Origin of the sequence: Pseudomonas sp. Je.1.5.c (assembly GCF_051129895.1) — a bacterium.
In the GTDB taxonomy this organism is placed as follows: domain Bacteria; phylum Pseudomonadota; class Gammaproteobacteria; order Pseudomonadales; family Pseudomonadaceae; genus Aquipseudomonas; species Aquipseudomonas urmiensis.
This window is the reverse complement of the sequence record NZ_JBCPSP010000025.1, coordinates 1-85,412: the sequence shown is the minus strand read 5'-3', so window position 1 is coordinate 85,412 and position 85,412 is coordinate 1. Positions and strand designations below refer to the sequence as shown.

The 85,412-nt window shown below is 63.3% G+C and carries 74 protein-coding genes, 2 tRNA genes, 1 pseudogene and 1 riboswitch; of the genes and pseudogenes, 30 read left to right on the top strand and 47 right to left on the bottom strand.

Annotated elements, in window-relative coordinates; all coding sequences use genetic code 11:
* Nucleotides 1-110: pseudogene (locus tag AAZU54_RS18075) on the top strand (IS110 family transposase); the annotation flags it as partial.
* Nucleotides 111-183: 73 nt separating this feature from the next.
* Here AAZU54_RS18075 and AAZU54_RS18070 read toward each other — a convergent pair.
* On the bottom strand, nucleotides 184-1,146 hold the full coding sequence (locus tag AAZU54_RS18070) for an NAD(P)H-quinone oxidoreductase (RefSeq protein WP_186554702.1): 963 nt from the start codon (nucleotides 1,144-1,146) through the stop codon (nucleotides 184-186).
* Between the two features lie 140 nt (nucleotides 1,147-1,286).
* Here AAZU54_RS18070 and AAZU54_RS18065 point away from each other — a divergent pair, with 140 nt between their 5' ends.
* Complete coding sequence (locus AAZU54_RS18065; protein WP_264235784.1) at nucleotides 1,287-3,368, top strand: carboxy terminal-processing peptidase; 2,082 nt, start codon at nucleotides 1,287-1,289, stop codon at nucleotides 3,366-3,368.
* 100 nt (nucleotides 3,369-3,468) lie between these two features.
* Here AAZU54_RS18065 and AAZU54_RS18060 read toward each other — a convergent pair whose 3' ends face one another.
* The 8 genes from AAZU54_RS18060 to AAZU54_RS18025 all read right to left on the bottom strand — a co-directional run bounded on the left by AAZU54_RS18060 (nucleotide 3,469) and on the right by AAZU54_RS18025 (nucleotide 14,309).
* Complete coding sequence (locus AAZU54_RS18060) at nucleotides 3,469-3,837, bottom strand: hypothetical protein (protein WP_186554700.1); 369 nt, start codon at nucleotides 3,835-3,837, stop codon at nucleotides 3,469-3,471.
* The gene (locus AAZU54_RS18055; protein ID WP_434727469.1) at nucleotides 3,834-4,178 is read right to left on the bottom strand and encodes a helix-turn-helix domain-containing protein; all 345 of its coding nucleotides are present in this window, start codon (nucleotides 4,176-4,178) and stop codon (nucleotides 3,834-3,836) included. The genes AAZU54_RS18060 and AAZU54_RS18055 overlap by 4 nt, the downstream gene beginning before the upstream one ends.
* 100 nt (nucleotides 4,179-4,278) lie before the next feature.
* Nucleotides 4,279-4,719 carry a YkvA family protein gene (locus AAZU54_RS18050; RefSeq protein ID WP_186554698.1) on the bottom strand — a complete coding sequence of 147 codons (441 nt, stop codon included), beginning with the start codon at nucleotides 4,717-4,719 and terminating at the stop codon, nucleotides 4,279-4,281.
* Nucleotides 4,720-4,987: 268 nt separating this feature from the next.
* Nucleotides 4,988-5,731 carry an FKBP-type peptidyl-prolyl cis-trans isomerase gene (locus AAZU54_RS18045; RefSeq protein ID WP_186554697.1) on the bottom strand — a complete coding sequence of 248 codons (744 nt, stop codon included), beginning with the start codon at nucleotides 5,729-5,731 and terminating at the stop codon, nucleotides 4,988-4,990.
* A 256-nt stretch (nucleotides 5,732-5,987) separates the two neighbouring features.
* Nucleotides 5,988-6,920 carry a pca operon transcription factor PcaQ gene (gene pcaQ, locus AAZU54_RS18040; protein WP_392463536.1) on the bottom strand — a complete coding sequence of 311 codons (933 nt, stop codon included), beginning with the start codon at nucleotides 6,918-6,920 and terminating at the stop codon, nucleotides 5,988-5,990.
* A gap of 44 nt (nucleotides 6,921-6,964) precedes the next feature.
* Nucleotides 6,965-7,327, bottom strand: coding sequence for a nitrite reductase small subunit NirD (gene nirD, locus AAZU54_RS18035; RefSeq protein ID WP_434727468.1), 363 nt, complete (start codon nucleotides 7,325-7,327; stop codon nucleotides 6,965-6,967).
* Nucleotides 7,327-9,879: a nitrite reductase large subunit NirB gene (gene nirB / locus AAZU54_RS18030; protein ID WP_434727467.1), complete on the bottom strand. Its 2,553-nt coding sequence runs from the start codon at nucleotides 9,877-9,879 to the stop codon at nucleotides 7,327-7,329. Before nirB ends, nirD begins: the two co-directional genes overlap by 1 nt.
* Nucleotides 9,880-10,280: 401 nt before the next feature.
* The gene (locus tag AAZU54_RS18025; protein ID WP_434727466.1) at nucleotides 10,281-14,309 is read right to left on the bottom strand and encodes a molybdopterin-dependent oxidoreductase; all 4,029 of its coding nucleotides are present in this window, start codon (nucleotides 14,307-14,309) and stop codon (nucleotides 10,281-10,283) included.
* A gap of 368 nt (nucleotides 14,310-14,677) precedes the next feature.
* Between AAZU54_RS18025 and map the strand changes: the two genes are divergently transcribed.
* The 3 genes from map (at nucleotide 14,678) to AAZU54_RS18010 (ending at nucleotide 18,992) form a co-directional block, all read left to right on the top strand.
* The gene (map, locus tag AAZU54_RS18020; RefSeq protein WP_186554692.1) at nucleotides 14,678-15,478 is read left to right on the top strand and encodes a type I methionyl aminopeptidase; all 801 of its coding nucleotides are present in this window, start codon (nucleotides 14,678-14,680) and stop codon (nucleotides 15,476-15,478) included.
* Nucleotides 15,479-15,645: 167 nt separating this feature from the next.
* Nucleotides 15,646-16,338, top strand: a complete 693-nt coding sequence (locus AAZU54_RS18015; RefSeq protein WP_186554691.1) for a DUF1266 domain-containing protein — start codon at nucleotides 15,646-15,648, stop codon at nucleotides 16,336-16,338.
* A complete protein-coding gene (locus AAZU54_RS18010) occupies nucleotides 16,335-18,992 on the top strand; it encodes a J domain-containing protein (RefSeq protein ID WP_312154015.1) in 2,658 nt (885 codons plus the stop codon). Before AAZU54_RS18015 ends, AAZU54_RS18010 begins: the two co-directional genes overlap by 4 nt.
* 39 nt (nucleotides 18,993-19,031) lie before the next feature.
* Here the strand turns inward: AAZU54_RS18010 and AAZU54_RS18005 are convergent, their stop codons facing one another.
* The 3 genes from AAZU54_RS18005 to AAZU54_RS17995 form a co-directional block, all read right to left on the bottom strand.
* A complete protein-coding gene (locus AAZU54_RS18005) occupies nucleotides 19,032-20,738 on the bottom strand; it encodes a molecular chaperone HscC (RefSeq protein ID WP_186554689.1) in 1,707 nt (568 codons plus the stop codon).
* A 159-nt stretch (nucleotides 20,739-20,897) separates the two neighbouring features.
* Nucleotides 20,898-20,974, bottom strand: a tRNA-Asp gene (locus tag AAZU54_RS18000).
* Nucleotides 20,975-20,987: 13 nt separating this feature from the next.
* Nucleotides 20,988-21,063 (bottom strand) — tRNA-Val (locus tag AAZU54_RS17995).
* Nucleotides 21,064-21,269: 206 nt separating this feature from the next.
* Here AAZU54_RS17995 and rdgC point away from each other — a divergent pair.
* The 3 genes from rdgC to sugE all read left to right on the top strand — a co-directional run bounded on the left by rdgC (nucleotide 21,270) and on the right by sugE (nucleotide 23,816).
* On the top strand, nucleotides 21,270-22,190 hold the full coding sequence (rdgC, locus tag AAZU54_RS17990) for a recombination-associated protein RdgC (protein WP_186554688.1): 921 nt from the start codon (nucleotides 21,270-21,272) through the stop codon (nucleotides 22,188-22,190).
* Between the two features lie 172 nt (nucleotides 22,191-22,362).
* On the top strand, nucleotides 22,363-23,328 hold the full coding sequence (locus tag AAZU54_RS17985) for a bile acid:sodium symporter family protein (RefSeq protein WP_434727465.1): 966 nt from the start codon (nucleotides 22,363-22,365) through the stop codon (nucleotides 23,326-23,328).
* Nucleotides 23,329-23,498: 170 nt separating this feature from the next.
* Nucleotides 23,499-23,816, top strand: coding sequence for a quaternary ammonium compound efflux SMR transporter SugE (sugE, locus tag AAZU54_RS17980; RefSeq protein WP_186554686.1), 318 nt, complete (start codon nucleotides 23,499-23,501; stop codon nucleotides 23,814-23,816).
* A 17-nt stretch (nucleotides 23,817-23,833) separates the two neighbouring features.
* Here sugE and AAZU54_RS17975 read toward each other — a convergent pair whose 3' ends face one another.
* Complete coding sequence (locus AAZU54_RS17975) at nucleotides 23,834-25,708, bottom strand: MFS transporter (protein WP_405130151.1); 1,875 nt, start codon at nucleotides 25,706-25,708, stop codon at nucleotides 23,834-23,836.
* Nucleotides 25,709-25,874: 166 nt separating this feature from the next.
* Here AAZU54_RS17975 and bglX point away from each other — a divergent pair, with 166 nt between their 5' ends.
* The 5 genes from bglX to AAZU54_RS17950 all read left to right on the top strand — a co-directional run bounded on the left by bglX (nucleotide 25,875) and on the right by AAZU54_RS17950 (nucleotide 34,915).
* The gene (gene bglX / locus AAZU54_RS17970) at nucleotides 25,875-28,202 is read left to right on the top strand and encodes a beta-glucosidase BglX (RefSeq protein WP_186554684.1); all 2,328 of its coding nucleotides are present in this window, start codon (nucleotides 25,875-25,877) and stop codon (nucleotides 28,200-28,202) included.
* A 169-nt stretch (nucleotides 28,203-28,371) separates the two neighbouring features.
* Complete coding sequence (locus AAZU54_RS17965; RefSeq protein WP_186554683.1) at nucleotides 28,372-29,481, top strand: hypothetical protein; 1,110 nt, start codon at nucleotides 28,372-28,374, stop codon at nucleotides 29,479-29,481.
* A 2-nt stretch (nucleotides 29,482-29,483) separates the two neighbouring features.
* On the top strand, nucleotides 29,484-30,053 hold the full coding sequence (locus tag AAZU54_RS17960) for a LemA family protein (RefSeq protein WP_434727464.1): 570 nt from the start codon (nucleotides 29,484-29,486) through the stop codon (nucleotides 30,051-30,053).
* 82 nt (nucleotides 30,054-30,135) lie between these two features.
* Nucleotides 30,136-31,314 carry an MFS transporter gene (locus AAZU54_RS17955; protein ID WP_312152411.1) on the top strand — a complete coding sequence of 393 codons (1,179 nt, stop codon included), beginning with the start codon at nucleotides 30,136-30,138 and terminating at the stop codon, nucleotides 31,312-31,314.
* 121 nt (nucleotides 31,315-31,435) lie between these two features.
* Nucleotides 31,436-34,915 (top strand): hybrid sensor histidine kinase/response regulator, encoded by a 3,480-nt coding sequence (locus AAZU54_RS17950; RefSeq protein ID WP_186554680.1) that lies wholly within the window; start codon nucleotides 31,436-31,438, stop codon nucleotides 34,913-34,915.
* On the opposite strand, the gene rmuC is transcribed toward AAZU54_RS17950, so the two are convergent.
* Complete coding sequence (rmuC, locus tag AAZU54_RS17945; RefSeq protein ID WP_186554815.1) at nucleotides 34,887-36,245, bottom strand: DNA recombination protein RmuC; 1,359 nt, start codon at nucleotides 36,243-36,245, stop codon at nucleotides 34,887-34,889. The two genes, AAZU54_RS17950 and rmuC, sit on opposite strands and share 29 nt — an antisense overlap.
* Nucleotides 36,246-36,516: 271 nt before the next feature.
* Nucleotides 36,517-36,933, bottom strand: a complete 417-nt coding sequence (locus AAZU54_RS17940) for a tetratricopeptide repeat protein (protein WP_186554679.1) — start codon at nucleotides 36,931-36,933, stop codon at nucleotides 36,517-36,519.
* A gap of 953 nt (nucleotides 36,934-37,886) precedes the next feature.
* On the opposite strand from AAZU54_RS17940, the gene AAZU54_RS17935 reads away from it, so the two are divergent.
* The 3 genes from AAZU54_RS17935 (at nucleotide 37,887) to AAZU54_RS17925 (ending at nucleotide 40,281) form a co-directional block, all read left to right on the top strand.
* Entirely contained in the window at nucleotides 37,887-38,111 is a 225-nt protein-coding gene (locus tag AAZU54_RS17935) for a hypothetical protein (protein WP_186554678.1), read from the top strand.
* A 248-nt stretch (nucleotides 38,112-38,359) separates the two neighbouring features.
* On the top strand, nucleotides 38,360-38,842 hold the full coding sequence (locus tag AAZU54_RS17930) for a hypothetical protein (RefSeq protein WP_186554677.1): 483 nt from the start codon (nucleotides 38,360-38,362) through the stop codon (nucleotides 38,840-38,842).
* Nucleotides 38,843-38,988: 146 nt separating this feature from the next.
* Entirely contained in the window at nucleotides 38,989-40,281 is a 1,293-nt protein-coding gene (locus tag AAZU54_RS17925) for an OmpP1/FadL family transporter (protein ID WP_186554676.1), read from the top strand.
* 106 nt (nucleotides 40,282-40,387) lie between these two features.
* Here the strand turns inward: AAZU54_RS17925 and AAZU54_RS17920 are convergent, their stop codons facing one another.
* The gene (locus AAZU54_RS17920) at nucleotides 40,388-41,329 is read right to left on the bottom strand and encodes a LysR family transcriptional regulator (RefSeq protein ID WP_312152513.1); all 942 of its coding nucleotides are present in this window, start codon (nucleotides 41,327-41,329) and stop codon (nucleotides 40,388-40,390) included.
* A gap of 114 nt (nucleotides 41,330-41,443) precedes the next feature.
* Here AAZU54_RS17920 and AAZU54_RS17915 point away from each other — a divergent pair, with 114 nt between their 5' ends.
* On the top strand, nucleotides 41,444-41,704 hold the full coding sequence (locus AAZU54_RS17915; protein ID WP_186554674.1) for a DUF2798 domain-containing protein: 261 nt from the start codon (nucleotides 41,444-41,446) through the stop codon (nucleotides 41,702-41,704).
* A gap of 3 nt (nucleotides 41,705-41,707) precedes the next feature.
* Here the strand turns inward: AAZU54_RS17915 and AAZU54_RS17910 are convergent, their stop codons facing one another.
* The 15 genes from AAZU54_RS17910 to cobO all read right to left on the bottom strand — a co-directional run bounded on the left by AAZU54_RS17910 (nucleotide 41,708) and on the right by cobO (nucleotide 54,267).
* Complete coding sequence (locus AAZU54_RS17910; RefSeq protein WP_312152518.1) at nucleotides 41,708-42,259, bottom strand: glutathione peroxidase; 552 nt, start codon at nucleotides 42,257-42,259, stop codon at nucleotides 41,708-41,710.
* A gap of 47 nt (nucleotides 42,260-42,306) precedes the next feature.
* Nucleotides 42,307-42,429 (bottom strand): hypothetical protein, encoded by a 123-nt coding sequence (locus AAZU54_RS17905; protein ID WP_264082859.1) that lies wholly within the window; start codon nucleotides 42,427-42,429, stop codon nucleotides 42,307-42,309.
* Nucleotides 42,426-43,628 (bottom strand): MFS transporter, encoded by a 1,203-nt coding sequence (locus AAZU54_RS17900; RefSeq protein ID WP_434727463.1) that lies wholly within the window; start codon nucleotides 43,626-43,628, stop codon nucleotides 42,426-42,428. Before AAZU54_RS17900 ends, AAZU54_RS17905 begins: the two co-directional genes overlap by 4 nt.
* 64 nt (nucleotides 43,629-43,692) lie before the next feature.
* The gene (locus tag AAZU54_RS17895; protein WP_186554672.1) at nucleotides 43,693-44,097 is read right to left on the bottom strand and encodes a MarR family winged helix-turn-helix transcriptional regulator; all 405 of its coding nucleotides are present in this window, start codon (nucleotides 44,095-44,097) and stop codon (nucleotides 43,693-43,695) included.
* 53 nt (nucleotides 44,098-44,150) lie between these two features.
* Complete coding sequence (locus AAZU54_RS17890; protein ID WP_434727462.1) at nucleotides 44,151-45,329, bottom strand: glycoside hydrolase family 5 protein; 1,179 nt, start codon at nucleotides 45,327-45,329, stop codon at nucleotides 44,151-44,153.
* A gap of 163 nt (nucleotides 45,330-45,492) precedes the next feature.
* The gene (locus AAZU54_RS17885; protein ID WP_186554670.1) at nucleotides 45,493-46,233 is read right to left on the bottom strand and encodes an adenosylcobinamide-GDP ribazoletransferase; all 741 of its coding nucleotides are present in this window, start codon (nucleotides 46,231-46,233) and stop codon (nucleotides 45,493-45,495) included.
* A gap of 1 nt (nucleotide 46,234) precedes the next feature.
* Complete coding sequence (cobC, locus tag AAZU54_RS17880) at nucleotides 46,235-46,804, bottom strand: alpha-ribazole phosphatase family protein (RefSeq protein WP_405130145.1); 570 nt, start codon at nucleotides 46,802-46,804, stop codon at nucleotides 46,235-46,237.
* A complete protein-coding gene (gene cobT, locus AAZU54_RS17875) occupies nucleotides 46,801-47,856 on the bottom strand; it encodes a nicotinate-nucleotide--dimethylbenzimidazole phosphoribosyltransferase (protein ID WP_186554668.1) in 1,056 nt (351 codons plus the stop codon). Before cobT ends, cobC begins: the two co-directional genes overlap by 4 nt.
* The gene (gene cobU / locus AAZU54_RS17870; protein WP_434727461.1) at nucleotides 47,853-48,374 is read right to left on the bottom strand and encodes a bifunctional adenosylcobinamide kinase/adenosylcobinamide-phosphate guanylyltransferase; all 522 of its coding nucleotides are present in this window, start codon (nucleotides 48,372-48,374) and stop codon (nucleotides 47,853-47,855) included. The genes cobT and cobU overlap by 4 nt, the downstream gene beginning before the upstream one ends.
* Before the next feature lies 1 nt (nucleotide 48,375).
* On the bottom strand, nucleotides 48,376-49,830 hold the full coding sequence (locus tag AAZU54_RS17865; RefSeq protein ID WP_434727460.1) for a cobyric acid synthase: 1,455 nt from the start codon (nucleotides 49,828-49,830) through the stop codon (nucleotides 48,376-48,378).
* The gene (gene cobD, locus AAZU54_RS17860; protein WP_434727459.1) at nucleotides 49,827-50,819 is read right to left on the bottom strand and encodes a threonine-phosphate decarboxylase CobD; all 993 of its coding nucleotides are present in this window, start codon (nucleotides 50,817-50,819) and stop codon (nucleotides 49,827-49,829) included. Before cobD ends, AAZU54_RS17865 begins: the two co-directional genes overlap by 4 nt.
* Nucleotides 50,812-51,720 carry an adenosylcobinamide-phosphate synthase CbiB gene (gene cbiB / locus AAZU54_RS17855; RefSeq protein ID WP_186554664.1) on the bottom strand — a complete coding sequence of 303 codons (909 nt, stop codon included), beginning with the start codon at nucleotides 51,718-51,720 and terminating at the stop codon, nucleotides 50,812-50,814. The genes cobD and cbiB overlap by 8 nt, the downstream gene beginning before the upstream one ends.
* The gene (gene bluB / locus AAZU54_RS17850; RefSeq protein ID WP_186554663.1) at nucleotides 51,717-52,367 is read right to left on the bottom strand and encodes a 5,6-dimethylbenzimidazole synthase; all 651 of its coding nucleotides are present in this window, start codon (nucleotides 52,365-52,367) and stop codon (nucleotides 51,717-51,719) included. The genes cbiB and bluB overlap by 4 nt, the downstream gene beginning before the upstream one ends.
* A complete protein-coding gene (locus AAZU54_RS17845) occupies nucleotides 52,364-53,659 on the bottom strand; it encodes a cobyrinate a,c-diamide synthase (protein ID WP_434727458.1) in 1,296 nt (431 codons plus the stop codon). Before AAZU54_RS17845 ends, bluB begins: the two co-directional genes overlap by 4 nt.
* Complete coding sequence (gene cobO, locus AAZU54_RS17840) at nucleotides 53,656-54,267, bottom strand: cob(I)yrinic acid a,c-diamide adenosyltransferase (RefSeq protein WP_264235747.1); 612 nt, start codon at nucleotides 54,265-54,267, stop codon at nucleotides 53,656-53,658. Before cobO ends, AAZU54_RS17845 begins: the two co-directional genes overlap by 4 nt.
* Before the next feature lie 122 nt (nucleotides 54,268-54,389).
* Nucleotides 54,390-54,596: riboswitch (cobalamin riboswitch) on the bottom strand.
* Between the two features lie 152 nt (nucleotides 54,597-54,748).
* Between cobO and AAZU54_RS17835 the strand changes: the two genes are divergently transcribed.
* Nucleotides 54,749-55,327: a hypothetical protein gene (locus AAZU54_RS17835; protein ID WP_312153474.1), complete on the top strand. Its 579-nt coding sequence runs from the start codon at nucleotides 54,749-54,751 to the stop codon at nucleotides 55,325-55,327.
* Nucleotides 55,328-55,367: 40 nt separating this feature from the next.
* Here the strand turns inward: AAZU54_RS17835 and AAZU54_RS17830 are convergent, their stop codons facing one another.
* Both AAZU54_RS17830 and AAZU54_RS17825 read right to left on the bottom strand, forming a co-directional pair.
* On the bottom strand, nucleotides 55,368-56,678 hold the full coding sequence (locus AAZU54_RS17830; RefSeq protein WP_312154154.1) for a dicarboxylate/amino acid:cation symporter: 1,311 nt from the start codon (nucleotides 56,676-56,678) through the stop codon (nucleotides 55,368-55,370).
* An 81-nt stretch (nucleotides 56,679-56,759) separates the two neighbouring features.
* Nucleotides 56,760-57,818 (bottom strand): tartrate dehydrogenase, encoded by a 1,059-nt coding sequence (locus AAZU54_RS17825; protein ID WP_186554658.1) that lies wholly within the window; start codon nucleotides 57,816-57,818, stop codon nucleotides 56,760-56,762.
* 124 nt (nucleotides 57,819-57,942) lie between these two features.
* Here AAZU54_RS17825 and AAZU54_RS17820 point away from each other — a divergent pair, with 124 nt between their 5' ends.
* A complete protein-coding gene (locus tag AAZU54_RS17820) occupies nucleotides 57,943-58,860 on the top strand; it encodes a LysR family transcriptional regulator (RefSeq protein WP_434727457.1) in 918 nt (305 codons plus the stop codon).
* A gap of 6 nt (nucleotides 58,861-58,866) precedes the next feature.
* Here the strand turns inward: AAZU54_RS17820 and AAZU54_RS17815 are convergent, their stop codons facing one another.
* From AAZU54_RS17815 to AAZU54_RS17790, 6 genes are all read right to left on the bottom strand, one after another.
* Nucleotides 58,867-61,428: a dermonecrotic toxin domain-containing protein gene (locus AAZU54_RS17815; RefSeq protein WP_186554656.1), complete on the bottom strand. Its 2,562-nt coding sequence runs from the start codon at nucleotides 61,426-61,428 to the stop codon at nucleotides 58,867-58,869.
* Nucleotides 61,429-62,149: 721 nt separating this feature from the next.
* The gene (locus AAZU54_RS17810; RefSeq protein WP_186554655.1) at nucleotides 62,150-62,686 is read right to left on the bottom strand and encodes a C40 family peptidase; all 537 of its coding nucleotides are present in this window, start codon (nucleotides 62,684-62,686) and stop codon (nucleotides 62,150-62,152) included.
* A gap of 135 nt (nucleotides 62,687-62,821) precedes the next feature.
* Nucleotides 62,822-63,460, bottom strand: a complete 639-nt coding sequence (locus tag AAZU54_RS17805; protein ID WP_186554654.1) for a C40 family peptidase — start codon at nucleotides 63,458-63,460, stop codon at nucleotides 62,822-62,824.
* Between the two features lie 127 nt (nucleotides 63,461-63,587).
* Nucleotides 63,588-64,292 carry a DnaA regulatory inactivator Hda gene (gene hda, locus AAZU54_RS17800; protein WP_186554653.1) on the bottom strand — a complete coding sequence of 235 codons (705 nt, stop codon included), beginning with the start codon at nucleotides 64,290-64,292 and terminating at the stop codon, nucleotides 63,588-63,590.
* 166 nt (nucleotides 64,293-64,458) lie between these two features.
* Nucleotides 64,459-65,532 carry an AI-2E family transporter gene (locus tag AAZU54_RS17795; RefSeq protein ID WP_264235828.1) on the bottom strand — a complete coding sequence of 358 codons (1,074 nt, stop codon included), beginning with the start codon at nucleotides 65,530-65,532 and terminating at the stop codon, nucleotides 64,459-64,461.
* Nucleotides 65,533-65,547: 15 nt separating this feature from the next.
* Nucleotides 65,548-66,618, bottom strand: coding sequence for a DUF2066 domain-containing protein (locus AAZU54_RS17790; protein ID WP_434727456.1), 1,071 nt, complete (start codon nucleotides 66,616-66,618; stop codon nucleotides 65,548-65,550).
* Between the two features lie 341 nt (nucleotides 66,619-66,959).
* Here AAZU54_RS17790 and purM point away from each other — a divergent pair, with 341 nt between their 5' ends.
* The 4 genes from purM to AAZU54_RS17770 all read left to right on the top strand — a co-directional run bounded on the left by purM (nucleotide 66,960) and on the right by AAZU54_RS17770 (nucleotide 69,827).
* On the top strand, nucleotides 66,960-68,018 hold the full coding sequence (purM, locus tag AAZU54_RS17785) for a phosphoribosylformylglycinamidine cyclo-ligase (protein WP_186554651.1): 1,059 nt from the start codon (nucleotides 66,960-66,962) through the stop codon (nucleotides 68,016-68,018).
* Nucleotides 68,018-68,671, top strand: coding sequence for a phosphoribosylglycinamide formyltransferase (purN, locus tag AAZU54_RS17780; protein WP_434727455.1), 654 nt, complete (start codon nucleotides 68,018-68,020; stop codon nucleotides 68,669-68,671). Before purM ends, purN begins: the two co-directional genes overlap by 1 nt.
* 8 nt (nucleotides 68,672-68,679) lie before the next feature.
* Nucleotides 68,680-69,390, top strand: a complete 711-nt coding sequence (locus AAZU54_RS17775; RefSeq protein ID WP_312154735.1) for a DUF3108 domain-containing protein — start codon at nucleotides 68,680-68,682, stop codon at nucleotides 69,388-69,390.
* Nucleotides 69,391-69,644: 254 nt separating this feature from the next.
* Nucleotides 69,645-69,827 carry a hypothetical protein gene (locus tag AAZU54_RS17770; RefSeq protein WP_186554648.1) on the top strand — a complete coding sequence of 61 codons (183 nt, stop codon included), beginning with the start codon at nucleotides 69,645-69,647 and terminating at the stop codon, nucleotides 69,825-69,827.
* A 44-nt stretch (nucleotides 69,828-69,871) separates the two neighbouring features.
* On the opposite strand, the gene AAZU54_RS17765 is transcribed toward AAZU54_RS17770, so the two are convergent.
* From AAZU54_RS17765 to AAZU54_RS17735, 7 genes are all read right to left on the bottom strand, one after another.
* Nucleotides 69,872-70,411, bottom strand: a complete 540-nt coding sequence (locus tag AAZU54_RS17765; RefSeq protein ID WP_312154733.1) for a DUF2058 domain-containing protein — start codon at nucleotides 70,409-70,411, stop codon at nucleotides 69,872-69,874.
* Nucleotides 70,412-70,437: 26 nt separating this feature from the next.
* On the bottom strand, nucleotides 70,438-71,271 hold the full coding sequence (gene mazG, locus AAZU54_RS17760) for a nucleoside triphosphate pyrophosphohydrolase (RefSeq protein WP_186554646.1): 834 nt from the start codon (nucleotides 71,269-71,271) through the stop codon (nucleotides 70,438-70,440).
* A 109-nt stretch (nucleotides 71,272-71,380) separates the two neighbouring features.
* Nucleotides 71,381-73,621, bottom strand: coding sequence for a GTP diphosphokinase (gene relA / locus AAZU54_RS17755; RefSeq protein ID WP_186554645.1), 2,241 nt, complete (start codon nucleotides 73,619-73,621; stop codon nucleotides 71,381-71,383).
* A gap of 96 nt (nucleotides 73,622-73,717) precedes the next feature.
* Entirely contained in the window at nucleotides 73,718-75,076 is a 1,359-nt protein-coding gene (gene rlmD / locus AAZU54_RS17750) for a 23S rRNA (uracil(1939)-C(5))-methyltransferase RlmD (RefSeq protein WP_186554644.1), read from the bottom strand.
* Entirely contained in the window at nucleotides 75,076-75,975 is a 900-nt protein-coding gene (gene cysM, locus AAZU54_RS17745; protein ID WP_405130152.1) for a cysteine synthase CysM, read from the bottom strand. Before cysM ends, rlmD begins: the two co-directional genes overlap by 1 nt.
* A 137-nt stretch (nucleotides 75,976-76,112) precedes the next feature.
* On the bottom strand, nucleotides 76,113-77,513 hold the full coding sequence (locus AAZU54_RS17740) for a sensor histidine kinase (RefSeq protein WP_312155843.1): 1,401 nt from the start codon (nucleotides 77,511-77,513) through the stop codon (nucleotides 76,113-76,115).
* A gap of 2 nt (nucleotides 77,514-77,515) precedes the next feature.
* Entirely contained in the window at nucleotides 77,516-78,232 is a 717-nt protein-coding gene (locus tag AAZU54_RS17735) for a response regulator transcription factor (RefSeq protein ID WP_186554642.1), read from the bottom strand.
* 206 nt (nucleotides 78,233-78,438) lie between these two features.
* Here AAZU54_RS17735 and AAZU54_RS17730 point away from each other — a divergent pair, with 206 nt between their 5' ends.
* The 4 genes from AAZU54_RS17730 (at nucleotide 78,439) to AAZU54_RS17715 (ending at nucleotide 83,219) form a co-directional block, all read left to right on the top strand.
* Nucleotides 78,439-81,195: a response regulator gene (locus tag AAZU54_RS17730; protein WP_186554641.1), complete on the top strand. Its 2,757-nt coding sequence runs from the start codon at nucleotides 78,439-78,441 to the stop codon at nucleotides 81,193-81,195.
* A 164-nt stretch (nucleotides 81,196-81,359) separates the two neighbouring features.
* Complete coding sequence (locus AAZU54_RS17725) at nucleotides 81,360-82,349, top strand: 2-hydroxyacid dehydrogenase (RefSeq protein WP_186554640.1); 990 nt, start codon at nucleotides 81,360-81,362, stop codon at nucleotides 82,347-82,349.
* A 31-nt stretch (nucleotides 82,350-82,380) separates the two neighbouring features.
* Nucleotides 82,381-82,818 (top strand): hypothetical protein, encoded by a 438-nt coding sequence (locus tag AAZU54_RS17720; protein ID WP_392466141.1) that lies wholly within the window; start codon nucleotides 82,381-82,383, stop codon nucleotides 82,816-82,818.
* Complete coding sequence (locus AAZU54_RS17715) at nucleotides 82,815-83,219, top strand: META domain-containing protein (protein ID WP_186554638.1); 405 nt, start codon at nucleotides 82,815-82,817, stop codon at nucleotides 83,217-83,219. Before AAZU54_RS17720 ends, AAZU54_RS17715 begins: the two co-directional genes overlap by 4 nt.
* 158 nt (nucleotides 83,220-83,377) lie before the next feature.
* Here AAZU54_RS17715 and AAZU54_RS17710 read toward each other — a convergent pair whose 3' ends face one another.
* On the bottom strand, nucleotides 83,378-83,842 hold the full coding sequence (locus AAZU54_RS17710; RefSeq protein ID WP_186554637.1) for a TlpA disulfide reductase family protein: 465 nt from the start codon (nucleotides 83,840-83,842) through the stop codon (nucleotides 83,378-83,380).
* Nucleotides 83,843-83,929: 87 nt separating this feature from the next.
* Here AAZU54_RS17710 and arsC point away from each other — a divergent pair, with 87 nt between their 5' ends.
* From arsC to AAZU54_RS17695, 3 genes are read left to right on the top strand one after another with little or no spacing between them, the layout of a single operon-like run.
* Nucleotides 83,930-84,283, top strand: a complete 354-nt coding sequence (arsC, locus tag AAZU54_RS17705) for an arsenate reductase (glutaredoxin) (protein ID WP_186554636.1) — start codon at nucleotides 83,930-83,932, stop codon at nucleotides 84,281-84,283.
* Complete coding sequence (gene wrbA / locus AAZU54_RS17700; protein WP_186554635.1) at nucleotides 84,280-84,885, top strand: NAD(P)H:quinone oxidoreductase; 606 nt, start codon at nucleotides 84,280-84,282, stop codon at nucleotides 84,883-84,885. The genes arsC and wrbA overlap by 4 nt, the downstream gene beginning before the upstream one ends.
* On the top strand, nucleotides 84,878-85,291 hold the full coding sequence (locus AAZU54_RS17695) for a DUF2069 domain-containing protein (protein WP_186554634.1): 414 nt from the start codon (nucleotides 84,878-84,880) through the stop codon (nucleotides 85,289-85,291). Before wrbA ends, AAZU54_RS17695 begins: the two co-directional genes overlap by 8 nt.
* Nucleotides 85,292-85,412 lie beyond the last annotated feature (121 nt).

Genomic DNA, 85,412 nt, shown 5'->3' with positions numbered 1-85,412 from the left:
CAACCCAAGCCTTGGTCATCTTGGCTCGAAAGCTTGCCCGCGTGGCTTTCGCCCTGATGAAAAATCAGGGCGAATACATCACCAGAGCTATGAAATTGGCTTGCCCATAACCATAGAATCTCCCACGCCAGTAAGTCGCTCTGGCGTAGGAGCGGGCTTGCCCCGCGATGGGGTCAGCAGGGACTACACAAGGCTCTGGTCGATCACCAACACCAGCTTGCCCGACACCTGGTTGGTGGCCAGCTCCGCATAAGCCGCCTCGGCAAACGCCACCGGGTAGGTATCGACCAACTGCGCCTTCAGGCGGCCTTCAGTAAACAGCGGCCACACCTGCTGCGCCAACTCCTGCAGCAACTCAGCCTTGAAGCCATCATCGCGATTGCGCAGGGTCGAGCCCGTCACTTGCAGGCGCTTGCCCAGTACCACCGCCAAGTCCAGCTCGACCTTGCGCCCGCCCATCAAGCCAATGATCACCCAGCGCCCATCGCGCGCCAGCAGCTCAAGGTTAAGCGGCCCATAACCAGCGCCCACCGGGTCGAGGATCACGTCAAACGGCGCCAGCCCCTTCAAATCATCCAGGTTCTCATTGCGCACCACGCCACCGGCCGCACCCAGGTCCTGGCAATAGCTCAGCCGCTCGGCCGAGCCAACACTGACCCACACCGGGTTGCCAAACGCCTTGCACAGCTGGATCGCCGCCGAACCGACGCCGCTGGCCCCGGCATGCACCAGCACCTTCTCGCCGGCCTTCAGGCCGCCGAGCTGGAAGATGTTCAACCAGGCCGTGGCATACACCTCGGGGATCGCCGCCGCTTCGTGCAGGCTCAGGCCCTCGGGCACCGGCAGCACATGGCGGGCATCGACCACCACTTCTTCGGCCATGCCGCCACCGGCGAGCAGTGCGCACACCCGATCACCCACACGCCAGTCGGCACCAGCGCCAACCTCCTCGATCACCCCCGAGCATTCCAGGCCCAGGTAAGGGCTGGCCCCCGGCGGCGGTGGGTAGAGCCCGGCGCGCTGCAACAGGTCAGCGCGGTTCAGCCCAGCGGCGGCCACACGAATGCGCACCTGGCCCGCGTCACAGGTCGGGCGCTCGGCATCACGCCACTCCACATGTCCGTCAACGCCTTGCAATGCCTTCACAGTGCCTCCATAGTTGAGTCATGACTGAGCCCGAGGATGCTTACCTCGGGCTTTTCGCAGTATTTGTCCGGCTCCATGGAACCGGCGAACGGAATAGACGGCCTACTATGCGTGATCAATTGCCTTTACGTCGAATCAGCATGAAGCATTTCCTGCCCAGCACCGCCCTCGCCCTGCTCATCGGCGTCGGCAGTCTGACGCTCGGCGGCAATGCGGCGGCCGCCAACAAGTGGGAAAGCCTGCAGCCAGATCGAGACGAGGTTGTTGCCAGCCTCAACGTGGTGGAGCTGCTCAAGCGCCATCATTACAGCAAGCCGCCGCTCGATGATGCCCGCTCGGTGATCATCTACGACAGCTACATCAAGCTGCTCGACCCTTCGCGCAGCTACTTCACCGCGTCCGACATCGCCGAATTCGACAAGTGGAAGACCCAGTTCGACGACTTCCTCAAGGCCGGCAATCTCGACCCGGGTTTCACCATCTACAAGCGCTACCTCAATCGGGTCAAATCGCGTCTGGACTTCGCCCTGGCGGAGCTGAACAAAGGCGTCGACAAGATCGACTTCACTGCCAAGGAATCCTTGCTGGTCGACCGCAAGGACGCCCCGTGGCTGAAGAATGAGGCCGAGCTCGACGACCTGTGGCGCAAACGCGTCAAGGACGAAGTGCTGCGCCAGAAGATTGCCGGCAAGGATCCCAAGCAGATCCAGGAAACCCTGACCAAGCGCTACAAGAACCAACTGGCGCGCTTGAACCAGACCCGTGCCGAAGACATCTTCCAGGCCTATATCAACACCTTCGCCCAGTCCTACGATCCGCACACCAACTACCTGTCGCCAGACAACGCGGAAAACTTCGACATCAACATGAGCCTGTCGCTCGAAGGCATCGGTGCGGTGCTGCAAAGCGACAACGACCAGGTCAAGATCGTGCGCCTGGTGCCGGCAGGCCCTGCGGCCAAGACCAAGCAGGTGGCCCCGGCTGACAAGATCATCGGCGTCGCCCAGGGCAACAAGGAAATGGTCGACGTGGTCGGCTGGCGCCTGGACGAAGTGGTCAAGCTGATCCGTGGCCCGAAAGGCTCGGTGGTGCGCCTGGAGGTCATCCCGGCCAGCAATGCGCCGAACGACCAGACCAGCAAAGTGGTCTCGATCACCCGCGAAGCGGTCAAGCTTGAAGAGCAGGCCGCGAAAAAATCGGTGCTCAAGCTCAAGCAGGACGGGCGTGACTACAAGCTGGGGATCATCGAGATCCCAGCCTTCTACCTGGACTTCAAGGCCTACCGTGCCGGCGATCCGGAGTACAAGAGCACCACCCGCGACGTCAAGAAGCTGCTCACCGAGTTGCAGAAAGAGAAAGTCGATGGCGTGGTCATCGACCTGCGCAACAACGGCGGCGGCTCGCTGCAGGAAGCCACCGAGCTGACCAGCCTGTTCATCGACAAAGGCCCGACCGTGCTGGTGCGCAACGCCGATGGCCGCGTCGATGTGCTGGAAGATGAGAACACCGGCGCCTTCTACAAAGGCCCGCTGGCGCTGCTGGTCAACCGCCTGTCGGCCTCGGCCTCGGAGATCTTCGCCGGTGCCATGCAAGACTATCACCGCGCGCTGATCATCGGTGGCCAGACCTTCGGCAAAGGCACGGTGCAAACCATCCAGCCGCTCAACCATGGCGAACTGAAGCTGACCCTGGCCAAGTTCTACCGGGTCTCCGGGCAGAGCACCCAGCACCAGGGCGTACTGCCGGACATCGACTACCCGTCGATCATCGACACCAAGGAAATTGGCGAGAGCGCCCTGCCCGAGGCGATGCCGTGGGACACCATCCGCCCGGTGATCAGACCGGCTGCCGATCCGTTCAAGCCGTTCCTGGCTGAGCTCAAGGCACGCCATGACGCGCGCAGCGCCAAGGACGCCGAGTTCGCCTACATCCGAGACCGCCTGGCCCTGACCCAGAAGCTGATGAACGAAAAGACCGTCAGCCTCAATGAGCAGGAGCGCCGCGCTCGCCACGATGAGATCGAAGCCAAGCAACTGGCCCTGGAGAACATTCGTCGCAAGGCCAAGGGCGAAGAGCCGCTCAAGGAGCTGAAGAAGGAAGACGAGGACGCCCTGCCGGTCGAGGATGAAGACACCAAGCCGGAAGATGACGCCTACCTGTCCGAGACTGGACGCATCCTGCTCGACTACCTGAGCCTGAACTCGCAGGTGGCCAAGCACTAAGTGCCGAGCAGCCGCTCAAGCGTGTGACACAAACCAGAAGGGCCGAACGTGTGAACGTTCGGCCCTTCTGGCTTATGTACGGCTTGTAACAGCGCCTGGCTCAGGCCTCTTCGGGATAGCGGTACTCGAAGACCCGGACCACTTCCGATGCATGCCAGGACGCCGCCTCCATGCCATCCACCGGCCCGGAAAACCGCCCCAGGCGCTCGACACATTCGAAGAAGCCGGTGCGTGGCAGGCGGCTGGCGCCCTGGCTGATCACCAGCGAGCTGCGCAGCGGCTGCTCGGCTTGGGCATCGAGACGCGCCAGGTATTCCAGGGCAGCGGTCAGCGTCTGCATCGCCGGGGTGGGCAACTGCAGACGCTCGAGCAGGGCGCGGTAGGTAAGCAGATGACGCTGGCGTCGGGCTAGATCAAGTTCATCGAGCAGGCTTTGCCACTGCTGACGGCTGATCCTCACCTGGCTCATGATGGCTCGCTCCAGCCGGCGATACCCAGGTGCCAGGCCAGACTGCGCAAGATCGCCGCATCAGGCCGGCGCTCGCCTGCTTCGATCATGGCCAGGTACGCCGGGCTAATGCCCACCGTACGCGCCAGTTGTTCGGCAGCCAGGCCCTTGGCCTGGCGTAACTGCGCCAGCTCACTCAGGTCGAGCAAGGTTACCCTTGGCGCAGGAGCATCTGCCTGACCTGCTTCGACCTTGTCGGTGGCAGGCGCTTGACCAGCCGCTTTGAGCAGTGCCTGGTAGTGCTCCCAGGGAACAACGGCATATTCGGGCTGACCGTCCCGGCTGATGACCTGAATTTCCATCACAATCCCCTTACGTAGGATTACTCCATGTAATCCGTAGGCATAATCCTTATGCCAATTATATTACCAAGCGCGGGAGTCTGTGCAGTTCAGGTGCAAATCAGGGCGTGCGGCGCTCTAGGCGTAGCGCTTCAGGGGTGTCTGGCAGGCGCTCGACCACGCGCAGACGCTCCGGGGCCTGGCTGTCACGCCAGGCTTTGAAGCGGCCCAGCTCATCGGCCACGGTCTTGAGCACCCAACCCAGCACGGCAATGTCATCGAGAAACCCGACGCCCAGCAGCCAGTCGGGAATCGCGTCCAATGGGCTAACGAAATACAACAGGCCGGCCACGACGGTGACCAGCGCCTTGGGGCTGACCGCGCGGTACTCACCCCGCCACCACGCCAGGCACAGCGCCTGCATCAGCCGCACGTCTTCGCGCAACTGGCCAAGCCTGGGCCCTTTACGGGCAACGGCGAACAGCAAAGCCGGCAACCGACCACGGCTGAGCAGACGCTCGGCCAGGGGCAGGAAACGGGCGAAATTCCAGGGTGCGCTCATGAGGCCTCCAGATCGGCAGAAGGTTATCCACATTTATTGTGGATAACCTTGTGAACAGGGCACAGTTTCCGACGCCGGGCGCCCAGTGGGCAAGGGTCTGGCTCAGATCGGGCGTTTTTTACACAGTTGTTTCATCTTCGCAAACGTTTTGCGGCAACCGCAACGCCAGTCCTTTTTCGGACAGCCCGGCGCCCGCAAGGTTCGTCTTGCCTGCCCCACAGATACGACAACGCCCCGGCAGGCGGGGCGTTGTGCATTCAGCCGAGGCTTACTTGGCTGGCGCTTCGGCAGCGTCCGGCGCTTCGCCTTCGAGCTTGCTCGGGTCTTTGATGGCGATCAGTTCCAGATCGAACACCAGTACCGAGTTAGCCGGGATCAGCGGGCTTGGGCTCTGCGCGCCGTAGGCCAGTTCAGCCGGAATGTACAGTTTGTACTTCTCACCGACGTGCATCAGTTGCAGGCCTTCGACCCAACCTGGGATCACGCCGCTGACAGGCAGGTCGATCGGGCTGCCGCGCTCGACCGAGCTGTCGAACACCTTGCCATCGATCAGCTTGCCTTCGTAGTGGACGGTGACCACATCGGTCGGCTTAGGCTGCGGGCCATCGGCCTTTTTCACCACTTCGTACTGCAGGCCGGAGGCAGTGGTAACCACGCCTTGCTTCTTGGCGTTTTCTTCCAGGAACTTCTTGCCAGCGGAAGCGGCTTCTTCGCTGGCCTTGGTCAGGCGCTCTTCAGCACGCTTTTGCAGGGCGGTGAAGGCCTCGACCAGCTCTTCGTCCTTGATGCGTTGTTCTTTCTTGCTGACCGCATCCTCGATACCGAGGGCTACTGCTTTGGAATCAAGGTCTTCCATGCCTTCCTGAGCCAGGCTCTTGCCCATGTTCAGGCCGATACCGTAGGAGGCTTTCTGTGCCGGGGTTTTCAGCTCTACGCTGCTGGTCTGGGCATCGCAGCCCGCCAGAACCAGGCTTACCAGGGCAACCGCAGCCGCCAAACGATGTTGTTTCATGCTAGTTCCTTGTTCATGCGCCATAAGGGCAATCAGGGTAAAGCCGCGAGCTTATCAGGCGGCCGTTACCAATGGCTACCGGCATAAGAGCGGGTTGCGGGCTGGAAGTTCAGTGGGTGAAAGGTTGTTCATCCCAGGGTTGCAGCCAATGGCCAGTATTGACGGGATAGGCTCGGTTTGCCGGGTTTTTGTGGCTATTTATTTCGAAGTGCAGGTGACAGGGCACTTGAGAAGCCGCTGACATGCCCAGCAACCCTCAAGGATAAACCCCATCCCGATACTGCCCTGCCACCTCGCGCAACACCTCGCACATCCACTGCGCCGGCAGGCTCTGCGGTAACGCTGCATTGCGACAGATCCCCACCGAGCCACCCGGCTCCTGCACGCCGAGGTCCAGCTCAACCAGCTCGCCACTGCCCAGGTCGATCAGCACTGCATCGCGCGGCGCGACCCACACCGCATCGCTGCCCAACAGATAGCGCCGGCTCAACGCCAGCGACAGCGTCTCCAGGCGCTGCGCCGGCAGTTGGATGCCACATTGCACGAACAGGCTGTCTGCATGCTGGCGAATGGTCGTGCCCGCCGGCGGCAGCACCAGCGGATAGTCCCCTACCCGCCCGCGCTCCACTGGCTGGCGCGCCAGCAGCGGATGCCCAGGGCGCACCACCAGGCTCATCGACTCGCTATACAAATGCTCGAATGACAACCCCTGGATCTGCGGGCTGTCCGTCATGCGCCCGACCACCAGCTCCAGCTCACCCACATGCAGCTGGCCCAGCAACTGCGCGCTGACGCCTGTGACCACGCTGATCACCAGATCCTGATGACGCTGGTGCAAGCGGCACAGCACCTCCGGCATCAACAGCCCTTCGACAGTCGAAAGCACCCCAATGCGCACCTGCGAAGGCGCTCGCGCCTCGCCACGCAGCGTGCTCACGCCGTCGCGCAACGCCTGCACGCTGGGCCCGGCGTAGCGCATGAAACGGGTCCCGGCCGGGGTCAGCTCGACGCCCTGGCGGGTGCGCTCGAACAGGCGCGTTTCAAGTAGCTCTTCAAGCTCCTTGAGGGTCTTGGAAATAGCCGGCTGGCTGATCGCCAATACCCCAGCCGCCTTGGCCAGACTGCCCTGGCGGGCAATCTCCAGGAAGCACAGAAGATGGCGATACTTGATACGCGTGTCGAGATTCATGCCTTGGGGGGCGGCCGCTGCCGCGATAGCGTCGATGCGCCATCTTATAGCATCGCCAGCTCCACAGCGTCGCCGCGCATCCTTACTGGCCACACCCGCAGCGCCTGCTGCGGATCCTCAAGGCAGCGCCCGCTGTGCAGGCTGAAGTGCTGCTTGTACAACGGCGCGGCGACCATCAGCTCGCCGCCGATGTTGCCGATCAAGCCGCGGCCGATGATGTTCGCCCCCGAGCGCGGGTCGCGATTGTCGATGGCGTACAACGCCTGCTCTTGATTGGGCAGGTAGAACAGCGCGACCTGCTCGCCTTCGAGCCACACCACTACGCCAGAATCGGCGACCAGGTCCTGCACCTGGCACACCGCCTGCCAGTGGGCGTGTTGCGCAACAGCAGCATTGGACAGGTTCATCAGACAGCCTCCTCGACAGTGGGGATCAGGTGCAGCGCGCTAGCAGGTCGGCGTTGTTCGCGTTCGCGGACGAAGTGCACGTCCGGGTCGGCGCGCCGGTCATTGACGAAGGTACGGAAGCGCTTGAGTTTCTCGGGATCGTTCAGGGCGTTGGCCCACTCGCACTCATACTGGTCGACCACATGCTGCATCTGCGCTTCGAGCTCGGCGCCCAGTTGCAGGCTGTCGTCGAGGATCACCGCCTTGAGGTAATCCAGGCCGCCCTCCAGGCTCTCGCGCCAGACCGAGGTGCGCTGCAGCTTGTCGGCGGTGCGGATGTAGAACATCAGCACGCGGTCGATGGTGCGGATCAGCGCGTCGTCGTCCAGGTCGGTGGCGAACAGTTCGGCGTGGCGCGGGCGCATGCCGCCGTTGCCGCACACATAGAGGTTCCAGCCCTTGTCGGTGGCGATCACGCCAATGTCCTTGCTCTGCGCTTCGGCGCATTCGCGGGTGCAGCCAGACACCGCGAACTTGAGCTTGTGCGGCGAACGCAGGCCTTTGTAGCGATCTTCCAGGCGCAGGGCCATGCCGACGCTGTCCTGTACGCCGTAGCGGCACCAGGTGCTGCCGACGCAGGATTTCACCGTGCGGGTCGACTTGCCGTAGGCATGCCCGGTTTCGAAGCCGGCCTCGATCAGCTCGCCCCAGATCAGCGGCAGCTCGTGCAACTGGGCGCCGAACAGGTCGATGCGCTGGCCGCCGGTGATCTTGGTGTAGAGGTCGTATTTCTTCGCCACCTGGCCGATCACGATCAGTTTGTCCGGGGTGATCTCGCCACCTGGGATGCGCGGCACCACCGAGTAGGTGCCGTTTTTCTGCATGTTGGCCATGAAGGTGTCGTTGGTGTCCTGCAGCGGTACCAGGGCCGGGTCCATGATCGGCTGGTTCCAGCATGAGGCGAGGATCGAACCCACCGCTGGCTTGCAGATGTCGCAACCGACATGACCCTTGCCGTGGCGTTCGAGCAGCTCATTGAACGTGCGGATGCCCTCGACCCGAACCAGGCCATAGAGCTCCTGGCGGGTGTAGGCAAAGTGCTCGCAAAGGCTCTTGTCGACAGTGACGCCGCGGGCGCTGAGTTCGTGTTCGAACACCTGCTTGAGCAATGCCGCGCAGCCGCCGCAGCCGCTGGCGGCCTTGGTGCAACTCTTGACCGCGGCAAGGTCGGCGCAGCCGCTGTCGATGGCGGCGCAGACCGCGCCTTTGCTGACGTTATGGCACGAGCAGATGGTCGCGCTGTCGGGCAGCGCATCGGCGCCCAAGGCGGGTGCGCCAGCGCCTTGCGGCAGGATCAGCGCGGCCGGGTCGGCGGGTAGGGCGATGCCGTTCTGGCAGTACTGCAGCAGGGTGTCGTAGTAGCTGTTGTCGCCGACCAGTACCGCACCGAGCACATGCTTGCCGCTGGCATCGACCACCAGGCGGCGGTAGGCCGCATTGGCTTCGTCGATGAAGCGATAGCTGCGCGAGCCGGGCGTGGCACCGTGGGCATCGCCGATCGAGCCGACATCGACGCCGAGCAACTTGAGCTTGGTCGACATGTCGGCGCCGGTGAACGGGCTGCTGGCCTCCCCGAGTAACCGCGCAGCCAGGTTGCGCGCCATGCTGTAGCCCGGCGCGACCAGGCCGAACACGCTGCCATTCCACGAGGCGCATTCACCGATGGCGAAGATCTGCGAGTCGCTGGTGCGGCAGTCGTTGTCGATCACCACCCCACCGCGCGGGGCGATGTCCAGGCCGCAGCTGCGGCCCAGGGCATCTTGCGGGCGAATGCCGGCGGAGAACACGATCAGGTCAGTTTCGAGGAACTCGCCACCGTCGAAATTCATCCGGTAGCGGTAGGCGTCGCCGGCACTGATCGACTGGGTGGCACGCGACAGGTGCACGCCAACGCCGAGGGCTTCGATCTGCGCCTTGAGCGCCGCGCCGCCCTCGCCGTCCAGTTGCACCGGCATCAGGCGCGGGGCGAACTCCACCACGTGCGCTTCCAAGCCAAGAGATTTCAGCGCGTTGGCCGCTTCCAGGCCGAGCAAGCCGCCACCGACCACCACGCCGCGACGGGCGTCAGCGGCTGCAGCACGGATAGCGTCGAGGTCATCCAAAGTGCGATAGACCAGGCGCGCAGTGCCGCTGGAGCCCTCGATGGGTGGCACGAACGGGTAGGAACCGGTAGCCAGGATCAGTTGGTCATAACCATAACGGCCCTCGGCGGTGACCACCTCGCAGCGCTCGCGGTCGATGTCCACCACCGCTTCGCCCAGGTGCAGGTGCACCCCGTGGCCCGTGTAGAAATCGCTGGGGCACATGGCCAAGGTTTCAGCATCGCTGCCGGCGAAGTACTCCGACAGGTGCACCCGGTCGTAGGCGCGCTGGCGCTCTTCGCCGAACACCCGCACCTCGAAACGGGCCAAGGCGCCACGCTCGACCAGTTGCTCGACGCAGTGGTGACCGACCATGCCGTTGCCGACGATGACCAGTCGCTGTAGATGTTCGCCGCTCGCTGTTGCCTTCATAGCCGATCCTCGATCACGGTTGGCGGGGTTGGCCGCCGTAAAGACAAAAAAAAACGCCTGGAGCCGAAGCTCCAGGCGCCTTTGCCTGTTCTCATCAGTGTGAGGCCCCTGAGTGATCGCCGTTGATCAGCGGGGCGTGTTGTACAAGAGTAAAAGCAGGGAGTGTGCCAATTTGATGTGCTGACTGTGCAAGGAGCATTTTTTGCGTTGCACCTGCTGGCCTCTTCGCGGCGGTTCGGCGCCCCGACAAGCCCGCTCCCACATGGCCCTGCAAGTCGCAGCCCCTGTAATCGACCCGGCCCCTGTGGGAGCGGGCTCGCCCGCGAAGAGGCCGGTACGGGCAACCTCTATCTACGAAAAATCGCACAGCCAAAGTGCATCACTCCCCATCATGGGGCATGTCAGTACACATCGCGGCGGTAGCGCTTGTCCTTGCTCAACGCCTCGACATAGGCAGCCGCCGCCTCGGCGCTCATGTCGCCCTGCTCGGCCACGATCTGGCGCAACACCGCATCGACATCCTTGGCCATGTGCAGGGCATCGCCACAGACATAGAAATAGGCCCCCTGCTGTAGCCAACGCCAGAGCTCGGCGCCTTGCTCGCGCATGCGCTGTTGAACGTAGATCTTCTCTGCCTGATCACGGGAAAACGCCGTATCCAAGCGCAAGTGGCCGCTGGCTTGCCAAGCCAGCAGCTCGTCGCGGTAATAGAAGTCGCAGGCCTGGTGCTGTTCACCGAAGAACAACCAGTTACCGCCGCTCGCGCCCCTGGCCTGGCGCTCTTGCAGAAAAGCCCGGAACGGCGCAATACCGGTGCCCGGACCGACCATGATGATGGGCACCGCGTCATCCTCGGGCAGGCGAAAATGCCTGGAGACCTGGGGGAAGATCGCCACCTTGAGCGCTTCGGCGCGATCGGCAAGAAACGCCGAGCACACACCCTTGCGCTGCCCATAGCGCACCGTCGACACGGTCAGGTGAACTTGCTCAGGGTGGGCCCTGGGGCTTGAGCTGATCGAATACAGGCGCGGTTGCAATGGCTTGAGCAGCTCAAGCCAGGTGGCCAACGGCAATTGCTGGGGAAACTCGCGCAGCACATCGACCAACTGCCGCCCCCACAACCAGTCCTTGAGCTCGGCGCTGTGTTCAGGCTGTAGCAAACGATGCAAATCAGCGGCGGTTTCACTGAACACGTGTAGCTGCTGGGAGGTGACCCGAGCGATCTCCAGATGCTGCTGCAGAGCGCTCGCCAATGACATGGCGGGGTGCCCCTGCAACTCGACCGTGGTGCTGGCGTCGAGCTTGATCAAGGCCAGCAGTTCTTCGACCAACTGCGGACAATTGCGCGGCCACACGCCAAGGGCGTCTCCGGCCTGATAGGTAAAGCCGCTGCCAGCCAGGTCGAACACCAGCTGCCGAGTTTCCTTGCTCGCACCGGGGCCATTGAGCAGGCGGTTCTCCAGCAACTGTGCCGACCAAGGCTGGCGCTTGCCATAGGCGGCCAGTGGCTCAGGCTCGATGGCCGCTGGCAGCAGCGCGGTACTGCCCAGCTCGGCCAACAGCGCGTCGAGCCAAGCGGCAAAGGCCTGGTCGAAATCCGGTTCGCAATCGACCCGCGCCAGCAGCCGGCGCGCACCCAGTTGCGCCAGGCGCTCATCGAGCTTGCGCCCGAAGCCACAGAATTGGCCATAGCTCGAATCGCCCAGGGCCAGCACCGCGTAGGGCAGTTCAGCGCAATCAATGGCCTGCTCGCCCTGCAAGGCTTGCCAGAACGCCGCGCCGCTATCGGGCGCCTCGCCATCGCCAAAGGTGCTGGCGATCAACAGCACACTGGCGGCGCCTTGCAGTTGGCTGGGCGTGACCGCATCCATGCAACTGAGCTCCACGGCAAGCCCGGCGGCACGCAAGCGCTGCGCGCAACGATCGGCCAGGGCCTCGCCGTTACCCGTCTGCGACGCCCACAGCACCCGGTGCGGGGCGGTTTCGGGCAAGGCGCTCGGCAGCGTCTGGGGCTGGACGAACAGCCCGGCCAGCAAGCCATCGACAAACAGGCGCCGGGCCGGCGCCAGCGGTGCCGTGGCGGGCAGGCTTGGCACTCCTTGCCGCCGCGCTTGGCCCAGGCCGAGCAAAAAACCTTGCAGATAATGGCGCTCATCCTCGGCCAAGGCCGGCGCTGGCAGGTTGTCCAGGCCGAGCAGATGGTTGAGGGTGGTTAGCGGCATGCTGGCAGGCTCCGAAGGGGTGGCAGTGGTCAAGTCCACGGTCTCGATGCGTGCACCGCTGACCCGTTCGAGGGCCACGGCGCAGTGCTTGTAGGCCGGTTGCAGCGAGGTCGGGTCGAGCGCATCAGAGGTCACGGCATTGATCGCCAATTGCTCGCCGTACAGGTCGTTCCAGTGGAACGGCGCAAAGCAAGCGCCGGCCATGACCCGGTCAGTGACGCGCGCAGGCAACAGCGCCTGGCCACGGCGCGAGCGGATCGCAACTTGATCGTGCTCGGCGATCCCCAGGCGCTGGGCGTCCTCGGAGTTGATCTCGACGAAGGGACCCGGCTCGAGTTTGTTCAGGCTCGCGACCTTGCCGGTCTTGGTCAGGGTGTGCCACTGATGCTGTACACGGCCGGTGTTGAGCACGAAGGGGTAGTCATCGTCCGGTAGCTCGGCGGCCGGCAACCACGGCCGGGCAAAGAAACGCGCCTTGCCGCTGGCGGTGGGGAATGCCAGCGCCGGTTGCAGACCCTGGGCGTCGCGCAGCAGTTGCTGACTGCTGCCGTCATTGAGGTAGCGCAGCGGGCTGCGATCATCTTCGCGACCGGGTGCGCTGGGCCATTGCCGTGGGCGCTGGCGCAGGTCGGCATAACCGATACCGCGCAGGTCATACCCCGTGGCGGGGTTGTAGAAGCGGCGGATCTCGTCGTACACCGCCTCGGCATCGGCGTAATCGAATGCGTCCGCGTAGCCCATGGCGCCGGCGATGCGGGCGATGATCCGCCAGTCTTCCTGGCTTTCACCTGGGGCGTCGACGGCGCGCGGCATCAGGGTCAGGTTGCGCTCGCTGTTGATCATCACCCCCTCGCCTTCGGCCCACAGCGCCGCAGGCAGGAGAATGTCGGCGTAGCGGTTGGTCTCGGTATCGAGAAAAGCATCCTGGCTGATCACCAACTGCGCCTGGCCTAGGCCGTCGATCACCTGCTGGCGGTTGGCGACGCTGGCCACCGGGTTGCTGCAGATGATCCAACAGGCCTTCACCTCGCCCGCCTTCATCTGCTCGAACAGCGCCACCGTGCCTTCGCCATCTTCACTGCGCAGGCTGCCAGCGGGCAGTTGCCACTGCGCCTCGACAAACGCCCGGTCTGCGGCCACTAACGCCGAGCGCTGGCCCGGCAGGCCCGGGCCCATGTAGCCCATCTCGCGCCCGCCCATGGCATTGGGCTGACCGGTCAACGACATCGGCCCGCTACCGGGGCGGCAGATGGCGCCCGTTGCCAGGTGCAGGTTACACAGTGCATTGCTGTGCCAAGTGCCATGGATGCTCTGGTTCAGGCCCATGGTCCAGCAGCTCATCCAGTTGTTGGCGCTGCCAATCAACTGTGCGGCCTGGCGGATGTCAGCTTCGGACAACCCGGTCAGGGCCGCCACGCGCTCGGGTTGATAGTCCTCAAGAAAGCTCGGCAGATCGCTCCAGCCTTCGGTGTGGCGAGCGATGAACTCGGCATCGGTGTGGCCGTTCTGGTGCAACAGGTACAGCAGGCCATTGAGCAGCGCCAGGTCGCTGCCGGGGCGCAGTTGCAGGAACAGTTCGGCCTTGTCGGCCGTGGCACTGCGCCGCGGGTCGACGACGATCAGCTTGGCCCCGGCCTTGAGCCGGTCGAGCAGGCGCAGGAACAGGATCGGGTGACAATCGGCCATGTTCGCGCCGATCACCAGAAACACGTCCGCCTGCTCGAAATCCTCATAGCTGCCGGGCGGCCCGTCGGCGCCCAACGATTGTTTATAGCCGCTGGCGGCACTGGCCATGCACAGGCGCGAGTTGGACTCGATATGGCGGGTGCGGATAAAGCCCTTGGCCAGTTTGTTGGCCAGGTATTGCGCCTCCAGCGACATCTGCCCGGAGACATACAGCGCCACGGCATCCGGGCCATGCTCGTCGATGATTGCGCGCAGGCGCGCGGCGGCCTGCTCGATCGCCGCGTCCAAGCTGCTGCGCACCGGCTGCTGGGCGCGCTGCTGACGGACGTAGGCATTGGCCATGCGCCCAGCGGCGGTTAGCGGCAGGTGCGCGGTCAGGCCCTTGGTGCACAGGCGACCAAAGTTGGCGGGGTGCTGTTTATCGCCCGCGATCTTCTGCACCTGGCCATTTTCCACCGACATGACGATGCCGCACCCTACCCCGCAATAAGGGCAAACGCTGCGCACTTGGCTAGTGGCCATCGGGCTTCTCCCGGCAAAAACGAAAAAGGCGCCGGCTGCCCTGGGCTTGCCTAAGCAAGCGGGGCAACACGGCGCCTTTGTCGTGAAAAGAGGTGGGCCATCGGCATTGACGACCCGGGTACAGGGGATTGAGCAAATCCTGGGCCAGTTGCTGTTTCGCGCAGGCCAACGCTGTCATACCCGCCCTGCACACCTGGATTTGCGGGTTCGCCACGATTCTTGTGGGAGCGGGCGTGCCCACGAACCAGGGCGCAGCCCTGGCAACGGCCTTGCACCGAGTTGGTGACCTGCGCACCAACCGGTAGCACCGGCAACCAGCCTGGGGATATGCTGTAAACGCCTATTCAACCGAGATTCGCATAGCCCCAATGTCCCAGGTGATCCTCAAGACCCCCGAGCAACTCGACCTGATGCGCCGCGCCGGCCAGTTGCTGGCCCAGGTGTTCGCCGACCTCGACGGCTTCATCCGCCCCGGCGTCACCACCCTGCAGATCAACGACCGCGCCGAGGCGTTCATCGTCCAGACCCTGCGCGCCCGGCCAGCGAGCAAGGGCCAGTACGGTTTCCCCTACTCGCTCAATACCTCGGTCGACCACGTGGTGTGCCATGGCATCCCCAAGGCTGACGAAGTGCTCAAGGAAGGCTCGATCATCAACGTCGACATCACCCTGGAGCAAGCGGGCTACATTGCCGACTCGTCGAAGATGTACCGCATCGGCGCGATCAGCGAAGACGCCCAACGCCTGGTCGACACCACCTATGACGCGCTGTGCAAAGGCATCGAGCAAGTGCGCCCGGGCGCCACCCTGGGCGACATTGGCCATGCCATCCAGAGCCATGCCGAGGCCGCCGGCTACAGCGTGGTACGCGAATACTGCGGGCACGGCATTGGCCAACAGATGCACGAAGGGCCGGAAGTGCTGCACTACGGCCAGCGCGGCATGGGCCTGAAACTCAAGCCAGGGATGGTGTTTACCATCGAGCCGATGATCAACCAGGGCGCGCGCGGCACGCGCACGCTCAAAGATGGCTGGACGGTGATTACCCGCGATGGCGGCTTGTCGGCGCAGTGGGAACATACCGTGGCAGTGACTGCCGAGGGCTTTGAAGTATTGACCTTGCGCGATGAAGAGCGCGGGCGTTTCGTCTCAGCCAGCCAAATCGCCTAAGACTCATCGCTTGGCGTCGTGGGAGCGGGCTTGCCCCGCGATAAGGCCGGCGCAGCCACCCCAAAAGCCAACTAGCGACATTTGCCCCCACCCCCCCTCGCTCTCTACAATCGCCCCCAGCAAGGCCGGCCGCCTTTTCTGTTTCGAGCCGGCCCAGGAGCCCCCTCATGGAAGAAACCGCGCAGCACTGGCTGCATGCCCTGTCCGCACCCATGGCCGCCCTCAATGGCGCCAGCTACACCGCCGCGCAGTACTTCGAAGGCGACGATCAGACTGACCTCGAACGCTGGTGGGGCATCAGCAACCGGGCGCAATTGCTGGACATGCTCGGCATGGCCGATAACGGCCACGCCACCGAGCTGACCGAAGCCTACTGGCAATTCCAGCGCCGCCTGCCGAGCGAGTGGCAGGCGCTGCTGGCCAGCCTGCCACTGCGCGAACGCATCAAGCACGAATACGCCGCCCGCACCTTCCCCGACTGCGGCCCCGGTGGCACCCGCGCGTGGGACTTGGGACGCATGAGTTTTCTCCTGCGGGCCGGGCTCAAGAAGGACTTCATCACGCTCGATGAAAGCCTCTACCTGCATTACCGCCTGGCCTTGCGCGCCCGCCACTACTACAACCGCTGGGACAGTTACCTGGCCGGCTACCTGATCGGCAAGGCGCTGTGGAATGCCTCCGACAGCAGCGACGACACCCTGGCCGCCGAACTCGAACGCCAAGGTAGCGAACACTGGAACCGCTGCATCGTGCTCAACCTGCGCCACGGCGCCAGCGACTTGCTGGCCAGCCTGCCGTGGGACCTGGAGCTGCCCGAACCGCAACGCCCCGCCTCACTGGAAGAGGACTGCTGGTCATGAGTTGTTGGATACGCCTGGGCCTGGAACCGACCCAGGACCTGAACAGCATCCGCCAGGCCTACCGTGGCCTGCTGCCGTCGCACCACCCAGAAACCGACCCGCAAGGTTTCCAAGCGCTGCGCGAGGCCTATGAAGAGGCCCTGCGCCTGGCCCGCGAAGGTGAATCGAGCGCCGCCTCCGAAGCTGACGCCGCGGCCCAGGATGACACGCCACACCCAGCTTTGCAGGCCTTCCACCGCCTGCTTGAAGAGCCGGCCTTGCGCTTCGATCCGGTCGCCTGGCAGGAATACATCGCCGAGCTCGACGAGCTGCCGCTGGACGACCTCGAAGCGCTGAGCTGGCGCCTGCTGCACGAACTGCGTAACTGCGGGCCGATCTCGCACCGCTGTGTCGGCCTGCTGGCCCAGCGCCTGGGCTGGGCCGAACAACTGCTGCGCCTGGAAGATCCACATGAGGTGGAAGCCTTCCTCCAGCGTCTGGAGCAACCCGATCCATTCGACACCGGGCTGATGCGCGATTGGCCGCCGGCGGCGCAGCTGGAGGCGCTGTGGTACTTCCGCAGCCTGGAGTACTGCTTCCAGCAACGGCCGCTGTTCGAGTACGCGCAATTCGCCCAAACCCATACCTGCCTGGCCTTCCCCGACGATCAGGGCTTGATCCAGCGCCTGCTGGTGCAGTTCAGCCAGGCTGGGGTCGCCAGCCAAACCCTGCACGCGCTGCTGCTGGAGCGCCAACGCCAGGCCCCGGACGATCAGGACCTGCTCTACCTGCTGGCCTGCCAGGCCGACGCCCTGGGCGCCAAGCAGCAGGCGATGGACTGCTGGCTGCGGCTGTGGCGCGAACACCGCCATCCGCAGGCTGAGCGCTGGCTGATCGAGCTCTGCACGCAGTACCAGTCGCAACGCCTGCCGCTGCTGATCCAGGCCTTCGATAGTGTGTCGCAGCCCGTTTCCTGGCCCGAGGATCTTGCCGATCCTGCGCAGTTGCTGGGCACCCCGGCACAAAACCCGCAAACCCTGGCGCGCTGGCTGCAAGCCTCGCGCCTGGAGCTGGGTGGTATCGCCAGCCAGTTCATCGACTGGCGCCTGGACGGTGACGACGAACTGCCTTTGCTGGCCCTGCTGCTGGATGACCCGACAGAGGCGCAAGACCGCGCCCTGCACCGCCTGTACTGGTATGCCTGGGCGTTGCAGCGCGGTGAAGCCGAGCTGTTACGGCAGATCCTTGCGCAAACGCCCGGCGAAGATGCCCTCGACGCCTTGATCCTGGAAGGCTTCCAACGCCAGGCCGAGCAACAACTGCACTGGTTGCAACAGGCACCGGTGGTGCAGGCCCTGGTGCAGTTCTGCCAGCGTGAAGACCCTGCCGCGTCATTGCCCGAGGCACTCGCCACGCAACAGCTGCACCCGGCGTGCCGCGAGTGGCTGCGGCGCATGCGCAACTACGGCGCGCCAGCACTGCACAGCCTCAACCGCAACTTCGAGATGCGGCGCATGTTCACCGTCCCCTTCGCCCTGCAAACACAGGACAAACTCGCCGAGCGCGGCCTGTTGCTGCCGCCGATGCCGGATGGCGAAGCCGCCTGGAACTGGCATCGCCAGCAATTGTTCATGCTCGCCCTGCTCGAACACCCGACGCGCTGGCTGAGCTTGATACCGGCGCAGTTGCCCGGCCAACTGCACTACCCCGCCGAGCATCCATTCGCCCCGCTGCATGGCGTGCTGCTGCAAACCCTGGCCAGCCCAGACGGCAGCAACGGCCTGTTCGGCGCGCTGGACAGCGCCGATCCGGCACAAGCGCTAGTGGCCAACCAGATGCTGACCTTGCGCACCCTGCTCGACAGTGCCCAACTGCCCAGCGCCGCGCAGCTCTTGGCAAGCCTGGAAAACGAGCCCAACGTGCTCGACGACTACCCGCTGGGCAAACTGCTGTTCTGCGCGGTGCTCTATCACGACCGCAGCTTGGACGAGGAGCAACGCACGCGCCTGCGCAACCGCATCGAGGCGTTGTACATCGAGGACTACGGGTACGAGCCGCTGCGGCGCAATCTGGTCGAGGGCAAGACCAAGCATCCGCCGGCTGACCTGTTGCACAAGCAAGGCATCGCCAGCCGCCCATTCAACGATGCCCTGGATGCGCTGGACAGCCTGCTCAACCACTGCGCCCCGCCCAAGACCCGGTTGCTGCGCGCCCTGCAAAAAGCCAAGGACGACGCCGAGCTCGATCCAGGGCTGCGCTGCGCGATCATGGCCTTGCTGTCGTGGAGCGAGCGTATGCTGCGCAACGATCTCAAGCAGGCACCTGCGCCATTCTGGGCGGTGTGGAAGCTCAAAAGCCGGCTCAACCGCACAGGTTTTGCCTTGCACCTGGGCGCGATTGCGTTGTGCGGGAGCTTGATGCTGACCGCCCCCATGATCGTGGTGGTGATGGGGTTGCTGTTGGTCAGCGGCTTTCTCAGGCGCTTGCGTGACATTGGCCAAGGGGTGCCGGCGCTGCTGTTGCTGCTGGTGGTCAGCCGGGTGTTGCCGGTGTTGCCGCTGATGTTGCTGGGGCTGCCGGGAGACAAGCTGCCCAATCGTTATGGCCCGCCGCCGGGCAAGGCGCAGCAGCTGGACGGTGGGTTGCAGGCGACGTTGCGGCGTTTGAACGGTTGAACGATGAGCAGCGGGGGCCGCGTTGCGGCCCCAACACTGTCAATAGCGCAACTCATCCAACGCCTGGCTCAGTTGCTGGCGCTGGCGACTGATCTCCCCGGCCTGCTGCCCCGCCAACACGGTATTGAACGCATCCAGCCAACTGCCAATCAACTCCCGCTCTTCACCCAGGCTCTGCATCCACGCCCGCTCCAAACGCGCCAACAAGGTGCGATTGGGCAGCGCATCGCGCGGATGAATCTTCAACCGCGACAGCCGCTCATGGCTGGCCTGGCGCGCGGGTTCATCCAACCCGGTCGGGCTGCGGTCGATGCTGTGGCTGTGCTTCTGGCCGGTTTCCTGGAAGGTCACATCCACCTCCAACAAGCCATTGATGTCGTAGCTAAAACGCACATCCAGCGACTGAATCTGCCCGGTCTGCTGCAACGGGATCTCGAAACTGTCCACCAGAATATTGTCACGCACCCAAGGCCGCTCGCCCTGATACACAGCGATGCGCACCACTTTCTGCTCGGCATGGCTGCTATAGAAGCGCTCGACCCGCGAGGTCGGGATCACGGTATTGCGCTCGATGATCGGCGAAAACGCCCCGCTGTTCTCCCCGCCACGCTGGGCGGCGATGCCCAGGGTGTAGGGGCAGACATCGGTGAGAATCAGCTCATCGATAGCCTCGTCTCGCGCCTTGCACGCCGCCTGGCTGGCAGCGCCGAGGGCGACGATGGTGTCCGGATCCAGGTGCCGATACGGCAACCGGCCAAACAACTTGGCCACCAGCTGCTGCACCTGCGCCATGCGCGTCGCACCACCGACCAGTACCAGGCTGTCCAGCTCCTTGGGGCTCAAGCGGGCGTCACGCAGAGCCTGCTCGATCGGCGCACGCACCCGGGCCAGCAATGGCGCCCAGATCGCTTGCAGCTTGAGCTCATCGAGTTGCCACTGGCGCGGCTGCGCGTCACCGTTCCAACTCAGGGTCCAGTTGCCCTCGCCCAATTCATGTTTGAACTGCTCGATGGCGTCATGCAGGCTGGCCAGCGCTTGCGGCTGCAGGTCGTCCAGCGTGAGATTCCAATCGCGCAAGCACGCCAGCAGCAAGGCATCGGTAAAGTCTTCGCCGCCCAGGTAGTTGTCGCCGGTTGAGGCATGCACCTCGATCAGCGGCAGCGCGTACTCCAGCACGGTGACATCGAAGGTGCCGCCGCCCAGGTCGAACACCAGGGTGCGCTCGAATTTCTGCTCATGCAGCCCATAGGCCATTGCCGCAGCGGTCGGCTCGTTGATCAGCCGCTGTACCTTCAACCCGGCAAGCTCGGCGGCGAATACCGTGCGCTTGCGTTGCTCGTCGCTGAAGTAGGCGGGCACCGAAATCACCGCCTCGCTCACGGGGCAGCCCAGATAGGCTTCGGCATCTTGCTTGAGCGCGCCCAGGACCAGTGCCGACAGCTCTTCAGGGGTGAAGCGATGCTCGCCCAGCTCGAAGCGCTTGTCGCTGCCCATGAAACGCTTGAACGCGGCGGCCGTGCGCAGCGGATGGGTGGTCAAGCGCGCCTTGGCGGCCTTGCCGACGAGAATGCTGCCATCGTCATCGACGCTGACCACCGACGGCGTCAGCACTTCGCCCAAGGCGTTGGCGATCAGCCGCGCTTGCCCGTCTTGCCAGACGGCAATCAGGCTATTGGTGGTGCCCAAGTCGATGCCCAGCAATGGCGTGGCAACTGCGGGGGAGAGAGAAGTACTGGCATCCTGCATGGTCGGTCTCTTGCTTGCGGTGAAGAGCCGGAGCGGAACCTGCTGGCCGCTTCCGGCGGACAGGGGGCATTCTGACGCAATGCCAGAAACAAAAAAAGCGACCCTAAGGTCGCTTTCTCTGTTGCTTCAGGGTGTTCAGTGGGCCCTTGAAGCTGAATATGGCGCAGCGGACGGGACTCGAACCCGCGACCCCCGGCGTGACAGGCCGGTATTCTAACCGACTGAACTACCGCTGCGCTATACATCGAGTGGTGGGTGATGACGGGATCGAACCGCCGACCCTCTGCTTGTAAGGCAGATGCTCTCCCGGCTGAGCTAATCACCCTTCGTCTCGGTGTGGCGCGCATTCTACGGAGGACGTACCACCCTGGCAAGCACTTTTTTAAAAATTTTTTGCAGGGCTTTCAAGGACCTAGCGCAACCGCCCTTTTCCTTACTAATAAGTGGCTGATGGCCCTCTGACAGGGTTGGCCGCATGGCACCAGTCGGAGAATAATGCCCGCCTTATGCATTAAGGAGAGATCTACCCTCATGTGGTTCAAGAACCTGCTGACCTATCGCCTGACCCAGGAAGTCCCATTCGAGCCTGAGGCACTGGAAGCCGCCCTGGCCAGCAAGCCGGCCCGCCCATGCGCCAGCCAGGAGCTGACCACCTACGGTTTCGTCGCGCCGTTCGGCAAAGGCGAAGACGCTCCTCTGGTGCATGTCAGCGGTGAGTTCCTGCTGATTGCCGCGCGCAAGGAAGAACGCATCCTGCCCAGCAGCGTGGTCAACGACGCGGTCAAAGAGAAGGTCGAGGAGATCGAGACCGAGCAGATGCGCAAGGTCTATAAGAAGGAACGCGACCAGATCAAGGACGACATCATCCAGACCTTCCTGCCGCGTGCCTTCATTCGCCGCTCGATGATCTTCGCTGCCATCGCCCCGCGCCTGGGCCTGATCCTGGTCAACTCGGCCAGCGCCAAGCGCGCCGAAGACCTGCTGTCGACCCTGCGCGAAGTGATGGGTTCGCTACCGGTGCGGCCGGTGACCGTGAAGATCGCCCCGAGCGCGACCATGACCGATTGGGTCAAGTCGCAAGCCGCCGCGCCAGACTTCTATGTGCTGGACGAGTGCGAACTGCGTGACACCCATGAAGACGGCGGCATCGTCCGTTGCAAGCGCCAGGATCTGAAGAGCGACGAGATCCAACTGCACCTGGGCACCGGCAAGGTGGTGACTCAGCTGGCCCTGGCCTGGCAGGACAAGCTGTCGTTCGTGCTCGACGACAAGACCGTGATCAAGCGCCTGAAGTTCGAGGAGCTGCTGCAAGAGCAGGCCGAGCAGGATGGCGGTGATGAAGCGCAGCAGCAGTTCGATGCCAGCTTCCTGCTGATGATGATGACCTTTACCGAGTTCCTGCCGGCGCTGTTCGAGGCGTTGGGTGGCGAAGAGATTCCGCAAGGGGTCTGAGCGTTGTCGCAGTAGCATTTTGGGGCCGCTTTGCGGCCCTTCGCGGGCAAGCCCGCTCCCACAAGGACCGCGCTGTTCTGAAGGGCAGCGTAATCCCTGTGGGAGCGGGCTTGCCCGCGAAGGGCTGCAAAGCAGCCCCAACTACGCCGATTAAAAGAATAAGGATCTACCCATGCGTGCCCTCGCCGCTTTGAGCCGCTTCGTCGGCAACACCTTCGCCATCTGGGTGCTGCTGTTCGCCTGTCTGGCCTTCCTTCAGCCGCAATGGTTCATCGCCCTGAAAGTGGCCATCGTGCCCCTGCTCGGCCTGGTGATGTTCGGCATGGGCCTTACCCTCAAACTCGACGACTTCGCCGCCCTCGCCCGCCAACCCTGGCGCGTGGCACTGGGTGTGGTGGCGCACTTCGTGATCATGCCGGGCATGGCCTGGTTGTTGTGCCAGCTGTTTCACCTGCCGCCGGAGATCGCCGTCGGCGTGATCCTGGTCGGCTGCTGCCCGAGCGGCACGGCGTCCAACGTGATGGTCTGGTTGTCCAAGGGCGACCTGGCGCTGGCCGTGGCGATTGCCGCAGTGACCACGCTGTTGGCGCCACTGCTAACGCCTACGCTGATCTGGTTCCTGGCCTCGGCCTGGTTGCCGGTGTCCTTCATGGACATGTTCTGGTCGATCCTGCAGCTGGTGATGCTGCCGATCGTGCTCGGTGTCGTGGCGCAGAAACTGCTGGGCGAGCGGGTGCAACTGGCGGTGCAGGTGCTGCCGCTGGTGTCGGTGGTGAGTATCGTGATGATCGTCTGTGCGGTGGTCGCGGCGAGTCAGGCGAAGATCGCCGAGTCAGGCCTGCTGATCATGGCGGTGGTAGTGCTGCACAACAGCTTTGGTTATCTGCTGGGCTATCTGACCGGCAAGCTGTGCAAACTGCCGCTGGCCCAGCGTAAGTCGCTGGCGCTGGAGGTGGGCATGCAGAACTCGGGGCTGGGCGCGGCGTTGGCGGCGGCGCACTTCTCGCCATTGGCGGCGGTGCCCAGTGCGCTGTTCAGCGTTTGGCACAATATCTCTGGGGCGTTGCTGTCGACCTGGTTCCGGCGCATGCAAGAGCCTGTAACAGTAGAAGCCGAGGTTAGGCCCGCCAACCCTTGATGACGTTAGTGGCCTCACCGCGGGCCCGCTCCCTCGGGCCCGCGATGAAGGCGCTATGGACATCCCCCCTGCAATTGGGCAATATACTGCGCACTGTGAGGACGACCTCACGACGCACCGCGTGACCAATCAGGGGACGGCCCCATCATTCAAACGATGGAGACACACTCATGTCCTGGATCATTCTGTTCTTCGCCGGCCTGTTCGAAGTAGGCTGGGCGGTAGGCCTGAAATACACCGACGGCTTCACCCGGCCACTGCCAACCGTGCTCACGGTCGGCGCCATGGTGATCAGCCTTGGCTTGTTGGGCCTGGCCATGAAAGAACTGCCACTGGGTACCGCCTATGCCATCTGGACCGGAGTTGGTGCAGTCGGTACGGTGATTGCCGGGATCATCCTGTTCGGTGAATCCATGGCCCTGGTCCGCCTGCTCAGCGTTGCCCTGATCATCACCGGCCTGGTCGGCCTGAAGGTCAGCGCCAGCTGACCTCCCCCTACTATCTGTTAACGCAGATCGCCGCGCAGAGCACTGACCTGCTCGCGTAGCGCTTCCGGCTGCGCCGCCTCCACCGGGATGGCGGCGCCCGCCACCAGGGTCACCCGCGACCACAGTCGCTTGAACAAGCCCTTGCCCGGATCGCGACTGAAGAAGCTGCCCCACAAGCCCTGCAACGCCAGGGGGATCACCGGCACTGGGGTCTCCTGCAAAATCCGATTGACCCCACCTTTGAACACATCGATCTCGCCATCGGCGGTCAGCTTGCCCTCGGGGAAGATGCACACCACCTCGCCCGCCGCCAGGTACTGGGCGATCCGCGCGAAGGCCCGCTCGTACGTCGCTTCATCTTCACCACGCCCGGCAATCGGAATCGCCCCAGCGGTGCGGAAGACGAAGTTGAGCACCGGCAAGTTGTAGATCTTGTAGTACATGACGAAGCGCACCGGCCGCCGGATCGCACCGCCGATCAGCAGCGCATCGACGAACGACACGTGGTTGCACACCAGCAGCGCCGCGCCTTCATCGGGAATGCGCTGCAGATCACGGTGCTCGACGCGGTACATCGAGTGGCTGAGCAGCCAGATCAAGAAGCGCATGGTGAACTCCGGCACGATGCGGAAGATGTAGGTGTTGACCGCGATATTGAGCAGCGATACCACCAGGAACAGCTGCGGGATGCTCAGCTTGGCCAGGCTCAACAAGACGATGGTAAGGATCGCCGAGACCACCATGAACAGCGCATTGAGAATGTTGTTGGCAGCGATCACCCGCGCCCGCTCGCCCTCGGCAGTGCGCGCCTGGATCAGTGCATACAGCGGCACGATATAGAAACCGCCGAACACCCCCAGGCCAACGATAGAGACCAGGATCCACCAGGCCTGGTGCATCCCCAGCAGGGCCAGCCAGTCGTGCGCGACGGCGCCGCTCGGCACGTCGCCCGAATGCCACCACCAGAGCAAGCCGAACAGGGTCAGGCCGAACGAGCCGAACGGCACCAGGCCGATTTCCACCTTGCGCCCGCTGAGCCGTTCACAGAGCAGCGAACCCACGGCGATGCCGACCGAGAACAGGGTCAGCACCAAGGTCACCACGGTTTCATCGCCGTGCAGCCAGTCTTTGGCATAGGCCGGAATCTGCGTCAGGTAGATCGCACCGACGAACCAGAACCAGGAGTTGCCGACGATCGAACGCGACACCGCCGGCGTCTGCCCCAGGCCCAGGCGCAAGGTGACCCAGGACTGCTTGAAGATGTTCCAGTCCAGTTTCATCTCTGGCGCCGCCGCTGCCGCGCGCGGGATCCAGCGGCTGGCCAGGTAGCCCAGCACCGCAGTGCCGACGATGCCGCCAGCCACCACCGTGGCGTAGTTGCTCGACGACATCATCACCCCGGCGCCGATGGTCCCGGCCAGGATCGCCAGGAAGGTGCCCATCTCCACCAGGCCATTGCCACCGACCAGCTCTTCTTCGCGCAGGGCCTGCGGCAGGATCGAATACTTCACCGGACCAAACAGCGCCGAATGGGTACCCATGGCGAACAGCGCCAGCAGCATCAGCACCAGGTGATTGCTGACAAAACCGACCGCGCCGATGGCCATGATGACGATCTCCGCCAGCTTGATCATGCGGATCAGCGCGTCCTTGGCGAACTTCTCGCCAAACTGCCCGGCCAGCGCCGAGAACAGGAAGAACGGCAAAATGAACAGCAACGCGCACAAGTTGACCAGTATCGAGCGATCGCCTTCCAGGCTCAGCTTGTACAGGATCGCCAGGATCAGCGACTGCTTGAACAGGTTGTCATTGAAGGCGCCCAGCGACTGGGTGATGAAGAACGGCAGAAAGCGCCGCTTGCCGAGCAAGGTGAATTGCGAGGGGTGACTCATCAATCGTATCCCTGAATAGAGCCGCGGAGGGCTTATGCCTTATTAGAATGCGTGCATAGGGTTGAAAGCCACATCCAGCTTGTCAACTGCGATTTTTACCAGTGGCAGCTCAGCCGCGCATTGTCCAAGCTGGGGCTGATCTCTAGCGGAGGCTGGATACCCACGGATGGAAGGTTTATTGGCAACGATTTATGCCGCGTTCGCAAGGTACCTGGCTTGGGGCCTTGCCCTATGTTTAGCGCTGGCAAGCTCTCCACCCAGCGAAGCGGCGACAGCTCTTGCCAACGCCAAATCGACCTTCATCGAAAGCCTGTTGGCGCGCATGACTGTCGAAGAGAAGGCCGGTCAATTGCTCATGCGTTTCGCCGAAGCCGAACCACCCCCTCAAATCGTCCTCGATGCAGTGGCGGCAGGCAACGTGGGTAGCGTGTTCGCGCACCCCGCTGCAACGCCCGCGCAGCTGCGAACCCTCCAACAGCATGCGGTAAAGCACAGCCGCCTCGGTATCCCGCTGTTCTTCGCCGGTGACGTGGTGCATGGGCGCAGAACGATCTTCCCCATCGGTCTGGGCCTTGCCTCCAGCTGGGACCTTGACGCAATCAGCGTCAGTGCCCGGGTAGCCGCGCGCGAAGCCACTGGCGATGGTTTGGATATGACCTTCGCGCCAATGGTCGACATCAGTCGTGATCCGCGCTGGGGCAGGATCTCCGAGGGCTTTGGCGAAGACACTTACCTAGTCTCGCGCATCGCCGCCACGGTGGTCCGCGGTTTTCAGGGTGAGCTGGGAGCCAGAGACAGCCTCATGGCCTGCGTCAAACATTTCGCCGCTTATGGCGCAGTGGAGGGCGGGCGGGACTACAACTCGACCGACGTCAGCCCGCTACGCCTCTATCAGGACTACCTGCCTCCTTACCTGGCTGCCATTAATGCAGGGGCAGGCGCCATCATGACTGCTCTGACCAGTCTCAACGGCGTTCCAGCCACAGCTAATGGCTGGCTGCTGCGCAGCGTACTGCGTCAGCAATGGCAATTCTCCGGACTGGTCATCAGTGATCATAGTGCGATCGAGGAACTGATCGTCCATGGCGTTGCCCAGGACGGTGCACAGGCCGCGCAGCGGGCTCTCGTCGCCGGAACCGACGTCAGCATGAACGATCGCTACTATCTGCAAACGCTGCCAGGGCTGATCGAGCAGGGCCAGATTGAGGTTGAACTGCTGGATGATGCCGTGCGGCGGGTCCTGGCAGTCAAATACGATATGGGGCTGTTCGAATCGCCTTTTCGCAGGTTGAGCGGCAGCCACGGCGCTGCTTTCTCCAACGCAGGCCTTGCTCTTTATAGAGCCGAGGCCAGGCACGTCGCCCGACGGACCTTGGTGCTGCTGAAGAATGAACGCGCCACACTGCCTCTCAAGCGCCAAGGTACCATCGCGCTGATCGGCCCGCTGGCCGACAACTCACGGGATATCCTCGGCAGTTGGCCGGCCAACGGCCAGCCCAGCCAGGCAGTCAGTCTCTACCAGGGTCTGCGCACGGCATTGGGTGATCATGCACAGCTGCTGTATGCCTTGGGGGCGAACATTCATGACAACCCACCCGCCTTCGACCTGTTGGCCGACAACCAGGTAGTGCTCGACCCGCGACCGCCATCGGCCCTGCTGGCAGAAGCGCTGGCAATTGCCAGGCAGGCTGACGTGGTGATCGCCGCACTCGGCGAGCCGCGGGGGATGTCGCATGAAGGCGCCAGCAAAACCACCCTCGACCTGCCCCAGCAGCAGCGGGAACTGCTGCGCGCCTTGAAAATGACCGGCAAGCCGTTGGTGCTGGTATTGATGAACGGCCGCCCGCTGTCCATCGTCGAGGAAAGCCAGTGGGCCGATGCGGTGCTGGAAACCTGGTTCAGTGGCAGCGAGGGCGGCAACGCCATCGCCGATGTCCTGCTGGGCGACTACAACCCCTCCGGCAAGTTGCCGATCAGCTTTCCGCGCACGGTCGGTCAGTTGCCTGTGCATTACAATACCCTCAATACCGGTCGGCCGTTCATCAAGGAGCGACCGAGCAAATACAAGTCGCGCTACTTCGACCTGGACCCCACTCCGCTGTACCCGTTCGGCTATGGTTTGAGCTACACCACCTTCAGTTTGTCCAGCCTACGCCTCTCCACGCACCAGCTGCCCCCAGGTCAGTCACTGCAAGCGAGTATCACCGTCAAGAACCAGGGCTCGCGCAGCGGCGAGACAGTGGTGCAACTGTATCTACGCGACCGGGTAGCCTCAGTCAGCCGGCCGATCAAGGAGCTCAAGGGTTTCAGGAAGGTATTGCTCGCCCCAGGTGAATCGCGCCGGATCACCTTCACTGTCGACCAGACCGCGCTGGGCTTCTACAACCAGGACCTGCAATGGATCATCGAGCCTGGCAAGTTCGACGTGATGATCGGCCTGGACTCGCAGCACCTCGAGCATGCCCGTTTCGAGCTACTGGAAGCCTCACGCTAGCATTGCCCTGCACCTGCGCCGTCAGGTTTGCAGTTGCCCGACAGCTTCGGGCTTGATATTCGTAGCGCGCAACGCTGGCAGCTAAATGGAGGCTGAGGCAAACTGCGCGCACTGGACGCCCGCCCCGTCGCAAGTAGCGAGCGCTATTCAAGGATGACAGAAGGGATCGATGGGTAATCGCACGCACAACGCTCAATTGAAGGGCGTGATTGAACTAGCCACCCAGACTGGGCAAAGCGCCAGAAACAAACAAGATCTTCTGCATGCAGTGCAGGCGATCCGCGACTTCAAAGGCCCATTACGCTTCGACAATACCCTGCCCTGGTGCCTGACGCTGCTGCTTGCCGGCCTCACCCTGGTTGTCGTTGGCCTTTGCTACCAGTACCCCATGCAGGCAACCACGTGGGCCGCCAAGGTCACCCCGGACAAAGCCCACCTGCTATTGCTGGCCGTGGTAGCAGGGTTGCTGACCCTGACCCTGCTCAGCCTGCGCGCGATCTTCAAGCGGGCCAACCTGCTGTCAGGTCTGTCCACTGACCTGGCCAGACGCTCAAGCCTGTTCAGCGCCGGACTGAGCCCTATCGACAGCCCACCTGGGTTGATCCTTGAGCAACTGGGCGAGCACTTCGAAGATTATCAACGCGGCAACCACAGCCGCGATATCACCCGTGCGCTGCGCGGGCGCTATCAAGGCCCGCTGCACAGTTTCGAGTACGCCTACTACCAGCTGCATTACGTGGTCAGACGCCTGGAGCAGGAAGAGGTGTCGGACGGCAAAGGCGGCACCCGCCAGCAAACCCGCGTGGTCTACGACCATCATGATCGCTTCAGCCTGGTGCTGGACTTCCCCTGGATCGAGGGCATTGCCGTGCGCTCGGGCGGGCCGAGCGCCATCGACTTCGAGCACAAGCACCAAACCTCTTCGACCGACTTCAACCGCGCCTTTACCCTGACTGGTGCCAGCGCCATGGCTTGCGCGCGCTTCGCCAAGCCGGTGACGGTTGTGCATCTGCTTGGCCTGAAGCCGAGGTTCAGCCAATTGAACCTTGAGTTCTCGCTGAACCAGGGCGGCTTGTGCATCAGCTTCGACAACAGCGACCTGCTTGGCTTCCAGCTGCCGTGCGACCTGCATTCGCCCAGCGAATTCCACGCGTTGATCGACGCTGGAGTGCCACTGCCCGCGCTTACCCAACTGCTCGAAGCGATCCACACGCTTGCCGAGCAGCATGACGACAACTTCAACCTGCCTCGCCAGGCAACCCCTCATATGGAGAACTGACAATGGATATCCCGGTCATCATCGGGCTGGTCACCGCCGTCATCGTGTCGTTGACGGTGATCGGCCTGTACAACTCGATCATCGGTGGGCACAACCGCGCGCAACGCGCCTGGGCCGATGTGCTGACCTATGAACGGCAGAAAACCAAGGTGCTCGATGCCCTGCAGGAGCAAGTCACCCAGTATCAAGAGTACGAGCAGAGCCTGCTTGGCGAGATCACCCGTCTGCGCAGCGCCATTGCCGAGTTGCCGGCTGCGGCCGATGGCAACTCGCTGGCCAAGACCGAACAGGCGACCCAGGCGCTGTTGAGCGGGCTGCGGGTCGCCTTCGAAGCCTACCCGGACCTCAAGGCGTCCGAGGTGCTGAACAATCTGATGCGCGAAATTACCGAACAGCAGGAAAACGTCGGTGCAGCCATCGTCATCTTCAATGGCGAGGTCGAACGCTTCAACAACACCCTCCAGATGTTTCCAGGCTCGCTGGTCAATGGCGCGCTGAACAAGAAGTCCCCGATCACGCCGTTTACCGATGCCCAGGCCGCGCAGGGCTTCTCGTACCGGCCGAACCTGTAGGCAATGCAGCCGTCGCCGAGGGCGGCGTTGACTGAGACCTATACTGGGCTTCCTGCGATACTTCGACGACAAGGACGTGGTAATGCTCGCCTCACTCAAGCGCTATCCCCCTGCGGTCAACCTGCTCCTGCTGACCACGTTCGTCCTGACCTTGGCCCGCGCGATCACCCTGCCCTACCTGGTGGTCTACCTGGCGGACAACTTCCAGCTCGCAGTCAGCCAGATCGGCCTGCTGATCGGCGGCGCGTTGATGCTGGCGTCGCTGCTGAGTCTGTACGGCGGGCACCTGGTCGACACCCTGCGCAACCACACCTTGGTAATCAGCGCCACGCTGCTGTTCGCGCTGGCCTTCGGCGTGGCCATCGCCAGCCGCTCGGCGTTGCTGTTCTTTGTCTGCCTGGTGCTGATCAACCTGGCCCTGGCGGTGGTCGACATTGCCGCCAAAACGGGCTTCTGCGCGCTGCTGCCGGTCGAGGAGCGCGCCGAGGTGTTCGCCATCAAGTACACCTTGAGCAATATCGGCTACGCCATCGGCCCACTGCTAGGCGTGGCGCTGATCGAGCTGGACGATCAGCTGCCGTTTCTGGTCTCGGCAGCAATCGGCCTGGGCATGTGCCTTTGCTATGCGCGCTTGGGCGATCGGCAGTTGCGCGCGAGCAGTCCGGGACAAACAGGCGCCGGCTTTGGCCAGGTGGCCCTGCGCCTGGCGCGGGATCGACGACTGGTCTGCTTTACCCTGGGCGGGGTGCTCAGCGCAGTGGTATTCGGCCAGTTCACCGCGTACCTGTCGCAGTACCTGGTGGTCACCGCCAGCCCCGCCGAAGCGGCGCGGCTGGTGGGGTACCTGGTGACGACCAACGCCGTTACCGTGATTGCGCTTCAGTACCTGATCGGCCGGCGTATCAGCCGCCAACGCCTGATGCCCTGGCTGCTGGCCGGGATGGGGCTGTTCATCGCCGGGCTACTGGGCTTCTCCCTGGCTGATTCGGCGCTGGCCTGGTGCCTGGCGATGCTGGTGTTCACCCTGGGCGAGATCATCGTCATTCCGGCCGAATACATGTTCATCGACCTGATTGCGCCGGAGCATCTGCGCGGTGTCTATTACGGCGCGCAGAACCTGTCCAACCTCGGCGCGGCGCTGGGGCCGGTGATCGTAGGCTTTGCCTTGGGGCAGTGGGTACCGGTGGCGGCCTTCTACCTGCTGGTGTTGTCGGTGATACTGGCGGCAGTGTTTTATTACCTGGGCACACAAAAGCGCTAGATTTTCGGTCAGGGCCCTGCGACGTCCTGCCACTGCGACCATGGTCGGCGCTGACGAAGCCCGAACGGCGTGCCAGACTGGTTGATCGGGACCGCGTTGGTTTTTTTGCTCCGGAGTCTTCATGTCGTTATCCAGCGGGCTGATCGCCGTGGTCGCCCTGGCCTACATGGCCATCATGTTCGCCATCGCCTTTTATGGCGATCGCCGCAGCACGCCGTTGCCGCCGCGCCTGCGTGCCTGGGTATACAGCCTGTCGCTGGCCGTCTATTGCACCAGCTGGACCTTCTTTGGCGCCGTCGGCCAGGCCGCCGAACAGCTGTGGGCGTTCTTGCCGATCTATCTGGGGCCGGTACTGTTGCTGATCTTCGCGCCGCAAGTGGTGCAGAAGATGGTGCTGATCAGCAAACAGCAGAACATCACCTCGATCGCCGACTTCATCGCCGCGCGCTATGGCAAATCGCAGAGCCTGGCAGTGGTGGTGGCGCTGATCTGCCTGGTTGGGGTACTGCCTTACATCGCCTTGCAACTCAAAGGCATCGTGCTCGGGGTCAACCTGCTGATTGGCGCCAACGCCGACGCCACCGGTACCCGCGTACAGGACACCGCCTTGGTGGTGTCGCTGGTGCTGGCGCTGTTCTCGATCGTCTTCGGTACGCGCAGCCTGGACGTCACCGAGCACCACCGCGGCATGGTCCTGGCGATTGCCTTCGAGGCGCTGGTCAAGCTGCTGGCGTTCCTGGCCGTGGGCGTGTTCGTGGTATTCAACCTGTACGACGGTTTCGACGACCTGTTCACCCAGGCGCGCCAGTCGGCGCACCTGGAGAGCTACTGGCAGGAGACCATCAACTGGCCGTCGATGGTGGTCCAGACCGGCGTGGCGATGATGGCGATCATCTGCCTGCCGCGCCAATTCCATGTGACCGTGGTGGAAAACATCGAAGCCCAGGACATGCGCATGGCGCGCTGGGTGTTCCCGATGTACCTGGTGCTGGCGGCGCTGTTCGTGGTGCCCATTGCCCTGGCGGGGCAGATGCTGCTGCCGGGCACGGTGATCTCCGACTCCTTCGTCATCAGCCTGCCGCTGGCTGAAGCCCATCCGAGCCTGGCGCTGCTGGCGTTCATCGGCGGCGCTTCGGCCGCCACCGGCATGGTCATCGTCGAGGCGGTGGCGCTGTCGACCATGGTCTCCAACGACATGCTGCTGCCCTGGCTGCTGCGGCGCAAGAATGCCGAACGGCCGTTCGAGGCGTTCCGCCACTGGATGCTCTCGGTACGCCGGGTGACTATCGTGGTCATCCTGCTGCTGGCCTATGTCAGCTACCGCCTGCTCGGCTCCACCGCAAGCCTGGCAACCATCGGCCAGATCGCCTTTGCCGCCGTCACCCAGTTGACCCCAGCAATGCTCGGCGCGCTTTACTGGAAGCAGGCCAACCGCCGCGGGGTGTTCGCAGGATTGGCCGCCGGTATCTTCCTGTGGTTCTACACCCTGGTGCTGCCGATTACCGCGCATAGCCTGGGTTGGTCGCTGGAACTGTTCCCAGGTTTGGCCTGGCTGCATGGCAACCCTCTGAACCTGCCGATTACCCCATTGACCCAAGGCGTGGTGCTATCGCTGGCGGGTAACTTCACCCTGTTCGCCTGGGTTTCGATCCTGTCACGCACACGGGTGTCGGAGCACTGGCAGGCCGGCCGCTTCATCGGCCAGCAGACCAGCGCCCGGCCCAACAGCCGCTCGCTGCTGGCGGTGCAGATCGATGACCTGCTCAAGCTCGCGGCGCGCTTCGTCGGCGAGGAGCGGGCGCGGCAGAGCTTCATCCGCTTCGCCTACCGCCAGGGCAAGGGTTTCAACCCTAACCAGAATGCCGACGGCGACTGGATCGAACACACCGAACGCTTGCTCGCCGGGGTGCTCGGCACCTCCTCGACCCGGGCAGTGGTCAAGGCCGCCATCGAAGGCCGCGACATGCAGCTCGAAGACGTGGTGCGCATCGCCGACGAGGCCAGCGAGGTGCTGCAGTTCAACCGCGCCCTGCTGCAAGGGGCGATCGAGAACATCAACCAGGGCATCAGCGTAGTCGACCAGAACCTGCACCTGGTGGCCTGGAACCGCCGCTACCTGGAGCTGTTCAACTACCCGGACGGTTTGATCAGCGTGGGCCGGCCGATTGCCGACATCATCCGCTACAACGCCGAGCGCGGCCTGTGCGGCCCGGGCGAGGCCCAGGTGCACGTGGCGCGGCGCCTGCACTGGATGCGCCAGGGCCGGGCGCACACCTCCGAGCGACTGTTCCCCAATGGCCGGGTTATCGAGCTGATCGGCAACCCGATGCCGGGCGGTGGCTTCGTCATGAGCTTCACCGACATCACCCCGTTCCGCGAGGCTGAGCAGGCGCTCAAGGAGGCCAACGAGGGCCTGGAGCAGCGGGTCGCCGAGCGCACCCACGAGCTGTCTCAGTTGAACCAAGCGCTGACCGAGGCCAAGAGCCGCGCCGAGGCGGTCAGCCAATCCAAGACCCGCTTCCTGGCGGCGGTCAGCCATGACCTGATGCAACCGCTCAATGCCGCCCGGTTGTTCTCCGCGGCGTTGTCGCAGCAGGCCGAAGGCATGTCGGACGAGGCCCAGCAACTGGTCCAGCACATGGACAGCTCGCTGCGTTCGGCTGAAGAGCTGATCAGCGACCTGCTGGACATCTCGCGCCTGGAAAACGGCAAGGTCACCCCAGACATCAAGCCCTTCGCCCTCAGCGACCTGTTCGACACGCTGGGCGCCGAGTTCAAGGTGCTGGCGGCGGAAAAAGGCCTGGAGTTCCGCCTGCGCGGCAGTCGCCTGCGGGTCAACAGCGACATCAAGCTGCTGCGCCGGGTGCTGCAGAACTTCCTCACCAACGCCCTGCGCTATGGCAAGAGCCCGATCCTGTTCGGCGTACGCCGCCAGGGCGAGCGCCTGTGGCTAGAGGTGTGGGATCGCGGGCCGGGCATTACCGACGACAAGCTGCAGGTGATCTTCCAGGAGTTCAAGCGCCTGGACAGCCACCAGACCCGCGCCGAGAAGGGGCTGGGCCTGGGCCTGGCGATCGCCGATGGCCTGTGCCGCGTGCTGGGGCATACGCTTGAGGTGCGCTCATGGCCAGGCAAGGGCAGCGTGTTCCGCGTCAGCGTGCCTATCGCCAGCGCCGCAACAGCCGCGCCTAGTGCCCCTGCCGAGCAGCAGCCCGGGCAACCGCTGGCTGGCCTGCACGTGCTGTGCGTCGACAACGAGGCGAGCATCTTGATCGGCATGAACAGCCTGCTCAGCCGTTGGGGCTGCCAGGTCTGGACCGCTCGCAACCGCGAGGAATGTGAAGCGTTGCTGGCCCAAGGCATGCGCCCACACCTGGCATTGGTCGACTATCACCTGGACGATGGCGACACCGGTACCGAGCTGATGGCCTGGCTACGGACCCGCCTGGGTGAGCCGGTGCCAGGGGTAGTGATCAGCGCCGATGGGCGCAACGAGACCATCGCCATGGTCCATGCCGCCGGCCTCGACTACCTGGCCAAGCCAGTCAAGCCCGCAGCGTTACGCGCCTTGCTCAATCGGCATCTGAGCCTGGTTCAGTAAGCGCTTGGTCGCTCAAGGCGCGCTCGAGCAGCTCGGCCGGCAGACTCTTGCTGGCGCGAGCGCCGAGCAGCTTGAGCTGCTCGCTGCGGCTGATCAGGTTGCCGCGCCCTTCACAGAGTTTGTTGCGCGCCGCCGCATAGGCTTTGTCGACTTGTTGCAGGCGCGCGCCGAGCTCGTCCAAGTCCTGGATGAACAGCACGAACTTGTCGTATAGCCAGCCGGCGCGCTCGGCGATCTCGCGGGCGTTCTGGCCCTGGCGCTCTTGCTTCCAGAGGCTGTCGATGACCCGCAGGGTCGCCAGCAGGGTGGTGGGGCTGACGATGACGATCTGCCGATCGAAGGCTTCCTGGAACAAGTTGGGTTCGGCTTGCAGCGCGGCTGAGAAGGCCGCTTCGATGGGCACGAAAAGCAGCACGAAGTCCAGGCTGTGCAACCCCTCCAGGCGGCTGTAGTCCTTGCTGGACAGGCCTTTGACGTGGCTGCGCAGCGATTGCACATGCTGCTTGAGCGCCGCTTCGTCGTTGTTACTGACGAACTGCTGGTAGGCGGTGAGGCTGACCTTGGCGTCGACCACCACCTGCTTGTCGCCGGGCAGCATGATCAGCACATCGGGCTGATAACGCTCGCCATCGGCGCTTTTCAGGCTGACCTGGGTTTGATATTCGCGGCCCTTTTCCAGGCCGGCGTGCTCGAGCACTCGCTCCAGGATCAGCTCGCCCCAGTTGCCCTGGGTTTTCTGCCCCTTGAGGGCCTGGGTCAGGTTGGTCGCCTCATCGGACAGGCGCAGGTTGAGCTGCTGCAGACGCTCGAGCTCTTTGCTCAGGGAGAACCGCTCGCGGGCCTCTTGCTGGTAGCTCTCTTCCACGCGTTTTTCAAACGCCTGGATGCGTTCCTTGAGCGGATCGAGCAGTTGGCCCAGGTGCTGTTGGCTGGTCTGGGCGAAGCGCTGTTCGCGCTCATCGAAGATCTTGCTGGCCATCTCGGCGAACTGCGCACGCAGGGTGTCACGGGCTTGCTGCAAGTCTTCCAGACGCTGCTGGTGGCTTTCCTGCTGCTCGCGCAGTTCAGCCTCCAGACGCGCTGCCTGGGCCTCCAGCCGGCGTAATTCGGCTTCACGGCTGGTGCGTTCGAGCTGCCAGGCATGGGCGGCGTCGCGGGCGTTGTCGCGGTCGATCTGGAGCAGTTCCAGCTCACGGCCAAGGGCGGCGAGGTTGGCTTGCTTGACGCCGTTGGCTTCGCTGAGGTCGCTGATTTCGTCGCGGCTGGCGTCGAGTTGGGCCTGCAGGCCTTCGTGGGCGAGCATGGCCGCGCTGAGGCGCTCTTCGAGCAGCGCCAGCGCGTTCTGCCGGGCTGACTGGCGACGCTGGCTCTGCAGGATCCAGGTCAGGCAGGGAACTGCCGCCGCCACGATGCCCAGCAGAATGCTGGCCAGATCTACTGCCATAGCTACCCCAATTAGTTCGATTTCGGTGGATGGAGCTTAACAGTACGCAGGCTGTTCGGTCCTCGGCCCCGCGTTGCGGGCCATCGCAGACAAGCCAGCGCCTACAGTGACCGCGGAGCCTGTAGCAACTGGCTGTGCTTACGATGGCCCACAGTTGTCAGGTAGATGACATCTGCTTGAGCAACCGCCCAGCCTCCTGCGAGCCCTGCCCTGCCGCCTGCTCCAGCCAATAGCGCGCCTGCTCCGGCTCGCTGCGCTGGCACAAGCGGCCATATTCAAGTTGCGCCCGGCGATCCCCCGCCCGCGCCGCTTGGCGCAGCAGTTCATGGCCAATACGCCGATCCCGGGCATTACCGCAGTCGCGGCAAAGCATCTGCCCCAGGCGACTCTGTGCCACCACCACACCCTGGCGCGCCGGCTGCTTGAGCAAGCGCCCAGCCAGGTGCTTGACGCTGTGCTTGTCACCCAGGCGCGGGCTGTCGAGCAGCCACAGGGCTACTTTCAGGGAAAAGCGCTTGGGAACAGGCTCGGACGATGCGGGGGGTTGAGCGAGGTTTTTACCGCGAAAATTCATGACTGACAGCGAAGGCAATTCGTGAGGCGCGCCACTCTACTCCATTTTTTGCGCGATGGCCTGGGCGTTTGTTGATGAAATTTCAAAAAAATTTGGTGATCTTTTCTTGACGTTTTCCAACCGGCATTTATCACCGAGTCGATTGACGACGATTGTCGGACAGTTATGAATATTGCTGGCACGCCCGTCCTAGAGCAAGCGCTCGGGACAATCCACAGATCCTGTGGATAACTCGGTGGACAACCACTTCATGTTGCCTTCAAACCCCCATGAAATGGGGCCTACAGTCAAACTGTCGATTTTTTCACCAGCTAAAATTAGTGTTTTTTTTCATTGACTTAAGCTTTCAGTCAAGGCATTGGCGAGGCCATCGGCGGTTGTTGCAGTGCCGTTACAAGCTGCGCCTCAAATGTGTACAAGTGCACCGAAACCCCGCATTTGGATGCACGAAAATAGTCCATGCGACCAATTGCCCTGGTTGCTCCCCCACTTCACAAGAGGGCCAGGAACAGACATACTGGTCGGCTTCGCGGCTAAAAAGCAGCGATGCTTGCACTCCCTGTTTTTTTCCTGTAGGGTGCGCCTCGTTAGTACCCAGCTGAAAATCAATTCTGGCCAGTAAGGTCCCTGCAGCGTCCAGCTCCCCCCAAGAGCAGCACCTGCTGAAACAGGACCGGCCCTTTCGATGATTCACTCGGCAGCCAACGCTGCTCAAGCACGAATCACCTCGCAGATTGATCGGGATCTTCACCCAGAGGCCTTGAACCTTCGCCTCGGTGTGCCTGCCCGACTTTTGACGTACCTACCAGTCAGCCCAGCGCCTACCTATTGAATGCGCCACCTCTGGCTGCCCTGTTCCAGTCAGGTTCAGCGCCTCCTTAATAAAGGCGTCACTGGAACGTTTCTAAGATGCATGGATCGTATTCCATGACTAATGCAGGAACCTCCACATAATGACAAATCATCATCAGTTTCAGCGTGCCGTTGGCACTCTCTCTCAGGCCTTCGCCCCACTGAAGTGCCTTATCGTTGCCCCACGCAAGGGCAGCTTCAGCTTCACCCTGGTCGACGAACACGGTATCGCTTGCCACAGCGAGCGCCTGTATCCCGAGCAGTACAACCGCGCCGAACCGCTGCAAGCGGTCATCGATCGGACCCGCCAATCGCTGACCGCGTGATTGGCGAATGCCAGCCCATTCATGGGTTGAATCGGCGCACTTCCCTGCTGCCTGTTGGTTCTTGGCCTAATTGCTGTATGGCATATGGCGAACAACCTCAGGCAGCAATCGATTTAAAAACAGGCCTTTACGCCGTGGTTATCACACTACACTTCAACTCGAGTGGTGTAAGCCGCTTCCGGCGGGCCTGATCCTTCACCAGCTGCCAAGCTCCAGCGCCCGTCGGCCCTTAATAGAACGAGGGCATCATGGGTATCGCTGCGAATGAATTGTGTCAGTATGTGATCCGTCCAACCCTGGTCTACCTGAACCGTCATTGCGCCAGCGCCGAGGCCTTGCTACTCGGTGTCGCCGCCAGCCAATCGGCACTCGGTTCAGCCTTGCACGACCGACGCGGACACGGTCTCTACCGAATCGGTGAGACACGTCACCAGGCCCTGTGGGACGACTACCTCGCTCGCGATCCGGACCTGGCCAGCCTGGTCCGCGGCCTTGCCAGCCAACACGCCTTCCTGGGCGGGCCGCACCTGGAGCTGACGGTCAACCTGCGCTACTCCACCGCCATCGCCTGGATGCTCATCGAACAGCAATCCACCGCCCTCCCCGCGCCCGATGATCTGCTTGGACTTGCCCGAATCTGGCGGCAAATCTTCCAGCCCCAGGGACGCCTGCGTGACTTCACTCACGCTTGGCACACCTGCATTGAACCAATCCTGTCGGAAGCCTCCTAAGCGTCATCCTACAAAAAACCGGAAAAAAGGGAATTTTGGTCGGATTGTCCTACAAAACCGCTCTATCTCCTGCGTTTGAGGCTATAGCGCGGCGCGTGATTTGTTGGTAGCTTTTCGCCCCGGAGATCCCAAGGAGTTTCACAATAATGAAAAAAGTAATGCTCAAAACCTCCCTCGGCGTCGCCGTTGCTCTCGCTTCCAGCCAATTGCTGGCCAGCGGCTTTGCGCTTAACGAGCAAAGCATCAGCGGCATGGGGACAGGTTTCGCGGGTCGTTCTTCTTCTGCCGAAGATGCCAGCACCGTGTTTGGCAACCCTGCTGGTATGTCGCGCCTCAAGCGTGAACAGATCACCGTGGGTGGCGCCGCCGTTATCGCAAAATCCGACATCTCGGGCCCAGGCAGCAACTATGGGGGGGAAACTGACGGTGACATGGTCCCGGTGGTTGGCGTACCGATGGGTTACTACGTCAAGCCAATCGATGATCACTGGAGCGTAGGTTTTGGCGTGTACGTGCCGTTCGGCCTGGTTACCGACTACGGTGGAGACGACGCCGCACGCTACTGGGGCAAGAAAAGCCACGTAGAAGTCATCACCTTCCAGCCGACCGTCAGCTATGCCTTCAACGACAAGGTATCGATCGGTTTCGGCCCTACCTTCAACCGGATCAAGGGTGAGCTGGGTTCCAACCTGAACCAGTCGTTCATCGGTCAGGGTGATGGCGAGGTGAAGATCAAGGGTGACGACACCGCTGTAGGCTACAACATCGGTATTCTGGTACAGGCCACCGATCAGACTCGTCTGGGCCTGACCTATCACTCGATGGTCGACTACAAACTCGAAGGCAAGACTCGCGTCAGCAGCCCGTTGCTCGGCCCGTTCGATGGCAACAAGTTCGATGCCACGCTCAAGATCAAGACCCCAGAGTCGGTGGACTTCTCGATCACCCACGAGCTGGACGATCAGTGGACCGTCTACGCGGGTAGCACCTGGACCCGCTGGAGCCGCCTGGAAGCCATCACCGTCAATAACGAGCTGCCTGCTGCGCTGGCAGGTAGCCCGATCGGTAGCTCCTTCGGCACCATCAGCGAAGAGCAGAACTGGCATGACACCTGGGCTCACGCTATTGGCGTGTCCTACAAGGTCAACAAGGAGTGGACGCTGCGTACCGGCTTCTCGGTCGATCAATCGCCGACCAACAACCATGACCGCTCGCCACGCATTCCGACTGGCGATCGCAAGATCTTCAGTGTCGGCGCAGGCTGGAGCCCGACCGAAGACATGACCATCGACGTGGCCTATTCCTACCTGTGGGAAGAAGACACCAAGGTCAACAATCAGCCGGACTCACCAACTGTAGGCGCGCTGAAAGGCTCGTACCAAGCCAAGTACGAGAACAGCGCTCACGGTGTAGGTGCTTCGCTGACCTACCGCTTCTGAGCTGCTTTTGAGCCGCTCTTGAGTAAGCCAAGCTTCATGAAAAAACCGCCCTCGTGGCGGTTTTTTTTGAGTTCTGCGTAAGCACTTTCCGGCCCACCTGCCACTATCAAACAGACGAATCCGCTTGCACGCCCCACCGCTGCCCGAGGCACTCCTGTAGATAATCCATGAATACCCGCACCTTGGCCGTCATGGCAAAACGATCAGTCACGCACAGGTAGACATCCATCGGCTCGGTCTGCGCATAAACCAGACCAGCCTCGGAGCACTCGAACAAGGGCACCAACGCACCAGCGTCGAGATACGGCCGGACGATGAACTCGGCCAACCGGGCAATCCCGCCGTCATTGAGCGCCATCTGCGTCAGGGCATCGATATCATCGCTGATCAGCACCTGACCGAACTGGGCATCGAAACGCACGCCGTCCCCCACAAAGCCCCAGCGCAAGAAACGCCCATCCACCGGATAGCGAAACACCAGGCAACGATGGTCACGCAGCGACTGCGGCGTCGGCGGCAGGCCAGCGCTCGCCAGATAGCCGGGCGATGCGCAGCAGATGAAGGGGATGCGTGCGATATGCCGGGCGATCAGGTGATCTTCGAGCTGCGGGGTAATGCGCAGGCTGACATCGACCTCCTCGCGCGCATGGTTGACCTTGCGATCAGTCGTAATCAACTCTATCGAAAGCTGCGGGTAGCGTGCACTGAAGGCGGGGATCAACGGCGCCAGCACATGCCGGCCGAATGCCGAGGTCGATGCAATGCACAGGCGCCCCTGCGGTTCGCTGTCAGGCGTGCTCACCGCTTGCTCGGCCAAAGCGAGGTCATGCTCGATTTGCCTGACCCGCTGGTAATACAGGCTGCCCGCTGGGGTCAGGGTCATGCTGCGGGTAGTGCGTGACACGAGCCGCACCTGCAAGTGCGCCTCAAGCCGGGCCAGGTTCTGACTGACAGCTGCGGGACTGATCCCCAGCAGCCGCGCGCCACCGGCGATACTGCCCGCCTCGACCACCTTGATGAAGCTGCGAATGGTGTTGAGCAGATCCATGGCGAGCCCTGATGATTCGTAAGAATCTCTTTATAAAGAACTCAGCCGCGACGGTCTACAGCCCGCCTTGCCCGCTTGTTAACCTGCGCCTCCACCCACTGCTGGAGGTCATCGATGAGCGAACTGTCTCCCACCCGTAGCCGGCGGCGCTTGCGCCCAGGTGCCACGCCTTATGTGTTCGCGTTGTATATGTCGGCCATCATGGCCTTGCTGATGTGCTTTGTGATCACTGCAGCCAATGCCGGGATTACCCCCGACTATCTGGCCAACGTGCTCAAGGCCTACCAGCTGGCAATGCCGGTGGCCTTTGTCTGCGTGTTGATGGTGCGCCCTGTGGTCGTGCGCCTGGTGGCCCTGACCGTGCACCCCCACTAAGCCTCAGGGCTCAGAGGCAATGGCTTTTTCGATCGCCGCCTTGAACTCAGGATCGTCAGGCTTGGTCAGGCTGGAGAAGTTGGCGATCACCTTGCCGCGACGATCCACCACGTACTTGTAGAAATTCCACTTGGGCGCACTGCTCTGCCTGGCCAGCTCGCTGAACAACGGCACCGCATCGTTGCCGCGCACATGCTGCGCCTTGGTCATGGCGAAGGTCACACCATAATTGGCAAAGCAGACCTTGGCGGTCTTCTCGCTGTCGGCGTCTTCCTGCTTGAAGTCATTGGAAGGTACGCCAAGCATCTGCAGACCTTGCCCCTGGTACTCCTTGTACAGCGCCTCAAGCCCTTCGAACTGCGGGGCGAAACCGCAGTAGCTGGCAGTATTGACCACCACCAGCGGCTTGCCGGCAAAGCGCTCGCACAAGTCGATCTGCTGTTTGCCGCTAAGCTCGGGCAGGCTGCCCTGCAACACTGCCGGGCAGTCTGCGGCCCAGCTTGAGGCCAGCGTCGCCAGGGCCAGGAAAGGTATCGCCAGCCAGCGTGCATGCATCATGGTAAATCCCCTGCAAGACAGTCCTTGAACTTGCAGGGTAGCGCCTAACAAAGGCTCATGCCCAGTTGCATCAGCGCCAAGCCTCCCCGGTGCCAGCCCCACCAGGCCAACGCCAGCAGCACGATTGCTGCGGCTGCCAGCAGGCTAGCGCCCAGGTAGCGGTTCATGCCGCTTGCGCCTGCAGGCGGGCGACCGGACGCTCACGCACCGGCCAGTTGAGCGCGGCAGCCAACAGACTGAGCAGGATGGAGATCTGCCAGACCAGGTCATAGCTGCCCGTGCGGTCGTATACCACCCCACCCAGCCAACCGCCGAGGAAGGCGCCCAGCTGATGGAACAAGAAGACGATGCCGCCGAGCATCGACAGGTTACGTACGCCAAACAAGGTGGCCACCGTGCCATTGGTCAACGGCACTGTAGACAGCCACAGCAGGCCCATCGCAATGCCGAACAGGTAGGCACTGAACTGGGTCACCGGTGCCCACAGGAACAACACGATCACCACCGCCCGCAGCAGGTACAGCGCCGTCAGCAAGCGCGGCTTGGACATGCGTCCTCCGAGCCAACCGGCGGTGTAGGTACCCACGATATTGAACAATCCGACCAGCGCCAGCACGGTGGTGCCGATGGTCGCCGGCAGGTGCTGGTCGACCAGGTAGGCCGGCAGGTGCACGCCAATGAACACCACCTGGAAGCCACAGACGAAGAACCCCAGGGCCAAGAGCCAGAAGCCCGAATGCGAACACGCTTCACGCAGTGCCTGGCCCAGGGTCTGTTCAGCGCCATGACTCGGCAGCGGACGATCCTTGAGCAGGCCCACGAACGGCACGATCAACGCCACCAGCAGGCCCAGTACGAGCAAGGCCGCCGACCAGCCCAGCCACTGGATCAGGCCGAGCGTGCCCGGCAACATGGCGAATTGGCCAAACGAGCCTGCCGCACTGGCGATGCCCATGGCCATGCTGCGTTTTTCCGCTGGCACCGCGCGCCCAACCACCCCGAGGATGACCGAGAAGGATGTTCCGGACAGGCCAATACCGATCAGCAAGCCGGCGCTCAGCGACAGCGACCAGGCCGAGTCGGCCATGCCCATGGTGATCAACCCTACGGTGTAGAGAATCCCACCGATGACCACCACCTTGGCTGCGCCGAAACGGTCAGCCAGCGCGCCGGCGAACGGTTGGGCCAGACCCCAGATCAGGTTCTGCAAGGCAATGGCGAAGGCAAACACTTCGCGCCCCCAGCCGAAGTCGGCGCTCATCGGCGCCAGGAACAGCCCGAAGCCATGTCGCACCCCCAGAGACAACGCCAAAATCAGCGCCGCCCCCAGTAGCACCCACCCACTGGTTCGCCAAACGGAAGTCATTGTTGTTATCTCCAGCACATCACAAGGTTAATACGGGTATATACCCGCTTATCATCGTACGCGGTCACGCCAAACGCTCCAGCAAGCGCACCAGTTCATCGCGCTGTCCTTCACCCAACTGCTCGACCAACGTCAGCTGAGCGCGCTCCCAGGCCGGACCGGCATCCTGCAAGCGTGCTTTACCAGCCTCGGTCAGCAGCACCACTCGATTGCGCTGGTCTGCCCCCTCGGCCAGGGCCACCAGGCCGTCGGCCTCGAGCACCTTGAGATTGCGCCCCAGGGTACTGCGATCCAGGCCCATGGCTTCAGCCAGGCTGGTGATACTGGGTTGATCGAGCCGCTGTAGATGGCGCAACAGGGAAAACTGGGCGACATTGATGCCGAAGCCGGCAAGGGCCTCGTCGTAATGTCGGCTCACCCCGCGGGCGGCTCGACGCAGATGGGTACAGATACATTCACTGGTCAGCATGGATACGTGTATATACCCGCATCACTGATGTTGCAAGACGTTTCAAACGCGGATCATTGCTGCAAGCGCTTACGGATGGGCTCGAATGCCGCCGTGGCCGCGCGCTTGAGCGGATCCTCGGTGCCCTGCTCGATCGCCTGCCAGTAACGCCACGGCACCTTGGCAGTGCCCAGTTCGTAGTCCATGCCATCCCAGCTGTCTTCACGAAAACTGTAGAACGCCCAATGCAGGGCGTTTTTGTCCAGCACCGTCAGCACATCTTCAAGGTATTGCTGGCAACCGGGCAGACGTCGCATGCAGCCGAACTCTCCGACCACCAGCCGCGAATGGGGCAGTTTCACTCGGTCGAACCACTCAAGCGGCGCTTGCAGATACTGCGCTACCCGCTGGGCATTCCATTGCTCGGTATGCCCGGCGAAAGGCACCGGCCCGGGATAGGCAAAGGGCTTTTTGCGGGTCATGTTCGGCGCACTGGTAGCCGCGTAGGGTTCGTACATGTGCACGCTATACAGCACGCGCTCATCGCTCAGCGCTGCTGGCCAGTAGGCAAACGCATCCGCTGCCGCGTACCAGCCGGCGTCGAGCATGATCGGCGTGTCAGGGTCGACCTCACGGATCGCCGCCAGCAACTGCTGGTACAAGCCCGGCAAATCGCGGGGGCCGCCCTGCTGGGCGGCGTACCACTGCTGCATCCGCTGTGGGTCTGCGTGTTCGGCCAAACCGCCGAGTTTCTCCGGCGCTGGCTCGTTGATCAGGTTGTAGGCGGCGACTGCCGGGTGATCCTTCAGCGCCTGGGCAAGGTCACGCCAGAAGGCGGCGGCTTGCGCCCAGTAATGTTTGTCTTGCCAGAGGCGATCATCGAATTGGTCGTGATTGTTCTGCGACCAGCGCATCCCCGGCAGCGAAAGCGGTGCGATCACCACTTTCAGGCCTGCGCCATGGGCATGGTCGAGGACCTGCCTGAGCTGGGCCAGGTCGGCTGTGGCGAGCCCCCGATAGGCATCGGCATTGCCCAGCAGAAAGTCGCGTTGCTCAGGTTGCCATTTGTCGTAGGACAGCCGCACCCAAGTGGCGCCATAGCCTTGCAGGGCTTGGAAGTAGGCTTGGGTCGGTGGCAGCCGGTTGAAGCTATTGCCGCCGTGGCGGGGGGTATTCCAGAACTCGATCAGATCGGCGCCATGGGCTGATTGGATGGCGAGCAGAAACAGGCTGGTGAGTATCCAATGGCGCATGCTCGGCGCCTCCTTGGCAGGCTTGAGAAGCGCTCAAGGGTACGCCTGCTCTGCCAGGGGAGCATTGCCTCAAGGATTGCTGGAGATTGCGACTGACCGCCAAGGCTCTATCGCGGGGCACGCCCGCTCCCACGTATTGCACCGAGCTACAGCCATGCAGCAATCACGTAAGAGGCAGCAACGCCAGCCCCAACACCACTGCCAATTCCAACAACTCAAGCATCGCCCCGGCGGTATCCCCTGTGGTGCCGCCTAACCTTCGACACATGAGCTGACGCAACCAGGCAAACACCACGCCCGCCAGCAGCACCAGCCACAGCGCCGCCCAACCACCTAACGCCACGCAGGCCAGTGCACTTGCCAGCAGCACCCAGCGCGCCGTGCGCTTGGGCAGATGCTCAGCCAGCGCTTGCCCAAGCCCACCGGGACGTACGTAGGGCGTGCAGAGAAACAACCCCAGCAACGCCGCCCGCCCAACCAAGGGCGCCAGCACCAGCCAGGCGCCGACGCCGCGCTCGACCAACACCCACAGCGCGCAGAACTTGAGCAACAGTACCAACACCAGGGTGACCACGGCGATCGGCCCGCTGCGCGGATCTTTCATGATCAGCAAGGTGCGCTCACGATCGCCAAAGCCGCCCAGCCAGGCGTCAGCGCTGTCGGCCAGCCCATCCAGGTGCAAGGCGCCACTGAGCAGCACCCACAGGGTCAGCAGCAAGGCGGCATGCAACGGTGCTGGAGTGCCGTGCAGCAAATGGCTGGCCGCCCACAACAACAGGCCGAACAGCAGGCCTACCAGCGGATAGAACAACAATGAGCGACCCGTCTCACGCGGTTCAGGCATCCCCGGCAGGGTGACCGGCAGGCTGCTGAGAAACTGCAAGGCGATCCACAGTGGCAGCATCTCAGGGCAGCTCCCGCAGTTGTCCGTTTTCTTCCAGCTGCAGACGCACCAGCGCGCCATGGCCGACTTCGACCTGCAGCAATTGCTCACGGGGCAGCCCCCGCGCACGGGCCAGCAGCAGGCGCATCACCCCGCCATGGGTCACCAGTAGCAGCTGTTTGCCAGCATGCTCGCGGTGTAGACGCTCGATGGCCACCAGCACCCGTTCAGCGAAGGCCTCGACCGGCTCGCCGCCCGGCGGGGTGAAGGCATAGGGATCGGCCCAGAACAGCCCAAGCGCATCGGCCTGATCCTCCATGATCTGCGCAGCGCTGCGCCCTTCCCAGTCACCGAAGTGCAGCTCGCGGATGCCCGCTTCCAGCTGCACCGGCAACGCCAGGCGGGCGCCGAGTTCGTCAGCAAAGTGCGCGCAGCGTTGCAACGGCGAAGTGACCAGCGCGTGCCACGGCCCGCCCTGTTCGACCGCCGCGCGCATCTGCGCCCAACCCCGTTCGGTCAGGGCGTCGTCAAGGCTGCCGCGCAGGCCGCCACCCAGCTCGGTTTCACCATGGCGCAGCAGGTCGATGATCATGCCGGGCGATCCGCCACCGCAGCTTCGGCAAAGGTCGCCATCTGCCCGTGCAGGGCACAGGCCAAGCGCATCAATGGCACCGCCAACGCGGCGCCGCTGCCCTCGCCCAGGCGCAGGCCGAGGGCCAGCAGCGGCTCGGCCTCAAGGGCCGCGAGCAGCGCCTGATGCCCAGGCTCTGCACCTTGGTGAGCGAACAGCAGCCAGGCACGGCAGTGCGGGTTCAGGCGCACCGCGACCAACGCGGCGACGCTGCAGATAAAGCCATCGACCAGCACCGCCACACCCTGCTGGGCACAGGCCAGGTAGGCGCCAGTCAGTGCGGCGATCTCGAAGCCGCCGACGCACGCCAGCGCCTGTAATGGGTCATCGGCACGCAGCCCGTGCAGGACCAAGGCACGCTCGATCACCTCAGCCTTGTGCCGTACCCCTGCTGTATCCAAGCCCGTGCCTGGGCCGCTCAGTTCACGTGCCGGGCAACCGAGCAAGGTGCTCGCCACGGCTGCGGCCGCAGTGGTATTGCCGATGCCCATCTCACCGCCGATGAACAGCTGGGCGCCCTGCTCGGCAGCACGTAATGCCGTTTCACGTCCGGCCTGCAACGCCGCCCGCAGTTGCTCGTCAGTCATCGCCGGACGCTGGGCAAAATTGGCCGTGCCGGCGCCCAGACGCAGATGGCGCACGCCCGCTAGCTGCAAGGTGGGATCGATGGTACCGAGGTCGACCACTTCCAGGCTCGCTTCGAGCTGGCGCGCCAGTACGCTGATCGCCGCGCCGCCAGAAACGAAGTTGCGCAGCATCTGCCCGGTCACCGCCTGCGGATAGGCCGAAATGCCCTCCTCGACCACGCCATGGTCGCCCGCGAAAATGCTGATCGCAACGTGCTCCAGGCTCGGCCGTTCACGCCCTTGCAGGCCAGAAAGGGTCACTGCCAAGGTCTCTAGCTGACCGAGCGAGCCGGTGGGTTTGGTCAGTTGCTGCTGACGGGCGCGGGCCTGGTCCATGGCGGCGTTATCGACAGTTTGGCAGGCATCACGCCACCACGATTGGGTCATAGAGCAGGTCCTTTGAGCATCAGAGGAAGGCCGGCAACGGTAAGCACCACGCGCTCGCAGCGCTCGGCTACGGCCTGGTGCAGCCAGCCGGCCAGATCGACATAACGGCGGGTCAGTTCGCCCATGGGCACCACGCCCAGGCCGGTTTCATTGCTGACCAGAATGATCGTGCCCGGCAGGCTTTGCAGACAGTCGAGCAGCGCGTCGCGCTCTTGCGCCAGGCGCTGGTCGTCCTCGAGCATCAACAGATTGGTCAGCCACAGGGTCAAGCAGTCCACCAGCAGGCAGCGCCCTGGCGCCGCCTCGGCGCGCAGTACCGCGGCCAGTTGCAGCGGCTGTTCGATCAGCGCCCAGTGATCGGGGCGGCGCTGGCGATGCAGCTTCACCCGCGCATTCATCTCGCCATCGAGCGGCTCGCTGGTGGCGATGTAGGTCACCGCCAGGCCCGAGTCCTGGGCCAGTTGTTCGGCCAGGCGACTCTTGCCGGAGCGGGCACCGCCAAGGATCAGGTTGCGCATTTCAGGCGACTCCACACAATTGGCGCAGGTGCGCGGTGTCCAGGTGTTGCTCGATCAGGTCGGCCAGGCGCTCGATATCGCGTTCGCGCAGGGCCTCGTAGTCGATGCTTTGCACCGCTTGCAGGCCGGCCCAGCGCAACAGCGCGGCGCACGATTGGCTACCTTCGAACAGGCCGTGCAAATAAGTGGCGAGAATCTGCCCATCGGCACTGATCGCGCCGTCGCAGCGGCCATCGGCCAGGTGCACGGCAGGCTGCTCCAGGGCCGGGCCACGGGTCACCCCCGCGTGGATCTCATAGCCGGCAACCGCCGATTGCTCCAACTGCAAGGTGCCACAGACGTTGCGCAGCTGTTTCTCGGCCTCAAGCTCGGTGACGTAGTCGAGCAGGCCCAGGCCGGCACTGGTACCCGGTGGGCCTTCCAGGCCAAGCGGATCTCGCACTTGGCCACCGAGCATCTGCAAGCCGCCGCAGATACCGATCAGCTTGCCGCCGTAGCGCAGGTGGCGCGCGATGGCGCTGTCCCAGCCGCGCTCGCGCAACTGCGCCAGGTCGGCGCGCACGCTCTTGGAGCCCGGCAGGATGATCAGGTCGGCGGGCGGGATAGGCTCGCCCGGCCCGATGAACTGCAAATCGACCTGGGGGTGCAGACGCAGCGGGTCGAAGTCAGTGTGGTTGCTGATCCGCGGCAGCACCGGCACGATCACCTTGAGCACCTGCGCAGCCTTGCTCGGCTGACGCACGTCAATGGCGTCCTCGGCTTCCAGGTGCAGGTCGGTGACATACGGCAGCACGCCCAGCCCCGGTTTGCCGGTGCGCTGTTCGAGCCAGTCCAGGCCCGGCTGCAACAGGGCGATGTCACCGCGAAAACGATTGATCACAAAGCCTTTGACCCGCGCCTGCTCGCTGGCCGAGAGCAGCTCCAGGGTGCCGACCAGGTGGGCGAACACCCCACCGCGATTGATGTCGGCCACCAGGATCACCGGGCAGTCGACCGCCTCGGCAAAACCCATGTTGGCGATGTCGCCAGCGCGCAGGTTGATCTCGGCAGGCGAGCCGGCACCTTCGACCATCACCACCGGGTACGCAGCCGCCAGCCGCTGGTGCGAGGCTAGCACGGCCTGCATGGCGATGGCTTTGTAGTCGTGGTAGGCAACGGCGTTCATGCTGGTGACCGCCCGCCCGTGGATGATCACCTGGGCGCCGGTATCGCTGTTGGGCTTGAGCAGCACCGGGTTCATGTCGGTGTGCGGCGCCAGCCGACAGGCCTGGGCCTGCACCGCCTGGGCGCGGCCAATCTCGCCGCCGTCGGCGGTGACCGCACTGTTGAGGGCCATGTTTTGCGGTTTGAACGGCACCACGGCAATGCCCTGGCGCAGCAGCCAGCGGCACAAGGCGGTGACCAGCGTGCTCTTGCCGGCATCGGAAGTGGTGCCTTGCACCATGAGGGTGGTCATGCCGATTCCTTCTGGTAATCATCGAGCGCCAAGCGCAGGCGCTGTTCGTCCGCCGCGCTGGCAGGCAGGCCGAGGCGCACCGCCGCAGGGTGCTCGAACACGCGCACGAGAATGCCGCGCTGGGCGAGAAAGTCATGCAGGCGCGCGGCCTGCTCGCCACGGATGTACTGGAACAAGTCACAACCGCCGCTTGGCGTCAGACCTGCATCATTCAACAGGCTTGCCAGGCGTTGACTGGCCTGCCGGCAACTGACGATCTGCGCGACATGAGCCTGCTCATCGGCCAGGCACGCTTGGCCGAGCACTCGGGTCGGACCGGCAACCGTCCACGGCCCCAGCAGCTCGGCCAGGCGCAGCAGCAGGCTCGGCTCAGCCATGACGAAGCCCAGGCGCACCCCGGCCAATCCGAAAAACTTGCCGAACGAACGCAGCACGATCAACCCTGCACGCTCGGCGCAGTCGACCACGCTGTGCTCTGGGGTGTTGTCCATGAACGCTTCATCGACCACCAGCCAGCCGCCACGGCGGGCCAAGCGGGCATGCCAGTCGAGCAGGCGCTCGCGCGGTACAGTGCGTCCAGTGGGGTTGTTCGGGTTAACCAGCAGCAGCACCTGCAGGCTGTCGAGCGCCTGTTCGACCTGCTCATCGTCAAGCTCCACCAGCTGGTGGCCAGCACGTTGCCAAGCGTACGGGTGCTCGGCATAGCAAGGCCCCAGCACCCCGACCCGACCTGCCGCACGCAAGTGTGGCAGCGCCTGAATCGCCGCCTGCGAGCCAGCCACCGCCAGCAGGTGCTCGGCCCCGTAGTAACGTCGCGCCGCCTGTTCCAGGCCATCTTCGGCCTCAGGCAAGCGCGCCCAGGCCTCAATGGGAATGGGCGGGATCGGGTAGGACCAAGGGGCAATGCCGCTGGACAGATCGAGCCACTGCTCGCGGCCAATCCCGTAGTGGCGTACGGCCCGTTGCAAGCGGCCTCCGTGTTCAAGCATTGAGGTAGCCTCCCAGGCAGATCACCAGCAGCCACAGCCAGACGCCGCGCTGCACCAGGCTCCAGCCACGCTCGATAGCATCGGCATCGGCCATCGGGCCTTGGCCCAGGCGCGGGCGCTCGTGCAGTTCGCCGTGGTACACCGCAGGGCCACCCAACTCGACCCCCAACGCACCAGCGCCAGCGGCCATTACCGGCCCGGCGTTGGGGCTGTCCCACAGCGGCCCCTGCTGACGCCAGCAACTGAGCGCCAGGCGGGTCTTGCCCAACAATGCATAGGTCAGGGCCACCAGGCGTGCGGGAATATAGTTGAGCACATCATCGATTTTCGCTGCCGCCCAGCCGAAGCGCTCGAAGCGCTCATTGCGATAACCCCACATGGCATCGAGGGTATTGCTCAGGCGATACAGCACCACACCGGGAGCACCAGCGACGATGAACCAGAACAACGCGGCAAATACCGCATCGCTGCCATTCTCCAGCACCGATTCGGTGGCTGCGCGGGCCACAGCGGGCTCGTCGAGCTCACGGGTCTCGCGGCTGACCAGATAACCCACGCGCTTTCTCGCCTCATCCAGATCGCCACGGCGCAAGGCTTCGGCTACTGGCAGCACGTGCTCGCCCAAACTGCGCAGGCCGAGCGCGCAGTACAGCGCCAGCACCTCGACCAGCCAGCCGAGGTAGGGCAACCAGGACAGGATCAGCGCCAGCAGGGTCAGCGGCACCACCGCCAGGAACCAGGCACTGACCCCGTGACTGCGCCAGCCCCTGCCGCCGGCATTGAGCCGCTGTTCCAGGCGCGAGGCGAAATTGCCGAAGGCCACCAACGGATGGCGGCGCTGCGGTTCACCCAGCAAAGCGTCCACGGCCACCCCGGCCACGGTCAGCAAGGCCACGCTCATCGGCGCTCTCCCCATTGGTTGTCGTAGAGCATCTCGCTTAACGGGCGTTGCTCGGCCCAGTTTTCCATGACCAGCATCGGCGCTGGGTAGAACGCCTGTACCGGGCCCAGACACAGCACCGCCACTGGCTTGGCACCGGCTGGCATGCCCAGCAGTTCGCCCAGTGCCTGCGGGTCGAACAGCGACACCCACCCCATCCCCAGGCCTTCGGCACGCGCCGCCAGCCACAGGTTCTGGATGGCGCAGGCCAGTGAGGCAAGGTCCATTTCTGGCAAGGTGCGGCGGCCGAAAATGTGCGGCTCACGGTTGTCCATCAACGCCGCGACCAGCACTTCGGCGCAGTCGTTGATGCCCTCGACCTTGAGCTTCATGAACTCATCGGAGCGCTCGCCGAGCGCCTCGGCGGTGCGCGCCCGCTCCTGTTCGACCAGGGCCTGGATGCGCCCGCGTAGTTCGCGTTGGCTGATGCGGATGAAGCGCCAAGGCTGCATCAAGCCGACGCTTGGCGCCTGGTGAGCAGCGTTGAGCAGGCGTGTAAGCAGCTCCGGGGCGATCTCTGCGCCGGTAAAGTGGCGCATGTCGCGGCGCTCACCAATGGCCCGGTAGACCGCGGCGCGCTCGGCCGCGCTGAAGGCGTGCTCGCTCATGGTCGCAGCAGCGCCGCCGCCGCGTCAGGGTTGGAGGGGAAGTAGAAGTGCACGTACGACGCCGTCAGGCGCCCCAGGCGATAGACCGCCTCGTTGCCACGCCCGCCGTTGGGGCTCAAGCCACGAGCGATGGGTTCGAGCGCAGTGGTGGTCAGGGAATGGTGATAGGTATGCCCGCGCAAGGTGCCTTCCGGCAACTCGACCGCCTGCAAGGCCAGGGCGGCGAGGCGCTTTTGCATCACCGCTTCGCCGGGCAGCAGGCCAAGCAGTGGCGCACGCTCACCAGCGACATCGGTCAGTGCATCGAGCAAGTACAGCATGCCGCCACATTCGGCCAGCAGCGGCTTGCCCTGGGCATGGTGGGCGCGGATCGCTTCCAGCATCGGCGCATTGGCCGCCAGGGCCTGATGGTGCAGCTCTGGATAGCCACCTGGCAGGTACAGGCTGTCTATCGCTGGCAACTGGCGGTCGTGCAGTGGTGAGAACAATTCGAGCTGGGCACCCATCTCGCGCAACAGGTCGAGGTTGGCGCCATAGGTGAAGGCGAACGCCTCATCCTGGGCCACGCCAATGCGCAGGCCGGCCAGCGAAGGCACTGCTGCGGCGCGTTGAGGGGCGTCGAACGCTACCGGCGGCGGTAGCGCTGCATCGCAGCTCGAGCCCAGTGCTTGGGCGGCGGCGTCCAGGCGCAGGTCGAGATCGTTCAATTCGCTCGCTTGCACCAGCCCCAAGTGGCGGCTGGGCAGCTCGATGCCGCGTTCACGAGACAGCCCGCCATACCAGCGCAGGCCTTCAGTAAGGCTACCTTCGAGCAACTGGGCATGCCGCAGGCTGCCGACTCGGTTGGCCAGCACCCCGGCAAACGGCAAATCCGCCTGGTAACGCGCCAGCCCCAGCGCCAGCGCACCAAAGGTCTGGGCCATGGCCGTGCCGTCGATCACGGCCAGCACCGGCACACCGAAATGGCGCGCCAGATCAGCGCTCGATGGGGTGCCGTCGAACAGCCCCATGACGCCTTCGATCAGGATCAGGTCGGCATCAAGCGCTGCCTCCCAGAGCAGGCGGCGACTTTCCTCGGCGCCGATCATCCACAGGTCCAGCTGGTACACCGGGGCACCACTGGCGCGCTCGAGAATCATCGGGTCGAGAAAATCAGGCCCGCACTTGAACACCCGGACCTTACGCCCAAGGTTACGGTGCAGGCGTGCCAGAGCAGCGGTGACCGTGGTCTTGCCCTGGCCGGAAGCCGGTGCCGCGATCAGCACCGCCGGACAATGCCGGGTTTGGCTCATAGTTCCACGCCCTTCTGCGCCCGGATGCCGGCCTGGAAGGCGTGCTTGAGCATGCCCATCTCAGTGACGGTGTCAGCCAGCTCGATCATCTCCGGCTTGGCCGCACGCCCGGTGACGATGACGTGCTGCATGGGCGGACGGGCCTGGATGTCGGTCAGTACCTGATCGAGGTCGAGGTAGCCGTGCTTGAGGGCGATATTCAGCTCGTCGAGCACGACGAATTGAATCGATGGGTCTTGCAGCAATTGGCGCGAGACCGCCCAGGCGGCTTCGGCGGCGGCGATATCGCGCTGGCGGTCCTGGGTTTCCCAGGTAAAGCCCTCGCCCATCACGTGGTAGCGCACGTGCTCGGGGAAGCGGCGGAAGAACAGCTCCTCGCCGGTGCTGTTACGGCCCTTGATGAACTGCACCACGCCGCATTGCATGCCATGGCCCAAGGCCCGGGCCAGCATGCCGAAGGCCGAGCTGCTCTTGCCCTTGCCATTGCCGGTCAGCACCAGCAACAGGCCACATTCGTTGGGGGAATTGGCGATACGCTCGTCGATGATCGCCTTCTTGCGCTGCATGCGCGCCAGGTGGCGTTCGTCACGTTCGGGGGTTTCGCTCATCAGGGTTCTCCGCTGGCTGGCGACGCACGCAAGGGCGCGGCGACAGATCGATAGGCAGGCAAACGGAGAACACGCAGGCGCCGTGACCCACGCCACAGGCAACCGCGCATCACCCTCCGTGATGCCATTGGCAGTAACAGGCCGGTCTCCGGGCTCGTGAGCGAAGCGCGGGCTTCTGCGCCGCGCGCCTTCCCGGGTCATTCAACCCAGTGGCCATGCGCGACCTTGACTCACCTACCGTTGCGGGGGCAGCGCCGGAATACCACCGGCTTCCCAGTTTCACCCCGCCAGACCGCAGCCTGCAGGGCACCTGAAACACGCCGCGAAGGTTAGAGGGTTGCACCGGGAGCGTCAATGAAACAAGGCCGATTTGGCCTGGATCAATGGCCGATCCGGCAGCTTGTGCCAGACTGTCAGCAGTGATATCACATAGCCATTACTTTCAGCTGAACGCGACCAATAACGATAAGGAGAGCGCAGCATGCAAGGTCTGATCATCAACAACCCGCGCCTGGAGTTCCTGCGCCCGGCACTGGAGCGCTGGGTCGACTGCATCGACCGCTTCAATCAGGTCCAGGGCGACAATGAGGCGCCTTACTGGCATGGCGCGGCGGCCAACGTCGGCATGCTGGCTGCGGCGGCCTGGCAGGCTGAACTGGTGGCGCTGGAGCAGTACCAGAGCAAGAAGCAGCGTGATGAGGGCGAGCGTGAGGGGCGCTGTGATCTGTCCATCAGCAATGCTGAGGAGTCGATTCATTTGCGTGCCAGCCAGCGTTGGCCGCGGATTGCCCGGCTGGATTTGAACGCGGCGCTGCAGGAGGCGACGGCGCTGGCCAAGCCCATTGCCTACCCCAGTCAGCTCAAGGCCGGCGCGCTGTTCATCAGCCCGTGGAAGGCAGGACAGCATGCCAGCCCCGAGGAGCTGCAGGACCTGGTGGATGATCTGCAAAAGCACACGGCGTGTGTGCTGGCGTGGTATTTCCCGTATGCCTATCGCAAGTTGCATAACGAGCTGGGGCAGTATTTTCCGGGGGTGGCGTTGATGGTGAAGCAGGGTTGAAGAATCGGGGCTGCATTGCAGCCCCTGGCAGCGGCCCCCCTTACACCGATCGCTCAGGCAAAAGAACGGTGCCAGCAGCAGACTCCTGCTGCTTCACCGACACCTCCCCCTCCATCGCCTCGCGCAACTTGTCCTTATCCAGCGCACCTACCCACTTGGCAATCGCCAGCGTCCCGACCCCGTTGCCAATGGTATTGGTAATCGCCCGCGCCTCGGACATGAACCGGTCCACGCCCAACAGCAAGACCATCCCAGCCACCGGGATCGTGCCCAGCGAAGCCAGGGTCGCTGCGAGGATAATGAACCCCGACCCCGTCACCCCAGCCGAGCCCTTGGAGGTAAACATCAACACCGCCAGCACGATCAGCTGATCGCTGAAGCTCAGCGGCGTGTTGGTCGCCTGGGCAATGAAAATCGCCGCGATGGTGTAGTAGATCGCCTGGCCGTCGGGGTTGAAGGTCAGCCCCGAGGGAATGATCATCCCTGCCACCGGCTTGGACACTCCGGCCTTTTCCATCTTGGCGATCATCTGCGGCAGTACCGATTCAGACGAGCTGGTGCCGAGCACGGTGAACAGCTCCTCTTTGATGAAGCGCAGGAACTTCCACAAGCTGAAGCCAGCCCAGCGGCAGATCGGCCCGAGGATCACCACCACGAAGGCAAAGCAGGTCAGGTACACGCAGGCCATCAGCTTGCCCAGCGAGAACAGCGACTCGAAACCGTACTTGCCGATGGTGAAGGCAATCGCGCCGAATGCCCCGATCGGGGCCAGGCGCATGACCATGTTGACCACCACGAACATGCCGCGCATCAAGCTGTCGAGGCTGTCGACGAACAGCTGCGCCTTCGGACCGGCCTTGGCCAGGGCCACCCCAAGCAGAATGGAGAACAACAGGATCTGCAGGATATTGCCCTTGGCAAAGGCATCGACCACGGTGTCGGGGATGATCCCCAGGACAAAGTCGAGGAACGAGCTGTGCTTGGCAGCGGCGGTGTAGCTGGCGATGCTACCGCTATCCAGGCTCGCCGGGTCGATGTTCATGCCTGCGCCCGGCTGGAACACCTGTACTACCACCAGGCCGATCACCAGCGCCAGGGTCGACACCACCTCGAAGTAGATCAGCGCGCGAAAGCCCACCCGCCCCAGCTCTTTCATGTTTTCCATGCGGGCGATGCCGGTGACCACGGTGAGGAAGATCACCGGTGCCAGGAGCATCTTGATCAGTTTGATGAAGGCATCGCCAATCGGCTTGAGCGCCTCGCCGGTCTGCGGCCAGAGCACGCCGACGATGGCACCGATGATGACGGCGAGCAGGACTTGCACGTACAGCTTGCTGAGCATGCGTTTCATGATTTGGCCCTGATTGTTGTTTTTGTTCAGGAGTGCCTTGGGGCCTGGCGGTTACCGGCCCCGCAGCGCAAGTCGCGCGAATCAGCGGCGGATCAGCGCCAGCACCGCATCGGTAACCTCACGGGTAGTGGCCTTGCCGCCCAGGTCCGGGGTGTGCAGGCCGCTCTCGGTCACCGCTTCGATGGCAGACATCAATTCAGCCGCCGCCGCCGTTTCGCCCAGGTGCTCGAGCATCATCACCGCCGTCCAGAAGGTGGCGATGGGGTTGGCCACGCCTTTGCCGGTGATATCGAAGGCCGAACCGTGGATCGGCTCGAACATCGAGGGGAAATCGCGGCTTGGATTGAGGTTGGCGGTTGGCGCGATACCCAGGCTGCCGGACAGCGCGGCGGCCAGGTCGGAGAGGATGTCGGCATGCAGGTTGGTGGCCACCACCACGTCCAGTTGCTCAGGCTTGAGCACCATGGTGGTGGTCACCGCATCGACCAGCTCACGGGTGGTGCGCACGTCCGGATAATCTTGAGCGACTTCGGCGAACACCTCATCCCACAGCACCATGCCATGGCGCTGGGCATTGGATTTGGTCACCAGGGTCAGGTGCTTGGCCGGGCGGCTGCGGGCCAGCTCGAAGGCAAAACGGTGAATCCGCTCGACACCGACGCGGGTGAAGGTCGATACCTCGGTGGCGACCTCGATCGGCAGGCCCTGATGCACCCGTCCGCCACTGCCGGAGTACTCACCTTCTGAGTTCTCCCGCACGATCACCCAGTCGATCGCCTTGCCCTTGGCCAGCGGGCTGGTCACCCCCGGCAAGACCCGCGCCGGGCGCACGTTGGCATATTGATCGAAGCCCTGGCAGATCGGCAGACGCAGGCCCCACAGCGAGACATGGTCGGCTACCTCCAGGCTGCCGACGGCGCCGAAGAAGATCGCATCGAATGACTTCAATGCCTCAAGGCCACCTTCGGGAATGTACTGGCCTTCGCGCAGATAGCGCTCCGAGCCCCAGTCGAAATGCTCGAAGTCCAGGCCAAAGGTGCCGCGCTTGGCCGCCAGCGCCTTGAGTACTTCAACGCCTGCGGCGATCACTTCCACGCCGATGCCGTCACCTGGGATTGCTGCGATCTTGTAGTTGCTCATGTCTCGGTTCCCATTGTTGTTGTGCCCCGCCGGGCTTGTCCTGACGGGTATGGGCCGAGTATATGTAGTGAAATCAGGGCAGCAGTTAACCCTGGATTACTACATAGATAACTCAGGGTTAACAATGAATTCAACACAGGACCTGGGCTTTTTTCACCTGCTGGCCAAGCAAGGCAGCCTGGCCGCAACTGCACGTGAGCTGGGGGTTACGCCCCCGGCGGTGAGCAAGCGCTTGAGCGTCTTGGAGGCGCGCCTGGGGGTGCGCTTGGTCAATCGCACCACCCGCTCGATGAGCCTGACTGCTGAAGGCGAGTTGTACTTTGCCCATGCGGCGCGGATCCTGGTGCAGGTCGATGAGGTCGAGCAGTTGCTCGGCCGTCATCGCGCCGAGCCCAAGGGGCTGATCCGGGTCAATGCCTCGCTGGGCTTCGGTCGGCGCTACATCGGCCCGGCACTCGCCGACTTCTACGCGCGCTATCCAGATATCGAAGTGCAGCTGGAAATCAGTGATCATCCGCTGGACCTGGCCAGCCATGGCTTCGACTTAGGCATCCGCTTCGGCACCCTGCCCGACGCCTCGTTCCATGCACGCAAGATCGCCTCCAATCGGCGCCTGCTGTGCGCCTCACCGCTGTATCTGGACAAATACGGCACGCCGTCGAAACTGGCCGACCTGGCCCAACACAACTGCATTTTCCTGCGCCAGAACGAGTCGCCCTATGGCGTATGGAGCTTCACCAGCGGCGGGCGCACGCAGACCATCAAGGTGCAAGGCGCCCTGAGCTGCAACGATGGTGAAGTGGCACTGAATTGGGCGTTGCAAGGGCATGGCATCCTGCTGCGCGCCGAGTGGGACATCGCCCGCTACGTGCGTAGCGGGCGCTTGCGTTTGCTGCTCGAAGACCAGACACCTAGCCGCGCCGACGTCTATGCGGTGTACCCGCAGCAGTTACATCTATCGACGCGGGTGCGGCGTCTGATCGACTTTTTGATCGAACGTTTTGAGCGCATCGATCATCTGGATCTGGAGGATGTCCAGTGACAACCGTTACTGGGTATCGACAGGGAAAAAACGCTCGACCAATGCCGAGGATTTTACTTTGGCAGTGTAGGCCGCGCGCTCGAACAGCTCACCGGTGCGCATGTCGTACAGCGATCCGGCGGCTGGCTTGTCGATCTGGCTCAGCGACACATGAATAAACCGGTAGCCATCACCGTAGACCTGCTCCAGCCGGTCGATACGAAAGTAATGCCCCGGCAAGAACAAGGTTTCTGCCTCATCCCAGTACATGGAAAATGCACTGATCGGGGTACCGCTCTGATAGCGCCCTTCCGGCAGTTCGAATACCACCGAGGTATCGTCGAACGATCCATCCAGGCCGCTAGCTTCTCCGGCCGTGCTTGACGAGGCAAACTGGCGCACCAGGTAGGGATTTTCGGTAAAGGACGTCATGTCGGTATTGACCAATACATCACCGACACTCAACTGGCCACGGCGAAAGTGCTCGCCACTGGTACCACGCCCGCCATGGCCACCGCGATACAGCGTCACCGCATTGCTCTTGGGCAATGATTCGAGGGTGTCAGCCAGATCGTCGATGTAGCTTGCGCAGTCGTCGTAGCGATGCACCCCTTCGCGAAAAACCTGATTGATCTGCGATTCTTCATCGGTGTAGTACTCGATCAGGAAGTTGACGAACTCCCCGCCTTCGTAGCGAAACGAATACTGCGCTTTGCCATTGAGCATGACGCAGGACAATCCGTGGCTGTCGACATCCAGCGTCACTTCCGGGCTCAGGCTAGGTATGCCCGATGCAAGCAGAATTTTTTTATGACGTGCCCGTGCTTGCGCCGACAAGTGTTTGCTACGAACTCCGTGAGTCTTCATGTACTCGTCCCACAGCGCTGACGTACGGCTGGGTATACCCGTTACTGGCGGCGGGCTCCCGCCTAGCAGCCTGGGGGGCTCGAGCAACTCCCACTCACCGAAATCATTCTGGCGTACCGGTAGCAAGGGGCCAAAGGCAAAGGGCTTGTCCGCTGGGACGATGAGCCAGACAGACAATTCATGGCTATAACGCACCCGATAGGACAACCCACGCAACATAATCCAGCAGGCGCCGTCAGGGGTGACCCGCAACCCCGACAGGCGTCCGCTGCTGATCCGCTGGTCGCTGCTCAACGCATTGCTTTCTTTACCCGCAAGAACAGCTTCGGGCGTAGAGCAAACAGTCCACTGTGACAGCGATGCATCCGCCTCGTGGAACGGTGCCTGGTAGGCCAATGAGGCATAACTGGACTGAAAGCCCAGATCAGCCATATTCAAAGCGGCGAACAGGCTGTCGAGCAGCGCGTCACGCAAAGCGGCTTTGCGCGCCTCCTCACTGGGCGCATGCAAGGCAATGTCCAAACCTAGGCCAAGTTTTGCCACCGCAGCACCGAGCAACACCAGGGTCACCGGCCACCCCAGGGGTGCGAAGCCACCGAATACATTCAGGAACGCGGCAAGATAGCCACTCCACATCGCCTCGCGCAGCCCGGCGTTATCCAGCATGATCGCTGCACTGTCCTGCATCTGGGCGCGGGCCTGTGCAGCCAGGTAAACGAAGATGTCTTGGCTGATCTGCACTTGTTGAAGCGCCAGCAACGCCAGGGCGGCCTGATCGGAACGGGAGTTGGCGATTGCCTGAAGCGTTGCTCGGACCAACTCGGCAAGCGGCTTGTCGCGCGGATTGGTCAGCAGATTGCTGAGAAACCCTTGCTGCCCATGCGTGCTTTTCAATTCGCCGCGCAACCATCCAGCCATGGCCAGTTCGCTATCGAACGCTCGCAGCGCTTCTGTCGACCAGGGGAGATACAGCAGCACGCGACCACTGTCTGCGCGAAAACTGTAGATGCAAGCGTTGTCCCCACGCCCCAATGCGTACCGACTTACTGCCAGCGAGCCACTGGTGCTGTCTTGGCGTAACTGCAAGAGGCTCGGCAGTTGTCCCGAGGACTCCAACCCGTCAGCTGCCATGGCACGCAAAGTCGTGGCATCCGCCGGACTGATGCGCCCAGCGCGGACGGCCTTGACACATTCGCCGAGCAGATTGATCTTGGCCAGTACCTGTACATTCACAGTCTGCGTTGCCCAGAACTGGGCGACCTCTGCGCGGTACACCTCGGCGAAATCCAATGCCCACAGATCTTGCTGCACCGCACTGCCCAGCATGCGCACTTCGTTGCGTTCATCGAAATGAGCAGCCTGTGGCCCTTGCTTATAGAAGCCGCCATAGAGGTCCAGCTCGTCACTGGCATCTTGAAAACGTAGCTCGAAGCGCTCGACAACCAGTTCGGTGAGGGTGACAGATTTCACTGGCGGACCGCTATGCTGCCAGCCGTTGAAGCTACGCCTGCTGGAGCTGGAGGTCTCAAACCGGTGCCACCAGACGAAGCGCGGGTCGATCGCCTTGCCGGTGTGCTTAAGCACTATTCGTGCAGCATGCTTGCGTGCCAATACATAAGGATCGGGATAGTCACGCAGAAAATCTCCAACCACCTGCATCAACGACCGCGCCACATCCAGCGACTGTAGTTGACGCTGTTTCTTGTCCTTGATCCCGTTCAATGGCCACCTCCTGGCCTGATTATCAGGCGCCCATCATGGACTGTCAGGTGTGCATCAGGCGGTACATGTGTGTGTGCCCATAATTGCCAAATGACCTGCAGCGTCGGCCAGCCCCCTGAATTTACGCAGACCAACGCTGGAGGACGGCAGGCATGTTGACGATGCCCAGGACTGGCTTTTTTGATGGGAGGGCCCGGCGATGGGCCTGCCAGTTGGTGCGAAAGTGGAATCGTCGATGACTACTCCGGCCTCTTCGCGGGCAAGCCCGCTCCCACAGGCTCACCGCCAACCGGAACAACGGCGTGGTGCCTGTGGGAGCAACTGTCTTTCTGTGAGAACCGACCTTGCCGGCGATGGATGCGTAACCCCGGCTGAGTCGGGCATCGCCAGCCAGTTGGCGCGAAAGTGGAATCGTCGATGACTACTCCGGCCTCTTCGCGGGCAAGCCCGCTCCCACAGGCTCACCGCCAACCGGAACAACGGCGCCGTGCCTGTGGGAGCAACTGTCTTTCTGTGAGAACCGACCTTGCCGGCGATGGATGCGTAACCCCGGCTGAGTCGGGCATCGCCAGCCAGTTGGTGCGAAAGTGGAATCGTCGATGTCTACTCCGGCCTCTTCGCGGGCAAGCCCGCCCCAACAGGCTCACCGCCAACCGGAACAACGGCGCGGTGCCTGTAGGAGCGGGCTTGCCCGCGAAGAGGCCAGAACAAACACTACAAATCAGGGATTGTGCGCCAAATGCCCCGGCGGGATGATCCGCTTGGCCTGCAAATAAGCCTTGGCCCAGTAGCTATTGGACAGATAATCCAGACGCACCGTCCCACCTGTGGAAGGCGCATGAACAAAGCGCCCCTCCCCCACGTAAATTCCGGCATGGCTAACCTGCGACCCACCGTTCGTCGCAAAGAACACCAAATCCCCCGACTGCAGCGCCCGCTGCTCCACAGTTGGGGCGCGCATGACGATCATCTCCCGCGTCGAACGCGGCAAACTGATCCCCGCAGCATCGCGGTACACATAGCCAATCAAGCCACTGCAATCGAACCCTGAATCGGGCGTATTACCGCCCCAACGATAGGGCGTACCGACCAAGCCAATTGCCCGAAACAGCACATCTTCCGCCACCGGCGAGGCGCTAACGTGTTGATTGAAGGTAGTTTGTGGCTTGACCACCGGCGCCGGTGCAGGCGCACGGCTGGAGCAGGCAGCCAGCAAGGCCACCAGGGAAAGTAATGCGAAGCGCGCCATCATCACCATGGCCAGAACTTCCTGTCAGAGACCGATCGACCGCAGCCGAAAAGAGTTGAGAAATTAGATTAGACGCTTTCTGTAAATGCGCACGGCGGCGAGCTTTTCAGCATCGCCGCCGCGGGAGAATATAGCAATTCGCTATCAGTTGCGCGAGATCGTGGTCGGCGCCATGGCCAGGGCGCGCTTGGCCTCGATGAAGGTCTTGCTCCAGTAGCGGTCACCGAGGTTGTCGATGCGCACACCACCGCTGCGGCGGCTGCTGGAGTGGATGAACTGATTGTCACCCAGGTAGATGCCAGCATGGCTGACGCGGCCACGGCCATTGGTGCTGAAGAACAGCAGATCACCTGGCTTGAGTTTGTTCCGGGCAACCTTGGGCGCATCGACGTTGATCATCTCGCGGGTCGAGCGCGGCAGGGTCATGCCGGCTTCCTCACGGAACAGATAACCGATGAAACCGCTGCAGTCGAAACCGGATTTCTCCGAGGTACCGCCAAAGCGATAGCGAGTGCCGATCAGCGACATGCCACGCTCCAGGATGCTGTCGGCAAGGACTGGCAACTGGTACGGCTTGCTGGTGCTGGAAAAGGCGTCGAGGTCTTCTTCAGTGGCCACTGGCTCTTCAGCGAAAACCGAAGAGGCCGAAGCTTTGGCCATGACTGCCGAATGGGCGGCGACCTGATGTTGATCCTGAGGCTGGGAAACCGGGCCATGAGCCGCGCAGCCAAAAAGCAGGGTCACGAGTGCGAGTGGCACGAGGGGTGCGAAGCGCTTGAGCATGGGCACGACCGTGTCTGTAATCCTTTAGAAGGGTGAGACTATGCCCTCTATCATGGCCATTTGCAAATTTTATCGAAAAAGATGTGACTTTTCCTACGCAACGCTCTGGCCCGCTGTTTTCAAGGACTTACCAGCCGAGGGTTTCCTTGAGGAACGGGATGGTCAGTTTGCGCTGGGCCTGCAGCGAGGCCTGATCGAGGCGTTCGAGCAGATCGAACAGCGCACTCATGCTGCGCGCGCCACGGGTGAGGATGAAATGGCCGACCTCATCGGTCAGGTGCAGGCCACGGCGCGAAGCCCGCAGTTGCAAGGCGCGCAGCTTGTCTTCGTCGGACAGACCGCGCATCTGGAAGATCAGCGCCAAGGTCAGGCGCGACTTGAGGTCAGGCAGTTTGATCGGCAGCTCACGCGGCGAGCTGGAGGCCGCCAAGAGCAGGCGCCGGCCGCTGTCGCGCAGGCGGTTGAAGAGGTGGAACATGGCCTCTTCCCAATCGGCTTTGCCGGCGATCACATGCAAGTCGTCGATGCACACCAGCTCGTATTGTTCGAGGTGGTCGAGCAGCTCTACGCCGCGCTCCAGCAATTGGGCCAGCGGCAGGTACACGGCAGGTTCGCCGCGTTGCTGGAAACGGTGGGTGGCGGCCTGCAACAGGTGAGTTCGGCCCACACCCTGTTTGCCCCATAAATAAATGAGGCTCTCGGTCCAGCCGGCGTCGGCTTCACATAGCCGCTCGACGTAGCCTAATGCCGCGGCATTGGCGCCCGGATAGTAGTTGATGAAGGTAGCGTCATCGCGCAGACGCACACCCAGGGGCAACTGGATCGGTTTCATGCTGGCTGACGGTCGCGAGGACCACGGGGGCCTTTGGTGAACAGTGTGCAAAGTCTATACCCGCAGCGCGGGCGGCACAATCGGCGAGCGCAAGAGCACAAGCAAAATCAATGAGTTGCGCGGTAAAAATGCAAAAAAAGGGGCCTTTGCACGGCCCCTGACGGTATCACAGGTCCGGATCGACCTCGCCGCCGTACATGTCCGACTCCTTGTACAGGTCATGCACATGACGCAGCAGCACCATGATCACTGCCGCCACGGGCAAGGCCAGCAGCACCCCGGTAAAGCCAAACAGCTCGCCCCCGGCCAGGATCGCGAAGATCACCGCCACCGGATGCAGGCCAATGCGATCGCCCACCAGCATCGGCGTCAGCACCATGCCTTCGAGCACCTGGCCGATCATGAACACCGCGACGATGCCCAGCAGCGGATACGGATCGCCGCCAAACTGGAACAACCCGGCAATCAAAGCGGCGCCGATGCCAATGATGAAGCCCATGTACGGCACGATCGCCGCAAGCCCGGCCAACAGACCGATCAACAGCCCCAGTTCCAGGCCTACCAGCATCAAGCCGCTGGAATAGATCACGCCCAGCGCCAGCATCACCAGCAACTGACCACGCACGAAGGCGCCGAGTACCTCATGGCATTCGCCCGCCAGGCCCATCACCTGCGACTCACGCTGGCGTGGCAGCAAACTGCGCAGCTTGGCCATCATCACGTCCCAGTCGCGCAGCAAGTAGAAGCCCACCACCGGGATCAGCACCAGGTTGGCCAGCCACGCCATCAGCGCCAGACTCGAGGCGGTGGCCTGCGACAGCAGCATGCCGACGATGTCGGTTGTCTGGCCCATGTGCGCGCCGACCGCAGCCTTGATCTTGTCGAACTTCCAGAAGCCGTCGGCCAGGCCCAGGCGGCTCTGCACCCAAGGCAGCGCTACATGCTGCAGCCAGTCGAGCATTTGCGGCGTCAGTTCGTACAGGCGCACCAACTGCTTGGCCAGCATCGGGATCAGCACCAGCAACATGGCCATGAAGATCAAGGTGAACAGGCTGAACACCACCACCACGCCCCAGGTACGCGACAGCCCCAGGCGTTCCAGGCGATCGACCAGCGGGTCGGCCAGATACGCCAGGAGAATGCCAACCAGAAACGGAGAAAGAATGTTGTGCAGGCTATATAGCAGCACGGCGATCAGCAGGGCCACGCCCAGCCATACCCAGCGACGCGGGTCAGTCATCATGTGCACGTTTCCTTACCAGGCAAAACGCAGGCCGTCGAACGGCTTGGGCGCAGCGGCCTGAACCGCCGCAGGCTGCTCGGCCCCAGGCTGGGCTGCGGGCGCCGGCGGATTAGCCGGGCTGGCCGGTTGTTCGGCTGGCAGTTCCTGAAGCTTGGCCAGGCCCAATTGGGCGCGCAGCTGCTCGCGATTGCCGGTGACGGCATAGGTCAGCGTGGCGCCATCGGCCATCTGCAAGCGCGGGCCATAGGGTTCGAGCACACGGTTGAGCTCAGCGTAGCGCTGCAGGTTCATGCCCTGCACTTGCACTTGCAGCTCACTGCTGGCTCCCGGGCGGGTGACATAGCGCGGTGCCAGGCGGTTGCTGACTGCGAGCATGACCGCATCGGCCAACGCGGCCTGGTCAGCGCCTTCGGCATCGCCTTGTTCGCGCTGATCCCCCAGCCACAGCTGCCATTTACCCTGCCACTTGCCGTCGGCTTCATGGGCGTGCACCGCCAGCAAGGCATCGGCGCCATAGCGCTCGGAGGCCTCGCGCAGCGGCGCCGGGTCCTTGCCTTCCAGCTGCTTGGGGGTGGCGACCAGTTGTTCCTGCAGATCAGCCAACGGCAGGCGCAGCGGCAGGCCACGATGCTGGGCGGCGCGGCGCAGCGGTTCGGCAGCGCTCTGACCATCGCCGACCAGGCTGCTGCCATCGACACTGTCATTCAACCACCAACCGAGAATCGCTGGCCGGTTGCTGCCCCACAGGGCCAGGCCGGCCTTGCGCAGGGCGCGCTCGGTGCTGCCGGGGTCGAACTCCACCAGCACGCTTTCCGGCGGGCCAGCATCGCTACCGACCTGATTGATGATCTGCTGCGGATCGCTGCGCAGCGCGGCCAGGGCCGGGCTCTGCGGCGCCTTGGGGTCGCCGGTCAAGCGCAGTACCAAGGTATCCAGGGCTTGGCGGGTGGCCTGGGTACGCGCTTCGCTGCCCTGCCCTTGCAGCGGTTCGCGAACTTGATACAGCCCGGATACCGCCTCGGCCTGGGCGGCAGTGCCGACCAGGGCCAGGCAACCGGCGGCCAGGTAGTTGAGAAAACGCATGGAGGATTCCTGTCCAGTGAGCTAAGTGACGGCGAACGTCGCGCCTGCCGGCTCAGACCACTGCGTGAGAAAATCGCTCCTTCACGCCTGCAATCAGAGTCCGCCGCCTTTTCTATACCTTATACAGGCGCTGGCGCGGCAACCAGTCGCGCACGCCTAAACAAGGTTTTTTAATCGATTCCCGGCCAGTCGGTCGGCCTGAGGATGGCCGCTGCCCGGCAACCCTGATAAAATCGCGCGCCTTCGCAGACCAGTGACGAACAGGCAGCCGCCGCTTTAACAGCCGGCCTTGGCCGTCGCGGTCGTTTTCCTGAATCCCTCCCTCCTAAAGGCCTGGATCAATGAGCAAGCAACCCTCCCTGAGCTACAAGGACGCCGGTGTAGACATCGACGCCGGCGAAGCACTGGTCGAACGCATCAAGGGCGTGGCCAAGCGCACCGCACGCCCTGAAGTCATGGGTGGCCTGGGCGGCTTCGGCGCCCTCTGCGAGATCCCGGCCGGCTACAAGCAGCCGGTTCTGGTCTCCGGCACCGACGGCGTCGGCACCAAGCTGCGCCTGGCGCTGAACCTGAACAAGCACGACAGCATCGGCCAGGACCTGGTCGCCATGTGCGTCAACGACCTGGTGGTCTGTGGCGCCGAGCCGCTGTTCTTCCTCGACTACTACGCCACCGGCAAGCTCAATGTCGACGTCGCCGCGACCGTGGTCACCGGCATCGGCGCTGGCTGTGAACTGGCTGGCTGCTCCCTGGTGGGTGGTGAAACCGCCGAAATGCCAGGCATGTACGAGGGTGAAGACTACGACCTGGCCGGCTTCTGCGTCGGCGTGGTGGAAAAGGCCGAGATCATCGACGGCTCGAAAGTCGCCAGCGGCGATGCGCTGATCGCCCTGCCCTCGTCCGGTCCGCACTCCAATGGCTACTCGCTGATCCGCAAGATCCTCGAAGTGTCCAACACCGACATCGACAGCACCCAGCTCGACGGCAAGCCGCTGGCTGACCTGCTGATGGCCCCGACCCGCATCTACGTCAAGCCGCTGCTCAAGCTGATCAAAGACACCGGCGCGGTCAAAGCCATGGCCCACATCACCGGTGGTGGCCTGCTCGACAACATCCCACGCGTGCTGCCGAAGAACGCCCAGGCGATCATCGACGTAGCCAGCTGGCAGCGTCCGGCAGTGTTCGATTTCCTCCAGGAAAAAGGCAACGTCGACGAGCACGAAATGCACCGCGTACTGAACTGCGGCGTTGGCATGGTCATCTGCGTCGCTCAGGATCAGGTCGACAACGCCCTGAACGTGCTGCGCGCAGCGGGTGAGCAGCCATGGGTCATCGGCCAGATCGCCGATGCCGCCGAAGGCGCTGCCCAGGTCGAGCTGCAAAACCTCAAGGCACACTGATGCCGAGCAAGACCTGCAACGTTGTGGTACTGCTGTCGGGTTCCGGCAGCAACCTGCAAGCGCTGATCGACAGCAGCCTGGGTCAAGACAGCCCGGTGCAGATTCGCGGGGTGATCTCAAACCGCGCCGACGCCTATGGCCTGGAACGGGCCAAGGCCGCCGGGATCGACACCGCAGTGCTGGAACACCAGGGTTTCGACGGGCGCCAAGCCTTCGATGCAGCGCTGATGGCGCTGATCGACGGCATGCAGCCTGACCTGGTGGTCCTGGCTGGCTTCATGCGCATCCTCAGTGGCGACTTCGTGCGCCACTACCAGGGCCGCCTGCTCAACATCCACCCCTCGTTGCTGCCCAAATACAAGGGCCTGCATACCCACCAGCGTGCGCTGGAGGCGGGTGATGCCGAGCACGGCTGCAGCGTGCACTTCGTCACCGAGGAACTCGATGGCGGGCCACTGGTCGTACAGGCAGTGGTTGCGGTAGCGCCAGACGACACCGTGCAAAGCCTGGCCGACCGGGTTCACCATCAGGAACACCAGATCTACCCGCTGGCGGTGCGCTGGTTAGCTGAAGGGCGCTTGCGTCTTGGCGAACACGGTGCATTACTGGATGGCCAGCCGCTGGCGGCCAGCGGTCACTTGATTCGACCCTAGGAGAATTTATGCGTCGCGCCCTGCTCTTGGCTCTCGCCGTGCTTGCCCTGCCCCTCCAGGCAGCCGATCTGAAGCCGTTCTCGGCCAGCTACACCGCCGACTGGAAGCAGCTGCCCATGAGCGGCACCGCTGAACGTAGCCTGGTGAAGAATGCCAATGGTACCTGGGACCTTCATTTCAAGGCTTCCATGATGATCGCCAGCCTCACCGAGCAAAGCACCCTGCGCCTGGACAACGACACCCTGCTGCCACAGAAGTACCACTTCGAGCGTGGCGGCCTGGGCAAAGCGAAGAAAGTCGACCTGGACTTCGACTGGACCGCGAAAAAAGTCACCGGTAGCGACCGTGGCGATGCCATCAACCTGCCGCTCAACCGCGGCGTGTTGGACAAGTCGTCCTATCAGTTGGCGCTGCAGCATGACGTGGCCGCCGGCAAGAAGAGCATGACCTACCAGGTGGTCGACGGTGACGAGATCGACACCTACGACTTCCGCGTGCTGGGGACTGAGAAAGTCAGCACCAAGACCGGCCAGGTCGATGCGGTCAAGGTCGAGCGCGTGCGCGACCCGAGCCAAAGCAAGCGCATCACCGAGTTGTGGTTCGCCAAGGACTGGGACTACCTGCTGGTGCAGCTGCGTCAGGTCGAAACTGATGGCAAGGAGTACGTGATCGTGCTGCAGGATGGCACGGTCGATGGCAAGTCGGTGAAGGGTAACTGACCGCCTGGGCTTGTTGCTGATACACAAACCCCGCCGCGTGCGGGGTTTCTTTTTGCCTGTGGTATTGGGTGATACATGGCCCCGCGATAGCGTTGCTTGGTCTGACGCTATCGCGGGGCAAGCCCGCTCCCACGTTTGCATAAGGCTTCATTAAACATGTTTCATCGGCAGTTTATTTACTTAGCCTGCTAACAAACTCTATAACTAAGGCCTGCGACACAGTGCCGCAGCCAACGAGAAGTGGAGTTTTAACGATGACAGTCCAAGTAAGCGAACGCGACGAATCGAAAATGTCCCACGAAGGCCTGGCCGCCGGTGTGCGGATCTGGGATGTGCATCAGCAAGGTCAGCTGGTCGGCATGTTCCACCAGGAGCATGAAGCCCATCAGTACCGCATGGAGCTTGAGCACCTTGAGAACCAGCGCCATACGCAGTAAACAGTCTTCGATAAAAAACCCCGCCAAGGCGGGGTTTTTCGTGTTTACCACATCAGGTCGTCAGGGATCTTGTAGGCCGCGTACGGATCGTCCTCGTCCGCCTCCTCGACATGGGTATTGAGCAACAGGATGCGATTAGGGTCGCGCTCCTGGATCTTCACTGCCGCTTCGCGCGGGATCACCTCGTAACCACCGCCGAACGACACCACCGCCAGCGAGCCATTGCTCAGCTTGCTGCGCATCAAGGCGTTGACGGCGATGCGCTTGACCTTCTTGTCGTCGACGAAGTTGTAGTAGTCCTCGGTGGTCAGCTTGGGCAGGCGGGTGGCTTCGATCAATTGCTTGATCTGCGCGGCGCGGGCTTTGTGCTCGGCCTTTTCCTGCTGCTGACGGTTCAGCTCCTGATCGCGCCTGGCCTTCTCGGCCATGGCTTCCTTGGCCAGGCGCTGCTGGGTGTCGTCCACCTCGACCTGGCCCTTTTGTTCCAGGCGCTTCTGTTTCTTTTCTGCTTTGTTGGTCTGCTTGACCTGCTTCTGGTTAACCAGACCGGCCTTGAGCAATTGGTCGCGAAGGGAAAGGCTCATGGATGTTCACTCACTTATGCAACAGCTCAGCCGCAGCTGGGCAGGTTCTTTTCCTGACGTTTGGCTTCACCCCAAAGGGCGTCCAGCTGGTCAAGGTTACACTCTTCGATCGGCTTGCCGCTGTCGCGCAAGGCCTGTTCGATGAAGCGGAAACGTCGCTCGAACTTGCGGTTCGCGCGACGCAGGGCGTTTTCTGGATCGTGCTTGAGGTGCCGGGCCAGGTTGACGGTGGCAAACAGCAGGTCGCCGATTTCGTCTTCCAGCGCATCGCTGTCGCCGTCGGCCATGGCCTGCAATACCTCATCAAGCTCCTCGCGGACCTTGTCCAGCACCGGCAGTGCTTCTGGCCAGTCGAAGCCGACCGTGGCCGCACGCTTCTGTAGCTTGGCCGCTCGCGACAAGGCTGGCAACGCGGCAGGCACATCGTCGAGCAACGACAGCTGCTCTGGCTCGCTGTGCTCGGCGCGCTCCTCGGCCTTGATCTGCTCCCAACGGGATTTAACCTCGGCCTCACTCAGGCGTGGGGTGTCGAGGGCCGCGTAGAGATCGCCGGTGGGGAATACGTGAGGGTGGCGACGAATCAGCTTGCGGGTGATGGCATCGACCACACCGGCGAACTCGAAACGGCCCTCCTCGCGCGCCAGCTGGCTGTAGTAGACCACCTGGAACAACAGGTCGCCCAGCTCGCCTTGCAGGTGAACAAAGTCGCCGCGCTCGATGGTATCGGCGACTTCATACGCCTCTTCGAGGGTGTGCTGGACAATGCTGGCGTAGTCCTGCTTGAGGTCCCAGGGGCAGCCGTGCTTGGGGTCGCGCAGCCGGGCCATCAGGTGCAGCAGGTCTTCTAGGGTGTAGGTCATGGGTCAATCCTTCCGGACCGTGTCGTCCCATTCGCGGGCAAGCCCGCCCCCACAAGGACCGCTGAGATCCTGTAGGAGCGGGCTTGCCCGCGATGAGGCCGCCGCGATTTCAAGGGGTACGATTACGCCGCGTCTCGATGATGTTAGGCAACTGCGAAATGCGCCCCAGCAAGCGTCCGAGGGCACCCAGGCCCGGAATCTCGATGGTCAGCGACATCAGCGCGGTGTTGTCTTCCTTGTTCGAGCGGGTGTTGACCGCCAGCACGTTGATCTTCTCGTTGAGCAACACCTGCGATACGTCGCGCAGCAAGCCTGGGCGGTCGTAGGCGCGGATGATGATGTCCACCGGGTAGGTCTGCACCGGCACCGGGCCCCAGCTGACCTGGATGATCCGCTCCGGCTCACGGCCAGCCAGTTGCAGCACCGAGGCGCAGTCCTGGCGGTGGATGGTCACGCCGCGGCCTTGGGTGATGTAACCGACGATCGCCTCGCCGGGCAGCGGCTGGCAGCAACCGGCCATCTGCGTGAGCAGGTTGCCGACCCCCTGGATCTGGATATCGGCACGCTTGCCGGTGCGCGAGCTCGACGATTTGCGCGGGGTCAGCTCGATCTGCTCGATGCGCTCAGGTTCGAGCAGCTGCTGCGCGGCGTTGACCAGATGGGCCAGGCGCAAGTCGCCGGCGCCGAGGGCAGCAAACATGTCCTCGGCCGTCTTGACGTTGGCCTTCTCTGCCAAGCGCTCGAAGTCCACCTGCGGCAGGCCGAGGCGGCTGAGCTCACGTTCGAGCAGGGTCTTGCCGGCAGCGACGTTCTGGTCGCGTGCTTGCAGCTTGAACCAGTGGACGATCTTCGCCCGTGCCCGCGAGGTGGTGACATAGCCGAGGTTGGAGTTCAGCCAGTCGCGGCTAGGGCTGCCGTGCTTGCTGGTGATGATCTCCACCTGCTCGCCGGTCTGCAGGCTGTAGTTGAGCGGTACGATCCGCCCGTTGATCTTGGCGCCGCGGCAGTTGTGGCCGATCTCGGTGTGCACGCGGTAGGCGAAGTCCAGCGGCGTGGCACCCTTGGGCAGGTCGATGGCATGGCCGTCGGGGGTAAAGATGTACACCCGGTCCGGCTCGATATCGACCCGCAACTGCTCGGCCAGGCCGCCGATGTCGCCCAGCTCCTCGTGCCACTCAAGCACCTGGCGCAACCAGGAGATTTTTTCTTCGTAGTGGTTGGAGCTGGCCTTGACGTCGGTGCCCTTGTAGCGCCAGTGGGCGCAGACGCCGAGCTCGGCTTCCTCGTGCATGCCGTGGGTACGGATCTGCACTTCCAGCACCTTGCCCTCTGGGCCGATCACCGCGGTGTGCAGCGAGCGATAGCCGTTCTCCTTGGGGTTGGCGATGTAGTCGTCGAATTCCTTGGGGATGTGCCGCCACAGGGTATGCACGATGCCGAGCGCGGTGTAGCAATCGCGGATTTCCGGCACCAGCACGCGCACGGCGCGCACGTCGTAGATCTGGCTGAACTCCAGGCCCTTGCGCTGCATCTTGCGCCAGATCGAATAGATGTGTTTCGCCCGGCCACTGATATCGGCGTTGACGCCGGTGGCCAGCAGCTCGTTCTGCAGCTGGTTCATCACGTCGCTGATAAACCGCTCGCGGTCCAGCCGACGCTCGTGCAGGAGCTTGGCGATCTGCTTGTACTGATCGGGTTCGAGGTAGCGGAAGGACAGGTCCTCCAGCTCCCACTTGATATGACCGATACCCAGGCGATGGGCCAACGGCGCATAGATGTCGAACACCTCACGCGCCACGCGCAGGCGTTTTTCATCGTCGGCGGCCTTGACCGCACGAATCGCGCAGGTGCGCTCGGCCAGCTTGATCAGGGCCACGCGCACGTCGTCGACCATGGCCACGAGCATCTTGCGCAGGTTTTCCACCTGCGCCTGGGAGCCCAGTACCAGCGACTGACGCGGGCTGAGACTGGCACTGATGGCCGCCATGCGCAGCACGCCGTCGATCAGCTTGGACACCACCGGACCAAAGCGCTGGCCGACCTCGGCCAGGGTCACCTTGCCTTCGCGCACCGAGCGGTAGATCACTGCGGCTACCAGCGAATCCTGGTCAAGCTTCAGGTCTGCGAGAATTTCGGCAATTTCCAGACCGGCCTGGAAGCTGGACGTACCGTCCGCCCAGGAATGCTTGGCCGGGTTGCCCTTTTTCTCGACTTCCTGGGCGAACTCACAAGCCTCTTTCAGGGCCACGCGGTCCAACGCCGAATCGACGCTGACCACATGATCCAACCACGCTTCGAGATTGATACTGCCGTCGGTGTTGACCGGCTGGTGCACTCTCACCTGTACCATCTTTGCTTTACCTTTCCATACAGTGCACCACGCAGGTGCACTGACAATCACCGTGTGGCCTCCAATCCATGGAAGCCGCACCAAGGGGCCAGCTGGCTAGCCCGCTTCGAATAACGCCATGGCTTCGACATGCGCCGTCTGAGGAAACATGTCGAGAATCCCGGCCCTTGTTAACCGGTACCCTTGAGCGACCAGCACCTGGGCGTCTCGCGCCAGCGTCGCTGGGTTGCAGGACACATAGACCAACCGCTTGGCCTTGAGGCGTGCGATGCCTTGCACCACCTCGAAAGCACCGTCGCGCGGTGGATCCAAGAGTACCGCAGAAAAGCCCTCGGCGGCCCATCCGGCGCCTGCCAAAGGCTGCGATAAATCGGCCTGAAAAAACCGTGCGTTATGCACATTGTTTTCCCCGGCATTGGCCGCGGCCCGATCGACCATGGCCTGTACACCTTCCACCGCAACCACTTCGCGGGCCAGCCTGGCCAGCGGCAGGGCAAAGTTGCCCAGGCCACAGAACAGATCCAGCACCCGCTCATCGGCTTGCGGCGCGAGCCAGGCCAGGGCCTGCTCGATCATCATCGTATTGACCTGGGCATTGACCTGGACGAAGTCACCCGGTCGCCAGGCCAGTTGCAACGCCCACGGCTCCAGGGTGAAGCCCAAGGTTTGCCCGGCCTCGACTGGCGCCGGCTCACCGTCCCCTTGCAACCATAGCTGGGCACCGGCTTGTTTGCAGAAGGCCTGCAAGCGCGCCAGGTCGTCTTCCGGCAGTGGCGCCACATGCCGTACCAGCAACGCTTCGGCGCTACCACTGAACAGCTCGACATGGCCCAGGGCCTGAGGTTTGCTCAAGCTGCGCAGCACAGTCGGCAAATGCCGCATGATCGTTTGCAAGGGCTGTACCAGCACCGGGCAGTCGTCGATGGCGATGATGTCCTGGCTGGCTTGGGCACGAAAGCCTACGTCCAGTTGCCGCGCCTTGGCGTCCCAGCGCACGGCGATGCGCGCCCGGCGGCGGTAGCCGAACTCCGGGCCGAACAGCGGCGCGGCCCAGGCCTGCGGCTGGATACCGGCCACCCGCTGCAACTGCTCGGCGAGCAGGCGCTGCTTGAGTACGAGCTGGTCTTCATGCGCCAGGTGCTGCAAGTTGCAGCCGCCGCAGCGGTCGAAATGCCGGCACGGCGCCTGGCGCCGTTCGGCGCTGGCCTGCAACACCCGCTCAAGACGCGCTTCGACGATCTTGCCGCGGGCATTGAGCACCCGCGCCTCGACCGCTTCGCCAGCCAACGCACCGCTGACGAACCAGGTGCGCCCGTCATGGAAGGCGATACCTCGGCCATCTCCGGACAGCCGCTCGATGTCCAGGCGCTGCTTCTTGCCCACCGGGACTTGGGGTGCACGGTTGCCGCCGGCCGGTTGGAAGCGCAGGCCGCCTTTGCTTTTCTTGCTGGTCATCAGGTCGCGTCAAACAGGCCGGTGGAGAGATAACGATCACCGCGATCACAAATGATCGCGACCATCACGGCGTTTTCCACTTCCTGGGACAGGCGCAGCATGGCCGCCACCGCACCACCGGAAGACACACCGCAGAAAATGCCCTCTTCACGGGCAAGGCGACGGGTGACGTTTTCGGCCTCGGCCTGGGACATGTCCACGACCCGATCAACGCGGGTGGCATCGAAGATCTTCGGCAGGTATTCCTGCGGCCAGCGGCGGATGCCGGGGATGGCCGAGCCTTCCATCGGTTGCAGACCGACGATCTGCACCGCTGGGTTTTGCTCCTTGAGGTACTGCGAGCAGCCCATGATGGTCCCGGTGGTGCCCATGGAGCTGACAAAATGGGTGATGGTGCCTTGGGTCTGTTGCCAGATTTCCGGGCCGGTGCTGGTGTAGTGGGCAATCGGGTTGTCGCCGTTGGCGAACTGATCCAGGACCAGGCCACGGCCTTCGGCCTGGAGCTTCTCGGCCAGATCGCGCGCACCTTCCATGCCCTCTTCCTTGCTGACCAGGATCAGCTCGGCGCCATAGGCCGTCATCGCCGCCTTGCGTTCGGCGGTGGAGTTGTCCGGCATGATCAGGATCATCTTGTAACCCTTGATCGCCGCCGCCATGGCCAAGGCGATACCGGTGTTGCCGGAGGTCGCTTCGATCAGGGTGTCACCGGGCTTGATCTGGTTGCGCAGCTCGGCGCGGGTGATCATCGACAGCGCCGGGCGGTCTTTGACCGAGCCTGCGGGGTTGTTGCCTTCGAGCTTGAGCAGCAAGGTATTGCTGGTTTCACCGGCTATGCGCTGCAGGCGAACCAGAGGCGTATTGCCGACGCAATCGGCGATGGTTGGGTACTGCAGGGTCATGGCGTATTTCGCAATCCGGACGGCAGGGGCGACTATCATACCGGCAAACCTTTCGCGGCCATATCACGCAATCTGCGGTTGCTATAGCTAACCGCTATATAGGCGTTAGAGACGCTTCCCGGGCCAGCCCGCGCAGTTCAGGCTCCAGCGTATGACTTTGGCTCTACAGTGGCCTCGTGGGAGCGGGCTTGCCCCGCGATATGCGCCGGCAGGCGCATGCACAAGCGCAGGCCGTGCTTGCCATTCTCCGCCCACAAGGTACCGCCCTGGCGCTGGATGGCGCCGCGCGCGATGCTCAGGCCCAGGCCAAAGCCCCCATCCCCCGGCCGCGATCCGTCCAGGCGCGAGAAAGGCGCGAAGATCCGCTCCAGATCGTCCTCGGCCACTCCGCCGCCTTGATCTTCCAGCCAGATCCGCCAGTGATTGCCCTCACGCTTTGCGCCGAGGCTGATCAAGCCCTCTTCAGGCGAATGACGAATGGCATTGCGCAGCATGTTCTCGAAGGCCTGGGCCAAGTGATTGAGGTTGCCCTGCACCCAGCAGTTTGCCGGCACCTCGCAGCGCAGCCGCGACGGGCTCCAGCCACTCTCGTAGCAGGCATCCTCAGCCAGCATGTCCCACAACGCCTGGAGTTGGATCGGCTCAAGGTTCATCGGCGCCCGCTCGGCGTCCTGCCAGGCCAGTTGCAGCGTGTCCTCGACCAGTTGCTGCATGCAGTCCACTTCACGGGTCAGACGCTCGCGCAGGCGCTCCAGGTCGTTCTCGCCATCGCAGGCCACGCGCAGACGGCTCAGCGGAGTACGCATCTCATGGGACAAATCGCGTAGCAGTTGCTGCTGCAGGGCGACCGTACCCTGCAAGCGTTCGGCCATCTGGTCGAATGCCCGGGCCAACTCGCCCAACTCGTCATGCCGGCCGATGGTGCGCGAGTCGAGACGTGCCGAGAGCTGATCGGCGCGCCAGGCATTGGCCTGTTCGCGCAGCTGGTTCAGCGGCACGATCAGCATGCGATACAGACCCACGCACAACAGCAAGGTGAACAGACCCGGAATCACGCCATTGGTCACGACCTGCCAGAGCAGACGGTACTTGCCGGGATTGAGCCGCTCGGGTAACTCGATGACCAACATGCCCTGCTCGGGCAGCGTGGGAAACGCCAGGCGCACCCAGGGCTGATCGACACTGCGCCGGCTCATGGGCCAGTCGATACCGCGCAAGCGGGTCATGCGCTGGCGCTCGGCGGTGACCAGCGGCGTGCTGCTCAGTGATTGCAGGTCGGCGTCGAGCACACCGACCCAGCCTGGTTCGCGCTGGTGCATCTCGGCCAGCCAGCGATCGACCCCAGCCTGGCCGCCTTCGCGCCAGGCCCGCTCGGCCTCGGCGGCATAGCCACGCAGCTCTTGGCGGGCCGATTCGGAGAGAAACGCATTCTGGGTTTCCATGTGCCGGCCCCAGGTGTAGCTCAGGCCGATCATCAACAGGCAGAAGCCCACCAGCAGAATCGCCAGCCGCCAGAACAACGAGTGTCGGTCAAGCATGATCAGTCGGCCTCACCGGCACTGAGCACATAGCCTTTGCCCCAAACAGTGCGAATCTGCTGATCGTGATAACCCACGCTCTTGAGCTTGCGACGGATCTGGCTGACATGCATGTCCAGGCTGCGATCGTGACGCGAGTAGCCGCGCTGGAGCACCTGCTGATAAAGGAAGGGCTTGCTGAGCACCTCGTCCTGGCTGCGCTTGAGGGTATCGAGCAGGCGGTATTCGCTGGGGGTAAGCCCGGCCCATTGACCATTCAGGCAGACGTCGCTGGCGGCCTCGTCGAACTGCAATTGACCCGGCTCGACCTGCGGCTGGACCTTGCGCCGGCGCTCAAGATCGACCCGGCGCAGGATCGCCTCGATGCGCACCTGCAATTCGGCCATGCTGAACGGCTTGGGCAGGTAGTCGTCGGCACCGCGCTGGAAGCCTGTGATGCGATCGGCCTCGGCACCGAGCGCCGACATCAGGATCACCGGCGTCGTGCTGCGCCTGCGCAGCTGGGCGAGCGCGTCCAGGCCATTGAGGCCAGGCAACAGGATGTCCATGAGCACGACATCGAACACCTGGCGGCCTGCCCTTTCCAAACCTTCCTGGCCATTGCGGCACCAGGTCACCTGGAAGCCGCCACGCTGCAACTCCTCATGCAGGTAGGCGCCAAGGACTGGGTCGTCCTCGATGGCGAGAATGTTCGAATTGTGAATAGCTACAGGATTCATTGGCTTCTGACATTTATTCTCAGTTGCGCGATTATTGGCCATGTGGCCGGGCCAGGCAACCCAATTGCGACCGGTGAGGTGATGAGGCCAGCGCAGGCGACAAAAATCGTCTGCAATGAGTGCATTAGCGCCAGACCCGGAGTAACGTTCCGAGATTATTCCGTCCCGCTCGGCGACGGCCGCAAGGCACATCACAGGAGGCGAGTGTGCTCGATCGTTTGGGAATCAGAAGCCGGGTGCTGTTGCTGGCCTTGTTGCCGGCCAGCCTGATGGCACTGGTGCTGGGCAGCTATTTCACCTGGTTGCAGCAGAACGAGCTGCGCAGCCAATTGCTGCAGCGCGGCAAGATGATCGCCGAACAGCTGGCGCCGCTGGCCGCACCGGCGATGGCCCAGCATACCGCGCCGCAGCTCGAACGCATCGCGGCCCAGGCGCTAGAGCAGGCCGACGTGCGCGCCGTGGCGTTCCTCGCGCCCGACCGCTCGCGCCTGGCCCACGCCGGCCCGAGCATGCTCAATCAGCCGCCCAGCGGCGGCACTGGTACCCAACTGCTGCAACGCAGTGGCAACGATGCCACGCGCTACCTGATGCCGGTGTTCGGTCATCATCGCGACCTGGCTACCGATGCCATCCCCGCCGAGGCCGAGCGACTGCTCGGCTGGGTCGAGATCGAGCTGTCCCACGACGGCACCTTGCTGCGCGGCTATCGCAACCTGTTCACCAGCGTACTGTTGATCCTGGGCTGCCTGATCCTGACGGCCCTGCTCGCCCTGCGCATGAGCCGCACGATCAACGACCCGATCAGCCGCATCAAGCAAGCGGTCACCCAACTCAAGGACGGCAACCTCGAAGCGCGGCTGCCGGCCATGGGCAGCCACGAGCTGGACGAGTTGGCTGCCGGCATCAACCGCATGGCCGAAACCCTGCACAACGCCCACGAAGAGCTGCAGCACAGCATCGACCAGGCCACCGAAGATGTGCGCCAGAACCTTGAGACCATCGAGATCCAGAACATCGAACTGGACATGGCGCGCAAGGAGGCCCTGGAAGCCAGCCGGATCAAGTCCGAGTTCCTCGCCAACATGAGCCATGAGATCCGCACCCCGCTCAACGGCATCCTCGGTTTTACCCACCTGCTGCAAAAAAGCGAGTTGGCGCCGCGCCAGCTCGATTACCTGAGCACGATCGAGAAATCGGCCGACAACCTGCTGGGGATCATCAACGAGATCCTCGACTTCTCCAAGATCGAGGCCGGCAAGCTGGTGCTCGACAGCATCCCGTTCAACCTGCGCGACCTGATCCAGGACACCCTGACCATTCTCGCCCCAGCAGCCCACGCCAAGCAGCTGGAGTTGCTCAGCCTGGTCTATCGCGACACGCCGTTGTCGTTGGTCGGCGACCCGCTGCGGCTCAAGCAGATCCTCACCAACCTGGTCAGCAACGCTATCAAGTTCACCCGTGAGGGCACTATCGTCGTGCGCGCCATGCTCGAAGACGAGCAAGAAGACAGCGTGCAACTGCGCATCAGCGTGCAAGACACCGGCATCGGCCTGTCGCCGCAAGATGTGCGCACCCTGTTCCAGGCCTTCAGCCAGGCCGATAACTCGCTATCGCGCCAGCCCGGCGGCACCGGCCTGGGGCTGGTGATCTCCAAGCGCTTGATCGAGCAGATGGGCGGCGAGATCGGCGTCGACAGCACGCCGGGGGAAGGCTCGCAGTTCTGGATCAGCCTGAACCTGCCCAAGGCCCACGACGATGCCGAAGACTTGCCGCTGCAACCCTTGCTCGGGCGACGCGCGGCAATCGTCGACGGCCACGAACTGGCGCGCCAGGCTCTTGAGCACCAACTGGAAGATTGCGGCTTGAGCGTCAGTCTGTTCGCCTCCTTCGATCAGCTGCTGCAAGGCGTTCAGGCGGCGCACCTGGCTGGCCAGCCGTTCGAGTTCGCCGTGCTCGGGGCCAACCTGGGCAACCTGTCGCCGGAACAACTCGCCCAGTACCACCAACAACTGGAGCGCCTGGACTGCCAGTGCGTGGTGCTGTGCCCGACCACCGAACAGGCGCTGTACCACCCTTACCTGCCCAACGCCCATGGCCAGCTGCTGTCCAAGCCGACCTGTACGCGCAAGCTGCGCCGGCTGCTGGTAGAGCTGATTCAGCCACGTCGGCAAACCAGCGAAGTCCGGGTTGCCGGCAGCCAGCGGGTGCCGAAGATCCTCTGCGTCGACGACAACCCGGCCAACCTGTTGCTGGTGCAGACCCTGCTCGAAGACCTCGGCGCCGAGGTGCTGGCGGTCGACAATGGTTTTGCGGCGGTACAAGCGGTGCAGGATGAGCCGTTCGACCTGGTGCTGATGGATGTGCAGATGCCCGGTATGGACGGGCGCGCCTGCACCGAGCAGATCCGCCTGTGGGAAAACAGCCAGAGCGGTAACCCGCTGCCGATCGTCGCGCTCACCGCGCATGCCATGGCCAATGAAAAACGCGCCCTGCTGCACAGCGGCATGGACGATTACCTGACCAAGCCAATCAGTGAACGGCAACTGGGCCAGGTGGTGATGAAATGGACCGGGCTGAACCTGGGCACCCCGCAGCAGGAACGCATCACCGAGCGCCTGCCGGACAGCAGCGAGCTGAAGGTGCTCGACCCGGAAGAAGGCTTGCGCCTGGCCGCGGGCAAGCCGGACTTGGCAGCGGACATGCTGAGCATGCTGCTGGAGTCGCTGGAGGCTGATCGCCAGGCGATTCGCAGCGCACGTGAAGCAGGTGACCGTGAGGCGATGATCGAGCGGGTACACCGCTTGAATGGCGCATCGCGCTACTGTGGAGTGCCGCAGTTGCGGGCGGCGTGCCAGCGTAGCGAGACCCTGCTCAAGCAGGATAATCCCCAGGCCTTGCAGGCGCTGGATGAGCTGGATCAGGCGATCAGCCGGTTGGCCGAACAGGCGCAGCAGAGTGCTTGAGTGCGTTTACTGATGCTCCCACGGGCTTCTCGACACCTCGGACCCTGTGGGAGCGGGCTTGCCCGCGAATAGGCCAGTACTGACTGAGCCTCTCATGGCACCGATCAAAGTCCGCCAAGCCAATCGGGCTAAACTCACCTCGCCTCATTGCCAAGGAATCCGCTATGCGCACTCTGTTGTTCAGCAGCCAGCACTACGACCAGGAAAGCTTCACCCGCGCCAGCACCGACAACAACCTGGAACTGCACTTCCAGTCGGCCCGCCTGACCCTGGACACCGCCGCCTTGGCCAGCGGCTTCGAGGTGGTCTGCGCCTTCATCAACGACGAACTGGACCAGCCGGTGCTGGAGCGCCTGGCCGCCGGCGGCACGCGCCTGATCGCCCTGCGCTCGGCGGGCTACAACCACGTCGACCTGGCCGCCGCCAAACGCCTGGGGCTGACCGTGGTACGGGTGCCGGCCTACTCGCCGCATGCGGTGGCCGAGCACGCGGTGGCGCTGATCATGGCCCTCAACCGCCGCCTGCATCGCGCCTACAACCGCACCCGCGAAGGCGACTTCACCCTGCACGGGCTGACCGGCTTCGACCTGCATGGCAAAACCGTCGGGGTGGTCGGCACCGGCCAGATCGGCGTGGCCTTCGCCCGCATCATGGCCGGCTTTGGCTGCCAGCTGCTGGCCTACGACCCCTACCCCAACCCCGACATGCTGGCCTTGGGTGCACGCTACCTGGAGCTACCTGAGTTGCTGCGCCAGTCGCGGATCGTCAGCCTGCACTGCCCGCTGACCGAGCACACCCGCCACCTGATCAACGCCCACAGCCTGGCAGCGCTGCAACCGGGCGCGATGTTGATCAATACCGGTCGCGGTGCGCTGGTCGACACCCCAGCCCTGATCGATGCGCTCAAGAGCGGCCAACTCGGCTACCTGGGTTTGGACGTGTATGAAGAAGAAGCCCAGCTGTTCTTCGAGGACCGCTCCGACTTGCCCCTGCAAGATGATGTGCTGGCCCGGCTGCTGACCTTCCCCAACGTGATCATTACCGCCCACCAGGCGTTCCTGACCCGTGAGGCGCTGGATGCGATCGCTGCGACCACCCTGGAAAATATCATCCGCTGGGTGGCAGGCAATCCGCAGAATCTGGTCGAGGGTTGATGCTAGGATACGCGGCATTTCTGGAGGACCCATGGTCGAGCACGATTTCCGCTACACCCTATTCAACCCGCAACACACCCTGATCGAATGCCGCGCGCTGGTGCCGGGTCGCTATCAGGTAACCGGCAATGGCGGTTCGATCCAGAAGGACGACGTCCTGCTGGTCACCCTCAAAGGCAGCAAGGACTTGTCCATGCGCCTGACCGTGGAAAGCGTACGCCACCTGATCAACCCGCGCGGCCAGTGGGTCGCGGTGGCCAGCGGCCCGGCGTTCAAAGAGCTGGAGATCCTCAACTGGCAGGTCAAGTGCGACAGCTGCCAAGCCGTGCTCGACTTCGAGTTCGCCGTCGACGGCAAGCTGGGGAACAAGGCGCACAAGCCGGCCGCCAGTGCCCGCGTCGCTGAATTGGGCTGGATCAGCAAGGGTGACAAGCACCTGTGCCCACACTGCCAGGAGAGCGCTCAGTGAAAAACATGCTGACCGGCGTGCTGATTGCCACCGGCCTGCTGGGCTGCGCTGCGCAGCCGTCGAAGTTGCAACAAGAGCAGAGCTATGTGCTTGAGTGGATTGGCGAACGCCCGCTGATCGATTACAGCCACCTGACCCTGACCTTGGCCGAAGACGGCCGCGCCTATGGCAATGGCGGCTGCAACCACTGGTTTGCGCCGTATACGCTTGAGGGTGAGCGGATCAGCTTCGGCAAGGTCGGCAAGACCCGCAAGCTGTGCGCGCCGGCGTTGATGGAGCAGGAGAAGCGTTTCCTCGAGGCGCTGGAGACGGTGCAGCGTTGGGATGTTTCGGCGATCGAACAGATTCGGTTCTGGCCGGCCCAAGGCAAACCGTTGCGGTTCTGGCCTGAAGAAGGCTGATCACCTCTGTTGGGGCCCCTCTGCGGCCCTTCGCGGCGGGTCAGCGCCCCGACAAGTTCGCTCCCACAGAGTGTGTACCGGGTACAAGCGCGGTCCCTGTGGGAGCGGGCTTGCCCGCGAAGGGCTGCAAAGCAGCCCCAGCTATCAAGTCAACATCATTAGGCGCCTTTGAGGGCCTTGATCTTCTCCTGCAGCCCTTCCAGGGTCTGCTCGCCCATCAGTTGCTCACGGACCTTGCCTTTGTCATCGATGATGTAGGTCACCGGCAACGCCTCGCTACGCGGCAGCTCATAACGCTCTGCCGGATCCTGGGCCAGTACCGTGAAGCCAATCCCGAGGGTCTCGGCAGCTTGCTTGAGGTCCTGCCCTTGCAGGCCATCGAAGTTCACCCCGACCACCTTGATGCCCTGGCTGTCCCACTGCTTGGCCGCAGCGTTCAACTCAGGGATTTCAGTACGGCACGGCCCGCACCATTCGGCCCAGTAATTGAGCACCAGCCAGTGCCCCTCGATCTGTTCAGCCTTTACCGTATTGCCGTGCTGGTCCACGCCGTAGTCCGCACCGCAACCGCCGAGCAACAGGCTCGCAGTGATGGCCAGTGCAGCTGCCAAACGCTTTGCCATGGGTCAATCCTTCTCGAAGTTTTCTAAACCTGTAATTCAGTCGCTGCGGTTAGAATAGCCGCCACACCCTGCTGGATGCGACCCGTCATGACTGATCTGACTCTCTATCATAACCCGCGCTGCTCGAAATCCCGCGGCGCCTTGGAGCTGCTCGAAGCGCGCGGCCTCAGCCCGACCATCGTGCGCTACCTGGAAACCCCGCCCGATGCGGCGACCCTCAAGGCATTGCTGGGCAAGCTGGGCATCGCCCCGCGCCAGCTGCTGCGCACCGGTGAAGACGAATACAAGACCCTGGAGCTGGCCAACCCGGCGCTCAGCGACCAACAGTTGATCGAAGCCATGGCACAACACCCGAAACTGATCGAGCGGCCGATTCTGGTGGTCGGCGACCAGGCGGTCATCGGTCGCCCACCCGAGAAGGTGCTGGAGATCCTGCCGTGAGCGATCCATTCATCTTGGTGCTGTATTACAGCCGCCATGGCTCGACCAGCGAGATGGCCCGGCACATTGCCCGTGGCGTCGAGATGGCCGGCCTGGAAGCGCGCCTGCGCACCGTGCCGGCGATCTCCACCGAATGCGAGGCAGTAGCCCCGGATATCCCCGCCAGCGGTGCGTTGTACGCCACCCTCGACGACCTGCGCCACTGCGCCGGGCTGGTCCTGGGCAGCCCGACCCGCTTCGGCAACATGGCCGCGCCGCTCAAGTACTTCCTCGATGGCACCAGCAGCCTGTGGCTGGGCGGTGAGCTGGTCGGCAAGCCGGCGGCGGTGTTCACCTCCACCGCCAGCCTGCACGGCGGCCAGGAGACCACCCTGCTGTCGATGATGCTGCCGCTGATGCACCACGGCATGCTGGTCATGGGCCTGCCCTACAGCGAGTCGGCGCTGCTCGAGACCCGTGGTGGCGGCACCCCGTACGGGGCGAGCCATCATGCCGGGGCAGATGGCAAGCGCGAGCTGGACAGCCATGAGATCGCCCTGTGCCGCGCGCTCGGCCAACGCCTGGCGAGCACCGCCAAGGCTTTGGGTGGTGAACGTGGCTAGGAAGCCCAAGGTGCTGCCAGCGCTTGAGTGGTTGAGCCCGCGCCTGCGCTTGACGCGGGCGCTGAGCCTGGGCTGTTTCTTCGGCCTGATCGTCCTGCTGGTGATCAATAACCTGTGGTTCGCCAACCTGCATGGGGCGCGGGTCGAGGTCATCCTGGCGATCGAGCTGATCCCGCTGCTGCTGTTGCTGCCGGGGATGCTGATGGGCAGCGCCCGGGCGCATGCCTGGACCTGCTTTGTGGTGAACATCTACTTCATCAAGGGCGTGTTGGCGGCGTTCGATCCGGCGCGCGCGGTGTTTGGCTGGATCGAGGTGCTGGTGAGCTTGGGGCTGTTTGTTAGCGGGCTGCTGTTTGTGCGCTGGAAGTTTCAGCATGAGCGCAGGCTGGCCGGCGAAGGAAACTAGAACAAGCTATGTGGACTGCGTGGACTGCGTAGGCTACGTGGGCTACGTGGGCTACGTGGGCTACGTGGGCTACGTGGGCTACGTGGGAGCGGGCTTGCCCCGCGATAGCGAGGCTGAGGCC

Bases quoted from the DNA above. Each gene is read 5' to 3' on its own strand.
- AAZU54_RS17810 (WP_186554655.1), bottom strand. From the start codon at position 62,686: ATGGTGATGATGGCGCGCTTCGCATTACTTTCCCTGGTGGCCTTGCTG.
- AAZU54_RS18045 (WP_186554697.1), bottom strand. From the start codon at position 5,731: ATGAAACAACATCGTTTGGCGGCTGCGGTTGCCCTGGTAAGCCTGGTT.
- pcaQ (WP_392463536.1), bottom strand. From the start codon at position 6,920: ATGAATCTCGACACGCGTATCAAGTATCGCCATCTTCTGTGCTTCCTG.
- AAZU54_RS17830 (WP_312154154.1), bottom strand. From the start codon at position 56,678: ATGAAACGCATGCTCAGCAAGCTGTACGTGCAAGTCCTGCTCGCCGTC.
- AAZU54_RS18025 (WP_434727466.1), bottom strand. From the start codon at position 14,309: ATGGCCACTAGCCAAGTGCGCAGCGTTTGCCCTTATTGCGGGGTAGGG.
- relA (WP_186554645.1), bottom strand. From the start codon at position 73,621: ATGGTACAGGTGAGAGTGCACCAGCCGGTCAACACCGACGGCAGTATC.
- AAZU54_RS17900 (WP_434727463.1), bottom strand. From the start codon at position 43,628: ATGACTTCCGTTTGGCGAACCAGTGGGTGGGTGCTACTGGGGGCGGCG.
- cobT (WP_186554668.1), bottom strand. From the start codon at position 47,856: ATGACCCAATCGTGGTGGCGTGATGCCTGCCAAACTGTCGATAACGCC.
- rlmD (WP_186554644.1), bottom strand. From the start codon at position 75,076: ATGACCAGCAAGAAAAGCAAAGGCGGCCTGCGCTTCCAACCGGCCGGC.
- AAZU54_RS17775 (WP_312154735.1), top strand. From the start codon at position 68,680: ATGCGTCGCGCCCTGCTCTTGGCTCTCGCCGTGCTTGCCCTGCCCCTC.
- cobU (WP_434727461.1), bottom strand. From the start codon at position 48,374: ATGCGCAACCTGATCCTTGGCGGTGCCCGCTCCGGCAAGAGTCGCCTG.
- cysM (WP_405130152.1), bottom strand. From the start codon at position 75,975: ATGACCCTGCAGTACCCAACCATCGCCGATTGCGTCGGCAATACGCCT.
- AAZU54_RS17920 (WP_312152513.1), bottom strand. From the start codon at position 41,329: ATGGATCTGCTCAACACCATTCGCAGCTTCATCAAGGTGGTCGAGGCG.
- map (WP_186554692.1), top strand. From the start codon at position 14,678: ATGTCCCAGGTGATCCTCAAGACCCCCGAGCAACTCGACCTGATGCGC.
- nirD (WP_434727468.1), bottom strand. From the start codon at position 7,327: ATGAACCTGTCCAATGCTGCTGTTGCGCAACACGCCCACTGGCAGGCG.
- AAZU54_RS17825 (WP_186554658.1), bottom strand. From the start codon at position 57,818: ATGAGCAACTACAAGATCGCAGCAATCCCAGGTGACGGCATCGGCGTG.
- AAZU54_RS17725 (WP_186554640.1), top strand. From the start codon at position 81,360: ATGCGCACTCTGTTGTTCAGCAGCCAGCACTACGACCAGGAAAGCTTC.
- AAZU54_RS17740 (WP_312155843.1), bottom strand. From the start codon at position 77,513: ATGCTTGACCGACACTCGTTGTTCTGGCGGCTGGCGATTCTGCTGGTG.
- AAZU54_RS17950 (WP_186554680.1), top strand. From the start codon at position 31,436: ATGTCGTTATCCAGCGGGCTGATCGCCGTGGTCGCCCTGGCCTACATG.
- bluB (WP_186554663.1), bottom strand. From the start codon at position 52,367: ATGAGCGAGCACGCCTTCAGCGCGGCCGAGCGCGCCGCGGTCTACCGG.
- AAZU54_RS17765 (WP_312154733.1), bottom strand. From the start codon at position 70,411: ATGAGCCTTTCCCTTCGCGACCAATTGCTCAAGGCCGGTCTGGTTAAC.
- nirB (WP_434727467.1), bottom strand. From the start codon at position 9,879: ATGAAGGCAACAGCGAGCGGCGAACATCTACAGCGACTGGTCATCGTC.
- AAZU54_RS17770 (WP_186554648.1), top strand. From the start codon at position 69,645: ATGACAGTCCAAGTAAGCGAACGCGACGAATCGAAAATGTCCCACGAA.
- AAZU54_RS18005 (WP_186554689.1), bottom strand. From the start codon at position 20,738: ATGCAGGATGCCAGTACTTCTCTCTCCCCCGCAGTTGCCACGCCATTG.
- AAZU54_RS17885 (WP_186554670.1), bottom strand. From the start codon at position 46,233: ATGCTGCCACTGTGGATCGCCTTGCAGTTTCTCAGCAGCCTGCCGGTC.
- AAZU54_RS18055 (WP_434727469.1), bottom strand. From the start codon at position 4,178: ATGGAAATTCAGGTCATCAGCCGGGACGGTCAGCCCGAATATGCCGTT.
- purN (WP_434727455.1), top strand. From the start codon at position 68,018: ATGCCGAGCAAGACCTGCAACGTTGTGGTACTGCTGTCGGGTTCCGGC.
- AAZU54_RS17710 (WP_186554637.1), bottom strand. From the start codon at position 83,842: ATGGCAAAGCGTTTGGCAGCTGCACTGGCCATCACTGCGAGCCTGTTG.
- AAZU54_RS17845 (WP_434727458.1), bottom strand. From the start codon at position 53,659: ATGAGCCAAACCCGGCATTGTCCGGCGGTGCTGATCGCGGCACCGGCT.
- AAZU54_RS17795 (WP_264235828.1), bottom strand. From the start codon at position 65,532: ATGACTGACCCGCGTCGCTGGGTATGGCTGGGCGTGGCCCTGCTGATC.
- AAZU54_RS17930 (WP_186554677.1), top strand. From the start codon at position 38,360: ATGGGTATCGCTGCGAATGAATTGTGTCAGTATGTGATCCGTCCAACC.
- AAZU54_RS17910 (WP_312152518.1), bottom strand. From the start codon at position 42,259: ATGCATGCACGCTGGCTGGCGATACCTTTCCTGGCCCTGGCGACGCTG.
- AAZU54_RS17835 (WP_312153474.1), top strand. From the start codon at position 54,749: ATGCAAGGTCTGATCATCAACAACCCGCGCCTGGAGTTCCTGCGCCCG.
- AAZU54_RS17940 (WP_186554679.1), bottom strand. From the start codon at position 36,933: ATGAATTTTCGCGGTAAAAACCTCGCTCAACCCCCCGCATCGTCCGAG.
- AAZU54_RS17925 (WP_186554676.1), top strand. From the start codon at position 38,989: ATGAAAAAAGTAATGCTCAAAACCTCCCTCGGCGTCGCCGTTGCTCTC.
- AAZU54_RS17805 (WP_186554654.1), bottom strand. From the start codon at position 63,460: ATGCTCAAGCGCTTCGCACCCCTCGTGCCACTCGCACTCGTGACCCTG.
- AAZU54_RS18060 (WP_186554700.1), bottom strand. From the start codon at position 3,837: ATGAGCCAGGTGAGGATCAGCCGTCAGCAGTGGCAAAGCCTGCTCGAT.
- AAZU54_RS17985 (WP_434727465.1), top strand. From the start codon at position 22,363: ATGCGTGCCCTCGCCGCTTTGAGCCGCTTCGTCGGCAACACCTTCGCC.
- AAZU54_RS17865 (WP_434727460.1), bottom strand. From the start codon at position 49,830: ATGACCACCCTCATGGTGCAAGGCACCACTTCCGATGCCGGCAAGAGC.
- AAZU54_RS18065 (WP_264235784.1), top strand. From the start codon at position 1,287: ATGAAGCATTTCCTGCCCAGCACCGCCCTCGCCCTGCTCATCGGCGTC.
- cobC (WP_405130145.1), bottom strand. From the start codon at position 46,804: ATGATCATCGACCTGCTGCGCCATGGTGAAACCGAGCTGGGTGGCGGC.
- AAZU54_RS17890 (WP_434727462.1), bottom strand. From the start codon at position 45,329: ATGCGCCATTGGATACTCACCAGCCTGTTTCTGCTCGCCATCCAATCA.
- AAZU54_RS18010 (WP_312154015.1), top strand. From the start codon at position 16,335: ATGAGTTGTTGGATACGCCTGGGCCTGGAACCGACCCAGGACCTGAAC.
- AAZU54_RS17735 (WP_186554642.1), bottom strand. From the start codon at position 78,232: ATGAATCCTGTAGCTATTCACAATTCGAACATTCTCGCCATCGAGGAC.
- mazG (WP_186554646.1), bottom strand. From the start codon at position 71,271: ATGACCTACACCCTAGAAGACCTGCTGCACCTGATGGCCCGGCTGCGC.
- AAZU54_RS18015 (WP_186554691.1), top strand. From the start codon at position 15,646: ATGGAAGAAACCGCGCAGCACTGGCTGCATGCCCTGTCCGCACCCATG.
- AAZU54_RS17975 (WP_405130151.1), bottom strand. From the start codon at position 25,708: ATGAGTCACCCCTCGCAATTCACCTTGCTCGGCAAGCGGCGCTTTCTG.
- AAZU54_RS17955 (WP_312152411.1), top strand. From the start codon at position 30,136: ATGCTCGCCTCACTCAAGCGCTATCCCCCTGCGGTCAACCTGCTCCTG.
- AAZU54_RS17905 (WP_264082859.1), bottom strand. From the start codon at position 42,429: ATGAACCGCTACCTGGGCGCTAGCCTGCTGGCAGCCGCAGCAATCGTG.
- AAZU54_RS17820 (WP_434727457.1), top strand. From the start codon at position 57,943: ATGAATTCAACACAGGACCTGGGCTTTTTTCACCTGCTGGCCAAGCAA.
- arsC (WP_186554636.1), top strand. From the start codon at position 83,930: ATGACTGATCTGACTCTCTATCATAACCCGCGCTGCTCGAAATCCCGC.
- AAZU54_RS17895 (WP_186554672.1), bottom strand. From the start codon at position 44,097: ATGCTGACCAGTGAATGTATCTGTACCCATCTGCGTCGAGCCGCCCGC.
- AAZU54_RS17720 (WP_392466141.1), top strand. From the start codon at position 82,381: ATGGTCGAGCACGATTTCCGCTACACCCTATTCAACCCGCAACACACC.
- AAZU54_RS17960 (WP_434727464.1), top strand. From the start codon at position 29,484: ATGGATATCCCGGTCATCATCGGGCTGGTCACCGCCGTCATCGTGTCG.
- cbiB (WP_186554664.1), bottom strand. From the start codon at position 51,720: ATGAGCGTGGCCTTGCTGACCGTGGCCGGGGTGGCCGTGGACGCTTTG.
- cobO (WP_264235747.1), bottom strand. From the start codon at position 54,267: ATGAGCGAAACCCCCGAACGTGACGAACGCCACCTGGCGCGCATGCAG.
- AAZU54_RS17915 (WP_186554674.1), top strand. From the start codon at position 41,444: ATGAGCGAACTGTCTCCCACCCGTAGCCGGCGGCGCTTGCGCCCAGGT.
- AAZU54_RS17965 (WP_186554683.1), top strand. From the start codon at position 28,372: ATGGGTAATCGCACGCACAACGCTCAATTGAAGGGCGTGATTGAACTA.
- bglX (WP_186554684.1), top strand. From the start codon at position 25,875: ATGGAAGGTTTATTGGCAACGATTTATGCCGCGTTCGCAAGGTACCTG.
- rdgC (WP_186554688.1), top strand. From the start codon at position 21,270: ATGTGGTTCAAGAACCTGCTGACCTATCGCCTGACCCAGGAAGTCCCA.
- AAZU54_RS17790 (WP_434727456.1), bottom strand. From the start codon at position 66,618: ATGCGTTTTCTCAACTACCTGGCCGCCGGTTGCCTGGCCCTGGTCGGC.
- AAZU54_RS17935 (WP_186554678.1), top strand. From the start codon at position 37,887: ATGACAAATCATCATCAGTTTCAGCGTGCCGTTGGCACTCTCTCTCAG.
- sugE (WP_186554686.1), top strand. From the start codon at position 23,499: ATGTCCTGGATCATTCTGTTCTTCGCCGGCCTGTTCGAAGTAGGCTGG.
- purM (WP_186554651.1), top strand. From the start codon at position 66,960: ATGAGCAAGCAACCCTCCCTGAGCTACAAGGACGCCGGTGTAGACATC.
- hda (WP_186554653.1), bottom strand. From the start codon at position 64,292: ATGAAACCGATCCAGTTGCCCCTGGGTGTGCGTCTGCGCGATGACGCT.
- AAZU54_RS18050 (WP_186554698.1), bottom strand. From the start codon at position 4,719: ATGAGCGCACCCTGGAATTTCGCCCGTTTCCTGCCCCTGGCCGAGCGT.
- cobD (WP_434727459.1), bottom strand. From the start codon at position 50,819: ATGCTTGAACACGGAGGCCGCTTGCAACGGGCCGTACGCCACTACGGG.